Source organism: Geodermatophilus sp. URMC 65 (assembly GCF_053502545.1).
Window position 1 is genome coordinate 1,313,817 of record NZ_CP199954.1, and the last position, 109,224, is coordinate 1,423,040.

The following is a 109,224-nucleotide window of genomic DNA, read 5'->3' on the forward strand; positions in this document are numbered from 1 at the left end:
CGCATCAGATCGCCCAGCCGCGCCTCCCCGGAGGCCAGCCAGGGCGTCAGAGCGGGCGCCTCCCGCTCGGTGAGCCGCACCTTCCACAGCGCCTGGAGGTGCTGCCCGCACAGGGCGGTCAGCCGGTCGACGACGGCCGCGGCCCAGTCGTCCCCCAGCGCCGGCATCTCGCGCAGGAAGCGCCAGAGCAACGGCGTGGAGAGCTGCGCGTACACCTCGTGCGCGACCTCCTCCGTGGGGACGAGCAGCGCGTCGAGTTCCATCGCGGCGAACAGCGGCGCGCTCGCCGGCCGGTTCTGCCGGGCGGTGAGGAATAGGCCCGGGTTCGCCCGGCGGGCGGTCTCCACCAGCGAGAGGTTCGTGATGTCGTTGTCCGTCCCGGCGACGAAGCCCACGGCCTCCTCGAGCCCCACCGCCCTCAGGACGCCGGACTCGTAGCCGCCGGCCACGACGACGTCGTCCACGTCGTCGTGCGGGCTCGGGTCGATGACGGTCACGTCGATGCCCTCGGCGCGCAGGTCCTCGGTGAGCTCCCGGCCCAGCCGGCCGTAGCCGCACACCACCCAGCGGCCGCTGCGCGGCGGCGCGCCCCGCGGCGGCAGCACGGCCCCGGGCCCGCTCTCCAGCCAGGTCAGCAGCTGGTACGACGCCGGCGCCCGCAGCGCCAGCCGCACGTGGTCGCCGAACAGGTCGAAGGGGTTGACCACGCTGGGCGAGCCGAACACCCGCATCCGCTCGGCGATGACGTGGGTTGTCGCGCGCGCGATCACCGGGAGGTCGGGGCGCAGCAGGGCGGTGGTCATGACGACGGCGAGGTTGGCCTCGTCGTCGTCGGTGAGCGCCACGACCGCCTCGCAACAGGGGTGGTCCAGGCCCGCCACCCCGAGGTGCCCGGGGTCCCGGGCGTCGGCGGCCAGCCCGGGGACGTCGCCGTGGTACGACTCGAGCTCCAGTCCGTCGATCCGCTCGTCGTTCCGGTCCAGGACGACGACCCGCCGGCCGAGGGCGTCCATCGAGTGCCCGAGCAGCTCGCCGGCGCGCCCGTAGCCGGCGATGAGCACGAACGGCTCGGACAGCCGGGCGACCCTGCGGGTGAAGCGCTGCAGTGCGAGCGCCGAGCGGAACGCCCGGTCCTGCAGCAGGCCGAGCAACGAGCCGATCGCGTAGGCCCAGCCGACCACCGTGAGGTAGATCGAGATGGTCACCCACATCCGCTGGTTGTAGGTGAACGGGTAGGGGATCTCCCCGAAGCCGATCGTGGTCGCCGTGTAGCTCATGACGTAGATGGCGTCGAAGAAGCCCATGTCCCAGGGGCGGCCCTCGGCGTCCTGCCCGGGGATGAGGGTCAGCCCCAGCACGCTGACCCCGAAGATGGCGATCAGCACGATCAGCGGCGCCCGCATCCGCCGCAGGATCAGGAAGATCGTCTCCGAGGCCCGGTTGGCCGACGCGGCGGCCGCCAGCAGCCGAGCGCGACGGGCCCGCCGCTCCTCTTCCTCGCGCCGGTGGCGGCGCCCCCAGAACGTCAGCAACGGGTTGCCCACGGCGACCTCCGGCTCACCCGCGGTGGAAGGAGACGGTCTCGATCACCAGCAGGACGACGGAGACGACGTTGGCCATCAGAGCGCCACCGGACAGCGACACGACGCTCGCCGTCCACCCCGCGGTCATGCCCGCTGACGAGACGTACTCGGCGTAGCCGTACATCAGGGCGGCCCCGACCAGCTGCAGGCTGGCCACGAGGCTGGTCGCCAGGTGGATCGCGCCGATCTGGGTGCGGTCGCCGAACTTCAGCACGGTCGCGATGAGGTTGACGACGACCGCGGCGAACAACTCGTAGGGGTTGTGCAGCTCGGGGCGGTCGATGTCACCGATGAAGAACCCGAAGTTCAGCGTCGCGGCGAGCAGCACGAAGAACCCGAAGACGACCTTCTCCAGGTTCACGCAGTCCTCCGCCCGCCGCCCCGGCACCCGGGGGTCGGACCACAGCATCGCTGCTGCGGTGCGACCGCGCTACGGACGCTGCAACAGGGGCAGGACGACGCGGTCGACCAGGTCGGTCACCACGGCGTGGTCCAGCGGCCGCCCGGTGACCAGCCAGCGCAGCGCGAGCACCGCCGGGCCGACCTCCGCCGCGATCGACTGCTCGGCTCCGGCGGGGACCTCGCCGCGCTCGACCGCGCGGGCGACGACGGTCTCCCAGGCGGCGTCCCAGTTGGCCAGCGGCAGGCGGCGGCTGCCCTCCTGCAGCACCGGGTCGTCGATGACGGCGCCGAGCAGGCTGCGGATCGCCCGCCCCGAGGGACCGCTGACGAGCTCCACCACCTCGGTCAGGACGGCGACCAGGTCCTCGCGGAGCTTCCCCGTGTCGGGCACCTGCAGCACCGGCGCGCCCACCACCTCCATGACGCTGATCAGCAGCTCGGCCTTGCTCGACCAGCGCCGGTAGATCGTCGCCTTGCCGACCCCGGCGGCCATCGCGACGGCGTCCATCGTCAGGCCGCCGTAGCCGGACCGGCCGAGCACGTCGACCACGGCCGAGGCGATCGCGGCGTCCCGCGACGCGTCGAGTCGGCGCCCTCCGGTCCGCGTGCGGGTCGGGCAGACCGCCTGGGCCGTCTCCTCACACTGTGTCACGGAACGAACGTAACCCGTATTGGGAAACCGTGCAGGACGGAGGGCATCTCCCGTTGCCAGGAACGCCCCGCACCGGGACGGGTACCGTCCGCCACGGGTGTCACGAACCAGCCGGGATCCGGCCGACGCGGCGGGGCCGGCCGCGGTCCCCCGCGGCCGGCCCCGTGCGTTCCCCCTCGACCGGCTCTCCCGTCCCCACGGTCGTGCCGGTCGTCGTGCGACCGGGTGCGCCGTTCCCCCGCGGCGTCCCCCGGCCCGACCGCGATGCACCCTTCCCCCTGGTGCCCCGGTCGTCGTGCCCGGCGGCGTCGTGCCCGGCGGCGTCGTGCCCGGCGGCGTCGTGCCCGGCGGCGTCGTGCCCGGCGGCGTCGTCCCCCTCGACGCCGCCGGTCGATGCGCCGGCGGCTCCGTCCCCCCGTGCGATGGAGACGCCGGCTGTCCTCAGGCCCCGGTCGGGGCCGCTCTCACCGCGCGACGCCCGCGCCCTGGCTGGCGCTGAACACGAAGTCCAGCGAGCTGGTGGCGCCCTCGGTGCTCGTCGTCTCGGTGACACGGAGGACTCTGGCGGTCCATCCGCAGGGCACCCGCCGGACGACCGCAAGAGATCCGCAAGGTGCGCGGAACGGCGTGGCGGGCTCCCCGCACGACACTGCGACGCTCGCGGGCGCCGACCTGGACCGGCCGCGGCCGGAAGCCGGGGGCGCCTGCCGCGGTTGACCCTCACGTGAGCAGGGACGTCGAGGTCGTCGTCATCGGGGCCGGCCAGGCCGGGCTGAGTGCGGCGCACCACCTGGCCCGACTGGGGCTCGACCTCGTCGTCCTCGACGCCGAGGAGCGCGCCGGGGGCGCCTGGCAGCACCGCTGGCCCTCGCTGACGCTGGCCCGCACCCACCACGTGCACGACCTGCCCGGCCTGCCCTTCCCGCCGACGGGGGACGACGTCCCGGCCGCCGACGCGGTCCCCGCCTACTTCGCCGAGTACGAGCGGCACTTCGCCCTGCCGGTGCACCGGCCGGTCCGGGTGCGCGCCGTCCGCCGTGCGCCCGACGACAGCCGCAGTGAGCTCTGCGAGCGAGGAGCGGACCGCGGCGCGGAGTCGGGCCGGAGGGCACGGCCGGACGGCCGCTTCCGCGTCGAGACGTCGGACGGCGACTGGACCGCCGACGCCGTCGTCAACGCCACCGGCACCTGGACCCGGCCGTTCGTGCCGCGCTACCCGGGGCAGGAGGTCTTCCGCGGCCGCCAGCTGACTCCGGTCGACTACCGGGGCGCCGCGGAGTTCGCCGGGCAGTCGGTGGTCGTGGTGGGTGGCGGCGCCTCGGCGGTGCAACTGCTCGGGGAGATCGCCGAGGTCGCCGACACCACCTGGGTGACCCGGCGTCCGCCGGTCTGGCGCGAGGAGCCGTTCGGCTCCGACGAGGGGCGGGCGGCGGTCGCGCTGGTCGAGGACGCCGTCCGCGAGGGCCGCTCCCCCGGCAGCGTCGTCGGCGTCACCGGGCTGGTCGTCACGCCCTGGGTGCGGGAGGCGCGCGCCCGCGGCGTCCTCGACCGGCTGCCGGTGTTCGACCGGCTCACCCCCGACGGCGTGGCGTGGGACGACGGCCGCTCCGTCCGCGCCGACGCCGTCCTGTGGGCCACCGGCTTCCGGGCGGCGCTGGGCCACCTGGCGCCGCTGGGTCTGCGCGGGCCCGGCGGCGGCATCCGGATGGAGGGCACGCACGTGGCCGGGGAGCCGCGGGTGCACCTGGTCGGCTACGGGCCCTCGGCGAGCACGGTGGGCGCCAACCGGGCCGGACGCGAGGCCGCCGTGGCGCTGCGCCGGCTGCTGCACCCCGAGGCCGCCCGCGCGGCCTGAGCCGGTCCCCACCCCCCGTCGAGATCGCGCGATCTCGCACCGATGCCCGGCTCGAGGCATGCGAGATCCCGTGATCTCGACGGGGGGGTGGAGCGGTTGGGGGAACGGTCAGGGTCGGTCCAGGGGGTTCCCGGATACCCCCGGGCGCCGGCGACCGAGAGCCTCGACGCCATGACCTCCCCGACCGCCCGCGGCCCGGTGACCCCGTGATCGCCGCCCACCGCCTCACCAAGACCTACGGCACCCGCACCGCCGTCGACGGGATCAGCTTCACCGTCGAGCCCGGCCGGGTGACCGGCTTCCTCGGTCCAAACGGCGCCGGCAAGTCCACGACGATGCGGATGGTCCTCGGCCTGGACCGCCCGACCTCGGGCAGCGTCACCGTCAACGGCCGCCGCTACGCCGACTACCCAGCGCCGCTGCGTGAGGTGGGTGCGCTGCTCGAGGCCCGCGCCCTGCACCCGGGCCGCTCGGCACGCGACCACCTGCGCTGGCTGGCGGCCAGCAACGGCATCCCGCGTGCCCGCGTCGACGAGGTGCTCGACCTGGTCGGGCTCACCGCGGTCGCCGACCAGCGGGTGGGCCGGTTCTCCCTCGGCATGGGCCAGCGGCTGGGCATCGCGGCCGCGCTGATCGGCGATCCGCCGGTCGTCGTCCTCGACGAGCCGGTCAACGGCCTGGACCCCGAGGGCATCCGGTGGGTGCGGACCCTCGCCCGCGACCTCGCCGCCCAGGGCCGCACGGTGTTCGTCTCCAGCCACCTGATGTCGGAGATGGCCCTGACCGCCGACCACCTCGTCGTCATCGGCCGCGGCCGGGTGCTGGCCGACTGCTCGACGGCGGAGTTCGTCGCCCAGCACGCCGCCTCCCACGTGCGGGTCCGCAGCCCCCAGCACGACCAGGTCGCCACCCTGCTGCGCCGCGAGGGCCTGGACGTCGCCGCGCACGGCGAGGAGCTGCGGGTGCGGGGCCTGGAGGCGGCCGCCGTCGGTGAGCTGGTCGGCCGCTCCGGCCTGCTGCTGCACGAGCTGACCCTGGTGCGCTCCTCGCTCGAGGACGCCTTCATGACCCTGACCGCCGACAGCGTCGAGTACGCCGCCACCCCCGCAGGAGCCTCCCGATGACCGCCACCGTGGGCACCCACGCCTGGACCCGGACCGGGACCCCGGCGGCACCCGGCGCCGGCGCGACGCTGCGGGCGGAGTGGGTCAAGTTCTGGACCGTCCGCTCGACGCCCTGGTCGCTCGGCGCGATGTTCGTGCTGGGTGCCGGCCTGACCACGCTGGTGTGCGCGCTGAGCGCCGAGGCGCTGGCCCGTGGGGGCGTCGGCGAGCCGGTGGGCGCCTTCGTCACCTGGGGCATCGTGTTCGCGCAGGTGACGGCCGTCGTCCTGGGTGCACTCGTGGTCACCAGCGAGTACGGGACCGGGATGATCCGCGCGACGCTCGCGGCCACCCCGCGGCGCGGCGCGGTGCTGGCGGCCAAGGCCGCGGTGCTCGCCTCGACGCTGTTCGTCGCCGGCACCCTGACCGCGCTGGCCGGCTACCTCGGCGGCAACTGGTTCCTCGACCGCGAGGGCATCGGCCTGGCGCTGACCGACGACGGCGTGCTGCGGTCGATCCTCGGCAGCGGTCTCTACATGGCCGGGCTCGGGCTGTTCGCCGCCGGCGTCGGCCTGCTGGTGCGGCACACCGCCGCGGCGCTGGCCGTCGTGCTGGGCCTGGTCTTCGTCGTCGGCAACCTGGTGATGGTGCTGCCCGGCGCCTGGGGCGAGTGGGCGACCAAGCTGATGCCGGGCAACGCCGGGTCGAGGATCGCGACGCCGGAGTCGTTCAACCCGCTGCTGCTCGACCCGTGGGTGGGCTTCGCGGTGTTCGCCGCCGAGGTCGCCGCCGTCCTGGTGCTCGCCGCGGTCGTCTTCACCCGGCGCGACGCCTGACGCCCGGAGTCTGTTGATCACGGGGTCGTCGCAGGCGACACGGCCGGACACGCCGATGCCGTCGGCAACGACCCCATGGTCAACGCCGGGGGCCGCCGGGACCCCCCGCGCAGGGACGACGACAATGGCCCGGGTGACCGCACCCGACCCGCAGGAGACCGGACGCCGGACCGCCGACGAGCTGGTCCGCCGCCTCTCCGCCGACGACGCCGCCGGGGTGGACGAGCTGCTCGCCGGCATCCCCGAGATCCGCGACCTGGTGTTCGTCGGCGCCGGCCTGACCGCGATCGCGCGCGCCCACGGCCGGCAGCTTCCCCCGGCGCAACGCGCGCAGGCCAGCACCCGGCAGCTGAACCTCGGGCAGCTGCGCGACCGGCACCGCAACGACCCCGACGGGCTGCGCACGTGGCTGCGCCGGTCGGCTGAGGAGGTCCTCTTCCTCCGCGCGCTGGGCGAGGCCGCCGCCCGCGCCGCCGGCTGACGGTCAGCCGAGCGGCTCGACCCACGGAGCCCGCCAGGTAGGCGGCTCGAGGGGCTGCGCGTAGTAGCGGGTGTCGCGCACGATCCGTCCCTCGCCGTCGAACTCCAGGACGAGCGCGACGTGCCAGACCTCCCCGTCGTAGTTGTTGACCCCCTCGAGCACCCACACGTGGCCGGCGCCGACCACGCGCCGCACGGTGAGCCGCGGCGGGGTGGGGAACGCCTCTTGCATGGCCCGCATCGCCTCGCGGCCGCGGATGCGCTCGCCGGACTGCGGCATCTCCATCACGTAGTCGGGGTGCCGGACCCGGTACTCGTCCTCGGCCGACAGCCCCGTGCCGGCGGTCAGGCCGAGCACCCGGTCCAGCCCCGCCCGCATGGCGGCCGCGTCGTCGTCGGCGACCGCGCGGCGGAACAGGTCGCGGACCTCGGACTCGCCCATCGCTGAGGTCTACACCCGGCCGGACGGCGCGGGCAGGGGCCGGCGACCCGGGTCAGGCTGACCTACGGCCGCGTCGCCACCCGCGCCAGCGGGAGGGTGAGCAGCAGCGCCCCGGCCACCAGGACGTAGGTCCACGGCAGCCCGACCCCCGCCGCGACGAGGCCGAGCACGAGCGCGCCGACGGCGGTCCCCGCGTCGAACGAGGCGTTCCACACCGCGCTCGCGGTGGTGGCCCCGCTCTCGCCGGCGCGGGCGAAGGCGGCCAGCAGCGTCAGGTTCTGCACGGTGCCGTAGCCCGCGCCGAAGACGGCGGAGCCGGCCAGCACCCACCCGGCGCCGGCCTCCAGCCCCAGGGCGACGACCGCCATGCCCCCAGCGGACAGGAGCAGCGCCAGCGGCAGCAGCAGCCGGGTGCCCGTCCGGTCGGCGAGCGCCCCGGTCCGCCACCGGGACAGCGCCGCGGTGACACCGAAGACCAGCAGCGCCGCCGTCGCCACGACGCCGTCGGGCCGCTCGATCGGCAGGAACGTCACCAGGCCGCCGCCGGCGAGGGTGACCACGAGCAGCACTCCGGACGGCGCCAGCGCCGCGAGCACCGCGGCCCGGGAGGACGACGTCCCGGTGCGCGGCTCGGCGCGCACCCCCCGGACGACACCGGGTACCAGCGGCAGCGCGAGCACCGGCGCGGCGGCCAGCCACGCCATCCAGGCCGCGTGCCCGCCGAGCACGAGCGCCACCCCGGCCGGGACGAAGGCCAGGTTGGGCACCGCGATGGCCAGCCCGTAGAGGCCGATCGACTCGCCGCGCCGCTCCGGTGGGGCCACCTGCACGGCCAGCGTCGCGCCGAGCACGGTGAGCACCGCGAAGCCGAGGCCGCGCACCGCGGAGACCGCCGAGAGCCAGAGCAGCCCGTCGTCCACCGCGTACAGCGGCGAGGGGGCGCCGAGGGCGACGAGCCCGACGGCCAGCACCGGGCCCGGGCCGAACCGCGCGGTCAGCGCCGGCACTGCCGACTGGCCGGCGACGGTGGCCGCGAGGAACACCGCGGTGACCAGTCCGGCGATGTCGGTGGCGGCGCCACCGGCGACCGCGTACGCGGGCAGCGAGGCCAGGGTCAGGGTGAAGCTGGTGAAGCCCAGCACCGTCGCGCCGGCCAGCGCCCGCACCGCCGGCAGCCGCCACAGCGACGGCCGCGATCCCGTCGTCCCCTGTGCCACACCGCTCCCCTCGACCTGGCCCCATCGCCCGGCCGACCAGCATGACCGGCCCGGCCGGCCGGCGCGGGACCGGGTGCGCGGCAGCGCCGCGCCGGTCGACGGCCGTGCACCATCCGGGGGTGCCCGCACGCCAGCGCGTCCCGCCGACGGACCGTCCCCGCCCGGTGTTCAGCCGCCTGTACGCCCGCATCAGCGAGGGGATGGACGCCGAGGGCCTCGGCGCACTGCGCACCGAGCTGCTCGCGCCGCTGTCCGGGTCGGTGGCGGAGGTCGGCTGCGGCAACGGCCGCAACTTCGCGCGCTACCCGGCCGCGGTGACCGGGGTGACCGCGGTCGAGCCCGAACCGCACCTCCGGCGCCTGGCCACCCGGGCGGCTGGGGCAGCACCCGTGCCGGTCACCGTCGTTGCCGGCACCGCCGAGGCGCTGCCCCTGCCGGACCGCGGTGCCGACGCCGCCGTGCTCTGCCTGGTGCTGTGCTCGCTGCCCGACCGCGACCGGGCGCTCGCCGAGGTGACCCGCGTGCTGCGTCCCGGGGGGACCCTGGCCTTCCTCGAGCACGGCCTCGGCCCGACCCGGCGGGTGCGCGCAGTGCAGCGCCTCGCCGACGCGACCCTGTGGCCGCTGCTGGCCGGTGGCTGCCACACCGCCGTCGATCCGGTCGGCTCGATCCAGCGCGCCGGGTTCGAGGTCACGGCCCTGCGCCGGCTGCGGTTCCCCGACTCCCGCCTCACCCTCCCGGCCACGCCGCACGTGCTCGGCCTCGCCCGCCGACGCGGCTGAGCGCCGGCGGGGTAGGCAGGGTGCCCCTGCTCACCGTCGGCCACGGCCCCGACGACCGCACCCGCCTGGGCGCCCGGCTGACCGGGGCGGGGGTCGGGCTGGTCGTCGACGTCCGCCGGTTCCCGGGCAGTCGCAGCAACCCCGACGTCCGGGCCGACGCGCTCGAGCGGTGGCTGCCCGCCGCCGGCGTCGGCTACCGGTGGGACGCGCGGCTGGGTGGGCGCCGCCGGCTCCCGCCCGACGAGCCGGTCGCCGACGGCTGGTGGACCGTCGCCCAGTTCGCCGCCTACGCAGCAGCCACCCGGACGCCGGAGTTCGCAGCGGCGCTCGACGAGGTGCTGGCCGAGGCTGCGGCGGCGACCGTGGCGGTGATGTGCAGCGAGAGCGTGTGGTGGCGCTGCCACCGCCGGCTCATCGCCGACGTCGCCGTCCTCGGCCGCGGCGTGCCCGTGCACCACCTCATGCCCGACGGCCGGCTCGCCGAGCACCGCCCGTCCGAGGGGGCCGTGCTCGGCGACGACGGCCTGGTCCGCTGGCCCGCCCGCTGATGGCCTCGTCCCGGGTCCCGCCCTGAGCCTGCGAGGGGTGGGGAGGTCGGGGTCCTCAGCCCATGTGCGGGTAGCGGTGGTCGGTCGGCGGCACGAACGTCTCCTTGATCGACCGGGTCGACGTCCAGCGCTGCAGGTTCTGCGCCGCGCCGGCCTTGTCGTTGGTGCCCGAGGCCCGCCCGCCGCCGAAGGGCTGCTGGCCGACGACGGCGCCGGTGGGCTTGTCGTTGACGTAGAAGTTGCCCGCCGCGAACCGCAGGAAGCGCTGCGCGTGCGCGATGGCGGCGCGGTCCTCTGCGATGACGGCCCCGGTGAGCGCGTACGGCGCCGCCGACTCCATCTGGGTGAGCACGGTCTCGTAGTCGGCGTCGTCGTAGACGTGCACCGCGAGGATCGGCCCGAAGTACTCGGTGGTGAAGACCTCGTGCTCGGGGTCGGTGCCCTCGATGACGGTCGGCCGGACGAAGAAGCCCTCGCTGTCGTCGGCCTGCCCGCCGGCCACGATCGACAGCGCCGGGTCGTCGTCCACCCGGTCGATGACGCCGGACAGCTTCGAGAACGACTTGCGGTCGATCACCGCGCCCATGAAGTTGGAGAAGTCGGTGACGTCGCCCATCTCCAGCGACTCGGTGACCCCGACCAGGTCGTCGCGCAGCCGCGTCCACACCGACCGCGGGACGTAGGCGCGGGAGGCCGCCGAGCACTTCTGCCCCTGGAACTCGAAGGCGCCGCGGACCAGTGCCGTCCGGAGCACGTCGACGTCGGCCGAGGGGTGGGCGACGACGAAGTCCTTGCCGCCGGTCTCGCCGACGATGCGCGGGTAGCCGCGGTAGGAGGCGATGTTCTCCCCCACCCGACGCCACAGCATCTGGAACACCGCCGTCGAGCCGGTGAAGTGGATGCCGGCGAGGTCACGGTCGGCCAGGGCGACGTCGGAGACGGCGGCCCCGTCGCCGGTGACCATCGAGATGACGCCCGGCGGCAGCCCGGCCTCCTCCAGCAGCCGCATGATGAAGTGGGCGGCGAACTGCTGCGTGGGCGCGGGCTTCCAGACCACGGAGTTGCCCATGAGCGCCGGCGCGGTGGGCAGGTTGCCGGCGATCGCGGTGAAGTTGAACGGCGTGACCGCGTAGACGAACCCCTCGAGCGGCCGGTGGTCGCTGCGGTTCCACACGCCGGGCGAGGAGACCGGCTGCGCGGACACGATCTCGCGGGCGAAGTGCACGTTCCAGCGCCAGAAGTCGATGAGCTCGCAGGCCGAGTCGATCTCGGCCTGGTGGGCGGTCTTCGACTGGCCGAGCATCGTCGCGGCGTTGAGCGTCTGCCGCCACGGCCCGGACAGCAGCTCGGCGGCGCGCAGGAACACCGCGGCCCGGTCGTCGAACGACAGGTCGCGCCACGCGGGGGCGGCTGCCTTGGCGCAGGCCACGGCCTCCTCGGCGTCGGCGTGGGTGGCGTTCGCGGCGGTGCCGAGGACGGCGGCGTGCCGGTGCGGCTGGACGACGTCGAAGCGCTCGCCCCCGCCCATCCGCTGCTCGTCGCCGATCGTCATGGTGAGCTCGAGCGGCTCGCCGGCCAGCTGGGTGAGGCGCTGCTGCAGCGCGGCGCGCTCCGGCGAGCCGGGGGCGTAGGTGAGCACCGGCTCGTTGCGCGGCGGGGGGACCTGGGTGACGGCGTCCATCGGGGATCTCCTGCGGGTGGGATGACGGGTGGATCAGCTCGAGCTGACGAGGGAGCGCAGGAAGAAGCGCAGGTTCGCGGGTCGCTCGGCCAGCCGGCGCATGAAGTAGCCGTACCAGTCGACGCCGTAGGGGACGTAGGCGCGCACGCACGTGCCCTCGGCGGCCAGCCGGCGCTGCTCGCCGGTGCGGATGCCGTAGAGCATCTGCACCTCCCACGAGTCCGGCGTCCGGCCGTACTCGGCGGCCAGCCGCTGCGCGAGGTCGATCATGCGCGGGTCGTGCGAGCCGACCATCGGGTGGCCGGGGCCGCGCATGAGCACGCCGAGGCAGCGGGCGTAGGCGGCGTCGACGTCGGCGCGGTCCTGGTAGGCGACCGACGGTGGCTCGTCGTAGGCGCCCTTGACCAGGCGCACCCGCGAGCCGGGGGCGGCCAGCGCGGCGGCGTCGTCCTCCGTGCGGTGCAGCGCGGCCTGCAGCACCGCGCCGGTGCCGGGGTGGTCGCGGCGCAGCTCGGCGAGGACGGCGAGGGTGGAGTCGACGGTGGTCGACTCCTCCATGTCGAGGGTGACCGTGGTGCCGATCGCCGACGCCGCCTCGGCGACGGGCCGGACCAGCTCCAGCGCCAGGTCGGTGCCGCCGTCGGGCAGTGCCTGGCCGAACGCCGATAGCTTCACCGACACCTCGGCCGCGCGGCCCAGCCGCAGCGGCGCCAGCCCGTCGAGCAGCGCCAGGTAGGCGTCGCGGGAGCGCGTCGCCTCGGTCCGGTCGGTCACGCCCTCGCCGAGGTGGTCGAGGGTCACCGTGAGCCCCTCGGCGGTCAGCCGGCGGACGACGACGAGGGCGTCGTCGAGGGTCTCGCCGGCGACGAACCGGTCGACGACCCGCCGGGTGGCCGGGGTGCCGGTGACCAGCCGGCGCAGTTCCGGGCGCCGCGAGGCGCCGAGCAGCAGGGCCTTCTGAGAGAGCACGCGCCACCTCCGCGACCGGGGACCCGACGCCTCTGACGCTAGGCAGCCGCGCCCCGCACGACCAGCGACAGACGTACGGTTCCCGCCGTCCGGTGTCATACAGGTGTACAGGAGGACGAGGGCGTGCGCGACGAGCTGCAGGAGCTGGTCGACCGGGTCGCGGGACTGCTCGGCGCCCCGGCGACCCTCGAGGACGCCCAGTTCACCCTGCTGGCCTTCTGCGCCCACCCGGTCGACGCCGCCGAGACGCCGGTGATGGACGCCGTGCGCACCCGCTCCATCCTCGGCCGCGGGTCGACGCCGGAGACCCGGCGCTGGTTCGAGGACTTCGGGATCGCGGTCGCCGAGGGTCCGCTGCGCACGCCGGGCGACCCGGACGCCGGGATCCTCACCCGCCTGGTGCTGCCGGTCCGGCACGCCGGACGGACCCGCGGCTACCTGTGGCTGCTCGACGGCGGGCGCATCGACCCCACCACCGACGACCCCGCGCTCGCCGCGGCGGTGGAGCTGGCCGCCGAGGCCGGGCGGCTGCTGGCCGAGCGGGAGGAGGACGCCGGCGACCTGGCCCGCCCGCTGGCCACCGCGCTCACGGGCGCGCCCGACGCGCAGGCGCAGGCGGTCCGGACGCTCACCGCGGCCTGGGGCGAGCGCACCCCGGTGGTGCTCGTGGCGCTGCGGCCGGCCGGCTCGGGGTTGCCCTCGCCGTGGCGGGCGCCGGCCGCGGGTGCGGTCAGCGCCGTGCTGCCCGGTGCGGGACCGGTGGCCGTCGCAGTCCCGCTGCCCGGTCCGGCAGACCTGCGCCCGGCGGCCGCGGTCACCGCCGCCGCGCTGGCCGGCCTGCCGCCCGGGAGCACCGCCGGGCTGTCCGCCGTGGGCACCGGTGCCCACGGCCTGCCCGCCCGGTGGGAGCAGGCGCGCTCCGCCGCGCGGGTCGCCGCCGCCGCCCCGCGGTTCTCCCCCGTGGCGCACTGGGGTGAGCTGGGTGGGTGGCGGCTGGTGGCGGCGCTGCCCGGCCCCGACCCCGCCGTCCGCCCGCTGCTGGCCGACCCCGTGCTGACCGCCACCGCCGAGACCTGGCTGGACGCCGGCTGCAGCCCCGCGCGCGCCGCCGCGACCCTGCACGTGCACCGGCAGACGCTGTACCACCGGCTCGGCCGGATCGAGGCGCTGACCGGCCTGGACCTGGCCGACGGCGACGCGCGGCTGCTGCTGCACGCCTCGCTGCGGTGCGCCCGGCTGCCGTGACCGGCAGCGGCCTCACCGGGCCGCCCGGAGCCTCCGCTCGGCGTCGCGGAGCACCCTGCGCACCAGCCCGCGGTGGACGGCGGCCAGCGCCACGAACATCAGCGCGCAGATCGGCACCTCCTGCCTCGATCCCGACGAGGCCGAGACCCGCAGCCGGATCGCCTTCTGCGTGGCGATCGGCGAGCACCTCCTCGCCACCGACCACGGCGACCGCACCCCGGCGCAGGCCCTCGCCCGCGCCGCGGACCTGCTGCAAGACCGCCCTCCGCGGAGCACGGCCGCGTCGCCGGAGGACCGGCCGGGTCGCGGCTGAGCAGCCCCCGTCGACGGCATCGTGACCGGCCCCACATCCCGTCCTCCGCGCGCGCCGGAGGGCCAGGAGTCACCTAGTCTCGGAGCCGGTATGGGTGCTGCAGGAGAGGCGTCGCCTCGACACACGCGGAGCGCCGACGTCCTCACCGCGCTGCGCACGGCCACGGCCGGGGAGCACGAGCAGGTGGAGACGACGCTCGGCCTCATGGACGCTCGGCTGGGCCGCGACCGCCTGGTCGCCGTCCTCGGCCGGCTGCACTCGTTCTGGACCGCTGCCGAAGCGGGCCTGGACGCGTGGGCCGGCCGCTGGCCGGCCGACGCCGAGACCGTCGCCTGGTCACGGCGGCGCCGGGCGCACCTGTTCGCCGACGACCTGCGCGCCCTGGGCGCCGAGCCCGATCCCGCGCCCCGGCCCGACCTGCCCGCCGTCGAGGACACCGACCAGGCCCTGGGCCGGCTCTACGTCCTGGAGGGCTCCACCCTCGGCGGCACCGTCATCTCCCGCCACCTCGCCACGCTGCCGACCCTCGGCCCCGACGTCCGGCTGGGCGCCTTCTCCCCCTACGGCGCCGAGACCGGCGCCATGTGGCACGCCTTCCGCCGGGTGACCCGCGACCGGGTCGCCGCCGGCGGCGACGCCGGCCGGGTGATCGGCGCCGCGCAGGCCACCTTCACCGCGCTGGCCGGCTGGTGCGCGCCGGTCGGGGCCCCGGCGTGAGCAGCCCCGAGATCGAGCTGCTGCCGGCGGGGACGCCGGTCGACCTCTCCAACTGCGAGCGCGAGCCGATCCACGTCCCCGGCAGCATCCAGCCGCGCGGCGTGCTGCTCGCGGTCACCGAACCCGACCTCGTCGTCGAGCAGGTGTCGGAGAACCTCGCCGACCTGGTGGGCGTGGACCCCGCCGACGCGCTGGGCCGGCGACTCCCCGACGTCCTCGGGGTGGTCGCGGCCCAGGCGGTGGCCCGCTCGGCCAGCGCCTTCGGCGACCTGCGGGAGCGCAACCCGGTGGAGCTCACCCTCGACGTCGGGGGCAGCCCGGTGCCGGTCGACGCGCTGCTGCACCGCGCCGCCGTCAGCACCGGAGACGGCGTCCCCCCGTCGACGGCACTGCTGGTCGTCGAGCTCGAGCCGGCGCGCGGTCCCCGCCCGTTCTCGTTCCCGAACACCTACCAGGCGGTGCGCGGCACGGTCGGCGAGCTCAACCGGGCGACCTCGCTGCAGGAGCTCTACGACATCACCGCCCAGGCGGTGCGCGAGCTGACCGGCTTCGACCGCGTGATGGTCTACCGCTACGACGCCGACTACAACGGCGAGGTCGTGGCCGAGGCCAAGGCCGAGGAGCTCAACTCCTTCCTGGGCCTGCACTACCCGGCCTCCGACATCCCGGCGCAGGCGCGGGCGCTGTACGAGAAGAACTGGATCCGGCTGATCTCCGACGTCGACTACCGACCGGTGCCGCTGCGCCCGGCGCTGGTGCCCTCGACGGGGACGCCGCTGGACATGACCTTCTCCACGCTGCGCAGCGTCTCGCCGATCCACGTCGAGTACCTGCAGAACATGGGGGTGCGCGCCTCCATGTCGGTCTCGCTCCTGCGCGACGACCGGCTGTGGGGCCTCATCGCCTGCCACCACTACTCCGGTCCGCACGCCCCGCCCTACGCGACCCGGGCGGCCGCGGAGTTCCTCGGCTCCACACTGTCACTGCGCCTGGTCGACCGCGCCGAGGAGGACGAGGTGCACCGCGCGCTGCAGGTGCGCTCGACACTCGCCTGGCTGACCACGGCGACCCTCGACGAGGACCGCCCGCTGGCCGACACGCTGCTCGGCTCCCCCGGCCTGCTCGACCTGCTGCCGGCCGACGGGGTCGCGGTGCACCTCCAGCGCCACCGCGGCAGCCGCGGCACCGCGCTCCCCGAGGCCACCGCCGACGCGATCGCGGCGTGGGCCGCCGCCCGGGGCGAGGACGTCGTCGCCACCGACTCGCTGCCCCGGCACGCCCCGGAACTGCAGGTGCCGTGCGAGGTGGCCTGCGGGGTGCTCGTGCTGCCGCTGCCGGAGGGCCAGTACGTGCTCTGGCACCGCGCCGAGGCCCGGCGCACCGTCGACTGGGGCGGCGACCCGCACAACAAGGCGATCGCCGAACGCGAGGGCGACTCGGTCCGGTTGAGCCCGCGCAAGAGCTTCGAGCGGTGGCGGGAGACCGTCCGGGACCGCTCCGACCCCTGGACGGCGCAGGAGCTCTCCGAGGTCGGCGAGCTGCGCACCCACCTGCTCGAGGCGCTCTACGCGCGGTCGCGACGCGCGGTGCGCGCCGCGGAGCTCCTCCAGCGCAGCCACCTCACCGAGCCCCCGGAGTCGGCCTCCCTCGACGTCGCCGTCCGCTACGTGCCAGCCACGACCGAGACCCAGGTCGGCGGCGACTGGTACGACGTGTTCGAGCAGCCCGACGGCTCCACGGTCGTCGTGATCGGGGACGTCGTCGGCCACGACACCGAGGCGGCGGCCGTGATGGCGCAGCTGCGCGGGCTGCTGCGCGGCATCGCCTACGGCAGCGCCGACGGCCCGGCCACGGTGCTGCGGCGGCTCGACGCCGCCGTCGCCGGGCTCGGACTGCACGCCTTGGCCACCGTGCTCGTCGGTCTGCTGACCCCGGACCCGAGGACCGGCGGTGCCCGGCTGCTCTGGTCCAGCGCCGGGCACCTGCCGCCGCTGCTCGCCGAGCCCGGCGACGGAGTGCTCACGCTGACCACGCCGCGCGCCGAGCTGCTGCTGGGCGTGGACCCGGCGGCACGGCGCACCGAGTCCGAGGCGGTGCTGGAGCCGGGTTCGACCCTGCTGCTCTACACCGACGGCCTCGTCGAGCGGCGCGACCGGGGCTTCGACGTCGGCGTGGAGCGGCTGGCCGACGAACTGGTCGCCGTCCGGGACCGGCCGCTCGAGGCGGCCTGCGACGAGCTGATCGGCCGGATGCTGCCCGACGGCGCTGAGGACGACGTCGCGCTGGTCGCCGTCCGGCTGCGCGGCTGAGGAAGGACCCCGTCCTCCTCACCGTTCGTAGGCTCGCGGCGAGCCCTGGGCGGGGCCGGGCCGGTGGGTCCCCGACGACGAGGACTGCTGGTACCCGTCCCGGTCAACGCCCCTCTGCGGGGATCGTGACCCGGCGGGTCCTGCGGGACACGCCTCCCGCACCGTCGGACTGTCGGCGAAGTGCTTGGTAAGCCTTCGCCTTGCGGGGCCAGGGGCGCGGGTCGGGATGGATCGGCCGGGAGCGAGTCGCCCAGAGCGGCCCACATCGGGACACCCGCACTTCCGTAGCCGCACCGACCAGTCCTCCCGCAGAGGCGAAGGCGCTCTATGACGACTCCCGATCACCGCAGAGGACGGCAGCGTCCCGCCGCGGACTCAGAAGCGGTACGTCGTCTGGCCGTGCCCGTCGCCGAAGGCGATGACCTTGTCCGGGGCGACCCGGTACACCCATGCGCCGCCCCGGGTGCTGGCGCCGGAGTCGCTCAGCTCCACGAACTCCTGGCCGCGGACGACGAACCTCCAGTCGTCGCCGTACTTGGCGAACCACGCTGCAGCCAGCGTCCGCAGCGCCTCGGCATCGGTCACGCGCACCGCAGTGCCCTCGACCACGACGTCCTTCCCGCTGTTCCAGCCGTTCGCCCCGGTGCTCCCGGTCGTCACCGCAACGTGCGCGTCGGCGTCCAGGTTGCGCTGCTTCTGCTCGTCGGAGCCCGTGCAGAACGCGAAGGCGCCGTCCTGCCAGACCCCCACGAGCGGTACCGCGTGCGGACGACCGTCCGCTCGGACGGTGATGATCCAGTAGAGCTGTGCGTCCATCAGCAGGCGCTCGATAGCAGCCCACGGTGGTGGGGTCGCCGACGCATCGCCGTACCTGGGGTCGATCACTCCGGTCGCCATGCCTCGGCAGACTCGATCCGAGGCCGCGACTCATCGTGGGTGCCGAGGCAGTGCCAACGGGACGACGACATCGGCGGCGACGAAGGCCCGCAACTGTCCCTGAGGCCGCCTTGAGAGACAGTTCGGGGGCGTCGGTCCGCAGCCACCGCACAGGGATCCGCCACCGGACGTCTCGACACGGGAGTCCTGACGTAGCGCGATGAGTCGGCCCTCGCGACGCAGTCGAACTCATCAAGCGAACGCAACGGATGAGGGGTCAGCAGTGACGCAGATGGTCCGAGTGCACAACTTCATGATCTCCAGCGACGGCTACGGCGCCGGTGAAGGACAGAGCTTGGAACGCCCGTTCGGCCACGCCGACCCTGCTCAGCTCGGCGCCTGGGCCTTCGCGACGGCGAGCTGGCCCAACCGGACCGACCCGGGAGGGAGCCGCGGTCTGGACGACTACATGGTCCGAGACTTCCACCGCAACATCGGCGCCGAGATCATGGGCCGCAACAAGTTCGGCCCGCAGCGCGGGCCCTGGACCGACCACGACTGGCAGGGATGGTGGGGCCAGCAGCCCCCGTTCCACACGCCGGTCTTCGTCATGACCCACCACGATCGCCCCTCCTTCCGGCTGTCCGACACCACCTTCCACTTCGTCGGCGGTGACCCAGCCACAGTGCTGCAGCGCGCGTTCGAAGCAGCCGACGGCAAGGACGTCCGGTTGGGCGGCGGCGCCAACACCATCCGGCAGTTCCTCGACGCCGACCTCGTCGACACCCTGCACGTCGCCGTCGCCCCGGTGGAGCTCGGCGCCGGGTCCCGGCTGTGGAACTCCCCCGAAGAGCTCCTGGAGCGCTACCACTGTGACGTCGTGCCCAGTCCCAGCGGCGTGGAACACCACCTGTTCTGGCGGCGCTGACAGCGGCCGCTCGATTGATCCGCTACGGCCGCGTCCGAAACCCGTCGGTAGCCGGAGCCACCACCACAACACCTCACGATCAGGGTTGTTGCGACGACCGTCTGAGCGCGCCATCCTCTTGCGAGACATCGCCGCCCCACTGAGCCAGAACCCGCAGCTCACGGCCCTGAACAGGTCGCCGCTACTCGGTAGCGTGCAACGCATGCCCATCAGACTCGAGAACGTCGGCATCGCCGTCCGCGACCTCGAAGCGACGATTGCCTTCTTCACCGACCTCGGGCTGACCGTCCTCGGCCGTGACACGGTCAGTGGAGAGTGGACCGACACCGCCGTCGGCCTCGACGGCAACCACGCCAACATCGCCATGCTCCAGACGCCAGACGGCAACGGTCGCCTCGAGCTCTTCGAGTACATCCACCCCGACGCGATCGAGACGGAGCCCACCCGGCCCAACGAGATCGGCATGCACCGCGTCGCCTTCTCGGTCGACGACATCGACGAGGCCCTCGAGATCGCCGCGAGGCACGGCTGCCACCCACTTCGCGGCGTGGCAACCTACGGGGACGCCTACAAGCTCACGTATGTCCGCGGCCCCAGCGGCATCATCGTGATGCTCGCCGAGGCGCTGAACAGGAGATGACCGCGGGTCGATCCGGCAGAGAACAGGTGGCGCCGTGCCCGACCATCCAGGGGAAGCGCAGGGCTGAGGCGAGGGTCGTGCTGGTCGAGCCGAAGTAGGCGACTCGCTGCCGGCCGAGTGCGGCCAGCGCTGCCCCCCGGACCCCGATCGCCCACGCTGCCGTTGACCGCTCAGCTCAGTGGGTGTCCGATCGGCCTCACGGTTCACCGGGATGTGCGTCGAGGGCGCCGTGGACGATGGCCTGGGCGATCTGATGGACGGCAACCGATCGGACGTCTCCTGGCCCTCGCCCCAGCTCAGCGAGGTGGGCGCGGGCTTCGCGATGACCCGCAACGCGGTGGCCGCCTTCCGAGGACTCGGCTTCGACGACACCGAGGTGGCCACGTTGGGCCACCGGACGTGGGCGGGCGGCACCGGGGACCTGCACGGTCGGCCGATCCTGGCGCTGCCGGACACCCCGGCGATGCGCGAGGCCGTCGCGCTCATCGGGGTCCACCGACAGCGGCTGCACGCGGCGCTGCACCAGAGGGCCGTTGGCTGCGGCGTCCAGATCGTCACCGGCGCCGCCGTCACCACGCTCGACCCCGGCGAGCCCGACGGCGCGCCTGCCGTCGTCGCGGGCCGGGAGCCGGACCTCGTCGTCGCTGCCGATGGCATGCGCAGCGCCGTCCGCGCGGCGCTGTTCCCGCACACCCAGCTTGCCTACAGCGGGTACTCGAGCTGGCGGGCGATCACGCCCGGCACCTTCGGTGACACGACACTGCACCAGTACTGGGGCCCCCACGCCGAGTTGGGCATCCTGCGCGTCACCGCCGATCAGACGTACTGGTACGGGTACGTCGCCATGCCCGAACGCACCGTGTTGGACGACGAGCTCGGCGCGGCCCGGGAACGGTTTGCCGGGTGGGCCGCACCGGCGCAGGAGGTGATGGCCGCGACGCCGCCGGAGGCGGTCATGCGGCACGACGTCCACCACCTGCCCGGCGGGCTGACCCGTTACACGACCGGCCGGGTCGTCATGATCGGCGACGCCGCGCACGGCACACTCCCGACGATGGGGCAGGGAGCCGCCACGGCACTCGAGGACGGCCTGTGCGTGGGCCTGCTCGTCGGCGCGCCCGTCGCAGCAGGCGGAAGGCTCGGTCCCGCTCTGGACGGGTTCGACGCCGCACGCCGGCCCCGCTGCCCGCTCGTGCCGAGCCACTGCCCACCGCTGCCCGACACCGCGGGTCCTGCGCCATCGTGTGACGGGGCCGCACCACGACGGCGGCGCCAGCAGGAGGCCGGATGGCGCCGTGACACGCGCCGTCCGGCCTCCCGGCGCCACCCGGGCCGGGCCGCGCTCAGCCGAGGGAGGCGATGAGCTCGCGGCAGGCGGTCTCGCAGCGCCGGCAGGCCTCGGCGCAGACGCGGCAGTGCGCGTGCATGTCGGCGTGGCTCGCGCACTCGTCGCCGCAGGCCCTGCAGGTAGTGGCGCAGGCCTCCAGGACCGCACGGGTCAGGTTCGCGTCGTAGCCGGTGTGCCGGGAGAGCACGCGGCCGGTGGTGTCGCAGACGTCGGCGCAGTCGAGGTTGGTGCGGATGCACGTCGTCAGCTCGGCGACCATCTCCTCGCTCAGGCACGCGTCGGCGCAGGCCGTGCAGGACTGGGCGCACTCGTAGCAGGCCTCGATGCAGGCGACGAGCTTCTGCTTGTCGACGCCCCCGAGGTCGGCCGGGTAGGTGTCGAGCATCTGGCTGGCAACGGTCACGGGTCGGTCCTCCGTCGTCGACGATCCTGACCCGTCCCCCTACCCACGCCGCGCGGTACCCGTGCGCGGGCTCCCCCGCCGGCCGCCGGGGAGCCCCCGCTCAGGCCTCGCCCTCCCCGGGCGGGGAGCTGAACCGGGCGCTGAGCCCGTCGTCCTGGTCGCCGCCCTCCCCCGGCAGCGGCGCCTCGTCCTCGGCCGCGCGCACGACGGCGTCGTCGGCGAGGTCGTCGTCGTCACGGCCGACCGGGGCGTCGCGCTCGAGCTCCTCGAGCACCCGCCGCTCCTCGTCGGTGAGGTCGCCAGCGCCCAGGTGCTCCCCGGGCTCACCGGCGTCCGACCCGCTGGCCATGGCCGAGTCGGGGTCGAGGTCGTCCGGGCTGGTCATCGTCGTCTCCTCGGGCCGGATGCCGGGTCAGCGGGGGAAGTTCGGTTCCAGGCGCGGAACGATCTGCATCTCCGGCACGAAGGCCGCCGGGTGCAGCGTCACCAGGTAGCGCACCATCTCCCCGACCGCCGACGGCGGCATCATCAGGTGGGCCGGGATGCCCCACTGCTCCATCATCGGCGTGTCCATGGCCGCGGGGATGACCGCCTGCACGCGGCACGGGAAGGGCCGCTCGACGCCGTCCTCGCCCGTCACGGCCTTCTCGCGCAGCTCCCGCTGGATGCACCTGGTCGCGTTGAGGAAGCCGGCCTTGGAGCCGTTGTAGGCGATCGCGCCGCTGCCGGAGGTGATCGCCGAGAGGCTGACGATGTGCACCACGTCGGCGGTGCGGCCCTCGGGCAGGTGCTGCACCCGCTTCATGAACTCGCTGGTCAGGAAGACCGGCCCCTCGCAGTTGACGGCCTGCACGCGCTGGTAGTCCGCGAGGTCGATGTCGGTGATGTAGCCGGGCCGGTCGATGCCGGCGACGTTGGCCAGGACGTCGAAGGCGTCGCCGTGGGCGTCGAAGAGCTGCGCGACCACCGCGCGGCGGCTGGCGTCGTCGGTCACGTCGAGCGCGACGACCTCCGCGGACCCACCGGCGTCGGCCACCAGCTCCGCGGTGCCCTTGGAGCCACCCTCGTCGATGTCGGCGATGGCCACGTGCGCGCCGGCCTCGGCCAGTGCCACGCACGTGGCCCGGCCCAGCCCGCTCGCCCCGCCCGTGACCAGGGCCACCCGCCCCTGCAACGCCCTGCTGTCGGCCATCCGCTCCTCCGTCTGTCGGTCGTGGTGTTCCCGACCAGCCTGGTGGATGCCGCCGCCCGTCGCAGGTCGGACGATCACACGGCGGTCGCCCTCCCCGACGCCGTCCGCACCCCGCCCAGCCCCGTCCCCCACACGTCGGCCAGCGTCACCGTCTGCAGCCCGCGCTCGGCGATCAGCTCCACCAGCTCGTCGTAGACCTGGGTGATGGTGGGCTGGTTGGCGTGGCCGACCACGACGGCCTGCGCGGTGAACCACCGGTCGGCCGCATCCACCAGCTCGGCCGGTGTGAGCAGCCGGTTGTCCTCCAGCGTGCTGTTCCACATGACGACGGTCGGGTGCCCGAGCTCGGCGCTGATCCGCTGGACCCGCTCGTCGTGCGCACCGAACGGCGGCCGCAGGAACGGGGTGCGGATGCCGAAGGTGCTCTCGATCCAGTCCCGGTTGCGGCCGATCTCCTCGGCCACCTGGTCGTCGGAGAGCGTGGTCAGGTCGGGGTGCGACCAGGTGTGGTTGCCCATGGCGACCTGCCCGGAGTCGATCAGCGGCTGCAGCACGTCGCCGTTCTCCTCCCAGGAGGAGTAGCGGCCGTTGGGGAAGAACGTGAGCCGGACGCCGCTGTCCCGGACGAACCGGCACAGCGACCCGACGACCGCCGAGCTGGTGCCGTCGTCGATGGTCAACGCGAGCGACGTGCCGTCCCCGGGCAGCTGGTCGACGACGCCGGTCGGCGCGGGCAGCACGCCGGGCAGCGCTGCCGGTGCGACCGGCTCGGCGGCCGCGGCGGTACTGACCGGCGCGCGCGTGGGATCGACCAGGCCGACCGTGCCACGGCCCACGGCCGTGCCCGCCAGCCCGGCGGCGAGGAAGACGAGGAACCGACGGCGCTCCATGCGGCGGACGCTAGGGAGCACCCCGGGCACGTCCGCGCAGCGACACGAGGCGCCCCGGGTGGCCGGTACCGTCCGCGCCCCGGCGGTCACCGGCCGTGCTGAGCATCTCGCGGTGCGCGCCGCATCCGCCGTCCGGAGCCCGGCCGCTCCCGGCCGCGTCGGGGCTAGCGTCGCCCGCATGGACGTCATGTGGGACGACTCGCGGCGGGCGTTCGCCGACGCCGCGCAGTGGTTCGTCCGGACGGCCGCCCTCGTCGGCGACCGGTGGTCCCAGCCCGCCCTGGGCGAGTGGGACGTGCGCGCCCTCGTCGGCCACACCAGCCGCTCCTTCCTGACGGTCGAGACCTACCTCGCCCGTCCCGCGGCGACCGTCGAGCTCGCCTCGGCCGGCGACTACGTCCGTGCGACGCGAGCGGTGGCCGCCGACCCGGCTGTGGCGGCGCGCGGACGGGACGCCGGGGCCGCGCTGGGCGGCGATCCGGCAGCCGCCGTGGCGGAGATCGCCGCACGCGTGCTGCCGCGCGTCGAGTCGCGGGACGGCACGGAGCTGCTGACCACGATCGCGGGCGGCATGCGGCTGGCGGACTACCTGCCCACGCGCACGTTCGAGCTGGCGGTCCACACCGCGGACCTCGCCACCGCGCTGGAGGTGCCGCTCGACGTCCCGGCGACGGCCGCGGCGCAGGCACTGCGACTGGTCGCCGACCTCGCCGTCTCCGACGGCCTCGCCGGCCAGGTCCTGCTCGCCCTCACCGGCCGGACGGGCCTCCCCGCGGGCTTCTCGGTGCTCTGACGCGGGACGCGGCCGGACGGTCAGCCGACCGGGACCAGCCCCGCCTCCTCGATGAGGCGGGCCTGCTCGCGGCACCACGGCGACCACGCGTCGCCGTCGTCGGACTCCTGGCGCTTCCGGAACGTCGCCCAGTCCAGCAGCTCCCACTGGCCGACCTCGTCCGGGTCCGGCGCGGGGGTGCCGGCGAAGCCGCCGAGGTAGACGGGGCAGATCTCGTTCTCCACGACGCCACGGAACTCCGCGCGGTAGCGGTAGCCGGGCAGCGCCGGGCGCAGCTGGCCGACCTGCACGCCCAGCTCGAACGCGGCGCGACGGGCGATCGCGGCCGCGTCGTCCTCACCGGGGCCGGGGTGCCCGCAGACGGTGTTGGTCCACATGCCCGGGAACGTCTGCTTCCCCTCGGCGCGGCGGGTGACCAGCAGCCGGCCGGCGTCGTCGAAGAGGTACGCCGAGAAGGCCCGGTGCAGCGGCGTCTCGCCGTGGTGCACCAGCGGCTTGGGCATCGTGCCGATCGCCGTCCCGTCGTCGTCGAGCAGGACGATGAGCTCCTCGGGTGCCGTCACCCTGTCCATTGTCGTCCTACCGGACTCCCACCGCGGCCAGGAGCCGTCCCCCGGCCTGCGCTGAGCCCACACGGCGCCTCGTCGCGGGAGCCTCCGGCCCCCACCCCTACCGCCCCACACCGCCGTCCTCACCGTCTGGTCGCCGTCCTCGTGCTGCAGGGCGAGGACGGTGACCGCGGGGTGAGGACGGCGCGCCGATGGCCGACTGGCGGAGCCCGGGCCGGGCGGGCACGGTCGGCAGGTGGACAGCTTCACGCGCGACGGTCTGGTCTTCGACGTCCGGGACGGCGGCCCTGCGGACGGCGCCCCCGTCGTCCTGCTGCACGGCTTCCCGCAGGACGCCACCGCGTTCACCACCGTCGCCGACCGGCTGCACACCGCAGGGCTGCGCACCCTTTCCCCCGACCAGCGCGGCTACTCCCCCGGCGCCCGTCCGTCCGGGCGCGCGGCCTATCGGATGCGGGAGCTGACCGCCGACGTCCTGGCGCTGCTCGACGCCGCCGAGCTCGGCAGCGCGCACGTCGTCGGGCACGACTGGGGCGGCATCGTCGGGTGGGCGCTGGCGGCCTGGCACCCGGAGCGGGTCCGCACGCTCAGCGCGCTGTCGGTGCCGCACCCGGCGGCGATGGCCAGGGCGTTCGTCACCAGCGACCAGGCACTGCGCTCGTGGTACATGGGGCTGTTCCAGCTGCCGGTGCTGCCCGAGCGGCTGCTGCTGGCCGGGGACGGCGCGGGGCTGCGCCGGATGTTGCTGATCAGCGGCCTGTCGCGCGAGCTGGCCGAGCACTACGTGCGGCGGATGCAGGAGCCGGGCGCACTGTCCACGGCCCTGGCCTGGTACCGCGCGCTGCCCCTGGACGCCCGCGACCCGGTCGGCACGGTGCGCGTGCCGACGCTGCACGTGTGGAGCACCCGCGACGCCGCACTCGGTCGCACCGCCACCGAGCAGAGCCGGCGGTTCGTCGACGCCCCCTACCGGCTCGAGGTGCTCGAGGGCGTTCCCCACTTCATCCCCGAGCTGGCGCCCGACCGGGTCGCCGAGCTGGTCACCGAGCACGTCCGCGCGCACGGCTGACCGGCCGACCGGCGGCGGCTGACCCCGCCGCCGGGGACGCCGCCAGGACCAGCCCGGTGACGGCCAGGCCCAGCCCCAGGACGGGGCCGACGACGAGGGCCGCGCCGAGGGCGGTCCCACCGGTCGCCGTCCCTGCGTGGTGGCCGCCCCCCGAGGCGGCGGACAGCAGCGGGTGCCCGCCGAGCATGGCGGCCGAGACGAGGGCCATCTGCGCCCACGCCCGCCGCCGCGGCAGCAGCGCGAGGTGCATCGCGCACGGCAGGCAGCCCATGGCCATCACCAGCAGCGCCACGACGTGGAGCGACGACGGCGTCGGCCCCGACGCCAGGGTCAGCACGTGCACCGCGGCCGAGGCCAGGGCGACCAGGACGGCGCACCACCGGACCGCCGCGTAGCCACGCCCGCCGTTCGACTTTGAAACAGCCTCTTCACATATCGGGAGGACGTTTGTAACCTGGCTCACGCAGTCTTTCTACACCCGTAGAATCAAAAGAGGGAGCCCCCATGGCCTCACCCGTCACCGCCCCGCCGGCCACCACCCATCCCCTCGAGCAGCTGAGCGCCGACGACGTCTCCGCCGCGCGCGAGGTCCTCGACGCCGCCGGCCTGGTCGGCGGGTCGACCCGGTTCGTCTACGTCGGGCTGGAGGAGCCGCCGAAGTCGGCGCTCTACGGCACCGACGCGGTCCCCGACCGCCGGGTGCGGGTGCTGCTGCACGACGTCGCACGGCCGAACGGGCGGGACGTGGTCGTCTCGGTGACCGAGCGGGCGATCGTCTCCGACCGCGTGCTGGACGCCGCGACCGACGGTCAGCTGCCGGTGCTCGACGAGGAGTTCGCCCTGGTCGAGGAGGTGCTGGCGACCGACGAGCGGTGGCTGGCGGCGCTCGCGGCGCGCGACCTCGACGTCGCGGACGTGCGGGTCGCTCCCCTGTCGGCCGGTGTCTTCGAGTACCCGGAGGAGGAGGGCCGCCGGATCCTGCGCGGGTTGGCCTTCCGGCAGGACCACCCGGAGGACCACCCCTGGGCCCACCCGGTCGACGGCCTCGTCGCCTACGTCGACGTCATGGCCAGGACCGTCGACCAGGTGATCGACCTGGGCCCCGTGCCGATCCCCGAGGAGCACGGCAACTTCACCGACCCGGACCTGACCGGACCGCTGCGCACCACGCAGAAGCCGATCGAGATCACCCAGCCGGAGGGCCCCAGCTTCACCCTCGACGGCAACCTGCTCACCTGGGAGGGCTGGCAGCTGCGCGTCGGCTTCGACGCCCGCGAGGGGCTGACCCTGCACCAGGTCGGCTTCGTCGACGGCGGCCGGCTGCGGCCGATCATCCACCGGGCCTCGATCGCCGAGATGGTCGTGCCCTACGCCGACCCGTCCCCCGTGCGGTCGTGGCAGAACTACTTCGACACCGGCGAGTACCTGGTGGGCCGCTACGCCAACGCCCTGGAGCTGGGCTGCGACTGCCTGGGCGACATCACCTACATGGACGCCGTCATCGCCGACGAGCGCGGCAACCCCCAGGTGCTGCGCAACGCCATCTGCATGCACGAGGAGGACGTCGGCGTCCTCTGGAAGCACACCGACCTGTGGGCGGGCTCCTCGGAGACCCGGCGGCAGCGCCGGATGGTGATCAGCTTCTTCACCACCATCGGCAACTACGACTACGGCTTCTACTGGTACCTCTACCTCGACGGCACCATCGGCTTCGAGGTCAAGGCCACCGGGATCGTCTTCACCTCCGCCCACCCCGGGAACGGCTACCCGTACGCGTCCGAGATCGCCCCCGGCCTCGGCGCGCCGTTCCACCAGCACCTGTTCAGCGCACGGCTGGACATGGTGCTCGACGGCCCCACCAACACGGTCGAGGAACTGGACTTCGTCCGGGTCCCGATGGGCCCGGACAACCCGCGCGGCAACGCCTTCGCCCAGCGGCGGACGACGCTGCGCCGGGAGTCCGAGGCCCAGCGGATGGCCGACCAGGGCGTCGGGCGGATCTGGCACATCAGCAACCCGAACAGCCGCAACCGCCTGGGCGAGCCGGTCGCCTACGCGCTGCTGCCGGAGGGGCAGCCGGCGCTGCTGGCCGACCCGGACAGCTCCATCTCGCGGCGGGCCACCTTCGCCACCAAGCACCTGTGGGTCACCGCCTACGACCCGGCCGAGCGCTACGCGGCCGGTGACTTCGTCAACCAGCACAAGGGCGGCGCCGGCCTGCCGGAGTACGCCGCCGCCGACCGCGACCTCGAGGGAACCGACGTCGTCGTCTGGCACACCTTCGGCCTGACGCACGTGCCGCGACCCGAGGACTGGCCGATCATGCCGGTCGACCACACCGGCTTCCGGCTCAAGCCGGTCGGCTTCTTCGACCGCAACCCCACGCTCGACGTCCCCCCGAACGCCAGCGCCCACTGCCGCAGCCGGGCAGCGGGCACCGTCACCGGCACCGCGACCCAGGACGGGTGCTGCCATGAGTGAGCTCTCCCCCGCCGCGCCGGCCACGGCCGCACCCCCCGCCGACGACGCGGGCGGTCGCGGGCTGCGCGGGTCGATCGGCGTCGTCGGCATCGTGTTCCTGGTCGTCGCCGCGGCCGCACCGCTCACCGCGATCGGCGGCGCGCTCCCGGTCATGCTCGCCATCGGCAACGGCGCCGGGAACCCGATGGCCTACGTCGTCGCGGCCGTCGTCCTCCTGCTCTTCAGCGTCGGGTACGCGGCGATGAGCCGGCACGTCGTCGACGCGGGCGCCTTCTACGCCTACGTCAGCAAGGGCCTCGGGACGCCGGTCGGCGTCGGTGCCGCTGGGCTGGCGCTGCTCACCTACACCGCGATCCAGGCGGCGATCTACGGGCTGGCCGGCGCCACGGCCCAGGGCCTGTCCACCCAGTACGGCGGTCCCGACCTGCCGTGGTGGGTGTGGGCCTTCCTGCTCATGGCCGTCGTCGGGTTGCTCGGCTACCGCAACATCGACGTGGGGACCAAGGTGCTCGGGGTCCTGCTCACCCTCGAGATCGGGGTCATCGCCGTGGTGGCCGGAGCCGTGCTCGCCCAGGGTGGCGCCGACGGCATCGACGTCCGGTCGTTCACCCCGTCGGCGTTCTTCTCCGGCGCGCCCGGGATCAGCATCATGTTCGCGGTCGCGTCGTTCATCGGCTTCGAGGCCACCGCCATCTACGGCGAGGAGGCGCGCAACCCCCGCCGGACGGTGCCCCTGGCCACGTACCTGGCGGTCGTGCTGATCGGCGCCTTCTACGCCCTCTCCAGCTGGGCCATCGTGCTGGCGTTCGGGTCCGACGGCGTGGTGGCTGCCGCGCAGGCCGACACCGCGGGCCTGGTCTTCACGGCGGCCGCCGAGTACGTCAGCCCGGTCGTCGCCGACGTCATGCTCGTCCTCCTCCTGACCAGTCTCTTCGCCGCCCTGCTGGCGTTCCACAACGCCATCTCGCGGTACCTGTTCGCGCTGGGCCGGCAGGGCACGGCACCCGACGTGCTCGGCCGGACGCACGTCCGGCACGCCTCTCCGCACGTCGGCTCGCTGGCGCAGACGGGGACGGCGTTCGTGGTGGTCGCCGTGTTCGCCGTCGCCGGCTCGGACCCGGTGCTGCAGCTGTTCACCTGGATGTCGGGCCTGGCGACGGTGAGCATCCTGCTGCTCATGGTCCTGACCAGCGTGGCCGTCCTGGCGTTCTTCGCCCGCAGCCGGGTCGACCGCCGCGCCTGGCACACCCGGGTCGCACCGGCCCTGGGCACGCTGGGACTGCTCGGGGTCGTCGGGCTGGTGCTGGCCAACTTCACGACGCTGATCAGCGGGGACGCCGTCCTGGCCACCGTGCTGCTCACCGTCATCGCCGCCGCCTTCGCCCTCGGCGTGGTCGTGGCCCTCGTCCGCAGACCCCGCCGGACCCCCGGAGGGTGAGGACCGGTCCCCGGCCCACACCCCCGCCCCCTCGTCGTCCAGACTGGAACGGACGACGAGGGGACGGGAGTCCGGTGCCGAAGCTGGTGGACCACGAGGCCAAGCGGCGCGAGATCCTCGAGGTGACCTGGCGGCTCATGGCCACCCGGGGCGCGGACGCCGCGACCATGCGGGAGATCGCGCGGGAGGCCGGCTACGCCAACGGCGCACTGGCCTACTACTTCGCCAGCAAGGACGCGCTCATCGAGGCGGCCTTCGGCTACGTCTTCGACCGCACCAACGAGCGGATCCGGGCCGCGGTCGAGGGCGAGCGGGGTGTGGCGGCCCTGCGCGCCTTCCTCGTGGAGGTGCTGCCCACCACGGAGCTCACCCTGCTCGAGGCGCGGATCGTGCTGCCGTTCTGGAGCCGGACGGTCGCCGACGAACGGCTCGCCCGCCTCAGCGACGACGCCATGCAGACCTGGCGCCGGGACGTCTGCGGCCTGCTCGCCGAAGGGCGGGAGGACGGCGACGTCACGGTGGACACGGCGGACGACGTCCTCGCCGAGCAGCTGCTCGCGATGGCGATGGGGCTCCAGGTCCTGGCCACGCTCCCCGAGGCCCCGACACCGGCGGCGACCCAGCTTGCGATGCTCGACACGTTCCTGGCGGGACTCTCCGCCCGCTGACGGGCTACCGCGCCAGGGGACGGAGGAGAGCGCGCAGTCGCTCCAGGCCCGCCCGTGCGGCCGCCGGGTCCTCGAGGCACACCTGCTGAACACCAGTCCGTCGACGGCGGCGAACACCAGGTGCACCAGAGCGTCGTCCGCGGCGATCCCGGCAGCCTCCAGTTCGGTCCGGGGCGTCAGCGAGGTCGTCTCGATCGACATGGCCTGGATGCCTGTCACCTGACCCCCGGCGCCCGGGGCCGCCTCGCCGGCGGCCTCGGGCGCTGTCGTCCCACCCCCTTGTGTCGGGCACCACAGCGCCCTATCCTCGAACCAGTAAGAGAACAGTTCATTCGTATTTCGAACAGCCGCAGACCTGGAGTCCCCCCATGGCAGCCAAGCCCTTCGCCTCCTCCGCCGACCTCGGCGTCAAGGAACAGACCCTCGAGGTGCTCGCCGACGGCGTGTACGCCCTGACCGCGGAGGGCGACCCCAACCTGGGCGCCATCGAGGGCGAGGACTTCCTCGTCTGCTTTGAGGCGCTGGCCACCCCGGTCGCCGCCCGCCGCTGGCTGGCCAAGCTGCGCGAGCACACCGACAAGCCGGTCCGCTACCTGGTGCTCAGCCACTACCACGCCGTCCGCGTCCTGGGCGCGAGCGCCTTCGATGCCGAGGTGATCGTCAGCTCCGAGCAGACCAAGCACCTCATCGAGGAGCGCGGCCAGCAGGACTGGGAGAGCGAGTACGGCCGGATGCCGCGGCTGTTCGAGGAGCCGGAGTCCATCCCCGGCCTGACCTGGCCGACCATGACCTTCCGCGACAAGCTGACCATCGAGCTCGGCGGCGACCGCGGCGAGCTGGTCCTGGAGTTCCTCGGCCGCGGGCACACCGAGGGCGACATCGTCGCCTGGCTGCCCAAGCAGGAGATCGTCTTCGCCGGCGACCTCGTCGAGTCGCAAGCCGCGCTCTACACCGGCGACGCGTTCCACTTCGACTGGGCCGCCGGGACCCTCGACCGGGTCAAGGCCCTCGGGGCGCGGCAGCTGGTCGGTGGCCGCGGGAGGATCGCGCGCGGCCGCGACGAGGTCGACGCCGCCATCGAGCAGACCCGCGACTTCCTGCTCACCATGCAGCGCACCGTCGGCGACGTGCACCGCGCCGGCGGCACCCTCAAGCAGGCCTTCGAGGCCACCCACACCGCACTGGCCCCGAAGTACGGCCGGTGGCCGATCTTCGAGCACTGCCTGCCCTTCGACGTCTCCCGGCTGTGGGACGAGTTCTCCGGCACCGAGCGCCCCGTCATCTGGACCGCCGAGCGCGACCGCGCCGTGTGGGACCAGCTGCAGGGATGAGGCCCCCCATGACGCAGGACCTGCCCGTGCTGGTCCTGGGCGCCGGTCCGGTCGGCCAGACCACCGCGCTCCTCCTGGCCCGCTGGGGTCTGCGCGTCGTCGTCCTCGACGGCCGGCCCGAGCGCGACGTGATCGGCAGCAAGGCGATCTGCCAGCAGCGCGACGTCCTCGACGTCTGGGACGCCGTCGGCGTCGGCGCGGAGGTCGCCCGCCGCGGGGTCACCTGGACCACCGCCCGCACCTTCCACCGCGACTCCGAGCTGTTCAGCTTCCAGTTCGCCGACCGCGGCAAGTCCCCGTTCCCGCCGTTCGTCAACATCTCGCAGTGCGAGACCGAGCGGCTGCTCGACGAGCGCATCGCCGCCGAGCCCCTGATCGAGGTGCGCTGGGGCCACCGGGTCACCGGCATCGCGCAGGACGACACGGGGGTGACGGTCACCTGCACGACGGCGGACGGCGAGGTCCCCCTGCGCGGGTCGTACGCCGTCGCCTGCGCGGGCCCCCGCAGCGACGCCCTGCGGTCGGCCCTCGGGCTCTCCTTCGACGGCGAGACCTTCGACGACCACTTCCTCATCTGCGACATCCGCACCGACCTGCCCGGCTGGGAGACCGAGCGCCGGTTCTACTTCGACCCGGAGTGGAACCCCGGCCGCCAGGTGCTGATCCACCCCTGCCCGGACTCGACTTTCCGCATCGACTGGCAGGTCCCGCCGGACTTCGACCTGGCCGCCGAGGAGGCCTCCGGTGGCCTCGACCGCCGGATCCGCCAGGTCATCGGCGACCGCCCCTACGAGGTCGTGTGGAAGTCGGTCTACCGCTTCCACTCCCGGGTGGTCGACCGCATGCGGGTCGGCCGGGTGCTGGTCGCCGGCGACGCCGCACACCTGGTCTCCCCCTTCGGCGCCCGCGGCCTCAACTCCGGGGTGCTCGACGCGGAGAACGCCGCCTGGAAGGTCGCCTTCGTGCTCCGCGGGTGGGCGCCGGAGTCGCTGCTGGACAGCTACCACGACGAGCGGCACGCCGCGGCGCTGGAGAACATCGAGGTCACCGGGGCGACCATGCGGTTCCTGGTGCCCGGCACCGAGGAGGAGGCCCGCCGTCGCCTCGACGTCCTGGAGCGCGCCGCCACCGACCCGGAGGCCCGGGCCCAGGTCGACTCCGGCCGGCTGGCCGAGCCGTTCTGGTACGTCGACTCGCCGCTGACCACGCCGGACCCGGCGCGCCCGTTCCCGGGCCGTCCGGCCCGCGGCGACGTCCCCGTGCCCGCCCCGGGTGTCCTGGTGCCCGACTGCCCGGTCACCGTGCCCGGCCGGCCGGACGTCGTCCGGCTGCGCCAGCTCGCCCGCTCAGGGGTCACGGTCCTCCTCGGCGACGACGCCGCACCACCGCACCTGCCCGGCCTCGGCGACCTGCCGGTCGCCGTGCACCGCATCCGCGACCTCGACCCGGGGCCGACCCTGCGCGAGGCACTGGGCGCCCGGCCCGACGAGGTCTGGGTACTCCGCCCGGACGGTCACGTCGCCGCCGTCCTCACCCGCACCGCCGACGTCGCCCCCGCGGTGGCCCGGCTGCTCGCCCGGGAAGGACCCCCTTGCCCCCCACCGCTCGCACACTCGCGGCGGGCCCCTGCAAGGGGGCCGGCCCCGGTAGCCCGAATCTGAAGGAAGGGAATCCCTGATGGCGTTCTACCGGCAGGTGGGCGAGGTCCCACCCAAGCGGCACACCCAGTTCCGCCGTCCCGACGGCGGCCTCTACTACGAGGAGCTGGTCGGCGAGGAGGGCTTCTCCTCGGACTCCTCGCTGCTCTACCACCGCGGCGTCCCGTCGGCGATCGTCGACGCCCGCCCGTGGGAGCTGCCCGACCAGAGCCTGACCCCGAACGCGCCGCTGGTGCCGCGGCACCTGAAGTTGCACGACCTCTTCCCGGGTGAGGAGCACAAGGCCGTCGACGCGGTGACCGGCCGCCGGCTGGTGCTCGGCAACGGCGACGTGCGCATCTCCTACGCGGTGTCCTCGCTGCCGAGCCCGTACTACCGCAACGCCACCGGCGACGAGTGCGTCTACGTCGAGCGGGGCGCGGCCACCGTGGAGACGGTGTTCGGCGCGCTGCAGGTCGGGCAGGGCGACTACGTGGTCATCCCGCGGACCACCACGCACCGGTGGATCCCGACCGGTGCCGAGCCGCTGCGCACCTACGCGATCGAGGCGAACTCGCACATCGCCCCGCCCAAGCGCTACCTGTCGAAGTACGGGCAGTTCCTCGAGCACGCCCCGTACTGCGAGCGGGACCTGCGCGGGCCGGCCGAGCCGCTGCTGGCCGAGGGCACCGACGTCGAGGTCTACGTCAAGCACCGCGGCAACGGCCCCGGCGGACTGGCCGGCACGGTGCACGTCGTCCCGGAGCACCCGTTCGACGTCGTCGGCTGGGACGGCCACCTCTACCCGTACGCGTTCAACATCGCCGACTACGAGCCGATCACCGGCCGGGTGCACCAGCCGCCGCCCGTGCACCAGGTCTTCGAGGGCGCCAACTTCGTGATCTGCAACTTCGTGCCGCGGAAGGTCGACTACCACCCGCTCGCGGTGCCGGTGCCCTACTACCACTCCAACGTCGACAGCGACGAGATCATGTTCTACGTCGACGGGGACTACGAGGCCCGCAAGGGTTCGGGCATCGGCAAGGGCTCGATCTCGGTGCACCCCGGCGGGCACTCGCACGGCCCGCAGCCCGGGGCCGTGGAGCGCTCCCTCGGCGCGGAGTACTTCGACGAGCTCGCCGTCATGGTCGACACCTTCCGGCCGCTGGACCTCGGCGAGGCCGGCATCGCCGTCGACGACGGGAAGTACGCCTGGACCTGGTCCGGGCGGGGTCCCGCGTGACCGAGCTCGCGAGGTCACCTCGGCACGGCATGAGGTCGCTGTTCACCGGCCTGTTCGACGACGCGGCGCTGTTCCCGCCCGGGGACGCACCGATGGCCGCCGCCGTCCCGGCGCACCGGGAGCTGCGGGCGAGGCTGGGCGACCTGGTCGGGCCGTTCGTCGTCCCCGCCGCCCGCCTCGGCGAGCTCGAGGAGCACCTCGGGGACGGCGAGCCGTTCGGGGTCTCGCTGATCGCGGCGGCCGGCGACCTGCCGGCCGCCGCGGCCCGGGTCACCGCCGCTCCCGGGCTGACCCTGGCCGCGGTCGAGGTCCCGGTCGCCACCGACGCCGCGACGGCGCGCGAGGCGGTTCGCGTCCTCGACGACGTCCTGCCCGCCGAGGTGCCCGCGGCGGTCGAGCTGCCCCGCAGCCCCACCCGGGACGAGGTGCTCGACGTCCTCGCCGGGACCGGCCACCGCGCCAAGCTGCGCACCGGCGGCCTGCGCGCCGCGCTGTTCCCCTCCCCGGAGGAGCTCGCCGCGACCCTGGCCGCCTGCGTCGCCCGCGGTGTGGCGCTCAAGTGCACCGCCGGACTGCACCACGCGATGCGGCACACCGACCCGGCCACCGGCTTCGAGCACCACGGCTTCCTCAACGTCCTGCTGGCGGTCGACGCGCTCATCACGCAGACGTCGACGCCGACCGCCTGGCTGATCGAGACCGACCCCGCTGCGGTGGTTTCCGCACTGCAGACATGGCCGGCGGAGCGTGTCGCCCGAGCTCGAGCCGTCTTCACCTCCTTCGGCACCTGCAGCGTGCTCGAGCCCGTCAACGACCTGGTCGCCCTCGGCCTGCTGCCCGCACCGGAACGGATCCCCGCATGAGCACCTGGCTCGACCTGCCCGCCGGCACCGGCTTCGGGCCGGACAACCTGCCCTACGGCGTTTTCTCGACCGAGCCCGACGGCCCCCGACGGGTCGGCGTCGCCATCGGCGAGCACGTCCTCGACGTCTCGCGGCTGGACGTCCCGGCCGCCGACGCGCTGGCCACCGGCTCGCTCAACGCACTGATGTCCCGTGGGCGGACGACGTGGGACGCCCTGCACGCCCGGCTGCAGGAGCTGCTCGCCGACCCGGCGCACCGCGCCGCCGTCCAGCCGAACCTGCTGCCGCGCGAGGCTGTGACGCTGCACCTGCCGGTCGAGATCGCCGACTACGTCGACTTCTACAGCTCCCAGCACCACGCGGAGAACCTCGGGCGGATGTTCCGCCCGGACTCGGAGCCGCTGACGCCGAACTGGAAGCACCTGCCGATCGGCTACCACGGCCGCGCGGGCACGGTGCAGGTCTCCGGGACACCGGTGGTCCGGCCGAACGGTCAGCGCAAGGCGCCGACCGACGACGCGCCCACCTTCGGCCCCTCGCAGCGGCTGGACATCGAGGCCGAGGTCGGCTTCGTCGTCGGCACGCCCTCCGAGCTCGGCCGCCCGGTGCCGCTGTCGGCGTTCCCGGAGCACGTCTTCGGGGTCTGCCTGGTCAACGACTGGTCGGCCCGGGACCTGCAGGCCTGGGAGTACGTGCCGCTGGGCCCCTTCCTCGGCAAGTCCTTCCTCACCTCGGTGTCGCCCTGGGTCGTGCCGCTGGCGGCGCTCGAGGCCGCGCGCGTGACGCCGCCGGCCAGGCAGCCGCAGCCGCTGCCCTACCTCGACGACACCGGCGAACCGTGGGGGCTGGACCTCACGCTGGAGGTGCGGCTCAACGGCGAGCTCGTCAGCTGCCCGCCGTTCGGCTCGCTGTACTGGACCCCGGCCCAGCAGCTGGCGCACATGACCGTCAACGGCGCCAGCCTGCGCACCGGCGACCTCTACGCGTCGGGCACCGTCTCCGGCCCGCAGCGGGACCAGCGTGGCTCGTTCATCGAGCTGTCCTGGGGCGGCACGGAACCCCTGACGCTGTCGGACGGGTCGACGCGCACGTTCCTCGAGGACGGCGACGTCGTGACGATCACCGCCACCGCACCGGGGCCGGACGGGACACGCATCGCCTTCGGCGAGGTCACCGGTCGGGTCGAGCCGACCCCGTGAGCGCGCCTTCCTCCATCGCAGTGCCGCACGGCACAGACCCCTCCCCGACCCACGAAGGACCACGATGACCACCCCCACCGTGACCGAGCCCGTGACCACCACGCCGGAGACGCCGACGTACGAGAGCCTGCTGGCCGGCGTCACCGCCCCCGACGGCCGCGAGGTCCTCGACCCGGCGACGGGTGAGGTCGTGGGTCGCGTCGCCCTCGGGTCGCCCGAGGACCTCGATCGCGCCGTGGCCCGTGCCCGCGCCGCGCAGCCGGGCTGGGCCGCCCGCGCCGACTCCGAGCGCATCGACCTCCTGCTGCGTGCCGCCGACGCCGTCGAGGCAGCGGCCGAGCCGCTCGCCGAGCTGCTCTCCCGCGAGCAGGGCAAGCCGCTCAACGGCCCCAACGCCCGCTTCGAGGTGGGCGCCTGCGCGGCCTGGCTGCGCGCCACCGCCGCCACCGAGCTGCCGGTCGAGACCGTGGTCGACGACGGGGAGACCCGCGCCGAGCTGCACTACCGCCCCGTCGGCGTCGTCGGCGCGATCGGGCCGTGGAACTGGCCGATGATGATCACCGTCTGGCAGGTCGCCCCCGCCCTGCGCATGGGCAACACCGTGGTGGTCAAGCCCTCGGAGCACACCCCGCTGAGCGTGCTGGCGCTGGTACGGGTGCTCGACAGCGTGCTCCCGGCCGACGTGCTGACCGCCGTGGCCGGCGAGGGGGACGTGGGCGCGCGCCTGTCCGGCCACCCGGACGTCGACAAGCTGGTGTTCACCGGCTCGACCGCCACCGGGCAGGCCATCATCCGCAGCTCGGCCGACACCGTGAAGCGGCTGACCCTCGAGCTCGGCGGCAACGACGCCGGCATCGTCCTGCCCGACGTCGACCCCCGCGCCATCGCGGAGGGCCTGTTCTGGGGCGCCTTCATCAACACCGGCCAGACGTGTGCGGCGCTCAAGCGCCTGTACGTGCACAGCGACGTGTACGACGAGATCTGCGCGGCGCTGGCCGACGTCGCGCGGGCCATGCCCATGGGCCGCGGGCTCGACGAGCAGAACGTGCTCGGCCCGCTGCAGAACCGCGCGCAGTACGAGATCGTCGCCCGCCTGGTCGACGCCGCGCGCGAGTCCGGCGCGAAGATCCTCGTCGGCGGCGACCCCGACCCCGACGCCCCGGGGTACTTCTACCCGGCCACGCTGGTGGCGGACGTGGACGACGACAACCCGCTGGTGGCCGAGGAGCAGTTCGGCCCCGCGCTGCCCATCGTGCGCTACGACGACGTCGACCGGGCCGTGGCGATGGCCAACCGGCTCGACGTCGGCCTCGGCGCCTCGGTGTGGAGCAGCGACCGGGACGCGGCGCGCGCCGTGGCCGCCCGGCTCGAGGCCGGCACCGTCTGGATCAACTCCCACGGCGGCGTGCACCCGATGATCCCGTTCGGCGGGGTCAAGAAGTCCGGGTACGGGCTGGAGTTCGGCGTCGAGGGCCTGAAGGCGGTGGCCGTGCCGCAGGTGATCAACGGCTGAGCACCGCCGGGGACGCGGCGCCGCCCGGCGCGCCGGGCGGCGCCGCTCCCGTGCTCCTGGCCGGCCCGGCGCCCGCCGAGGGCGACCGTAGGGTGGGAGGGCACGGTGCACCGAGAGGACGGCGATGGCCGAAGGCAACGGCGGGGGCACGCCCCAGTCGCAGACGCTGGACCGGGGTCTGCGCATCCTCGAGCACCTGGCCGCCGTCGGCAGCCCCCAACCGATCGCCGAGATCGGCTCGGCGCTGGGGCTGCACCGGTCGATCACCTACCGCCTGCTGCGGACGCTGGAGGACCACCAGCTCGTCGAGCGGGACCCGGCCGGTCACTACCGGCTCGGCCTGGGGATGCTCGGCCTGGCCCGGGGCGTGCGGACCGATCTGCAGTCCGCCGCGCTGCCCCGGCTCGACGCCCTGGTCGCGGAGCTGCGCATGACGGCGTTCCTGGTCGTCCGGGCCGGTGACGAGGCGGTGACCGTCTCGAGCGTCGAACCGCACGACTCCCCGGCGCACGTGGTGTACCGGCCGGGCATCCGGCACCCGGTGGGCCGGGGCGCACCCGGCCTCGCCCTGCTCATGCCCGAGGCCGCCTCGCCCGACGACCGCGAGGCACTCCGCGAGGCCCGCCGGGTCGGGTGGGCCAGCTCGCACGGCGAGGTCATCCCCGGCGTCCGGTCGATCGCCGCACCCGTGCTCGGGCCCGACGGGGGTGCCCGCGCCGCGCTGGCGGTCGTCTTCGTCGACGAGGGCGCGGACACCGAGCGGATCGGCCGGGCCGTCGTCCGCTCCGCGCAGCAGGTCGGCGCCGCGCTGCGCTGAGGGAGGACCACCCTCCTCCCACGCCTCGTAGGAGGACCCCGTCCTCCGCACCCCTCGCACGCTCGGGGCGGGGCCCGGGACAGGGGTCGGCGGGACCCTGGAGGCTGGCCGTTCCAGCACGCCACCAGGCTCGCGGCGGGAGACCACAGGGGCCGCCCTCACGGTCAGAAGTTGCCGCGCCGCGCCTGCTCCCGCTCGATCGCCTCGAACAGCGCCTTGAAGTTGCCCTTCCCGAAGCCGAGCGAGCCGTGTCGCTCGATCAGCTCGAAGAAGACCGTGGGCCGGTCGCCGATCGGCCGGGTGAAGATCTGCAGCAGGTAGCCGTCCTCGTCCCGGTCGACGAGGATGCCGCGCCGCTGCAGCTCCTCGACCGGTACCCGCACGGTGCCGATGCGGGCCCGCAGCTCGGGGTCCTCGTAGTAGGAGTCCGGGGTGGGGAGGAACTCGATCCCCTCGGCGGTCATCGCGTCGACGGTCGCGAGGATGTCGTTGGTCGCCAGCGCCACGTGCTGGGCGCCGGGGCCGCCGTAGAACTCGAGGTACTCGTCGATCTGCGACTTCTTCTTGCCCATGGCCGGCTCGTTCAGCGGGAACTTGACCCGGTGGTTGCCGTTGCTGACGACCTTGCTCATCAGCGCCGAGTAGTCGGTGGCGATGTCGTCACCGATGAACTCGGCCATGTTGGTGAAGCCCATGACCCGGTTGTAGAAGTCGACCCAGCGGTCCATGGCGCCGAGCTCGACGTTGCCCACCACGTGGTCCACCGCCTGGAACAGCCGCTTCGGCCGGCCGGGGCGCGGCTGGTGGGACGAGGTCCGGGCCACGAACCCCGGCAGGTACGGGCCGGTGTACCGGGAGCGGTCGACCAGCGTGTGCCGGGTGTCGCCGTAGGTGGCGATGGCGGCCAGCCGGACGGTGCCGTGCTCGTCGCCGAGGTCGTGCGGTTCCTCGAGGACCGTCGCGCCCTGCGCCCGCGCGTGCGCGATGCACCGGTCGACGTCGGGCACCGAGAGCGCGACGTCGAGGATGCCGTCGCCGTGCCGGCGGTGGTGGTCGGCCAGCGGGCTGGCCGGGTCGTAGGCGCCCGTCACGACGAACCGGGCCGCACCCGACCGCAGCACGTAGGCGCGGTGGTCGCGGTTGCCGGTCTCCGGGCCGGAGTAGGCGACCAGCTCCATGCCGAGGGCCGACTGGTAGAAGTGCGCGGCCTGCGTGGCGTTGCCGACGACCCACACGAGCGCGTCCCAGCCGGAGACGGGGAACGGGTCGTCGGAGGCGTCGTACTCGACGAGCCCGACCAGCTGCCGGAGCTGGTCGAGGTCGAGCTGCGCGAGGCGCTCGTCGTCGTTGAGGGTCTGCTCGAGGCTCATGCCGGGCTCCTCCTCCGGACGTCCGTCGGTGTCGCCTGCACCACACACCGCGGGTCGGCACTGCGCAACCAGGGCCGGTGTTCCTGCCCGCGCTGTCCACCCGGGCCAGCGGGACCAGCCCTAAGCTGCGCAGGGTGCACAGCTCAAGGTATCGGGGGGCGGACAGGATGACCGACGGCCGGGGACTCGACGCGCTCGACGTGGCGCTGCTGAGCGCGCTGCAGGACTCCCCTCGGGCGGGAGACCTGGAGCTGTCCCGGCTCACCGGGGTCGCCCGCGGCACCGTGACGGCTCGGCTGCGGCGGCTGGAGGAGACGGGCGTGGTCCGCGGCTACGGGCCCGACGTCGACGTGCGCGCGGCGGGCTTCGGCGTGCAGGCCTTCGTGACGCTGGAGATCGCCCAGGGCGCGATCGACGCCGTGCGGCGCGACCTCGAGGAGATCCCCGGCGTCCTCGAGGCGCACTCCACCACCGGCAGCGGCGACGTGCTGTGCCGGGTCGCCGCCGTCTCGCACGAGGCCCTGCAGCAGGTCCTCGTCGATCTGGACCGGTCCTCGGCGGTGGTGCGCTCGACCAGCATCGTGGCGCTCTCCGAGCTCGTCCGGTGGCGGACCCGGCCACTGCTGGAGTCCGGAGCCGCACCGGGCGCCGGCCGGTCCGGCATGCGGCGGACGGCGGACCCCCGGGACGGCGGCGATCCCGCGAGTTCCTGACCAGACGAGAGGCCCCGACCGTGACCTGCGGTCGGGACCCGCGTGGCGGCCGTCGCGCGCCTGCCCTCCTGGGGCGAAGGCTTGCCCCGGCCGCCGGGCGTCCGTCAGACTGGCGACTGATTAACTGAACGCTTGGTCGGGAAATCGTGTCTGACGCGTCCGAGGAGTGCCGATGTCCCACGGGTCCACCGAGGTCCACCCGGTCGACGGGGTCCGCACCCCGCAGGGCCGGTACGGGGGCGCCCTGGCCGCCGTCGAGGAGGTGGTCCTCGACGCCGCCGACCGGGCCGGCGAGGACGACCGCGACGTCGCCCGGCTGCCGGTGACCCTGCTCGGACGACTGGAGCGCGAGGGCGGCCGGCGCGGCCCGGCCACCCTGTGCGTGGGCGTCGGACAGGGCGTCGCGATGCTCGTGGAGAAGGCATGAGCACCGCCGTCCCGACCCGGGTGGGCGTCATCGGCGGCGGCCGCATGGGCGCCGGCATCGCGCAGGTGTTCCTCGCCGCCGGCGCGCACGTCGCCGTCGTGGAGGCCGGTGGGCAGGCCGCGGAGGCCGCCCGCGGGCGCGTGGCCGACGGGCTGGCGGAGGCCGCCCGCCGCGGCAAGCTGGACGGGGACGTCGAGACCGTCCTCGGCCGGCTGACCCTGCTCGAGACCCCCGCCGGCCTCGGCCGGGACACCGACCTGGTGATCGAGGCCGTCCCCGAGCGGGCCGACCTGAAGGCCGAGGTGCTCGGCGCGGCGGCGGCCGCTGGTCCCGCCGCCGTGCTGGCCACCAACACCAGCTCGCTGTCGGTGACGGAACTCGCCGCGGCGCTGGAGCGCCCCTCGCGCCTCCTCGGGATGCACTTCTTCAACCCGGTGCCGGCGTCGAAGCTCGTCGAGCTCGTCGTCACGCCGGAGACCGACCCGGTGCTGGTCGACGCCGCCCGCGGCTGGGTGGGCGCCCTCGGCAAGACCGGCATCGTCGTGCGGGACTCCCCCGGCTTCGCCTCCTCGCGGCTGGGCGTGCTGCTGGGCCTGGAGGCCATCCGGATGCTCGAGGAGGGCGTCGCCGACGCCGAGGCCATCGACACCGCGATGGAACTGGGCTACCGCCACCCGATGGGCCCGCTGCGGTCCACCGACCTGGTCGGCCTGGACGTGCGGCTGGCGATCGCCGAGTACCTGCACCGGACCCTCGGCGAGCGGTTCGCCCCACCGCAGCTGCTCCGCGACAAGGTCGCCGCGGGCGAGCTGGGCCGCAAGACCGGGCGCGGGTTCCACACCTACGAGAGCTGAGAGGACCCGAGCCGGTGGACACCGCGGCCCTCGTCGACCCGGCCACCTACGAGGACGGGCCGCCGTTCGACGTGCTGCGCCGGCTGCGCGCCGAGGCGCCGGTGACCTGGGTCGAGGAGCCCGCCCTGCACGGCCAGCCGGCCGGGCCGGGGTTCTGGCTGGTGCTGCGGCACCCCGACGTGGAGCGGGTGCTCCGGGACCCGGCGACGTTCTCCTCGTGGCTGGGCGCGACACAGGTCCGCGACGCCGCCGACCTCGCCTGGGTCCGCCGGATGATGCTCAACACGGACCCGCCGGACCACTCCCGGCTCCGGCGGCTGCTCACCCGGTCGTTCACGCCGCGGGCGGTGGCCGCGCTGACCGGGGCGATCGAGACGACGGCGGCCCGGCTGGTGGACCAGATGGCGGGCGGCGCCGCCGAGGGCCGGTGCGACTTCGCCAAGGACGTGGCCGCGGACCTGCCGCTGCTCACCCTCGCCGACGTCCTGGGCGTGCCGGCCGAGGACCGCTGGCTGATGTTCGACTGGTCGAACCGGGTGATCGGCTGGCAGGACCCCGACTACGCCACCTCCGCGGCCTTCGACGGCACCGGCGGGACGGCGATGGCCCGCGCGGCCGTCGCGCTGCGCCCGGCCCCTGGCCCGGACGGCCGGATGCCCGACCCGCGCACCCGCGCCGGCATGCCCGACCTCTACGCCTACGCCCGGCTGCTGGCCGAGGAGAAGCGTCGCTCCCCCGGCGGCGACGTGATGTCGATCCTGCTGGCCCAGGTGGACGAGGACGGCGGCCAGGTCAGCGACGAGGAGTTCGAGAACATGTTCTGGCTCTTCGCCGTGGCCGGGAACGAGACCCTGCGCAACGGCCTGCCCGGTGGGCTGATCGCGCTCCTGCAGCACCCCCACCAGCTGGCCGCGGTGCGTGCCGACCCGGCCCTGCTGCCCGGCGCGGTCGAGGAGATGCTGCGCTGGTGGACGCCGGTGATGGTCTTCCGCCGCACCGCCACGACCGACGTCGAGCTCTCCGGTGTGCGCATCCGGGCCGGCGACAAGGTCGTCGTCTCCTTCACCTCGGCCAACCGGGACGAGTCGGTGTTCGCCGAGCCCGATCGCTTCGACGTCCGCCGCTCCCCCAACCCGCACCTGACCTTCGGGCACGGGCCGCACTTCTGCCTCGGTGCGCAGCTGGCACGGGTCCAGATGCGTGCGCTGTTCGCCGAGCTGCTGCGTCGCACCGGTGCGCTGGAGCTGGACGGGCCGCCGGTGCTGCTGCGCTCGAACTTCCAGCGCGGGGTCAAGCGCCTGCCCATCCGCTGGGTCGGGGCTGCGCCAGCGCGCTGACCACTGCGGCCAGGGACCCGGCCAGGCCCTCGGCGTCCCGCTCCTCGTCCTCCCGCCAGTGGCGGACCTGCTCGGCGGAGAGGGCGGCCAGCAGGACGTCGGCGCGCAGGTCGGCGTCCGAGGCCCCGGCCCGGTCCAGCAGGTAGCGGCAGTGCTGGCGCCAGAAGGCGTGCGCGCCGGTGCGCAGCCGAGCCCCCGGGGCAGCCGTCTCCGACAGCAGCACCAGGTCCAGGTGCCGCTCGAGGAACCGGAGGTAGGCCTGGACGAACGCGACCAACCGGGGCACCGGGTCGGCACCGGGGCCGAGCGGCGGAGGGCCGGCCAGCATCAGCTTCTGCAGCTCGCGCTCGCGCTCGTCGAGCAGCGCGACCGCCAGGCCGCCCTTGTCGGTGAACCGCCGGTACAGCGTCCCCTTCCCCACTCCGGCAGCGGCGGCGACGTCGTCCATGGTCACGCCGCCGACGCCCCGCTCGGCGAACAGCCGCTCCGCGGCGGCCAGGACCCGGAGCCGGTTGCGGGCGGCGTCGGCGCGCTCCCGCACGACCGGTGCACCGATAACCGGCAGCTCCACGCGACCGGAGGCGTTCGCCGGCGTTGACGAAGCGGACTGCGGTCCGCTACCTTCGGAGGACATAATCGGACTCTAGTCCACATCGGCGCGCGGTTCCCGCGCTGCTCCCGAGGAGGTCCCCCGTGTCCACCTTCCTGCACATCTCCGCCTCGCCGCGCGGTGCCGAGTCGGTCTCCCTGCAGATCGCCGGCGCCTTCGTCGAGACCTACCGCGACACCCATCCCGACGCGGTCGTCGACACCTGGGACCTGTGGGACGGGACGCTGCCGGAGTTCGGGCCCGCAGCGGCGGCCGCGAAGATGACCGTCTTCGGCGGCGGCGCTCCCCAGGGCGCCCAGGCCGCCGCCTGGCGAGCCGCGGCGGACACCTTCCACCGCTTCGCCGCCGCCGACCGGCTGCTGTTCAGCGTGCCGATGTGGAACGCCGGGGTGCCCTACGTCCTCAAGCAGTTCATCGACGTGGTCTCCCAGCCCGGGATGGTCTTCGGCGTCGACCCGGTCACCGGCTACCGTCACCTGCTCGCGGGCACGGGGAAGCGCGCCGCCGTCGTCTACACCAGCGCCGTGTGGGGCCCGGCCCTGGGCCCGGAGTTCGGCCGCGACTTCCAGTCCACGTACGTCAACGACTGGCTCGCCTGGACCGGCATCACCGACATCAGCGAGATCCGCCACCACCCCACCCTGACCGGCGACGCCGAGGAGTCGCGCCAGGCGGCGATGGCAGCGGCCCGCGACATCGCCAAGGTCTTCTGAGGAACGGGGCTCGGGAGCAGAGCCGGCTCCCGAGCCCCTCCGCTCACGCGGCGGGAGGCCAGGTCTTGGCGACCATCGTGAGGACGTCGTAGGTCGCCACCGGCTTGCCCTCGCCGTTCACCACGACGGCGTCCCAGCGGACCTCGCCGTGGTCGGCGCCGCCGCGCGGGGTGATCTGCTTGGCGGTGAGCGTGACCGTGAGCTCCTCCCCCGGCTTGACCGGGGTGAGGAAGCGCAGGTCGTCCACGCCGTAGTTGGCCAGCACCGGACCCGGGTCCGGGTCGACGAACAGCCCCGCCGCCCACGAGACGATCAGGTAGCCGTGGGCGACCCGGCCGCCGAAGAGCGGGTTGGCCCGGGCGGCATCCTCGTCCATGTGGGCGTAGAAGGTGTCGCCGGTGAACTCGGCGAAGTGCTCGATGTCCTCCAGCGTCACCCGGCGCGGGCCGGCGGTCACCGAGTCACCGATGCGCAGCTCGGCGAGCGGCTTGCGGAACGGGTGGACGCCGTCGTCGGTGCGGCGGGCCCCGGCGACCCAGCGGCCCCCGATGGCGGTGAGCATGTCGGGCGAGGCCTGGACCGCGGTGCGCTGCATGTGGTGCAGCACGCCGCGGATGCCGCCGAGCTCCTCGCCGCCGCCGGCGCGGCCCGGGCCGCCGTGGACCAGCACCGGTAGCGGGGAGCCGTGGCCGGTGTTCTCCCCCGCGTCGTCGCGGTCGAGCACCAGGATCCGGCCGTGCGCGTGCGCCGCGCCCAGCACGAACTCCCGTGCGACCCGCTCGTCGTGGGTCACGACGGAACCGACCAGGCTGCCCTGGCCGCGCGCGGCGAGCTCCACGGCCTGCGCCACGCCGTCGTAGGGCAGCACCGTGCTGACCGGCCCGAAGGCCTCGACGTCGTGCGGCTCGGCGGCGGTCACGTCGTCGCAGCGCAGCAGCATCGGGGGCAGGAAGGCGCCGCGGTCCTTGTCGGCCCCGACCACGTCGAAGTGTTCGGGGTCCCCGACGACCAGCTCGGCGACGCCGCGCAGCGCCTTGAGCGAGCGCAGCACCTCCTGCCGCTGGTCGACGCCGGCCAGGGCGCCCATCGTGACGCCGTCCGCACCCGGGGCGCCGACGACGACCTCGGCGAGCTTCCCCCGGGTGGCGTCGACGACGTCGTCCACCAGCCCGCGCGGCACGAGCGCCCGGCGGATGGCCGTGCACTTCTGCCCGGCCTTCACGGTCATCTCGGTGACCAGCTGGTCGACGAACAGGTCGAACTCGGGGGTGTCCGGGGTGGCGTCGGGCCCGAGCACGGAGCAGTTGAGCGAGTCGGCCTCGGCGTTGAACCGCACCGAGTTGGCGACCACCGACTGGGTGCTCCGCAGCTTGCGGGCGGTCGCCGCCGAGCCGGTGAAGAAGACGAGGTCCTGACCGTTCAGCTGGTCGAGCACGCCGGCCGCGTTGCCGGCCAGCAGCTGCACCGAGCCCTCGGGCAGCAGGCCCGACCCGACGATCGCCCGGACGACCGCCTCGGTGAGGTAGGCGGTCTGGCTGGCCGGCTTGACGATCGTCGGCACGCCGGCGAGGAAGGCCGGGGCCAGCTTCTCCAGGAACCCCCAGACGGGGAAGTTGAACGCGTTGATCTGCACCGCCACCCCGCGCAGCGGCGTGTAGAGGTGCTGGCCGACGAAGGTGCCGCCCCTGCCGAGCGGCTCGACCGCACCGTCGAGGACGACGGTGTCGTCGGGCAGCTCGCGGCGACCCTTGCTCGCGTAGGACAGGACGGTGCCGAAGCCGCCGTCGACGTCGACGGCGCTGTCGCGGTCGGTGGCGCCGGTGCGGCGGGACAGCGCGTAGAACGCGTCCTTGTCGGCCATCAGGCGCAGGCCCAGCTGCTTGAGCAGGCCGGCCCGCTGGTGGAAGGTCAGCTCGCGCAGCGCCGGGCCGCCGACGGTCCGGGCGTGGTCGAGCATGGCGGCCACGTCCAGGCCGGTGCTGCTGATCCGGACGACCGTCTCGCCGGTGACGGCGTCCGCGATCGGCGTCCCGTCGTCCGGGGCGGCGTACCACCGGCCGGCGACGTAGCTCTCCAGGAGCGGTGCGGGGTGGGTCATGGCGGTCTCCTCGGGGCCCGGTGGTCCCCGGGCCGGCAGGGGTCAGGGCAGGTCTCAGGACCTGGCGCGCAGGCCCTGGAAGGTCGTGGCGACGAGCGCGTCGGCGAGGTCGTCGGCGGACAGGCCGCCGTCCGGGCGGTACCACTCGGTCAGCGAGTTGACGGTGCCGAAGAGCAGCCGGCTGGTGACCGCGGGGTCGACGTCCGGACGGACGCCGCCCTCCTCCTCCGCGGCACGCACGAGGTCGGTGACGACCCGGTCGAACTCGCGGCGGCGCGCCAGCGCCGCCTCCTCGACCGGGGAGTTGCCGCGCACCCGGAGCAGCAGGGTGACGAACGGCAACTGCTCGGTGAGCACGCGGACCGAACCCCGGACGACGTGCTCCAGCCGGTCGATGGCCGGACCACTGGTGGCGCCCGGCTCCTCGGTGACGGCGAACAGCGCGTCCAGGGCCCGGTCGAGCGCCAGCCGGAGCAGCTCGACCTTGCTGGACACGTGGTGGTAGATCGCCGACTTGGTGACGCCGAGCCGCGTGGCGAGCTCCTCCATGCTCGTGGCGTCGTAGCCGCGTTCGTTGAAGACCGCGACGGCCGTGTCGAGCAGCGAGTCCAGCGAGTGGCCGGGGCGGCCGCGCCGGGTCCGGGCGGGATCGGCCGTGGACGTCACGCGCGCTCCCCCGTCATCGGTTCGCTCCCGCGGGGCGTTCCGCTCCTCCGTGCGTTCCTCACTGCGCTGCTCACGCCCCTGTCCGCTCCCGGAGGTCGTAGATCCGCTTGAGCTTGCCCATCGACCGGGCCAGGGTCTCCGGATCCACGACGAGCACCTCGATGCTGGTGCCGATGGTGTCCTTCACCGCCTTCGCGACCTCGGCAGCGGCGCTCGGCCGGCGCTCGGCCGGGCAGTCCGGGCGCGCCTCGATCCGGCAGGTCAGGTGGTCCATCCGGCCGCGCGTGGTCAGCTCCAGGGCGAAGTGCGGCGACAGTCCGGCCGTACGGAGGACGATCTCCTCGATCTGGGTCGGGAAGAGGTTGACCCCGCGCAGGATGATCATGTCGTCGGTGCGGCCGGTGATCTTCTCCATCCGGCGCATGCCGGGCCGGGCAGTACCGGGCAGCAGGCGGGTGAGGTCGCGAGTGCGGTAGCGGATGACCGGCATGGCCTCCTTGGTGAGCGAGGTGAAGACCAGCTCGCCCTGCTCGCCCTCGGGGAGCACCTCGCCGGTGAGCGGGTCGATGACCTCCGGGTAGAAGTGGTCCTCCCAGACGTGGAGGCCGTCCTTGCTCTCCACGCACTCCTGGGCGACGCCGGGGCCCATCACCTCGGACAGGCCGTAGATGTCGACGGCGTGGATGCCGGCGCGGTCCTCCATCTCCAGGCGCATCTGCTCGGTCCACGGCTCGGCGCCGAAGATGCCGATCTCCAGCGAGCTGGCGCGCGGGTCGAGGCCCTGCTTCTCGAACTCGTCGATGACGGTGAGCATGTAGGACGGCGTCACCATGATGATCCGCGGCTGGAAGTCGGTGATCAGCTGCACCTGGCGGGGCGTCATGCCGCCGGAGACCGGGATGACGGTGCAGCCCAGCTTCTCGGCGCCGTAGTGGGCGCCCAGTCCGCCGGTGAACAGGCCGTAGCCGTAGGCGTTGTGCAGCTTGTCGCCGGGCCGCCCGCCGGCGGCTCGGATGGAGCGCGCCATGACGGTGGCCCAGGTGTCGATGTCGCGCTCGGTGTAGCCGACGACCGTGGGCCGACCCGTGGTGCCGGAGGACGCGTGCACCCGCCGGACCTGGTCCTGCGGGACGGCGAACATCCCGAACGGGTAGTTGTCCCGCAGGTCGGCCTTGCTGGTCGTGGGGAACCTCGCCAGGTCGGCGAGATCCCTGCAGTCGTCGGGGTGCACACCCGCGGCGTCGAAGGCCTGCCGGTAGTGCGGCACGTTCTCGTAGGCGTGCCGCAGCGTCCACTGCAGACGCTCCAGCTGGAGGGCGCGGAGCTCGTCGACGGACAGGCGCTCCGCCGGGTCGAGGAGCGTCTCGTCGGGGGGCGCCCCCAGGTGGCGGGTGCTCTCGCTCGTCGTAGCCGTCATGGCCGATGCCTCCGTCGTGCAGCGTCGTCGCCGGACGGTCGGCGGAGCGCGAGGCACCAAATACCGACCGGATGGTCAGGTAATCAACTCCCCACCGGGGGCCCTGTCAAGCCCTCCGGAAGAACTCGCCCGGCGGGCTTGTGCGGCGGAGGTCCGTCGTGCAGACTCATTACCGACCATCCGGTCAGTAAATGACCGCTCGCCGTCGCACCCGAGGGAACGAGATGTCGGCACCCACCCTGGAACGGCCCGCTCCTGACGAGGCCGCGCTGCAGCAGCAGTTCGACGCCACGATCGCCGCCGACCACCGCATCGAGCCGCGCGACTGGATGCCCGAGGGCTACCGCAAGACGCTCATCCGGCAGGTCGCCCAGCACGCGCACTCCGAGATCATCGGGATGCAGCCGGAGGGCGACTGGCTGCTGGCCGCGCCGAGCCTGCGGCGCAAGGCGATCCTGCTGGCCAAGGTGCAGGACGAGGCCGGCCACGGCATGTACCTGTACTCCGCCGCCGAGACGCTCGGCGCCGACCGGGCCGACCTCACCGACAAGCTCATCGAGCGCAAGCAGAAGTACAGCTCGATCTTCAACTACCCCACGCTCAGCTACGCCGACGTCGGCGTCATCGGCTGGCTGGTCGACGGCGCGGCGATCTGCAACCAGGTGCCGCTGTGCCGCTCCTCGTACGGGCCCTACGCGCGGGCGATGATCCGCATCTGCAAGGAGGAGTCGTTCCACCAGCGGCAGGGCTACGAGCTGCTGATGACGATGATGCGCGGCACCGACGAGCAGCGGGCGATGGTGCAGGACGCCGTCGACCGCTGGTGGTGGCCCTCGCTGATGATGTTCGGCCCGCCGGACGACGACAGCCCGAACTCGGCGCAGTCGATGGCCTGGGGGATCAAGCGGCACAGCAACGACGAGCTCCGCCAGCGTTTCGTGGACATGAGCGTCCCGCAGGCGCAGTTCCTCGGGGTCACGCTGCCCGACCCGGACCTGACCTGGGACGAGCAGAACGGCCACTGGCGCTTCGGCGCGATCGACTGGGACGAGTTCAAGCGCGTCATCAGCGGCCACGGCCCGGCCAACGACGAGCGGATCGCCCGCCGCCGCGCCGCGCGCGACGACAACGCCTGGGTCACCGAGGCAGCGACGGCCTACGCACGCAAGCACGACGGCGGGCGACCGGCCGAGGAGCACGCCGGGAGCGCGGCATGAGCCTCACCAGCGAAGGCGGGCACGGCGCGGTCCCCACCGGCGCCGAGATCCCCGTCGAGCCCACGCCCGCCGCCAGCCGGCGCGACTGGCCCCTGTACGAGGTGTTCGTGCGCGGGAAGCGCGGGCTCAACCACGTGCACGTCGGGTCCCTGCACGCGCCGGACGACGAGATGGCGGTGCACGCCGCCCGCGACGTCTACACCCGGCGCAACGAGGGCGTGAGCATCTGGGTGGTCAAGGCCGCCGACATCACCGCCTCGAGCCCCGACGAGAAGGACCCGCTGTTCGCCCCGAGCGGTGACAAGGTCTACCGCCACCCCACGTTCTACGAGATCCCCGAGAACGTCCCCCACATGTAGGACCCCCTCTCCCCCCACTCCCCTCGTACCTCGGGGAGCGGGGCCCTGAGAACGGGCCGTTCCATCCAAGCATTCACGAGGCAGGGAGCGTTGCGTTGGCCCACGAGGAGACCGTGTACGAGGCCCTGGACCACGCGCACGGTGGCGAGGGGCACTGGGCGTTCGGCACCGGGTTCGACGAGCCCCTCGCCGGCGTCGACACCACCGTCCCCGACGACATCGACCCCGCCGACCTCGGCGAGTACTGCCTGGTGCTCGGCGACGACGCCCTGGTGCTCGCCCAGCGGCTGACCCAGTGGATCACCGCCGCCCCGGAACTCGAGGAGGAGGTGGCGATCGCCAACGTGGCGCTGGACCTGCTCGGCCAGGCCCGGCTGCTGCTGGCCCGTGCCGGCTCGGTGGGCGTGCTGGGCCGGTCCCGGGACAAGGCCACCGAGAGCATCCCCGACGAGGACGCGCTCGCCTACTTCCGGGACCCCGACGAGTTCCGCAGCTCCGGTCTGGTCGAGGCCCCCAACGGCGACTTCGCCCAGACGATGGTCCGGCTCCTCGTGGCCGCCACCGTCCGGCTGGCCGTCTTCACCCGCCTCCGCGGGTCCCGCGACCCCGTGCTCGCCGCGATCGCCGCCAAGGGCGTCAACGAGCTGGCCTACCACCGCGACCACGCCGCCCGCTGGGTGCTCCGCCTCGGCGACGGCACCGCGGAGTCGCACCGCCGCGCCCAGGCGGCGGCCGACACCGTGTGGCCGCTGCTGGCCGACGTCTTCACCGCCACCGACGTCGAGCGGCGGCTCACGGAGGCCGGCGTCGCCGTCGACCCGGCCGACGTCCGCGAGGAGGTCTCGTCCGTGCTGACGCAGGTGCTCGACCAGGCGACGCTGCGGGTGCCCGAGTGGCCGGCCGACACGGCTCCGCGCGGGCGCGTCGGCGAGCACGGCCCGGAGCTGGCCGAGCTGCTCGGCACGCTCCAGGGGCTGGCCCGGCAGCACCCGGCGGCGACCTGGTGAGCGCCGTGACCCTGCAGCGGGCTGCCACCACCGATCCCCGCACCGTGGCCGAGACGGTCACCGACCCCGAGCTGCCGATGCTCACCCTCGCCGACCTCGGCGTGCTGCGGGACGTGCGGACCGAGGACGACGGCACGGTGGTCGTCGACATCACGCCCACGTACTCCGGCTGCCCGGCGATGGGCGTCATGCGCGCCGACCTCCTGCACGCCCTCCACCGGGCCGGCTTCCCCCGGGTCGACGTCCGCACGGTGCTCTCCCCCGCGTGGAGCACCGACTGGATCAGCGAGGAGGGCCGGCGGAAGCTCGCCGCCGGCGGCATCGCCCCGCCGGGCAGGGCGCCCGTCCGCCCCGCTGGCCCGGTGCCGCTGCAGCTCGGCCCGACCCGCCGCACCGCCACCTGCCCGCAGTGCGGCTCGCCCGACACCGAGGAACTGAGCGAGTTCAGCGCGACCGCCTGCAAGGCCCTCCGCCGCTGCCGCAGCTGCCGCGAGCCGTTCGAGCACGTCAAGGAGATCTGACCCGTGACCACCGCCGAGGCCCCGGCAGTCCCCGCGCGACGCCGGCCGCAGTTCCACCCGTTGAAGGTCGCCCGCGTCGAGCCGCTGACCGACGACGCGGTCGCCGTCACCTTCGACGTCCCGCCGGAGCTGGCCGAGGACTACGCGTTCAAGCCCGGCCAGGCCCTCACCCTGCGCCGGGTGGACGGCGACCGCGACGAGCGCCGGTCCTACTCCATCTGCGCGCCGGTCGGCGCCGCGCCTCGCGTGGGCGTGCGCGAGGTGCCCGGCGGCTTCTTCTCCTCCTACCTCGTGCACGAGGTGCGGCCGGGCGACGAGATCGAGGTGCTCCCGCCGTCGGGCACCTTCACCGCCGACCTCTCCGTCCCGGCCGACCACGTCTTCGTCGTCGCCGGCTCCGGCATCACCCCGGCCCTCTCGCTGGCCGCCAGCGTGCTGCGCGACGGGCAGTCGACCGTCACCGTCTTCTACGGCAACCGGCGCACCAACACGGTCATGTTCGCCGACGAGCTCGCCGACCTGAAGGACCGCTACGGCACCCGGCTGCAGCTGGTGCACGTGCTGTCCCGCGAGCCGCGGGACGCCGAGCTGACCAGCGGCCGGCTCGACCGCGACCGGCTGCACGCGCTGATCGAGGCGTTCGTCGACGCCGAGCACGTCGACCACTGGTGGCTGTGCGGCCCGCACGGGATGGTCGGCGACGCCCGCGACCTCCTGACCGAACTGGGCGTGCCGGCCGACAAGGTGCACCAGGAGCTCTTCTACGTCGACGACGTCCCGCCGCAGCCCGTCCGCGGCGACGACGAGACCGTCGAGGGCCCGAGCAGCCAGGTCACCGTCGTCCTCGATGGCCGGTCGACCACGCTGGCCCTGCCCAAGGACGAGACCGTGCTGGACTCCGCCCAACGGGTCCGCTCGGACCTGCCGTTCGCGTGCAAGGGCGGGGTCTGCGGCACGTGCCGGGCGCGGGTCACCGACGGGGAGGTGGAGATGCGGCGCAACTACGCCCTCGAGCCGAAGGAGGTCGAGGCCGGTTACGTGCTGACCTGCCAGTCGGTGCCCGTGTCCGACGCCGTCACCGTGGACTTCGACGCCTGACCCGATGGGCGTCCGGGTCCTGCAGGTGGACGTCCGGCGCGGCGTCGTCACCCTGGAGCTCGACTCCCCCGCCGACCGCGACGCGCCCTCGCCGGCGGTGCGCGCCCCGCTGCGCTCGGCCCCGACCGAGGCGATCGCCGACGACTCCGTGTGGGTCGCCGTCCGCGGCCCCGCGCGTGCCCACGGCGTCGGACTCCTGGCCGCCTGCGACGTCGTCGTCGCGGCCGCGTTCGCCCCCACCGAGGTGCGGATCGGGGGCGTCGCCGCGTCCCGGGAGGAGCGGCCGGCCCGCTGGGTGCCCGCGTGATCGCCGTCCCCGTCGGGGAGGTCGCCGAGCTGGACGTGGTGGTGACGCCGGAGATGACCGTCCGGTTCGACGAGCTCGGACCGGTCCACCCGGTGTACGCGACCTACTCGATGGCCAAGCACTTCGAGGAGGCCGGCCGGAAGCTGCTGCTCCGGTACCTCGAGCCGGGCGAGGCCGGCATCGGACGGTCGGTCTCGGTCGAGCACCTCGGTCCGAGCTGGGTCGGCGACGCCGTCCGGGTGACGGCCCGCTGCGTGGAGGTGCGGGGGAACCGGCTCACCTGCGAGTGCAGCGCCGTCGACGCCGACGGCCGCGAGCTGGGCCGGGGGACGACCGTCCAGGCCGTCCTCCCGCAGGAGGTGCTGGAGGCCCGCATCGGTGGGGGCGCGCGTGAGCGCGTCCGTCGAGCCGGACCAGGTGACGCCCCGCGCGAGACGTACTGACCGCCTCGTCGACCACACAGCCGGAGTGCTGCGGTGCTCCAGCTGTCAGCGGGGGGCTGCGCCCGGGGGACGCGGCGGGGTGGGCAGTGTGCGTCGGTCCGTTGTGCCCACCCCCGGACTCCGATACCTTGGCGCCGTCAGATTACTGACCTTTCGGTCAGTAACAGCCCGGTCGCACCCCTGGGGTCCCGATGTCGGCTCGAACGGCCACCGCACCGCCCACCCGTCAGCGGATGAGTTCCGAGGAACGCAAGGTCCTCGCGGGCACCCTCGCCGGCACCACCATCGAGTGGTACGACTTCTTCATCTACGCCCAGGCAGCCGGCCTGGTGCTGGCGCCGCTCTTCCTGGCGCCCGTGAGCGAGGACTCGCCCGGGCTCGCCACGGTCATCTCGCTCGCGACCATCGGGATCAGCTTCCTGTTCCGCCCCCTGGGCGCCATCGTCGCAGGGCGCTTCGGTGACCGGCTGGGTCGCAAGAAGATGCTCGTCTTCACCCTCGTGCTGATGGGTGCCGCGACCGCCCTGATCGGCCTGCTCCCGACCTACGGGCAGATCGGCATCGCCGCGCCGGCCCTGCTCGTCCTCCTGCGGGTCCTGCAGGGCTTCTCGGCGGGCGGGGAGTGGGGCGGCGCGGCGCTGATGTCCGTCGAGCACGCACCGGTCGGCCGTCGTGGGTTCTTCGGCGCGTACCCGCAGATCGGCGTGCCGGTCGGGATGATCCTCGCGACGGGCGTGCTGTGGGTCCTGAGCACCGTGACGACGCCGGAGCAGTTCCAGTCGTGGGGCTGGCGGATCCCGTTCCTCCTCTCGGTCGTCCTGATCGTCATCGGCTACCTCATCCGGCGCGCCGTCGAGGAGAGCCCCGTCTTCAAGGAGATGCGGCTGCGGAGGAAGGAGTCCTCGGCACCGCTGCGCGACCTGTTCCGGAGCAACACCAAGCAGGTCGTCCTCACCGCGCTCATCTTCGTGGCGAACAACGCCGCGGGTTACCTGCTCATCGCGTTCTTCATCGCCTACGCCACCGGGGCCCTGGAGATGCCGCGCGAGTCGGTGCTCCTGGCCACCACGCTGGCCTCGTTCGGCTGGTTGGTCTTCACCATGTACGGCGGCGCCCTCTCCGACCGGATCGGCCGGGTGCGCACCTTCCAGATCGGCTACGCCCTGGTGTTCGTCTGGATGATCCCGCTGTTCCTGCTGATCGACACCCGCAACATCTGGCTCTACGGGCTCGCACTGTTCCTGCTGACCATCGGGCTGGGTCTCTCCTACGGGCCGATGTCGGCCATGTACGCGGAGATGTTCCCCGTCGCGGTCCGCTACTCCGGCGTGTCCATCGGCTACGCGCTCGGCGCGATCCTGGGCGGGGCCTTCGCCCCGATGATCGCTCAGCTCCTCCTGCAGTCGACCGGGTGGTCGGGGTCGGTCGGCCTCTACATCATGGCCCTGTGCCTCGTCTCCTTCGCGGCGGTGACCGTCGCCGGCGAGACCAGGGGGAACGACCTCCGGGTCGCCGAGGCCCACGACCAGTACCTGCGCGAGCACCCCGAGGCGGCGGACGAGCTGGGCCGCCGGACCTGACGCCCGCCGCTCGGCCCGGTCAGCCTCGCGCGGCCACCTCGTCGGACTCCCGCAGCCCGGCGGCGGCGAGCGCGGCGGGCAGCCCGTCGTCGTGGCGCCGGAACCGGGTGATGACGCCGTGGGCCACGAGGAACTCCGACGCGACGACGGCCCGGCCCCGCTCGACGCCCGTTGCGGGGTCGGACCAGGTGGCGTCCTGCTCGACGACGACCGCACCCCGGGTGCCGCAGAACCAGCGCAGCGGGCGTGCGGTGAACCCGGCGCGGGCCATCCACGGACCCAGCACCTCGCGACCGCGCACGCTGCCCCGCGGCCCGACCACCTCGAGGTCCGGCGCGCACAGCGCCATGGCGACCGCGGCGTCGGCCCGGTCCACCGCGTCCAGCCAGGCCTCGACCACTCCGAGCTGCCCCGTCACGGCGGCGACCGTAGTCCGCCGGCCGCATGGAGCGCGCCCCCCGCGGGCACACCGGGGACCCGTTCGCAGACGAGCCCCTGGGAGCACCCCGTGACCACCACCCGTACCCGCCGCTGGCGCCTCGCCGTCGCCGGCGTGGCCATCGCCGCGACCTCGTTCACGACCGCAGCGTGCGGCTCGGACGCCGTGGACGACGGCGTCGAGCAGGAGGTCGAGGACGCCGGCAACGAGGTCGAGGAGGAGGTCGAAGGCGGCGACCAGGACGGCGACGGCTGACCTGCCCGCCGCGTGACCGAGCTCGCGAGGTCACGCATGGGCAGAGCACCGGCGGACACGAGGCCGACGAGCGCCAGCGAGGAGGTCGCGTGACCGTGCGCCGCACGGGGTACGCGGCCGCCCGTGAGCACCGACGCGACCACCACCTCGGCCAGCCGCGCGCAGCGGCTCGACCGGCTGCCGTTCACCCGCGAGCACGGCCGGCTCGTGGTGGGCTCCGGCCTGGGCTGGGCGCTGGACGCGATGGACGTCGGCCTCATCTCCTTCGTGATGGCCGCGCTCGCCGTCCAGTGGTCGCTCACTCCGACCGAGCTGTCCTGGATCGGCTCGATCGGCTTCGTCGGGATGGCGCTGGGCGCCACGCTCGGCGGGCTGCTGGCCGACCGCATCGGCCGGCGGCAGGTCTTCGCGCTCACCCTGCTGGTCTTCGGCGTGGCCACCGGCGCCGCCGCGCTCGCCTGGTCGGTGGGCTCGCTGCTGGTGTTCCGCTTCCTCATCGGCCTGGGCCTGGGCGCCGAGCTGCCGGTCGCCTCCACGCTGGTCAGCGAGTACGCACCGGCCCGGGTGCGCGGCCGGGTCGTCGTGCTGCTCGAGGCATTCTGGGCGGTCGGCTGGCTGCTGGCAGCGCTGATCGGCTACCTCGTCGTCCCGGGCAGCGACGCTGGCTGGCGGTGGGCCCTCGCGCTGGGCGCCGTCCCCGCCCTGTACGCGGTGGTGGTGCGCCGCGGGCTGCCCGAGTCGGTGCGCTTCCTCGAGCTGCGCGGCCGGACCGACGAGGCCGAGGCCGCGGTGCGCCGCTTCGAGTCGGCGGCCGGCGTGGCGCCGGTGCCGTCTGCCCCGGCGCGGCCGGTGCCGGCCGCGCGACCGGGTGAGCTGTGGGCACCGGGCTCCCGGCGGCGGACGGCGGCGCTGTGGACGGTCTGGTTCGGCATCAACTTCGCCTACTACGGCGCGTTCATCTGGCTGCCCACGCTGCTGGTCGCCTCGGGCTTCTCCCTGGTCCGCTCGTTCGGCTTCACGCTGCTGATCACGCTGGCCCAGCTGCCCGGCTACGCCGCCGCGGCGTTCCTCATCGAGCGGTGGGGCCGCCGGCCGACGCTGGTGGTCTTCCTGCTGGGCTCCGCCGCCGGCGCCGTGCTGTTCGCGCTGGCCGCCGGGGACACCGCCGTCCTGGTCACGGGCATGGTGCTGTCGTTCTTCAACCTCGGGGCCTGGGGCGCGGTCTACGCCGTGACGCCGGAGGTCTACCCCACCGCGCTGCGTGCGACCGGCGCCGGCGCGGCTGCCGGTTTCGGCCGGATCGCCTCGATCGTCGCGCCGCTGTGCGTGCCGCCGCTGCTGGCCGCCGGCGGCAACGGCCTGGTGTTCGGCGCCTTTGCCGCCTTCTTCCTGCTCGCCGCACTGGCCGGGTGGGCGCTGCCCGAGCGCCGCGGTGAGTCGCTCGAGACCCCCGTCCACTGACGCTGCCCACCCCGCAACGCCCCCCCGTGATCATCGGCGGGTGGCGGCGGCGGTCGGCGTGTCGCCCGGCCACCTACCGGTGGTCACGGTGGTCACTTCCCCCGTCGATGCAGAGAAGTCTTTGCAGAGGAGTCTCTGCACCCCTAGGCTCGGGCGGGTGACCTCCGACTCCGTCGACGTCCACGACCCGCGGGTGCTCCGTGCGCTCGCCCACCCGCTGCGCAACTCCCTGCTCGGGCTGCTGCGCGCCGACGGGCCGTCCACGGCCTCGAAGCTGGGCCAGCGGCTGGGCGAGAGCAGCGGGACCACCAGCTACCACCTGCGGCAGCTGGCCGACCTCGGCTTCGTCGAGGAGGTGCCCGGGCAGGGCACGGCCCGCGAGCGCTGGTGGCGCGCCCGGCACCGCAGCACCCGGTGGCGCACCGACGAACTGGTCGACCAGCCCGGCGGCCGGGAGGTCGTCGAGGAGGTCACCCACCTGTCCGTGGGGCAGCAGCGCCGGCTGCTGGCCGCGCACGCCGAGCAGCGGGACGACCTCGACCGGGAGTGGCGGGAGACGACGTCGCTCAACGACTGGGTGCTGCGCCTGTCCCCCGCCCGCGCCCGGGCCCTGACCGACGAGCTCAACGCGGTGCTGGAGCGGTGGCGGGCCGAGGAGGAGCAGCCGGACCAGCCGCCGGTGCACGTGCTGGTCGACGTCTTCCGGCTCGCGGAGTACCCGTCGTGACCGGCGTCCGGTCCGCCACCCGCCGCTACGTCGGGCTGACCGCGCTGCGCTGGCTGCCGGTCGGGCTCAGCGCGCCGGTGACCGTGCTGCTGGCCTCGGCCCGGGGCCTGTCCCCCGCCGACATCGGGGTCGTCGTCGCGGTCTACTCGGTCGTCGTCCTGGTCCTCGAGCTGCCCACGGGCGGGCTGGCCGACGCCCTCGGCCACCGGCCGGTGCTGGTGCTCGCCGGGCTGCTGACCACTGCGGGGCTGCTGCTCCTGGCCGTCGCCGACAGCACCGCGCTGTTCGCCCTCGCCTGGGCGCTCAAGGGCGTCGGGCGGGCGCTGGACTCCGGGCCGCTGGAGGCCTGGTACGTCGACGCCGTCCACGCTGCCGACGCCGATGCGGACGTCACCCCGGGCCTGTCGCGGGCGGGTGCCGCGGACGGGGCGGGCCTGTGCCTGGGCGCCGTGCTCGGCGGGCTGCTGCCCCTGCTCGCCGACGGCACCGGCGACGCGGTGCTGGTCCTGCCGGTGCTGCTGGCCGCGGCGCTGTCAGTGGTGTCGGTCGCGGCCGTCGCCGTCCTCGTCGTCCCCGTGGGCACGCCCCGCGGCTCGGGTGTCACCGCGCTGCGCGCCGGCGTCCGCGCCGTGCCCGCCGTCGTCCGCGACACCGCGCGGCTGGTGTCGCACGACCGCCTGCTGCGACGGGTGCTCGCCGTCTCGCTCCTGGTCGGGGCCGTGCTGACCACGCTCGAGCTGCTCGGCCCGCTGCACGTCGCCGAGCTCACCGGCAGCCGCACCGAGGGCGCGGCGCTCTTCGGCGTCGTCATGGCCGTCTCGTATGCGGCAGCCGGACTCGGCGCCCTGCTGGCGCCGGCCGTCCGTCGGCTGGCCCGGGGCTCGGTGGCGGGCGCCACCACCGGGCTGGCGGTGCTCGGCTCGCTCGCCGTCGCCACGGTGGCGGCCGCCGGGCCCCTGGCGCTGGGCGGCCTGTTCGCCGTCTTCTACGTCGCCAACGCCGCCGCCTGGCCGCTGTGGAAGCAGGTGCTGCACGGACGGGTGGGCGCCGGGCAGCGGGCCACGGCCCTGTCGGCGTCGTCACTGGCCCTGCAGGTCGGCGCGCTCGGCGGCAGCCTGCTGGTGCCCCGGCTGGCGGAGGCGGCGGGCACCGGTGCCGGCTTCCTCGCCGCCGCGGGGGCGCTGCTGGCGGTCGGGCTGGTGTCCTCGGGGCTGCGCGCGCGGCACTCCACGGCGCCGGACCCGGGTACACCGGCCGCGGCGGGGGTAGCGGCGGGACATGGCTGAACCGACCAGCAACCGTCTGCAGGGCCTGAGGGTCGCCGTCACCGGCGCCAGCGGCAACGTGGGGACGGCGCTGCTGCGCCGGCTCACCGCACCCGGCAGCGGCGTGGCCGAGGTGCGGGGGCTGGCCCGGCGGCAGCCGCCGTCGATCGCGCCCTACGACGGCGTCCGGTGGCACCTGGCCGACCTCGGCGAGACCCGCAGCGAGCACGAGATCACCCGCTTCCTGGACGGCGCCGACGCCGTCGTCCACCTCGCCTGGGCGCTGCAGCCGGGCCGGCAGCCCGAGCGGCTGCACCGGGTCAACGTCGACGGCACCCGACGGCTGGCCCGCGCCGCGGCCGGCGCGGGCGTGCAGCACTTCGTGCACCTGTCCTCGCTGGGCGCCTACGCCCCCGGCGGCGGCGACCGGAAGGTCGCCGAGGACTGGCCGGTCACCGGCATCCCCAGCTCCCAGTACAGCCGGGACAAGTCCCAGGCCGAGCTGGTCGTCCGCGAGCAGCTCGGCTCCCGCGAGGGGACGACGCTGACCGTGGTGCGCCCGACGCTGGTGCTGCAGCCGGAGGCCAGCAGCGAGATCGGCCGCTACTTCCTCGGGCCGCTGCTGTTCGCCGCCGCCCGCCTCCTGCCCGAATCGGTGGCCAGGCTGCTGCCGCTCCCCCTGCCGTCGCTGCGGGTGCAGGTCGTGCACGCCGACGACGTCGCGGACGCGCTCGTCGCGATGCTCGACCGCCGCGCCCCGGGGCCGTTCAACCTCGCCGCCGAGCCGACCTTCGACGCCGACTCCCTCGCCCGCGCCCTCGGCACGGTCCGCGTGCCGGTGCCCGCCATCGTGCTGCGGACCACGCTGTCGGCCGCCTTCCACGCCCACGTCGTGCCCACCGAGCCCGGCTGGCTCGACCTCGGCCTGCAGGCACCGGCACTGGACAGCTCCCGCGCCCGCCGGCTGCTGGAGTGGTCGCCGCAGCACCCCGGGGACGAGGTGCTGCGGCAGTTCGTCGCCGCGCTCGGCCGCGGCGAGGGCGCGCCGGGCCCGCTGCTGAGCCCCGCCGGCGGCCCCGAGCGCGACCCGGCCGACGACCCGGCCAACACCCCCGGCCCGCGCGCGACCTGAGCAGCGTGCCGATCGACTCCTCCGCCCCCGCCAACCGCGACGCCCACGCCGGCCGGGAAGCCGACGTCTCGTGGCGGGAGGCGGTGCGGTCGGTGTTGGACCCCACCGGGCCGGACGAGACGAGAGCGACCGGCTCGTCGCCGCCCGCGCCGACCAGCTGCCCGCCTACGAGCCGGTCGTGGAGACCGACCGCTGGACGCTGTGGACCGGCTCGCTGCGGTCGTGACCGCCCGCCACCCCTGCCGTGCCGCACGCCGAGGCGGTCGACGGCCGGCTCGGCACCGGGGTCGGCCGGTAGGAGGGTCCTCCCTCAGCCGCGCGGCATGCCGGCGTCGCGCAGCAGCCCACCGCCGATGATCACCCGTTGCACCTCGCTGGTGCCCTCGTAGAGCCGGTAGAGCCGGGCGTCGCGGTAGAAGCGCTCGACCGGCGTCGTCCGCAGGTAGCCCAGGCCGCCGTGCACCTGCACCGCGCGGTCGACGGCCCGGCCCACCATCTCGGTGCAGAAGAGCTTCGCCGACGACGGGCCGATCGAGGTGTCCTCGCCGGTGTCGTAGCGGGCGGCGACGTCGCGGACCATCGCCCGGCCGGCCAGCAGCTCGGCGTGCGTGTCGGCGATGAGCGCCTGCACCAGCTGGAACCGACCGACGGGAGCGCCGCCCTGCTTCGCGGTCGCGGCGTAGGCCACCGACTCGTCGAGCACCCGCTGCGCCATCCCGACGCAGAGCGCGGCGATGTGCAGCCGGCCGCGGGAGAGCACCGTGAGCGCCTTGGCGTAGCCGCGGCCCTCCTCGCCGATCAGCGCGTCGGCGGGCACGCGGGCGTCGTCGAGGAAGACCTCCGCGGTCCAGGCGCCGGCCTGGCCCATCTTGCGGTCCTTGGGGCCGACGGTGACCCCGGGCGTCCTGGCGTCGACGACGAAGCTGGAGATGCCCCGCCCGCCCCTCTCCGCCGGGTCGCTGCGGGCGAAGACGACGAACAGGTCGGCGATCGGCGCGTTGGTGATGTAGCGCTTGGCCCCGTTGAGCACCCAGCCGTCGCCGTCCCGGCGGGCGGTGGTGCGCAGCCCCGCGGGGTCCGAGCCGGCCTCGGCCTCGGTCAGCGCGAACGAGCCGATCAGTTCGCCCGAGGCCAGCCGCGGCAGGTACGTCTTCTTCTGCTCGTCGCTGCCGAACTTCGCGATCACCTGGCCGGCGATGCCGTTGTTCGTGCCGAACAGCGAGCGGAACGCCGGGGTGGTGTAGCCGAACTCGAAGGCCAGCTCGACGTCCTCGGCCATGGTGACGCCCAGGCCGCCGTGCTCCTCGGGTAGCGCGTAGCCGAACAGCCCCATCTCGGCGGCCTGCGCGCGCAGCTCGTCGGGGATGCGGTCCTCGTCCTCGATGCGTTCCTCGAGCGGGATCACGACCTCCCGCACGAGCTTCCGGACGGCGTCCCTGACCTGGCGGAAGTCCTCGGCGTCCACGCCGCCATGGTGCCGCGCGTTCCGGCCGGCTGCTGCAGCGGGGCTGCCGGGGACTGAGCGCTGCGCAGTCACCCAGGCACGTTGGGTTGTAGGTGTCCGTGGGCGGCACTACCGTCGGAAGGGACCGCCCGAAACCGTCGGCGGTGCAGTACCCCTGGTCGGAGTCCCTGTGCCGCACCTGCAGATCGCCGTGGTCCCCGCTCCGGACCAGGTCGTCGTCCGGCTGACCGGCGACGTGGACGTCCCGGCCGCCCGGCGGCTCACGCAGGCCCTGCAGGAGGCCGCCGTCGTCGGGCGCGGGGCGGTCGTCGTGGACGTCGCCGGCGCCTGCTTCCGCGACTGCTCCGGCCTGCGGGTGCTGGCCGTCTTCTCCGACACGCTCGTGCCCGCCGGCCGCTCCTGCCGTGTCGTGGGCGCACCCGCGGCCACCCGCCTCCTGGTCCGCTCCGCGGGGCTCGGCGACCGGCTCGAGCTCGACGGCCCCGTGGACGAGGTCGACCCGCGTCCCGCCGCCCCCCTGCCCACGCCGCGTACGCCGTCCCCGGCGCGGCGCGTGGGTCTGCCGTACCAGGGACGACCCGCGCGGCGCGCCGAGGACCGGCCGCTGCGGCGGCAGGTCCGCCCGGGGACGCTGCGCCGCTGGCGCTGAACCGGCCCCCTTGCAGGGTCCCGCCGCGAGCTCGCGAGTGGCGGGGGGCAAGGGGGTCCTTCCTCTACGACGCGAGCGCGTCCAGGCGGGCCATGTCCTCGTCGGAGAGGCGCAGCTGGGCCGCACCCAGGTTCTCCGTCAGGTGCTCGACGGACTTGGTGCCGGGGATCGGCAGGACGACCGGCGACGTGTGCAGCAGCCAGGCCAGCGCCACCTGGGACGGCGTGGCGTCCAGCTCCCGGGCGATGTCGGCGACGGGGCTGTCCGGCGCGGCCAGGTCCCCGGTCGCGATCGGGAACCACGGGATGAAGGCGATCCCGTGCTCGGTCGAGTAGTCGAGGACGTCCTGCGACTGCCGGTTGGTCAGGTTGTAGAGGTTCTGCACGCTGACGATGTCGACGATCCCGCGGGCCTGCTCCAGCTCGGCCACGGAGACCTCGGAGACACCGATGTGGCGGACCTTGCCCTCGTCCTGCAGCTCTCTGAAGGCGCCGAGCTGGTCGGCCAGCGGCACCTCGGCGTCGATGCGGTGCAGCTGGATGAGGTCGATGCGCTCCAGCTCCAGCCTGCGCAGCGACAGCTCCACCTGCTGCTTGAGGTAGGCGGGGCGGCCGACCGGCGTCCAGATGCCCGGGCCCTGCCGGGTCAGGCCGGCCTTGGTCGCGATGACCAGGCCCTCCGGGTACGGGCGCAGCGCCTCGGCGATGAGCCGCTCGCTGACCTCCGGGCCGTAGGAGTCGGCGGTGTCGATGAAGTCCACGCCCTGCTCGACGGCGGCGCGCACCACCCGGCGGGCGTTCTCCGGATCGGCCGGCTCTCCCCACACCCCGGGGCCGGGCAGCTGCATGGCGCCGTAGCCGAGACGGTGGACGGGCAGGTCCCCGCCGATCGAGAAGGTGTCGGTGGGCGCGACCGCGGTCATGCTGCCTCCAAGGGGTCGATCCGTGGCCGGGTGCCACGGGGATCTCTGTCCGCAGCAGCAGCCGCACCGGGCGTTGCTCTTCCAGGATGTGACCGCCGACACCGTCAGGAGAACCCATGGGCGAGATCGTGGTGCTGCGGCACGGGCAGACCGAGTGGAGCCTCAGCGGCCAGCACACCAGCGTCACCGACCTGCCGCTGCTGCCCGAGGGCGAGGAGCAGGCCCGCCGGCTCCGCGGGGAGTTCGGGGACCGCCGGTTCGCTGCGGTCTGGGTGAGCCCACGCCTGCGGGCCCGCCGGACCGCCGAGCTGGCCGGCCTCACCCCCACCGCGATCGACGAGGACCTCGTGGAGATCGACTACGGCGGCTACGAGGGCCGGACGACGGCGGAGATCAGCGAGGAGATGGGCCGCACCTGGTCGGTGTGGATCGACGGCACCATCCCCGGGGCGACGCCCGGAGAGACGCTCAAGGACGTCGGCGTGCGAGTGGACCGGGTGCTCGACCGCGCCCGCGCGCTGCTCGGCGACGGCGACGTGCTGCTGGTGGCGCACGGGCACGTGCTGCGCATCCTCACCGCCCGGTGGCTCCGGCTCGAGCCCGCGGCCGGGGCCCTGTTCGCGCTACCGGCGGGCTCCTACGGCGTGCTCGGGCACGAGCACGCCCGGCCGGCGCTCACCGGCTGGGGCCTGCACTGACCCGCGCGACCGGCGGGGGGACGGGACGGCCGAACAGCCAGCCCTGACCCAGGTCGGCGCCCAGCCGGGTCACCTCGTCGGCGATCCGCTCGGTCTCCACACCCTCGGCCACGACCTGGGCGCCCAGTGCGTGCGCGAGCTCGACGATCGAGCGGACCATGGTGCGGGCGCCGTCGTCGGGCAGCGCCTGCACCAGCGGCCGGCCCAGCTTGACGACGTCCGGCCGGACGGTGGCCATCAGCGAGCGGCTCGACCAGCCCGCCGCGACGTCGTCCAGCGCGACCCGCCAGCCCCGGGAACGGTGGTGCTCGAGCACCGACAGCAGGTGCCCGCGGTCCCGGACGGCGGAGACCTCGCCGACCTCGACGACCAGCCGGGACGGGTCTATGCCGGCGTCCTCCAGCGCCTGCACGGTGCCGGCCAGGTCCACCTGCGGCCGGTGCACCGACGCCGGGTCCGAGTTGACGAACAGGTCGGCGTCCCCGAGCCAGGGCACCGCCCCGGTGATCGCCGACTCGCGGCCGATCCGGTCCAGCCGGGGCAGCCAGCCGGCGGACTCGGCGACGAAGAAGAGGTCCTCGCCACCGACCTCCTGGCCGTCGACCGTCCCGCGCAGCAGCGCCTCCTGCGCGACCACGGCGCGGTCGGCCAGCCGGACGATCGGCTGGTACACCGACCACAGCTCGGCCTCGGCCAGCAGGCCGATCTCCGCGGTGATCCCGCGGCGGGCCAGCTCGACGGCGAGCGTGGGGGCGGTGAGCAGCCGCGCGGCCAGGGCCGCTCCGCCGTCCGGCGGGTCGGTGGCCACGCGCAGGTCCTCGGCCTCCGCCGTCGTCAGCTCACGAGCCAGCCGGCGGAACAGCCGGTCGACGCCGCGGCCACCGTCCTCGTCGTCGAGGTCCAGCAGGTCCGGGGACGCCGACACCGCCAGCCCCAGCACCCGCGCCGCGCGGGCCACCTCGGAGAGCAGGTGCGCGTCGGAGGTCGCCAGCAGGACCCGGGTGGCCCGCCCGGGGAGGTGCCAGTACTCCCGGCGCCGGAGCCGTCCGTCCGTTCTCGCCACCGCCCGAGGATGACCGAGGCGGGCAACCGGACCCGAGAGGCGCGCGGTCGGGCATCCTAGTGCAAGGGCACTAAATGCGACGACATGCAGCCTCAGACCCGTCGTCGTCGCTCACTTGAATGTCTAAGGTCAACTCATGGTGGTTCTGCACGAGGCCGGGCCGGTGCGCTCCTCGCGGGGTGGGCGCCCCCGGGACCCGAGCCGCGACGGCGTCATCCGGGCGGCCATCCTGCGTCTCCTGGCGGAGGTCGGGTACGGCGCGCTGACGATGGACGCCGTGGCCGCGGAGGCCGGCGTCGGCAAGGCGACCATCTACCGGCGCTGGCGCACCAAGCACGACCTGGTGGTGGACACGCTCTCGGACATCAACCAGGCGATCGCGGTCCCGCCGGACACCGGCTCGGTGGAGACCGACGCCCGAGCGCTCATGGACCTGGTCATCACCACCGTGCAGAGCCCGGCGGGTGCGGCGATCCGCTCGCTGCTCCCGGCGATGCAGTACCAGCCGACCCTGGTCGAGGCCTTCCGGAAGGGCCCGCTGGCCGTGTGGCGCAACGCGTTCGCCGCGATGTGGGCTCGGGCCGAGGCGCGCGGTGAGGTCCGACCCGGCATGAAGGGGACGGTGACGGCCGAGGCCATCAGCGCGCTGATCGTCCAGCGCTGGCTGCTGACCGGCGAGCCGCTGGACCCTCCCTACGTCGACGAGGTGTTCGAGACCGTCGTCCTGCCGCTGCTCCGCAACGCCCGGCCGGCCGGCTGACTCACCAGCCGAGCGTCCCCGGCTCCCCCTTGAACGGGCCGACGACCTCGTCGGTGATCCAGCCGCCGTAGAAGTCGCCGGCCTGCGCCCGCACGGTCTCCCCGTCGACCACCGCGCGGTCGACCCGGCTCGGGTAGAAGGCGACCGCGCCACGCAGGGCGGCGTAGCGCGTGACGGGGTCCTCGTAGGACCAGGCCACGCCCGGGTACCGCCGTCCGTCGACGACGGCGTCCCAGTAGGTGGCCGCGCCCTTCCACTCGCACCACGAGCTGCCGGCAGCGCGCTGCAGGACGCCCTCGGCGACGTCCTCGCGGGGGACGTAGTAGACGGGCGGGTGGCTGGTCTCGCAGACGCGGACCGCCCGGTCGGTGCTGGCGACGACCCTCTCGCCGAGCTCGACGACGACCCGCCGCTCCGTCACCTCGGCGGAGGGCGGGCGCGGGTAGTCCCAGACCGACTCCTGTCCGGGACCGACGGGGTCGGGGCGGGGGTGCGCCACGTCAGTCGTTGCGGTGCCGGACCTTCTGGACCACGACGAGGGTCATGAGCAGGCCGACCGCGCCGACCGCCGCCATGCCCACCGGCGTCTGCAGGAACTGCTGGACGACGGCCTGCCCCTGCGACTTCAGTCGCTGGGGGCTGCTCCGGTAGACCAGGTGGTCCAGGGTGGCCGCGAGCGACTCACGGGCGGCGTCGATCTCCAGCTGGATCTGTCGAGGGTCGCGAGGCACGGCCGACAGCCTGCCAGACGGCGCCGCTCGGGGCGCGCCCGTCGGCCGGAGGCCACCCGCACGGGCGGCTCCGCGAACGCGCTGGCCCCGCTCCCTATGCTCGGGAGTCACGCGGGAGTGGTGTAACGGCAGCCACGCCAGACTTAGGATCTGGTGCCTTCGGGCGTGGGGGTTCGACTCCCCCCTCCCGCACCGGTCGCAGCTCCTCAGCCGAGCGCGACCCGGAGTTCGAGTGCCGCGGACGCACGGGTGGGGTCGTCGTCGTCCACCACGGCCAGCAGGTGCGCCGCACCGTCGCGGACGGCGCGCAGGGCCAGCCCCTCGACCTTGGCCACGCGCCCGTCCACCTCCGGGATCCTGCTGACGTCCAGCACGGTGTCCCCGTCGACCAGCACCAGCGCCGAGGCCACCACGGGCCCGTCGTCGACGGCGTTGGGCGTGTCCTCCGCGGCGGCGCTGAGCACCAGCCGACCGTCGGGCAGGGCGATCGCGTCGGTGACCGCGAGTCCGACGCCGGCCACCTCCCCGAGCTCGTAGACCCGCGGCCGTCCGACCGGGACCGACGCGGCGTCCAGCCGGCCGAGGACGGCGTCGACCAGACCTGCCAGCGGGACGTCGACGCTGCCCGGAAGCACCCCCGCAGCCAGGTTGCCGCGGTTGAACCACCGCACCGTGTCACCACGTCGTGCGGCGCCCTCGAGGTTGAGCTGGTCCGCCGTGAGCCCGAGGCACTCCACGACGGCGGCGTGGAGCGGCGCGAGTTCTCCCGCCCGCGCGACCGGCTGCCCGTCGTCCAGGCGCGCCAGCACGCCACGCGTGCGCCGGTCCGTGGACCCGGAGCCCAGCAGCAGCACCGCCGGCTCGCCATCCACCTCCGCGGGGCAGGCCACCTCGAGGTCGGGCTTGAGGCGCTTGGTCCCGGCCGTCTCGCTGAACCGGTCGTGCCCCTCCACGGGCGGCAGGAGGCGCACCGGGGCGACGGAACCGGCACACCACCACGCGGCGGAGGTCGAGTCGTCCTGGGCGATCAGCCAGCCGTCACCGAGCGGCGCGATGGCGGAGGCCGCGGTGACCGGTGTCCCGTCGTCGAAGTACAGCGCACGGCCGTCGTCCACCGAGATGAGCACGACACCACCCTGCCCGCGGACGTGGCGACCCGCTCGGGACGACCGGCCGGTCGGGACGTGTCCGGACGACGACACCACCGTTCCAGCGCCTGCACGAGGGGTGAGGACGCGTCGTTCCGAGAGCAGGATCACAGGATTGCATCACCGCAGCTCAGCGGCTTGCTGAGCGTGAGCGACCCTGAACGCGCAGCGACAGGAACCCGTAGCCTGGTCAGGCAGGCCCGTCGCGCACCGCTGCCCGGCCCGGCCGCCCCTCCCCTGCACCCTCCATCGACCCCGTCGGAGCTCATGACCTCCCCGCGCCCCGAGACGACCGACCGAACCGAGAAGATCGAGGACAAGGACACAGACAAGGACCAGCCGAAGGGCCTCCAGCTGAGCGCCACCCAGGTCGCCGCCGGCGCCCTGGCCTCGGTCTCCTCGGCCGTGGTGGCCTCCTTCTTCGGTCTCGCCGGTACCCTGATCGGCGCCGCGCTGGCCAGCGTGATCAGCACCGTCAGCGCCGCCCTCTACAGCAACTCCCTGCAGAAGACGAACGAGAAGCTGCGGCGCGCCCGCGGCCAGCTCACCGGGCGCCAGTCGCCGGTCGCCGAGACCAAGGTCGCGGCGTCCGCACCGGCGACTCCCGCGACCCAGGTGCTGCCCGCGCACCTCGACCCGCGCCGCGCCCCGGCTCGGCGTCCCCGGCCCCGCTGGACGAGGGTGGCCGTCTACGCCGCCGCCGTCTTCGCCATGGCCATGGGCGTCATCACCGGCATCGAGCTGATCGGGCAGAAGCCGGTGTCCGCGCTCGTCGGCGGCACGCAGACGTCGCAGGAGACCACGATCGGCGCGATCACCAACGCGTCGTCGTCCTCCGACGTGCAGCAGGAGGAGGAGCCGTCGTCGCCGTCCTCCACCACCGCGCCGGCGACCGGGACGAGCGCGCCGACCACCGGCCCCGAGGAGGAGTCGGCGTCGTCGGACGAGGACGAGACGTCCGACAGCGACGGGACCGGGTCGGCCACGCCGACGCGGACCTCGGAGGCGGAGCCGACCACCAGCAGCGAGCCGACGGGCTCGTCGGCCGACTCGTCCGAGCAGGACTCCTCCCAGGACTCGTCCTCGGAGGACGACACCTCCCCAGCGGCCGGGGCCGAGCCGACGCCCTGACCCGACGCGGAGACGCCCGCGGCCCCGGTGCACACCGGGGCCGCGGGCGTCCGTGCGTTCAGGCGCGGACGGCGACCGTCGCGTCGAACCAGGCCTCCAGCCGCTCGGCCGCCATCGGCCGGCACACGTAGTAGCCCTGCGCCACGTCGCAGCCCATCGCACCCAGGCTGTCGCAGGTCGTCTCGTCCTCGACGCCCTCGGCGACGGTGGTCAGGCCGAGGTTGTGCCCGAGCTCGACCACCGACCGCACGATGAGCGCGTTGCTCGGGTCGGCCGCCATCCGCGCGACGAACGAGCGGTCGATCTTCAGCTGGTGGACCGGCAGGTCCTTCAGCTGCGCCAGGGACGTGTAGCCCGCGCCGAAGTCGTCGATGGAGAGCGTGACGCCGCAGTTGGCCAGCCGGGTGAGGATCCGCCGGGCCCGGTCGGGGTCGGCGGTAATCGCGCTCTCGGTGACCTCGAGCTCCAGGCCGGACGCCGGTACCCGCCAGCGCGCCAGCAGCTCCTGCACCTCCTCGACGAAGTGCTCGTCGAGGAGGTTGCGCGCCGAGACGTTGACCGCCACGGTCAGCGCCCGGCCGGCGTCCCGCCAGCGGGCGCACTGCTCGAGCGCGGCGTCCAGCACGTACCGGGTCAGCGGCCGGATGAGCGGCGTGCGCTCGGCGAGCGGGATGAAGTCGCCGGGCGGGACGAGACCGCGCTCCGGGTGCTCCCAGCGCACCAGCGCCTCGACACCGCACACGTCGGCACCGGGCAGCGCGACCTTCGGCTGGAAGTGCAGCACCAGCTCGCCGGTGTCGATCGCCCGGCGCAGCTGGCCGAGCAGGCCCAGCCGCTCGGGGCTGTGGTCGTTGAGCGAGGCGTCGTACACGCAGGCGCCCAGACCGCGGTCCTTGGCCGAGTACATCGCGATGTCGGCGTTCTGCAGCAGCGACTCGACGTCGTCCCCGTGCACGCCGGACAGCGCGATGCCGATGCTGGCGTCGACGTCCAGCGAGACGCCGTCCACCTCGATGGGCGCCTCCATCGCGACCAGCGCCCGGTCGGCCAGCTGCCGGGCGGACTCCTCGTCGCCGACACTGGGGACCAGGATGGCGAACTCGTCGCCGCCGAGCCGGGCCACCGTGTCGCTGCCGCGGACCGTGGCCCGCAGCCGGTCGGCCACCGCCTGCAGGACGACGTCGCCGTAGGCGTGACCGAGGGTGTCGTTGATCTCCTTGAACCGGTCCAGGTCGATGAGCACCAGCCCCACGGCGCCGGCGTCGGGTCCGGTCAGCGCGTCGTCCGCACGCCGGCGCAGCAAGGTGCGGTTGGGCAGGCCGGTCAGCGCGTCGTGCAGCGCCTGCTGACGGTTGCGCTCGGCCTGCGCGACGGTCTCCCGCCGGCTGCGGGTGAGCACCAGCGTGAACCAGGTGACGAGGGCCAGTCCGACGCCGAACAGGACCGGCGTGGTGACCAGCAGCACCTGCTGGACGTCCCGCATGGACTCCAGCGAGTCGCCGGCCTCGATCCAGTGCCGCTCCGCCTCCGCCTGGATCTGGTCCTCGATCGCGTCGAAGTGCGGGTCGACGTGGGTGTCCTCGAACTCCTCGGCGATGCCGCGGTTCCCCGCGGCGGTGGCCAGGAGCATCCGGACCGCGTACTCGTACCGGGCGTGCAGCCGCAGCCACTCCCCGACCGGGTCGTCGTGGTCATCGGCGCCGACGGAGCCCATCGCCTCGATGGCCCGGCGGGTGGCCGCGCTGGTTCCCTCGTACTCGGCGAGCAGCCCGGCGTCCGGGGTGACCGCGAGCCGGTCGACCAGCTCCTCCTGCTGCTCCAGCGAGCGCTCGGCCTGCTGCGACCACTCGGAGACCGCGGCGCTCTCCTCGACGTCCGCCGAGGCCCGGGCGTTGGTCACGGCGGCGGTCACCGAGAAGGCGGTCAGCACCAGCAGGACGGCGACCAGACCGGCGGTCGCCGTGTGGGTCGACAACCGCGGGCCGCGCCACGTCCCGGTCGCGGGTGGGCGACGGGCGCGGGTACGGCTGGGCCAACGGTTGCGGTGCATCGTCCCTCGTCGTCGTCGCACCCGCTCCGTGCGGGTGACAGGCGAGGGATCGGGTGCCTGCCCGGCCGGGTGCAGCCGACAGCCGCGCTCGTCCCCCCGAGGGGTGAGCGCGCCGGTCAGGACCGGCCGAGCAGCTCCGCGACCAGGGGGACCAGCGCGGCGAAGGCCTGCCCGCGGTGGCTGCGCGCGTCCTTCTCCGCTGCGGTGAGCTCGGCGGCGGTGCGCTCCAGCCCGTCGGGGAGGAACACGGGGTCGTAGCCGAAGCCGTTGGTGCCCCGCGGCTCCCGGACCACCTGGCCGCGCCACGACCGCTCGAGCACCCGCTCGGCGCCATCCGGTGTGACGATCGCGGCCGCGCACACGAACGCCCCGCCGCGACGCTCGTCGGGGACGTCGGCCAGCTGCCCGAGCAGCAGCGCGGTGTTCGCGGCGTCGTCGCCGTGCCGGCCCGACCAGCGCGCCGAGAGGACGCCGGGCATCCCGTTGAGCGCGTCCACGGTCAGGCCGGAGTCGTCGGCGACCGCCGGCAGCCCGGTGTACCGGACCGCCTCGCGGGCCTTGAGCAGCGCGTTCTCCGCGAACGTCGCGCCGGTCTCGGGCGCCTCCGGGTACTCCGGGACGTCGCGCAGACCGACCACGGCGACCCCGGGGACGGCGCTCTCCAGCAGCCGCTGGAGCTCGGCGAGCTTGCCGGGGTTGCGGGTGGCCAGCAGCAGGTGGTCGCTCATCGGACGCCGGCCTGCTGCAGCGCCTCGGTCTGGACGCGGGTCAGCTCGGCGCACCCGCCGACCGCCAGATCGAGCAGCGCGTCGAGCGTGCCGCGGTCGAAGACGCCGTTCTCCGCGGTGCCCTGGACCTCGACGAAGCTGCCGTCGCCGGTGCAGACGACGTTCATGTCGGTACCGGCGCGGACGTCCTCCTCGTAGGCCAGGTCCAGCCGCGGCTGCCCGTCGATGACGCCGACGCTGACCGCCGCGACCGACTGCACGATCGCGTTCGCCCTCGCCAGCTTCTTCCGCTCGCCGAGCCACGAGACGGCGTCGGCCAGCGCGACGTAGGCGCCGGTGATGGCCGCGGTCCGGGTACCGCCGTCGGCCTGCAGGACGTCGCAGTCGATGGCGATGCTGTTCTCGCCGAGCGCGCCGAGGTCGATCGCGGCACGCAGCGAGCGGCCGATGAGCCGGCTGATCTCGTGGGTGCGCCCGCCGATGCGGCCCTTGACCGACTCGCGGTCGCCGCGGGTGTGCGTGGCGCGGGGCAGCATCGCGTACTCGGCGGTCACCCACCCCAGGCCCGAGCCCCTGCGCCAGCGCGGCACCCCCTCGGTGACGCTGGCCGCGCACAGCACGCGGGTGCGGCCGAACTCGACCAGCACCGAGCCCTCGGCGTGGTCGAGCCAGTGGCGGGTGATCGTCACGGGACGGAGCTGGTCGGCCGCCCGGCCGTCGGGACGAGGCTTCGCCGAGGTCGTGGTCACGTCCGCCGACAGTAGTGCGGGGTCTGCGTGCCCCCTGGTCCGGCTGGGCAGGATCTCCGGCATGCGATCTGAGCTGCGGACGGTCCGGACCGGAGGCGTGCCCACGGTGGTCGACCTCACCGACGAGTGCGCCGAGTTCGTGCGCACCGAGAGCGACGGCCTCCTGCACGTCTTCGTGCCGCACGCGACCGCGGGCCTGGCGATCATCGAGACCGGCTCGGGCAGCGACGACGACCTGCTGGCCCAGCTCGACGTCCTCCTCCCCCGGGACGAGCGCTGGCGACACCGGCACGGCAGCGCGGGGCACGGCCGCGACCACGTGGTCCCCGCGTTCGTCCCGCCGCACGCCAGCGTGCCGGTGCTGGAGGGCCGGATGCAGCTGGGCACCTGGCAGCGGATCTGCCTGGTCGACACGAACACCGACAACCCGCAGCGGCATGTCCGGTTCTCCTTCCTCGCCGGCTGAGAGAACCTCCTCCCCCACCCCACCGCGGCCCCGTCCGGAGGCTCGCCCCGAGCCGGCGAGGGGTGAGGAGGACGGGTTCCTCCCACCTGCAGGGGCCGCACGTCCACCCTCTGCACCGTGGTCGGCCGGGCGCGGCAGGATGACGGGTGTGACCGACACCGACAGCGGCTTGTCCACGGCCCCCGTCCGCCTCGCCCCCGGTGACCTCGCGCCGGAGTTCACGCTGCCCGACGCCGACGGCAACCCGGTGTCGCTCGCGAGCTACCGCGGCCGCCGGGTGATCGTGTACTGCTACCCCGCGGCCATGACGCCGGGCTGCACCACGCAGGCCGTCGACTTCACCGCCGCCGCCGGCGACCTGGCCGAGGCCGGCCTGGACATCATCGGCATCTCCCCCGACCCGACCGAGAAGCTGCTGCGCTTCCGCGATGAGGAGGAGCTGCGGATCACGCTGCTCTCCGACCCGGACAAGCAGGTGCTGACCGCCTACGGCGCGTACGGGACCAAGAAGCTGTACGGCAAGGAGGTCGTGGGCGTGATCCGGTCGACCTTCGTCGTCGACGCCGAGGGCCGCATCGAGAAGGCCGCCTACAACGTCAAGGCGACCGGGCACGTCGCCAAGCTGCGCCGCGACCTCGGCCTGGGCTGAGGAAGGACCACCCCTCCCCCCACGCCTCGTAGACGGCCCCCCTCCGCAGGCTCGGGGCGGGTCCCGGGACGGGGCCGGCGGGACCCTCGAGGATGGCCGCCCGTCCACGCCCGCCACGTGCCGGGGCGCGGCTGGCACTCCGGCCCGCACGGGTAGCCCTCCTCCCAGGGGAACCGCCCGTCCGCGTGGCTCCAGGCCAGCTGGAACGCCGGCACCGAGTACTCCGGTGGCCGCTGGTGGAAGCGGTTGGCGCCCAGCACCACCTCGCCCGGGTTCGGTGAGGCCTCGACGTAGAGCCGGCCGGCCCCGTCGTCCCGGACGACCAGCTCGCCGGGCACCAGGTCGCGACCGGCGGCGACCTCCTCGGCCACCCGCTGCAGCACGCCGTGGGTCGTGCCGACACCCAGTCCCACCAGCACGAGCTCGAGGTGGCCGAGCCCGAAGAGCCCGATCGTGCAGCCGAAGGAGGGCTCGTCGTCCTCCTCGCCGGAGCCGACGTACTGCACCGCCCAGCGGTGCTGCCGGATCACCCGGGCGAGGTGCGTGTCCTCCTGGTCGAGCCAGGCCGTCGTCTGCGGGTCGAGGGGCATGCGCGGAGCCTGCCCGGGCGGTGCGCTGCCCTGCCGGCGGGCTGTGGACGGCGCCGTCCGCTGTGGAGGGAGCCGCGGACCATCAGTCCCCCGCCTCCGCACGCCGGGCCCGGGCGCGGCGGCGGCCCTCGTGCATGGCCTGCACGCGGGCGACCGGGATGGCGTGGCCCTCGGCGACCAGGTCAGCGGGCAGCTCCTGGGGGTCGGGCAGCAGCGCCCTCCACGGGTCGCCGTCCCCCAGCCGCTCGGGCGCCGTCCGGACGGTCACGTCGCCGGGCTGCACCGATGGCAGGTCCGCCCACACCACGGGCGCCGACACCGGCAGGCCGGGGCGGATGCGGGGGCTGTAGGCGGCCACGATCGTCGAGGAGCCCGAGCGGGTCGAGTCGAGGAACACCCGGCCGTGCCGGTCCTCGCGGATGTAGGCGGTCGTGGCCAGGTCCGGGTCGAGTGCGGCGGCACGGGCGGCCAGGGCGCGGGTCGCGGCGGCGGCGTCCTCGGGCGACACGCCCCGCACCGGGACGACGACGTGCACGCCCTTGGACCCACTCGTCTTCACCGCCCCGGCGAGCCCCGCGGCAGCGAGCGCGCGCCGCACCAGCTCCGCGGCCTGGACCACCACGCCGAAGTCGGCCCCCTCCGGCGGGTCGAGGTCGAGCACGATGCCGGTCGGCTCCGCCTCGGCGCCCGCGACGAAGAAGGGGACGTGGAACTCGACCGCCCGCTGGTTGGCCAGCCACAGCAGCGTGCGGCGGTCGTCGCAGAGCACCTGGTGCACCTCGCGGTGCGCGCCGTACGACCAGACGGGGACGGTGCGCACCCAGTCCGGGGCGCCCTTGGGGACGTTGCGCTGCATGAAGGGCTCCTGGCCGGGCCGCACGCGCTTCACCGACAGCGGCCGGCCGGCCAACTGGGGCACCAGCCGGTCCGCGAACGCGTCCAGGTGGTCGACCAGCTCGCCCTTGGTGACCTCCAGCCCATCACCCAGCGGGGCATCGAGGCTGGTCAGCCGGACGCCGTCCCGTTCGTCGTCGACCACGCGGTCCACGCTGCCGCCCGGAGGTCGGGGCGGCAACAGCGGCGGGCACGGCTACCGTCGCCCGGGTGACGCCCGCGCCCCGGCTCCCACTGGCGGGGGGCAGAGGGGTCCTCTCTCAGACCTCGTAGGTGGCCCCGGGCTCGACCAGCTCGGCCGCGGGGAAGACCGCGCGCGCCGACGCCAGCTGCGCCGTCCGGTCGATCCACGATGGGACGTGGGTGAGCAGCAGGCGGCCGACACCGGCCGCGGCGGCGTGCTCGCCGGCCTCCCGGCCGGTGAGGTGCAGGTCCGGCGGCAGCCCGGGGACGTCGGGGTGCGCGGCCTCGGCCAGCAGGACGTCGACGCCGCGGGCCAGCTCGACGACGGCGGTGCTGGCGCCGGTGTCCCCGGTGTAGACCAGCGACCGGCCACCGGCGGTCAGCCGGACGGCGTGGCACTCGACCGGGTGCGCGGTACGGACCGTCTGCACCTGGAAGGGGCCGAGGTCGAACGGCGCGCCGGTGAGGACGGCGAAGTCGAAGACGTCCTCCAGCGGGGCGCCGTCCCCGTAGTAGGCCGCCGCCAGCCGCCGGTCGGCGCCGGCCGGGGCGTAGAGGGGCACCGGCCGGCGCCGGGAGCGCCCCGAGTAGCGGTGCCAGACGATGAACGGGGCGACGTCGAGGCAGTGGTCGGCGTGCAGGTGCGACAGGTACAGCGCATCGACCGTGGCCGGGTCGGCGAGGGCCTGCAGCGTCCCGAAGGCGCCGTTGCCGAGGTCCAGCAGCACGCGGAAGCCGTCGTGCTCCACCAGGTAGCTCGACGCGGGCGACGTCGGCCCCGGACCGCTGCCCGAGCAGCCGACCACCGTGAGCCTCACTCGACCGCCCCCTGCTGCGACGCCAACGACGCAGGTCAGGCTAGCTGCAGGCGCCGGGAGACCGGACTCCGCTCAGGCCCACAGCTGGCCCTCGAGCGCGGAGGTCGCCTCCTCCAGCGTGCCCGCGTAGGCACCGGTGGACAGGTACTTCCAGCCGCCGTCGCAGACGATGAAGACGATGTCGGCCTTGCGGCCGGCCGCGACCTCCTTGTCGGCGATGCCCAGGGCGGCGTGCAGGATCGCGCCGGTCGAGATGCCGGCGAAGATGCCCTCCTGCTCGACCAGCTGCCGGGTACGGCGGACGGCGTCCTGCGGCCCGACGCTGAACCGGGAGTCCAGCAGCTCCGGGTCGTAGAGCTCGGGGACGAACCCCTCGTCGATGTTGCGCAGCCCGTAGACCAGCTCGCCGTAGCGCGGCTCGGCCGCGATGACCCGCACCTCGGGCTTCTTCTCGCGCAGGTAGCGGGACACGCCCATGAGCGTGCCGGTGGTGCCCAGGCCCGCGACGAAGTGGGTGATGGAGGGCAGGTCGGCGAGGATCTCCGGACCGGTGCCGGTGTAGTGCGCCTCGGCGTTGGCCGGGTTGCCGTACTGGTAGAGCATCACCCAGTCGTCGTGCTCGGCGGCCAGTCCCTTGGCGACGGCGACGGCCTGGTTGGAGCCGCCGGCGGCCGGCGAGCTGATGATCTGCGCGCCGTACATCTCCAGCAGCTGGCGCCGCTCGATCGAGGTGTTCTCCGGCATGACGCAGATCAGCCGGTAGCCCCGCTGCCGGGCCACCATCGCCAGCGAGATCCCGGTGTTCCCGCTGGTCGGCTCGAGGATGGTGTCGCCCGCCTTGAGCTTCCCCTCCTTCTCCGCCGCCTCGATCATCGAGATGGCGGCCCGGTCCTTGATCGAGCCGGTGGGGTTGTGGTCCTCGAGCTTGGCCCACAGCCGGACGTCAGGGGACGGCGACAGGCTCGGCAGCCCCACGAGCGGGGTGTTGCCGAGCGAGTCGACCAGGGAGGCGAAGCGGGCCATGGGGGGTGCTCTTCCGGGAGACGGGCGGGGGTGCTGCGAGCGACGGGCGCTCAGCAGCCGCCGGCGACCGCCGGGAGGATGGTGACCGAGTCGCCGTCCTTGACCTGGGTGTCCAGCGCACCGGTGAAGCGCACGTCCTCGTCGTTGACGTAGACGTTCACGAAGCGGTGCAGCTTGCCCTCCTCGGTGACGAGGCGGTTCTTCAGGCCCGGGTGCTTGGCGTCGAGGTCGTCGACGAGCGCGGCCAGGGTGTCCCCGTGGCCCTCGACGGTCTTGTTGCCGCCGGTGTGGGTGCGCAGGATGGTCGGGATCCGGACCTCGATGGCCATGGCGTGCTGTTCTCCTCAGGACTCGGGTTGCTGCTGCGCGAGCGCGCAGCGGGACGTGCGTCTGGTCGGGGAACGCCCGCGGACCGCCGGGTCATTCCGGGGCGCCCGCAGGAGGCCCCGTCCTCCTCACCCCCCGGGGAAGGACCCCGTCCTCCCCACCTCGCAGGCTCGGGGCGGACCCGGGACGGGGCCGGAGCCCCGGGACGGGGCCTCCTTCAGTCGTAGACGACGGTGGTCGGCGAGTGGCCGAACAGGTAGGACTCGACGACCTCGACGTCCTCCTCGGTGACGACGCCGTCGACGATGCGGAAGCTGCGGAACTCGACCTCGTCGCCGGCCAGGCCGGTCTGCCCCCCGTGGTGGCGGGTGGACACCAGGACGTAGTGCGCGTTCGGCTCCGAGGCGTAGCTGATGTCGGTCCGCGAGGGGTACGCCTCGGTCGCGGTGTGCGAGTGGTAGATCACCACCGGCTCCTCGTCCCGGTCGTCCATCTCCCGGTACAGCCGCAGCAGGTCGCCGGAGTCGAACTCGTAGAACGTGGGCGACCGCGCGGCGTTGAGCATCGGGATGAAGCGCTCGGGGCGGTCACTGCCCTCGGGGCCGGCGACGACGCCACAGGCCTCGTCCGGGTGGTCCTCCCGGGCGTGGGCCACGATGGCGTCGTAGGTCGCGCGGTCGATGCGCAGCACGCCCCCAGTCTAGAAGGACCCCGTCCTCCCATCCCTCGCGGGCTCGGGGCGGTGCCCTGGACGGGGCCGGCCGATACGGTGCCCGTTCGTGGTCCTGGAGCTGCTGATGATCGCCGGGGTGCTGGCCGTGGCGGTGCCCGCACTGCTGGGCGGGGCGGTGGGACTGCGCCAGCGCAGCGGCCACTACAGCAGCGACGTCACCGCCGACCGGATCTCCCTGGTGCTGCTGGTCACCGGCCGGCTGCTGACCCTGCTGCTGGTCGGGGGGCTCTCGCTCGTCGTCCTCGTCAGCGCCGTCGGGGCGATCGTGCGGGACCTGCAGATGCCGGGTCTGGTGTCGGTGTTCTTCGTGCTCGACCTGCTGATCGCGGTGCTGGTCGTGCTCACCTTCGGCCGGCGCGACCGGCGGCGAGTGCGTCGACGAGCGACCCCTGCAGCCCGGTGAGCCAGTAGTACACGGCCAGCTGCTGCCCCTCCTCGCTGGCGAGGTCCTCCGGCGGCTCGGTGTCCTCCTGGATGTCGAGGCGGGTGCCCAGCGCCAGGCGCAGGTCGTTGCTGGTGCGCAGCCAGGCGGTCGCCTGCTCGCGGTCCAGGCGGACGGTCCCGCCGTCCGGTGGCAGGCCGGCGCGGACCGTGGCCAGGTCGTCGGCCTTGCCCGCACGCAGCGAGGACTCGGTCAGCTCGCGGTAGTCGGCGGCCAGCTCGGGGTCGCTGCGGTGGCCTGCGGGCAGCAGCCGGTCGAGCACCGGGTCGCCGGTGACGTCCTCGGCGTCGGCGGTGAGCAGCTGCTCGAGCTGGTCGAGCAGCAGCGCGAGGATGCGGACCTCGGCCGGCTCCAGCCGGGCCACCAGCTCGTCGCCCTTGCGGCGGAAGGGCCTCATGCGGTCTCCTCGCTGGCGCTCGTCGCCCGCATGGGCCCGGCCTGCTGTGGCCCTGCGTGAGCTCGCAAGCTCGCTCACGAGTCCTGCTGGTAGCTGGCCCACAGGCCGTAGGCGTGCAACCGGCTGGTGTCGTGCTCCATCTTCTCCCGCGGGCCGGAGCTCACGATCGCCCGGCCCTCCTCGTGCACCTGCAGCATCAGCGTGGTCGCCGTCGGCTCGTCGTAGCCGAACAGCTCCTGCAGCACGTAGGTCACGTAGGTCATGAGGTTGACCGGGTCGTTCCAGACGATGGTGACCCAGGGACGGTCGAGGTCGCCGTGCTCCTCGACGGTCTCCTCCGGCGTCCGTGTCGGCGCGAGTGGTCCGGCCACGGCTCCACTGTAGGAGACCCGCCCGGGCGGTGGACCTGCGCGGCCCCGCCTAGGCTCCGGGGCCATGCCGACGGGTCCCGCCCTGCTCACCGACCGGTACGAGCTCACCATGGTCGCCGCGGCCCTGGCCGACGGTACGGCCGACCGCGACTGCGTGTTCGAGACCTTCGCCCGCCGGCTGCCGCACGGGCGGCGTTACGGCGTGCTCGCCGGCACCGGCCGGCTGCTGGAAGCGCTGCCGGACTTCCGGTTCACCGACGAGGACCTCGCCGCGCTGCGGGAGCAGGGGCTCACCGACTCCCGGCTCCTGGACTGGCTGGCCGGGTTCCGCTTCAGCGGGGACGTCGACGGCTACGCCGAGGGCGAGCTGTTCTTCCCCGGCTCCCCCGTGCTGACCGTCCGCGCACCGTTCGCCCAGGGGGTGCTGCTGGAGACCCTGGTGCTCTCGGTGCTCAACCACGACAGCGCGATCGCCTCCGCCGCGGCCCGGATGGTCACCGCGGCCTGCGAGCGGCCGTGCATCGAGATGGGGTCGCGGCGCACCCACGAGGGGGCCGCGGTCGCCGCCGCCCGCGCCGCGTACCTGGTGGGCTTCGCCTCGACCTCCAACCTCGAGGCCGGCCACCGCTACGGGGTGCCCACGACCGGCACCAGCGCGCACGCCTTCACGCTGCTGCACGACGACGAGGAGTCGGCCTTCCGTGCCCAGGTCGCCACGCTCGGCGTCGGCACGACGCTGTTGGTGGACACCTACGACGTCGACCAGGGCATCCGCACCGCGGTGGAGGTCGCCGGCCCGGAGCTCGGCGCCATCCGGCTGGACTCCGGCGACCTGCCCACGCTCGCCACCCACGCCCGCGAGCTGCTCGACGAGCTCGGCGCCACGCGCACGCGGATCATCGTCACCAGCGACCTCGACGAGTACGCCATCGCCGGGATGATGGCCGCGCCGGTCGACGGCTACGGCGTCGGGACGTCGCTGGTCACCGGCTCCGGCGCACCGACGATGGGCATGGTCTACAAGCTGGTCGAGCGCGACGGCGTCCCGGTGGCCAAGCGGTCCCTGGGCAAGCCGTCGGTGGGCGGCCGGAAGTCCGCCGTCCGCCGGCACGACGCGTCCGGGACGGCGACCGCCGAGGTGGTCACGAGCGAGCCGGTCCTGCCCCGGGACGGCGACCGGCCGCTGATCGTGGAGCTGGTCCGGGGCGGCGAGATCTGCACCCCGGCCACACCGCGCGAGGCGCTGGCCGCCGCCCGAGCGCACCACCAGCAGGCGCGCGAGGCGATGCCCGCGGAGGCGTTCGCGCTGTCCCGCGGGGACTGCGCCATCGACACCCTGACGGCCTGAGGAGGAGACCGATGACCCGCGCCCTGGTGGTCGTGGACGTGCAGAACGACTTCTGCGAGGGCGGCAGCCTCGCCGTCGCCGGAGGGGCGGACGTCGCCGCCGCGATCAGCGCGCACGTCCGCGCGCACGCCGCCGACTACGCGCACGTGGTGGCCACCCGCGACCACCACGTCGACCCCGGCGGCCACTTCGCCGAGGAGCCGGACTACCTGGAGACCTGGCCGGCGCACTGCGTGGTCGGTACGGACGGCGTCGAGCTGCACCCCCGACTGGAGCGTGCCCCCATCGAGGCGGTCTTCGACAAGGGCGAGTACGCGGCGGCCTACTCCGGCTTCGAGGGGCGCTCGGACGGCGTCCTCCTGGCCGACTGGCTGCGCGCGCACGGGGTGGTCGCCGTGGACGTCGTCGGCATCGCCACCGACCACTGCGTGCGGGCGACCGCGCTGGACGCCGTCGGCGAGGGCTTCGCGACCCGGGTGCTGCTGCCGCTCACCGCGGGCGTCAGCGAGGCGACCACGGACGCCGCCCTCGACCAGCTGCGCACGGCCGGCGTCGACCTGGAGGGCACCGTCCACCGCGGCTGACCGCGTGACGCCTGCGGGGCGGTCCGGCGCGGTGGCTCCGGGGAGCCGCCCTGCGAGGTGTCCCGACGAGTGGGGGCCGGAGGCCTCCGCGAGGAGGGGCGGGGAGGGCTCAGCGCAGCTCGGGGAGGGTACCTGGCCGCGGTGTCATCCGGAGGACGACACCGGCAGAGCGTCGAGGACCTCGTCGCGGGTGAAGCCCAGCACCTGCAGGACGGCGTCGAGGTAGGGCTGGTTGAGCGCCGTGTGCGCCTGCTCGCGCACGTAGGGCTTGGCGTTGAAGGCGATGCCGAGCCCGGCGGCGTTGAGCATGTCGAGGTCGTTGGCGCCGTCGCCGACGGCCACGGTCTGGTCCAGCGGGATGTCGTACCGGTCGGCGAAGCGGGCCAGCGCGCGGGCCTTGCCGGCGCGGTCGACGATCTCCCCCACCAGACCGCCGGTGAGCCGCCCGTCGGCCACCTCGAGGGTGTTGGCGGCAGCGAAGTCCAGGCCGAGCTGCTCGGCCAGCGGATCGGTGATCTGGGTGAAGCCACCGCTGACGATGCCGCAGCGGAACCCGAGCCGTTTGAGGGTGCGGATGAGCGTGCGCGCGCCCGGCGTGAACACCAGCGTCTCGCGGACCTCGTCGAGCACCTCGACCGGCAGCCCCTCGAGCGCGGCCACGCGGGCCCGCAGCGACTGGGCGAAGTCCAGCTCCCCGTTCATGGCGGCGGCGGTGATCCGCGCGACCTCGGCGGCCCGCCCGGCGCGCGCGGCGAGCTCGTCGATCACCTCGCCGCGGACCAGCGTGGAGTCGACGTCGAGCACGATCAGCCGCTTGCTGCGGCGAGCCAGGCCGACCTGCTCGACGGCGATGTCGGCGCCGCTGGTCGAGGCGATCGAGGCCAGAGCCGTGCGCAGCTCGGTGGCCTCCGCGCCGGAGACGGTCAGCTCGAAGCTGGTCACCGGGTAGTCCGACAGCCGGCGGATCGCCTCGATGTTGCCGCCGATACCGGCGATGGCCGCCGCGGCGCCGGCCACGGCCTCCGGGGGCACCGGGCGGCCGAGCAGGATGACGTGGTGGGGGCGGCCCTCCGGGGCGGCGTCGAGGCCCGCGTCGGCGGCCGACTCCACCTCGACCCGCACCCCGGTCGCCTCCGCGACCTCGGCGGCGAGCCGTTCGAGTGCGGCGAGGAACCGGCCCTCGTCCACCGGCCCGCCCTCGGCGGGCAGCGCCCCGACGACGACGCCGAGCACCAGCTGCCCGTGGACCACGACCTGCTCGACGTCGACCACCTCGACCGGCGGGAGCTCTCCGCCAGGCGCGGCGAGGGCCGAGAACAGCCGTGCGGTGACCCCCCGCCGGTCGCCTCCCGAGACGGTCAACAGCGCCCGCGGGGTGGAGACGGCGGTCGGTGACGTGCGGAGGGCGGGGTCGGGCGGCACGACAGCCATCCTCCCGCACCGCGCTCCGGCGTCCTGCCCCCGGCCCGGAGCGGGGCCAGGACCCGCCCCGAACGCCGCGACGCCCCGCCGGCCGGGGCCGACAGGGCGTCGCGGAGGTCGCGAGGACGGGTGGCCCCCTGCAGGGTCCCGCCGCGAGCCTGGCGAGGTGCTGGAACAGCCACCCTTCAGGGTCCCGCGCCGAGCGTGCGAGGCGTGGGGGGAAGGGTGGTCCTTCCTCAGGTGGGGTCGGGGTCGTTCGGTCCCTGCCGGCGACCGCCGGTGGCACCGAGCTCGGCGACATAGGAGTCGTGCCGCTTGCCGGCGTGTGCCTCCTGCTGCAGGCGCTCGACGAGGTGCGGGTAGTGCGCCTCGAACGCCGGCCGCTCGGAGCGGATCTTCGGGATCTCCACGAAGTTGTGCCGCGGCGGCGGGGACGACGTCGCCCACTCCAACGAGTTGCCGTGGCCCCACGGGTCGTCCCGCAGCGCCAGCCGGCCGTACCGCCACGACTTCGCCACGTTGTAGAAGAACGGGATCGTCGAGGCCCCGAGGATGAACGAGAAGATCGTCGAGACGGTGTTCAGCGTGGTGAACCCGTCGCTCGGCAGGTAGTTGGCGTAGCGCCGGGGGAAGCCCTCACCGCCGAGCCAGTGCTGCACCAGGAACGTGCCGTGGAAGCCGATGAAGGTCAACCAGAAGTGCAGCTTGCCCAGCCGCTCGTCCATCATCCGGCCGCACAGCTTCGGGAACCAGAAGTAGACGCCGGCGTAGGCCGCGAACACGACGGTCCCGAAGACCACGTAGTGGAAGTGGGCCACGACGAAGTAGCTGTCGTTGACGTGCCAGTCCAGCGGCGGGGAGGCCAGCAGCACGCCGGTCAGCCCACCGAGCAGGAAGGTCACCATGAAGCCGATGGAGAAGAGCATCGGCGTCTCGAAGGTCAGCTGACCCCGCCACATGGTGCCGATCCAGTTGAAGAACTTGATCCCGGTCGGCACGGCGATCAGGTAGGTCAGGAACGCGAAGAACGGCAGCAGGATCGCGCCGGTGGCGTACATGTGGTGCGCCCACACCGTCAGCGAGAGGGCGCCGATGGCGATGGTCGCGAAGACCATGCCCTTGTAGCCGAACAGCGGCTTGCGGCTGAACACCGGGATGATCTCGGTGACGATGCCGAAGAACGGCAGCGCGATGATGTAGACCTCGGGGTGCCCGAAGAACCAGAACAGGTGCTGCCACAGCATCGGCCCCCCGTTCTCCTCCGAGTACACGAGGGCACCCAGCTGCCGGTCCGCCAGGAGAGCGAACAGGGCGGCGGTGAGGATCGGGAAGGCGAAGAGCACCAGCAGGCTGGTGACCAGGGTGTTCCAGCAGAAGATCGGCATCCGGAACAGCGTCATGCCCGGCGCCCGCAGGCAGGCGAGCGTCGTGATGAAGTTGACCGCACCGAGGATGGTGCCCAGGCCGGACACCGCCAGGCCGGCGATCCACAGGTCGGCACCGGCGCCGGGGCTGTTGGTCGCGTCGGACAGCGGGGTGTAGGCGTACCAGCCGAAGTCGGCCGCGCCACCGGGGGTGAAGAACCCCGAGACCGCGATCGTGCTGCCGAACAGGAACAGCCAGTAGGAGAAGGAGTTCAGCCGCGGGAAGGCGACGTCGGGGGCGCCGATCTGCAGCGGCATGACCAGGTTCGCGAACGCGAAGAACAGCGGCGTCGCGAAGAACAGCAACATGATCGTGCCGTGCATGGTGACCAGCTGGTTGTACTGCTCCGGCGACAGGAACTGCAGAGCCGGCCGGGCCAGCTCCCCGCGCATGAGCATCGCCATCAGCCCGCCGATGACGAACCAGACGAAGGAGGTGGCCAGGTACATCAGGCCGATGGTCTTGTGGTCGGTGGTCCGCAGCAGGTTCGAGAGCCGCGAGCCCTTCTCGGCCTGGTGAACCGGGCTCGGCCGGCTCACGATCGGCGCCGGTGCGATCGTCACGGCCGCAGCTTAGACGGTTCCTGCGACGCACCTCCTGGCGACGCCGGAGGCACGCCGTCCCCGCGGCACCATCGCCCCGAGACCGTTGCCGAACCGTGACCTGACGGCCCACGTCAACCGGCCCGGGTCCAGGTCGTCACGTCGACCGACACGGTCACCGGCGTCCGTTCGGGTAGCCCGGCCACGGCCGCCGCCAGCCCCTCGGGCGTCAGGTGCCGGGCGTGCGGGCCCATGCCGACCAGGGTCGTGACCGCCGCGCGGTCCAGCTCCAGCCGCTCCCGGTGCCCGGCCGCGGCGACCGGGCGCAGGTGCGGTTCGAGGGCCGCTGACAGCCGGCGGGCCTTGTCGGGGTCGACGCGCAGCAACCCCAGCGGCTCGACCAGCTCGGCGAGGTGGTCGGCGGCGGGCGTGACGACGACCAGCCGCCCGCCCGGCCGCAGCACCCGCGCGGTCTCGGGGCCGTTGCGCGGGGCGAAGACCACCAGCACGCGGTCGACGGCGGCGTCACGCAGCGGCAGCCGGACCCACGCGTCGCCCACCACCGCCAAGGCCCGGGGGTGGGCGCCGGCCGCGCGGCGGGCGGCGTACCGCGAGGAGTCCAGGACCACCCCGACCGCGCCGGGCAGCCGGTCGAGGACACCGGCCAGGTGGTGCCCGGTGCCCCCGCCGAGGTCGAGCAGCGCGCCGGGCTGGCCGTCGTCCCCCGCGGTGACGGCGTCCGCCAGCGCGCGGGTCACACCGGCGTAGTGGCCGGCGGCGAGGAAGGCGACCCGGTCGGCGACCATCGCCGCGGAGTCGCCGGACGGTGGGACGTGCCCGGGCGGCAGCAGCGTGACCTGCCCCTGCCGCGCCCGGTCGAAGGAGTGTCCGGCCGGGCAGACCAGCCCGGCGTCGTCGGCCCGCACGCCCAGCGGTGCCCCGCAGACCGGGCAGGCGAGCAGCTCGACCGCTCCCGGGGGCCACGGTCGGCGGGGGCTCACCGGCTCGTGGCCGGGTCGGCCTCGCGCGGGGCGCCGCGGGAGGACGCCTCGGCCGCCCGGCCCGGGACGACACCGACCGCCAGGGCCGCCGCCACGGCGCCGGCCACGAACGCCGCCGGGTAGCCGGGCCCGCTGTCGACGAGCAGCGCGGCCAGCGGGACGGTCAGGGCGGCGCAGAGGTTCTGCGCGGTGTTGTGCGCTCCCAGCGCCCGCCCGGCCCAGGCGCTGCCGGCCTGCTCGGCGACGGAGGTGAACGCGATCCCGTTCGGGCTCACCGTGACGACGGCGGAGCAGACGACGGCCACGGCGACGGCGGCCGGGGCGAGGACGTCCGGGGTGAGGACGGCGACGACGGCCAGCACCCCGACGACGGCGGCCACCGCGACCGAGACCAGGCGCAGCGGCCGCACCCGGCTGCCCGCGCGGTCGGACCACACGCCCGCGCCGAGCCGCGCGGCCGCCCCGCCGAGCTGGGTGACCGCGAGCAGCGTGCCGGCACCGGCGGTCGACCAGCCGACCTGCTGCACCAGGAAGTCGAAGCTGAAGGCCGCCACCACGAACTGCGGGACGACGAGCAGCGTGCTGGCCGCGTGCACCCGCCACAGCACCGGCGAGCGGTAGGGCGAGGCTGCCCGCGGCGCACCCGGGGCCGGCTGGGGCCGCGCCGGGTCGCGCACCAGCGCCCCGACGAGGACGGCGGTGACCGCGCAGCCGGTGGCGAGCGCGGCGAACGCCGTCCCCGGGCCGTCCTCGGCCAGCCGCGGCAACGCGACGGCCGCCAACCCCACGCCGATCGGCTGGCCCGCCTGGCGCACCCCCATGGCCAGGCCGCGCTGCGAGGCGGGGAACCAGCCGAGCACCAGCCGCCCGCTGGCCGCGTGCACCGAGGCGCTGCCGGCACCGGCGAGCAGCAGCCACAGCCCCGTGGCGACCGGGGTGTCGGCCAGGGCGGCGCCGGTCATGGCGGCCGCAGCGACACCGAGCCCGGTGCTGAGCACCACCCGTTCGCCGTACCGGTCTGCCGCCGCGCCCCAGGCGAGCAGGCTGAGCACCAGGCCGGCCGTGGGTGCGCTGACCAGCAGGCCGATCGCGGCGAGGGAGAGCCCCTCCTCGCGGAGGGCGACGGTGAGGAAGGGCAGCCCGTTCTGCACCGCGCACGCGGCGACCAGCCCGACCAGGCTGACCCCGAGGTGGCGCCACCGCGCCGTGCCTCCCGTGCTGCCGCCGGTGGCCGCCGTCACCTCACGACCGGGTGGAAGGTCACGTCCCGCAGCACGCCGTCGTCGGCCACCGCGGTGACGAACGTGCCGTGCGGCTGCCGGCGCCGGTCGGTGGGCGAGCCGGGGTTCACCAGCCGCAGGCCGGTGTCGGCGGTGGTGTCCCAGGGGATGTGGCTGTGCCCGAACACCAGCAGGTCGGCGTCGGGGAAGCGGGCGGCACAGCGGGCCTCGCGGCCTCGTCTGTCGCCGGTCTCGTGGACGACGGCCAGCCGGATGCCGCCGACCTCGGCGCGGGCCACCTCGGGCAGCCGTTCGCGCAGCGGGCCGTGGTCGTTGTTGCCGTGGACGGCGACCAGCCGGTGGGCGCGCTCCTCGAAGCGGTCGAGCAGCGCGACGTCCACCCAGTCGCCGGCGTGCACGACGACGTCCGCCGCGTCGATCGCGGCCCACAGCGCATGAGGTAGGTCACGCGCCCGCTTGGGGACGTGCGTGTCCGCGGTCAACACGAGGGAAACCGGCACGCGGACATGGTTGCAGGCGGCTACCTTCCCCCGGGCCCCGCCGCCGTGGCCCTCCCTTCCGCACCACCCCTGAGGACCTCCATGACAGACCCCACGCCCGCCCGCGCGTCCGGCGCCGGCACCCTCGGCGACGAGCCCCACCCGCAGCGCTGGCTGGCCCTCGCGGTCATCGCCGTCACCGTCCTGCTGGTCATCCTCGACGCGACGATCGTCAACATCGCGCTGCCCGCGGTCTCCGCCGACCTGCAGATCAGCGCGGCCAGCCAGCAGTGGATCGTCACCGCCTACACGCTGACCTTCGGTGGCCTCCTGCTCCTCGGCGGCCGCATCGCCGACTTCTGGGGTCGCAAGCGCACCTACCTCGTCGGGGCCGCCGGCTTCGCCGTCGCCTCGGCGCTGGGCGGCGTCGCGCAGGACGAGGGCATGCTCTTCGCCGCCCGCGCCCTGCAGGGCGCCTTCGGTGCACTGCTGGCGCCGGCCTCGCTGGCGCTGCTGACCGTGCTGTTCACCGACCCGCGCGAGCGGGCCAGGGCGTTCGCCGTCTACGGCGCGATCGCCGGCGGTGGCTCCGCCGTCGGCCTGCTGCTCGGCGGCGTGCTGACCGAGTACGCCGACTGGCGCTGGTGCTTCTGGGTGAACCTGCCGGTGGCGATCGTCGCCGTCGTGGCCGCCATCCCGATCGTGCCGGAGAGCCGGGCCCCCGGGGACACCCGCTACGACATCCCCGGCGCGGTGCTCGTCACCGCCGGCGTCGCCGCCGTCGTCTACGGCTTCACCCTGGTCGCCGAGACCTCGCAGGAGAACGCCGCCGTCGGCATCCCGGAGAACGGCTGGACCGACCCGACCGCGCTGCTGTTCATCGGCCTCGGCGTCCTGCTGGTGGCGGCGTTCGTCGTCGTCGAGCTGCGCTCGGGCAACCCGCTGCTGCCGATGCGGATCGTCCTGGACCGCAACCGCGGCGGCGCCTACCTGACCTCGACGCTGGTCGGTGCCGGGCTGATCGGCGCGTTCTTCTTCCTGAGCCTCTACTTCCAGCAGGTGCTGGGCTACCAGCCGGTGCACGCGGGCCTGGCCTCGCTGCCGACCACGCTGGGCGTGCTCCTCTCCGCCGGCGCCGCCAGCGCGGCCGCGCCGCGGGTCGGGCCCAAGCCGCTGATGGTGCTCGGCGGGCTGCTCGCCGCGGGCGGGCTGGCGACGCTGTCCTTCCTCGACGTCGACAGCGGCTTCTGGGCGCTGGCCTTCCCCGGCCAGCTGCTGCTGGGCCTCGGCCTGGGCTTCACCTTCGTGCCGCTGTCCAACCTCGCCCTCGTCGGCGCCGGTGAGCACGACGCGGGTGCGGCCAGCGCGATGCTGAACGCCACCCAGCAGGTCGGCGCCTCCATCGGCACCGCGCTGCTCGCGACGCTGTCGGTCGGTGCGATCACCGGGTACGTCACCGGCGTGGCCACCTCAGGCGGCGACCCGGCCGACCCCGCGGTCGGGCTCCAGGCGCAGGTCGAGGGCTACACCACGGCGTTCAGCTGGGCCGCGGGGCTGCTGGTCCTGGGCGCGCTGGTGTCCGCGGTGCTGATCCGGGCCACCAAGGAGGACCTGCCGGCGGAGGGGACGCCGGTCCACGTGGGCTGAGCGACTCCCCTCCTCCCCTGTTGATCATGGGGTTGGTGCCGGTGGCGTCGGCGTGCCGAGCCGTGTCGCCTGCAACAACCCCATGGTCAACGCAGGGGATCCGTCGACTCGGAGGGAGCGCGGCGCAGGGGGCAGGGGGCAGGACGACGACGTCACCGGCCGCGCGCGGCGAGGGCCTTGAGGCGCTCGTTGTAGGCGGCGAGCTCGGCGTCCTGGGTGCGCTCGGCGACCCGGTCGAGGCGGCGGGCCTTCCGCTGCTCGGAGCCCATCCAGGCGAACAGCACCAGCGCCAGGACGAAGACCGTCGGGATCTCGCCGAAGGACCAGGCGATGCTCCCGGCGGTCTTCTGGTCCGACAGCGGGTCGACGCCCCAGCCGGCCGGCGCGTCGGCGAAGGTCTCCACCACCAGCGAGCCGGCCATCAGGATCGCGACGCCGAAGAAGGCGTGGAACGGCATCGGGAGCAGCAGCTCGACGATCCGGCCGCCGTGGCCCGCCGTCCGGGGCCAGGGGTCCTGGGCCAGGATCGGGCCGAAGAAGAGCAGCCCGGTCACGGTGAAGTGGGCCAGCATGAACTGGTGGCCGACCGGGTTGGCCATGAGCGCGTCGAACACCGGCGTGAAGTAGACCGCGTAGAGGCTGGCCAGGAACAGCGGCAGCGTGAACGCCGGGTGCGACAGCACGCGGGCGACCCGGCTGTGCAGCGCGTCGAGCAGCAGCGCCCGCGGGACGCCGGCCAGCCGTTTGCCGCGCGGCAGGGTCCGCAGCGCGAGGGTCACCGGGGCGCCGACCAGCAGCAGGATCGGCACCACCATGGACAGCACCATGTGCTGGGCCATGTGCGCGCTGAACAGCACCATGCTGTAGCCGTTGAGCCAGGTGCCGGTGACCGCGAACAGCGCGACGCAGCCGGCCAGCCAGGACGCCGTCCGCCACCACGGCCAGGCCACGCCCGTGCGGCGCAGCAGCACGACCGCGACGAGGTAGCCGACGAGCCCGAGCAGGCTCAGCACCGCCAGCCACGACCAGCCGTCGAGGTGCGGCAGGAACATCCGCCCCCAGGTCGGCGGCTCCACGGGTACCCACATGCCCGAGTGATGACCGTGGTCCACCGCTGCCTCCTGCCCCGCCGTGCGCCTGCGCCCCCACTGTCCCACCAGGTGACGTGAGGGACCGGCCCCCTCGCAGGGCCCCGCGCCGAGCGGAGCGAGGCGTGGGGGGCGAAGGGTCCTTATACGAGCGGAGCGAGGCGTGGGGGGAAGGGTGGTCCTTCAATCGTGGACCGGCGCCTCGTGGCCCGCGTGCGCCTCCGCCTCCAGCTGGAAGGTGCAGTGCTCGACGTCGAAGTGGTCCCCCAGGCAGGCGCAGAGCGCGTCGAGCACCCGCCCGCCGTGGCCGTCGGCCAGCGCCTCGTCGCTGACGACGACGTGCGCGGAGAGCACCGGCAGGCCCGAGGTGATCGTCCAGGCGTGCAGGTCGTGGACGCCGACGACGCCGTCCACCCCGAGGACGTGTGCCCGCACGTCGTCGAGGTCGACCCCGCGCGGCGCCGCCTCCAGCAGCACGTCGACCGCCTCGCGCAGCAGCGACCACGCCCGCGGCAGCACCAGCGCGGCGATGAGCAGGGAGGCCACCGTGTCGGCCGGCGTCCAGCCGGTGGTGGCGACGACGACGGCGGCGACCAGGACGGCGACCGAGCCCAGCGCGTCGCCGAGCACCTCGAGGTGGGCACCGCGGACGGCGAGGGACGCCGATCGGCCGGCGTGCAGCAGCGCCAGGCCGGCGAGGTTGACGGCCAGGCCCACCGCGGCGACGGCGAGCACCACGCCGGAGTCGATCTCGGGCGGGTCCCCGATCCGGCGGACCGCCTCCACGACGACGTAGCCGGCGACGGCGACCAGCAGCAGCCCGTTGGCGACGGCGCCGAGGATCTCCGCGCGCTGCCAGCCGAAGGTGCGCCGTCCGCGGGCGGGGCGCTGGGCCAGCGAGACCGCCCCGAGCGCCAGGCCGAGGCCCAGGGCGTCGGTGGCCATGTGCCCGGCGTCGGCGAGCAGGGCCAGCGACCCGGAGACCACCGCGCCGGCGATCTCCGCGGCGACCATCGCGACGGTGAGGCCGAGGACGACGGCCAGCCGGCGGCGGTACACGACCGACGCGGTGCCCGGAGGGGTGCCGTGGTCGTGTCCGTGCCCCATCACCGCTCCCCCGCCGTCGCGTCCCGCACGCTCCGAGTGTCCCGCACCGGGCCTGGTGACGTGCTGGAGCGGCCCCCTGCAGGGACCCTGGCCCCGTCCCGGGTCCTGGCCCGAGCCTGCGAGGGTCGGTGAGGACGGGGTCCTCCTCCTGCGAGCGGCGGGGGCAGGGGGCTCCTTGCTCAGATCTGGACGCCGCGCTCCCGCAGGTAGGGCACCGGGTCGACCTCCTCGCCGTTGAGGCCGCCGAGGCGCACCTCGAAGTGCAGGTGCGGGCCGGTGGACTGGCCGCGGTTGCCGAGCAGCGCGATGGTGTCGCCCGCGCGGACGACCTGGCCGGCCGACACGAGGATCTCCTCCATGTGGCCGTAGACGGTGACGTCGCCGTTGTCGTGCTGGACGAAGACCGCCATGCCGTAGCCGCTGGCCGGGCCGGCCTCGAGCACGACGCCGTCCATCGCGGCCTTCTCCGGCGTGAGCATGGGCGCGGCGAAGTCGAGGCCGGCGTGCACCCTGCCCCACCGGGACCCGAACCCGCTGCTCAGCCGGGCGCCGTCGACGGGCAGCACCGCCTCGGGGCGGGCGGCCTCGGCGATCGCCTCGGCGGCGAGCCGGTCGGCGTCGGCCTGCGCCTGCGCGGCAGCGGCCTGCTCGGCCTCCCGCGCGGTGCGGCTGGCGGTCAGCTCACCGAGCCGGGCGGCGGCGTCGGCCTCGGGGATCGCGGCCGGCGACGCGCCGTCCAGCCCGAGCTCCTCGGCCACGCCGACCGAGGAGGTCTCGGCCACGTCGGTCTGCTGGGTGATGGCGCGGTCGCCGGCGGCGAGCAGGCCCAGGCCGCCGGCCCCGACGAGCGCCGCGGCCAGGTAGGCGGCCGGGCGGCGGGACGGCGCCGGGACCCCGCGGCTGCGGCGCCGGCCCCGTCGTCCGCCGGGAACGGCGGAGACCGGACGGACGTCCGCCATGCCGGCGCGGGCGGTGGCCTCGGCCTGCTGGGCGAGATCGGCGAGGTCGGGGACCTCGGTGAGCCGCGGCTCCTCGAAGGTGGTGTCCGACGGTGGCGCGTCCCCCGGGCGCTGCGTCAGGACGGTGTGCGGGGCCGCCTCGTCGTCGTGGACGGGACGGTCGTGGTGGAGCTGGCTCATGCACCTGACTTCCGGAGGGGACAGGGTCGTCGTGCGGGGTCCGGAGGAAGCGGACGGGAGCCATGTAAACACGTCGTGACCTTTTCGTGACCTTTAGCCGAGGGAATAGGGTCCGGATCGGTGACCGAGATCACCGGAGCGCCCGGTTGACTGTCGACACGGCGTCGACCCCGTCTGACCGACGGTGAGCAACACGCCGCGGCGCGGTGCACCGAGGCGCGATGGACGTCACGTCGGGGCAGAAGGCCCAAGTCCCGAGCCCGTCGACAGCCACCCGAGGAGCGATCCCCCATGCGTGCAGTGACCTGGCACGGCCGAGCCGACGTCCGGGTGGACACCGTCCCGGACCCCACCATCCAGGACCCCACCGACGTCGTCGTCGAGGTCACCTCGAGCGGCATCTGCGGGTCCGACCTCCACCTCATCGAGGTCATGGCGCCGTTCATGACGGTCGGCGACGTGATGGGCCACGAGCCCATGGGCGTCGTCCGCGAGGTCGGTCCGGAGGTCACCGCGGTCAAGCCCGGGGACCGGGTCGTCGTCCCCTTCAACATCTCCTGCGGCACCTGCTGGATGTGCTCGCAGGGCCTGCAGTCGCAGTGCGAGACGACGCAGAACCGCGAGCAGGGCTTCGGCGCCTCGCTGTTCGGCTACACCAAGCTCTACGGCCAGGTGCCGGGCGGTCAGGCGGAGTACCTGCGGGTGCCCTTCGGCAACACGCTGCCGATCAAGGTCCCCGAGGGGCTGCCCGACGACCGGTTCGTCTACCTCTCCGACGTGCTGCCGACCGCCTGGCAGGCGGTGCAGTACGCGGCGACGCCGCCCGGCGGCACGCTGCTCGTCCTGGGCCTCGGCCCGATCGGTGACATGTGCACCCGCATCGCCCACCACCTGGGCATCGAGAACGTCTACGCCTCCGACGTCGTCCCGGAGCGGATCGCCCGGGCCGCCGCGCGCGGCACGCACGTCATCCGCTCGACGGACAAGGACGACGTCGTGCAGCAGATCCAGGACGCGACCGCCGGCCGCGGCGCCGACGCGGTGATCGACGCCGTCGGCATGGAGGCGCACGGCTCCCCGCTGGCGAGCATCGCCCAGAAGGCCACCGCGGTCGTGCCCGACGCGGTCATGGAGAAGGTCATGCAGGTGGTCGGCGTCGACCGGTTGGCCGCCTTCAACACCGCCATCGACGCGGTGCGCCGCGGCGGGACGATCTCGCTGTCGGGCGTCTACGGCGGGGCGACCGACCCCGTGCCGCTCATGCGGATGTTCGACAAGCAGATCCAGCTGCGCATGGGCCAGGCCAACGTGTGGCGCTGGGTGCCCGACATCCTGCCGATACTCACCGAGGGCGACCCGCTGGGCGTCGACGACTTCGCCACCCACCACGTGCCGCTGGAGCAGGCGCCGCAGGCCTACGCGGACTTCCGCGAGAAGCGGGACGGCGCGGTCAAGGTCCTGCTCAGGCCCTGATCCGACGCGACAGGGGCCGGCCACCGCGGCCGGCCCCTGTCGTGCGCGGGGAGGCCGCCCGGCCGGTCTGTGACCGGTCGCACCCCGCCCCATCGGGGCGTGGGACCAAGGACCCTGGCAGGGTCGGGAGGGAACACCCCGGCAGGACGACGCAGTCCGAGCCCCACCCGGATACCGCACCGTCCTGGAGCCGCCCCGTGCCCCGCGCCCTGCTCGCCCTCGCCATCGGCGCCTTCGGCATCGGCACCACCGAGTTCGTCGTGATGGGCATGCTGCCCGAGATCGCCGAGGGCCTCGAGGTCTCGGTCCCGTCGGTCGGCCTGCTCATCTCCGCCTACGCCGTCGGCGTCGTCGTGGGAGCACCCACCCTGACCGCGCTCGGCGTGCGCTTCCCGCCACGGCAGACCCTCGTCGGCCTCATGGTGCTGTTCGTCGTCGGCAACGTGCTGTCGGCGGTCGCGCCCACCTACGAGACGCTCGCCGCCGCCCGGGTGCTCACCGCCCTGGCGCACGGCTCCTTCTTCGGCGTCGGCGCGGTCGCCGCCCGCCGGCTGGTCGCGCCCGAGCGGTCCACCAGCGCGATCTCGCTGATGCTCACCGGGCTGACCGTGGCCAACGTCGTCGGCGTCCCGCTGGGCACGTTCGTCGCGCAGCAGACCAGCTGGCGGCTGGTGCTCGCCGCCATCGCCGTCATCGGCCTGGTCACCATCGGCGGGCTGCGGGCCTGGATGCCGGCCGAGCTGGGCGAGCCCGGCGACCTGCGCACCGAGCTGGCCGCCTTCCGCCGCGGTCAGGTGTGGCTGGTGCTGGGCCTGACGGTGGTCGGCTTCTCCGCGCTGTTCGCCGTCTACAGCTACGTCAGCCCGATCCTGACCGAGCTGGGCGGCCTGCCCGTGGAGTGGGTGACGCCGGTGCTGGCGCTCTTCGGCGTCGGCACCACCGTGGGCACCCTCGTCGGCGGCCGGCTGGGCGACCGCTACGGCTTCTCCCTCGTCACGGTCGGCCTGCTGGCCACCGCCGTCGTCCTGGCCGCGTTCGCCCTCGTGGCCCGCACCCCGGTCGCCGCCGTCGTGCTGCTGGTGCTGTTCGGCGCGCTGGCGTTCGGGCTGGGCCCGGTGGTGCTGAACGGCGTCATCGAGGCCGCGCGGGTGCGCGGCGGCAGCCTGGTCTCCGCGGCCAACCAGGGCGCGTTCAACACGGCCAACGCCCTGGGCGCCGCGCTCGGCGCGGCGGTGCTGTCGGGCGGCCTGGGCTACACCGCCCCGATCTGGGTGGGCGCGGCCCTGGCGCTGGCCGGCGCCGGGATCGCCGTCGTCGTGCGGGCGGCCGACGGGCGCGACCGGGTGCCGACGACGGCCGAGGCGGACGCCGTCCCCGCGGAGTGCCGCGCCGCCGCCTGACCGGCCGACGGCCGGGGTAGGGCCCGGTCATGACGACCCCGACCCCCACCGCGGAACGCTCCGGCCGGTTCACCCTCGGCGACCGGCCGGTCAACCGGATCGGTTACGGCGCGATGCAGCTGGCCGGCCCGCACGTCATGGGTCCGCCGGCCGACCGCGCCGCCGCCGTCGCGGTCCTGCGCCGGGCGGTGGAGCTCGGCGTCGACCACATCGACACCAGCGACTACTACGGCCCGCACGTGACCAACGAGATCATCCGCGAGGCGCTGCACCCCTACCCGGAGGACCTGACCATCGTCACGAAGGTCGGGGCCGAGCGGACCCCGGCCGGCGAGTGGCCCGAGGCGCTGACCCCCGAGCAGCTGCGCCGGGCGGTCGAGGACAACCTGCGCAACCTCGGCGTGGACGTGATGGACGTCGTGAACCTGCGCATGCCCGGCTTCTCCGAGCCGGTCGAGCGGTCGCTGGCCGAGCCGTTCGAGGCGCTCGCCGCGCTGCAGGAAGAGGGGCTGATCCGGCACCTCGGGGTCAGCAACGTGACGACGCAGCAGCTGGCCGAGGCCCGGTCGATCGCTCCCGTCGTGTGCGTGCAGAACCACTACAACCTGGTGCACCGGCACGACGACCCGATGGTGGACGCCCTGGCCCGCGAGGGCGTCCCCTACGTGCCGTTCTTCCCGCTCGGTGGCTTCACGCCGCTGCAGTCCGCGGCGCTGGAGACGGTGGCCCGGCGGCTGGAGGCCTCCCCGATGCAGGTCGCGCTGGCCTGGCTGCTGGCCCGCAGCCCCAACCTGCTGCTCATCCCGGGCACCTCGTCGGTGGCCCACCTGGAGGAGAACCTGGCCGCCGGGATGCTCGTGCTCGGTCCGCGGGAGCTCGAGGAGCTCGACGACATCGGCGGCACGCCGGCACCGTGAGCGCGCCGTCGCCGCGGTGACCACCGGTGGGTGGCTGTCGGACACGCCGGCGGCGGCAGCCACCCGCCGGTGGTCACGGCTGGTCACCGGCCAGGGCCCGGGCGGCCGCGGCGTCGTCCTCGTCGAAGCCGATCTGGCCGACGGCGCCGTGCTGGGCGGCCTGCCCGTCGATCCAGCGACGGTGCGCCTCCCACGCCGACTGGCGGGTGGCCCCCAGCGACCGGCCGATCTCCGCCCACGAGGCCCCGGTCCCCCGCGCCGTCCGGACCGTCAGCTGCCGCCCCTGGCCGGCCTTGCGGGCGATCACCTCGCCGAGGGCCAGCAGCTCCAGCGCCTCTGCCCGGCTCAGCGGACGGGGCCCGTCCGGGTCGTCGGGGTCGGCCAGTGAGTCCCGCCCGCGCAGCTCGTCGAAGCGCTGGACGGCGGTGGCGAGGGTGTGTTCCCGGTCGAGGGCGTCGATGTCGGCCATGCCCCAGCCTCCGTCAGGCCACCTGACTGTCAAGGTGGCCTGACGGGCCATCGGCAACCCGGCCATCGACGGCGACGGTCAGGACCCGCCGAACCTGCTCCTCGCGAGCTCCTCGACCGCCTGCGGGATCCGGGTCTCGAAGTCGTGGACCCTCGCCCACGTGGGCGTGACGTCGATCCGGACCATCTGGTCGTACAGCGCGTGCACGCCTGCCTCCCACCGTGGGAACTCCTCGGCCGGCGTCAGCTTCCGGGCGCCCTCGACGTACTCGGGGAAGACGCCGTCCACCTGCGAGACCTCGGCCGTCCCGCGCACCAGCAGCACGTTGGGTGGCCAGGTCGGTGGGCTGGTGTCGATCGTCAAAGCCACGGCGGGACGGGCCTGCAGGGCGGCCACCTTCGCCGACCCGGGCACCGTGCCGATGACGATCGCCACGCCGTTCCAGTGGAAGCCGACCGGGACGACGCGCGGCGTCCCGTCTCGCGCGACGTAGGCCAGCCGCGCGGGGTTCACCGACGCCAGCAGCCGACGCGCGACGGGGTCCTCCATCACCGCACGGATCTCGTCCGCCTCCACGGGACACCTCCTGGCCTGGACGGCGTGTGCCGGCCCCGACCCCACGCCGAGGTCGGCCGGGTGGCAACCATCACACACACGGTCGACCGGTGGTCCTGCTTCAGCGGGCGCGCTGCACCCGCGTCTCGTCGAACACCGGCTCGGTCGTCTCGTACACCCGGCCGTCGGCGCCGAAGACCAGGAAGCGGTCGAAGGAGCGGGCGAACCAGCGGTCGTGGGTGACGGCGAGCACCGTGCCCTCGAACGCGGCGAGCGCCTCCTCCAGCGACTCGGCCGACAGCACGTCGAGGTTGTCGGTCGGCTCGTCGAGCAGCAGCAGCGTGGCGCCGGACAGCTCCAGCAGCAGCACCTGGAAGCGCGCCTGCTGCCCGCCGGAGAGGGTGCCGAACGTCTGGTCGCCGGATGCGGCCAGCCCGTAGCGGCGCAGCGCGGCCATGGCCCGGCCCCGGTCGACGCCCGGGCGGCCCGGCTCCCCGTGCCACAGCAGGTCCACCAGGGTCCGGTCGAGCCAGTCCGGGTGCGCGTGGGTCTGCGCGAAGAAGCCGGGGACGACGCGGGCGCCGAGCCGCCACGCGCCGGTGTGCGCGACGTCCTGGCCGGTCAGCAGCCGCAGGAAGTACGACTTGCCCGCGCCGTTGGCCCCCAGGACGGCGACCCGGTCGCCGTACCAGACCTCCAGGTCGAACGGCCGCATCAGGCCGGTGAGCCCCAGCTGCTCGGCCATGACCGCGCGCACGCCGGTGCGCCCGCCGCGCAGCCGCATCGCGACCCGCTGCTCCGGCGGCCGCTCCGGGGGCGGGCCCTCGGCCTCGAACCTGGCGAGCCGGGTCTGCGCGGCCCGGTACCGGGAGGCCATGTCCGGCGAGTTGGCCGCCTGCTGCTGCAGCGTGCGCACCAGCTCGACCAGCCGCGCGTGCTCCTCGTCCCAGCGCCGGCGCAGCTCGGCCATCCGCTCGTGCCGGGCGGTCCGCGCCTGCGCGTAGTCGCTGAACCCGCCGCCGTGCACCCACGCCGTCCCGCCCTCGACGGTGACCACCCGGTCGGCGACGCGGGCCAGCAGCTCCCGGTCGTGGCTGACGAACAGCACGGTCTTGCGGGTCTCCCGCAGCCGCTCCTCGAGCCAGCGCTTGCCCGGGACGTCGAGGTAGTTGTCCGGCTCGTCGAGCAGCAGCACCTGGTCCGGGCCGCGCAGCAGCGCCTCCAGCGCCAGCCGCTTCTGCTCCCCGCCGGAGAGGGTCGAGAGCTCGCGGTACTTGCACCGGTCGTACGGGACACCGAGCGCGGCGACGGTGACGGTGTCCCAGGTGACCTCGGCGTCGTAGCCGCCGGCGTCGCCCCACTGCGCGAGCGCGTCGGCGTAGGCCAGCTGGGCCGCGTCGTCGTCGGTCTCCATCAGGGTGAGCTCGGCGGCCTCGACCGCGTCCCACGCGGCGCGCACGGCCGGCGGCGCGAGCTCGACGAGGAACCGCTGGACCGTCGTGTCGTCGCGGACCGAGCCGATGAACTGGCGCATCACCCCGAGGCCGCCGCTGCGGGCCACCGTCCCGGCCTCGGGGACCAGGTCGCCGGCGACGATCCGCAGCAGCGTCGTCTTGCCGGCCCCGTTCTCGCCGACCAGGGCGGCACGGGCACCGTCACCGACCCGGAAGGAGACGCCGTCGAGCAGCACCCGGCCGTCGGGCAGCGTGTGCCGCACCCCGGTCACGTCGACTGAGCCCACGCCGTCATCGTCCGGGCGGTGGCAACCGGTTTCGCGGCCCCCTGCAGGGCCCCGCCGCGAGCCTGCGAGCGGTGGGGGGCAGGGGGTCCTTCATCAGGCGACGGACTGGAGGCGCTCCCGTGCCAGCCGCTCGACCAGCTCGGGCAGCGCGGTGGCGGGCACCCCGCTGAGGTCCTGACGGCAGGTGCGGACCACGGTGCCGATGACCTGCGGGCGCAGCCGCGTCCGGAACTCGTCGGCGAGTCGGGCCACGGCCTGCTCGACGGCGGGGTCGTCGGTCTGCGTCATGCGGGGGCGCCTCCGTGCGCGCGGGGTCAGGTCCGGCCGGGCGCCATCGGCGCCGGCGACCAACGGTGACTGGCGGGGGCCGCGCACACCAGGGACCAAGGTCATGCGTGCAACCCGGGGTTGCGGATCGCGATCGGGCGGGACGAGGGTGAGCATGGGGTCCGACGCGAGGAGGCTCGGGTGCCGTTCCAGGACCGCAGTGACGCGGGTCGGCAGCTGGGGCGCCGGATGGCGCCGCTCGCCGGTCGGGACGTCGTCGTGCTCGGGCTGCCCCGCGGTGGGGTGCCGGTGGCCGCCGAGGTCGCGCGCGCACTGGGCGCTCCGCTGGACGTCGTCCTGGTCCGCAAGCTCGGCCTGCCGCGGCGCCCGGAGCTGGCGATGGGCGCCGTCGGTGAGGACGGCGTGGTCGTCCTCAACGAGGACGTGCTGGACGCCGCCCGGGTCGACGAGGCGACCCTCGCCGACGTCGAGCGGCGCGAGCGGGCCGAGCTCGAACGGCGGGCCCGGCGGCTGCGCGGCGATCGGGCGCGGCTGTCCCTCGAGGGCCGGACGGCGGTGGTGGTGGACGACGGCATCGCGACCGGCGCCACCGCCCGGGCCGCCTGCGCGGTGGTCCGGGCCCACGGCGCGGCGCACGTGGTGCTGGCCGTCCCGGTCGGCTCGCCGCGCGCCCTGGCCGAGATCGCGCCGACCGTGGACGAGGTGGTCTGCCTGGAGAGCCCCCAGCACTTCACCGCGGTCGGGCAGGCCTACGCCGACTTCCGGGCGACCGACGAGGAGGAGGTCCTCGCGCTGCTGCGCCGTCCGGCCCCGGCACCCGCGGCGGGGGTCCCCACCCCGCGGGACGAGGACGTGGTCGCCGACGCCGGCCCCGGCGGACTGCCCGGGCACCTGACCGTCCCCGAGCACGCCGGCGGGCTGGTCGTCTTCGCCCACGGCACCGGCAGCAGCCGGCACAGCCCCCGCAACCGCGCCGTCGCGGAGGTGCTGCGCTGCGCGGGGATGGCCACCCTGCTGGTCGACCTGCTCACCCTGGCCGAGGAGACCGCCCGCGGCCCGGTCTTCGACGTCGAGCTGCTGGCCGGGCGGCTGGCCGCGGTGGCCCGCTGGGCGACGGCCGAACCGTCCTGCGCCGGCCTGCCGCTGGGGTACTTCGGCGCGAGCACCGGCGCCGCGGCGGCCCTGGTGGCGGCGGCGCGGGACGACGCCGTGCGGGCGGTGGTCAGCCGCGGCGGGCGCCCCGACCTGGCCGGCCCGGCGCTGGCCGAGGTGCGGGCGCCGACGCTGCTCGTCGTGGGCGGCCACGACCAGCAGGTGCTCGAGCTCAACCGGGAGGCGCAGATCCGGCTGCGGTGCACCAACCGGCTGGCCGTCGTCCCCGGCGCCTCGCACCTGTTCGAGGAGCCGGGCACGCTGCGCGCGGCCGCCGAGCTCGCCCGCGACTGGTTCGCCACGCACCTCACCGGCGCGGCACTCGCCGGTCCCCCGGCCCGGCGGCGGGCCGATCAGCCCGAGGAGTAGGCGTTCGCGCCGGCCACCGTCGCGGCGACGGCGTCCCGCAGCAGCGCGGTCAGCTCGTCGCGGTCGACCCGGTCGAGCGAGGAGAAGCGGATGCAGCTCTTCCCGCAGGAGACCCGGCCCAGCCGGTCGGCGCGGGACTCGGCCAGGTAGACCCCGTCGACGACGGCGCAGACGTAGAGCGACAGGTGCCGCTTCTGCGCCGCGAGGGCGATCAGCGGCCAGGTCGTCGTCTCCCGTGCCGAGCGCGGCCGGTAGGGCATGAGCCCGTAGCCGAGCACGTGCCCGGATCCGACCGGCACCAGCTGCCGGTCGATGCCCGGTGCGGCGGCCCCGACGAGCGCGTCGGCGGCGCGCAGCTCGGTCTCGCGCGGGCCCGCCGCGGCGAACCAGTCCTCGATCCCGGCGTCCACGACCACCTCCTCAGCCCAGCGCGATCGACAGCACCGTGGCCGCGGCGGTGAGCAGCATCGCGAGCACCACGAGGGCGGCGACGAGCCGCCGGCGCCGCTGCGCGTCCGGGCCGCCGGCCCCGCCCATCCCCATCACGGGCCGCACGCTACCTCCAGCCCTGCAGGGGGTCCTTCACCCGCCGCGGCGGCGGCCCAGCAGCAGGGTGTCGAGCGCGGTGCCCGCCGGTGTCTGCCGGCGCACCTGCTCCAGCCGGTCGACGTCGAGCAGCTCGGCCACCGGCGCCAGCCGCCGGACGCTGTGCAGGATCGCCGGGTCCTGCGGTCCGCCGACGCCGTGGACGACGTTGTCGGCGTCGTGGCCGAGGACGAGCAGCCGCCCGCCCGGTCGCAGCCAGCCGACCGCCCGGCGCAGCAGGGCGGTGGTCTCCGCCTCCGGCAGGTGCAGGTAGGCGACGAGCACGAGGTCGAGGGACCCGGGCGGTGTGTCCCACTCGAGCACGTCGGCGGTCACCCAGGTGACGCGGTCGGCACCGGGCCGGCTGCGACCCCGGGCCAGCCCGGTGGCGGAGAAGTCGACCGCCGTCACGCGCCAGCCGAGCCCGGCCAGCCACAGCGCGTGCCGTCCCTCCCCCGCTGCCAGGTCGACCGCCGCGCCGGGCGGCAGGTCCCGCAGCAGCTCGGCCACCAGCGCGTTGGGCTCGGCCGACCACTGCTGCTGCTCGGCGTAGCGCGCGTCCCAGTCCGCTGCCTGCACGCGCGGAGTGTGTCAGCCGCCGGTCCCGTCGCACCCCGCTGGCAGGCTCCCCGGACATGACGACGTCCCGCGACCTGGCGCTGCTCCGGCTGGTGGCCCAGCGGGTCGCCGGGCCGCCCCCGGCCACGGCGACCGAGGCGGTCCGGCTGCTCACCTGCGTGCAGGGGCAGGACCTGCCCGGCGCGCTGACCTCGGTGGCCCTGCGGACGGCGGCGCGCACGCGGGCCGGCGTGGAGGCGGCGCTGGACGCCGGCGAGGTGGTCCGCTCCTGGCCGATGCGCAGCACCCTGCACCTGGTGCCGGCCGAGGACCTGCACTGGCTGCTGGAGCTGTGCGGTCCGCGGGTGCTGGCGGGAGCGGCCAGGCGGCGAGCCGTGCTGGGCGTCACCGAGACCGACACCGAGCGGGCCCGCGAGGTGGTCACCGCGGCACTGCGCGGCGGGCGCCGCTGCGGGCGCAAGGAGCTGCTCGCCGTCCTGGCCGACGGCGGTGTCGACGTCACCGGGCAGCGCGGCTACCACCTGCTCTGGTACCTGGCGCAGACCGGCACCCTCTGCCTCGGGCCGATGGCGGGCGGCGAGCAGGCCTTCGTGCTGCTCGACGAGTGGGTGAGCGCACCGCGGCGGCTGGACCGGGACGCCGGCCTGGCCGAGCTCGCGCTGCGCTACTTCCGCGGTCACGGCCCGGCCACGGTCGCCGACCTCGCCCGCTGGGCCGGGCTGACCGTGACCGACGTCCGCGCCGGGGTGGCGGCCGTCCGCGACCGGCTGGCGGCCGTGCAGGTCGACGGCCGCGAGCACCTGCTGGCGCCGGAGACCGCCGACGTGCTGGCCACCCACCGGGCGGAGGCCGCCGGGCTGTTCCTGCTGCCCGGCTTCGACGAGTTCGTCCTCGGCTACGCCGACCGCAGCTGCGCCGTCCCGCCCGAGTTCGCCGACCGGATCGTGCCCGGCGGCAACGGCGTCTTCCGGCCGACCGTCGTCCACCGGGGCCGGGTGCTGGGCACCTGGGCGTGGCAGGGCCGCGGAGCAGGACGGACGGTCGTCGCGACGCCGTTCACGACGTTCTCCGACGAGGTCGCCGCCGCGATCCCCGCGGCGGCGGCCGCCCTGCCGTGAGGCGTCGGTACTCGCGCACCACGAGCACGGTGATCGCGAGGTCGAGCGCCGCGGCGGCCCAGAGCGGCGACGACCCGGTCCGTGCCGCCCGGTACGCCTCGTAGCCGACGAAGACCGCGAGGACGCCGATCGCCACCGGGTAGGCGGGCCGCAGCTCGCGCAGCAGCGCCACGACCAGGCCCAGCTTCACCAGGCCGTGGAGGGTCAGGTAGGCGACGGCGAAGGCGTGGTCGCTCCCGACCAGCGCGGCCTCGCCCGCCGTGAACCGCTCGGCCAGGGCGCCGCGCGGGCTGCCCAGCAGGTGGTGCGCGACCACCCGACGGGTCAGCTCCCCGAGTTCCCGGGGGCCCACCAGCGCGAGAGCGACGCCGGCGAGCAGCTCGACCCCGCCGTCGAGTCCCTTGAGGAGCAGGGCGGCGCGCAGCAGCCGGTCGGTGGTCGTGCCGGGCATGCTCCTCGCCGACGACCCGCAGCGTCCAGGCCCGCGGAGCCGCGCCCCCGACAGCGGACAGGATGTGGTCGTGTCCGCTGCTGCTCGGTTGCCCACGCTGCTCGGCCCGCCGCTGCCCGCGCTCTCGGCGCTGTGGCGGACCGGCGGCCGGCGCGGGGTCACCGCGGCGGTGTGCACGGCACTGCCGCTGGCCTGCGGCGTCGCACTGGGCCGGGCCGACCTCGGCTCGGCCGCGGCGCTGGCGGCCTTCACCTCCGTCTACGGGCACGCGCTGCCGTACCGGCGCCGGGCCGCCGTCGTCGCGGGCGTCGGCGCCGCGCTGACCGTGGCGGGCACACTCGGGGCGCTGGCCGGCGGGCACCCGGTCGTCCTCGCGCTGCTGTGCGGCGCGCTGGCCGCCGCGGCCGCCGCAGCGACGGTGCACTGGCGCATCGGCCCGCCCGGCCCGCTGGGTCTCGTGCTGGTCGCCGGCGGGTCGAGCGCGCTGGGCACCGGCCCGGCCGACCTGGCCGCGCACGCGCTGGCCGCCGCGGCCGGGGCGACGCTGGCCTGGGCGGGCTGCCTGCTGCCGTGGCTGTGGGACCCGACCGGCCCCGAGCGGCGGTCGCTGGACGCCGCCGACGCCGCGGTCACCGCCGTCGAGCGCGGCGGGCCGGGGGCGCCGCTGCCCGGCGCGGTCGCGCACGCGGTCCGGGTGGCCGACGTCGCCGTCCGCACCGGCAGCAGGCGGGGCGACGGCAGCCTGCGGGCCCGTCTGGACGGCGTCGAGCAGCGGTTCCTGCGGGCGCTGCCGGTCGTCGGACCCGACGTCGCCCTGCCGCCGGTCACCGGCGCCCCCGAGACCCGCTGGTGGCACACCCCGAAGATCGCGACCGCGCTGCGGACCGGCACCGGGACCGCGGCGGCCGGCCTCGCCGCCGCGGCGCTGGACCTGTCGAGCCCCTACTGGGCGGCGAGCACCGCGGTGAGCGTCCAGCTGGGCACTGACGCGCGGGCGACCCGGGTGCGGGCGCTGCAGCGGGCGGTCGGCACCGCGCTGGGCGTGCTGGTCGCCGGCGCGCTGGTGTGGGCGGACCTCCCGGTGGTGGTGGAGGTGCTGCTGGTCGCGGTGCTGCAGCTGGCCGTCGAGCTGCTCATCGCCCACCAGTACGTGCTGGCGGTCACCTGCATCACGCCGCTGGTGCTGCTGCTCGTGCACATCGGCGCGCCCGGCCGCTCCGGCGCCGCCCTGGTGGTCGAGCGGCTGGCCGAGACCGGGGTCGGCGTCGTCCTCGCCCTCGTCGTCGGGCTCGCGCTGCTGCCCCGCGCGGCCAGCCGGCGGCTGCCGAGCGCCGTGCGCGCCGCGACCGAGGCCGCCCGCGCCGCGGTCGCGGCCGCGCCGGGTGGCCCGGCCGACAACCGGCTGCGCGAGGCGCTGGTGCAGCAGCGCGAGGTGGCCACCGCCGCCCGCGCCGAGCTGTTCCCCGGCCCGGCCGCGACGGCCTGGACGACCCGCGCCCGGGCGGTCGCCGACCTCGGCTGGGGGCTGCTCGGCGCCCGGGCCCGGGGGGACGACGAGCTGGCGGCGTCGCTGGCCCGGCGGCTCCCCGGCTGACCGCGGCTCAGCTCTGCAGCTGCTGCGCGAACCGCTCCAGGTCGTCGAGCACCAGACCGGCGCCCAGCGGGCCGATCGCCAGGAACCAGCGGTCGTCGCCGACCTCGAACGCCAGGCCCTGCTGCACCGCGGACAGCCCCTGCCACAGCCCGCCGGAGGTGATCTCCCCCGCGGCGGCCTGGCCCTCCCCGCCGTAGGCGGCGTAGAAGACGAGGTCGCCGTCGGCCTGGCCGATCTGCTCCGGGCTCACCTCGACGAAGGTCTCGGCCGTGCGCTGCACCTGCGGCCGCGCGAAGCCCACGTCGCCGAGGACGTCGCCGATGAAGGAGCCTTCCCCGTAGAGCCGGACCGCCGAGCCGTCGAGGAAGCGCACCATGCTCACCTCGGTCGCCGCCGGGTCGCCGTAGAGCGCGCCCACCTCGACGGCGCGCTCCTCGTACGCGGTGAGCAGTTCCTCGGCCTCGTCCGAGCGGTTCAGCGCTTCCCCCGCCAGCCGAAGGTTGTCCTCCCACGTCTCGCCGATCGCCTCCGCGAAGACGGTCGGCGCGATCGCGGAGAGCCGGTCGTGGATGTCGGCGTGCCGGACGGCGTTGGACAGGATGAGGTCGGGCTCCAGCGCGGCGATCTGCTCGAGGGCCGGCTCGGCGATCGTGCCGACGTTCGCGATCGCGGCCCGGTCGACCCCGGCGTCCTCGATGTAGGCCGGCAGCTCGTCGCTGACCCCGGTGCGCACGGCACCGACCGGGGTGACGCCCAGCGCCAGCACCGCGTCGAGCTCACCGGTGTCGAGGACGACGACGCGCTCGGGGGTGCCGGTGACCTCCGCGGTGCCCATCGCGTGCTCGACCGTGCGGACCTCGTCGGCCGCGGTGGACGGCGCCGATGCCGTCGTCCCGCCGTCCGCCGAGCCGCAGCCGGCCAGCACCAGTCCCGACGCCACCGTCAGGGTCGCCCACCTCGTCCGCACCGTCGTCCTCCTCGAGCCGCCGGCACCTCCGGCGACACGGGAGAACTTAGGGCAGCCTCACCTATGCCGGATTGGCCGGGTCCGCCCGCTCGACGACGAACACCGGGATCTCCCTGTCGGTGCGCTGCTGGTACCGCTCGTACTCGGGGTAGACCGCGACGGCCCGCTCCCACCACTGCCGCTTCTCCTCGCCGGTCACCTCGCGGGCGACGCCGTCCCACGGCTCGGGCCCGTCCTGCACGGTGACCTGGTCGGGGTGGGCGCGCAGGTTGGCCACCCACGCCGGGTCCTTCGGCGCGCCGCCCTGCGAGCCGACCATCGCGTAGGCGCCCTCGTGCTCGACCCGCATCAGGCCGTTCTTGCGCACCCTCCCGGTCCTCGCACCGCGGGTCCAGAAGATGGCGATCGGGATGCCGGTGTCGCGCAGCGTGTTGGCCTCCCGGCCCCCGGTGGCCTCGTAACGCTCGACCTGCTCGCGCACCCAGGCCTCGGGACTCGGTTCGTACTCACCCTCCAACGGCATCCCCCGACGGTAGGTCGGCTACCGGCGCCCGGCCTGCGGAGCGGTGAAGTCGATGGTGTGCGGCACGAAGAAGCTCAGGTTGTCGGTGATGAGCCCGTCGCTCTCCCGGATGCCGAGGCCGGCCGGCTCGCCGTCGACCACCCAGGCGCCGAGCACCGGGTGGTGCGGACCGTCGACGCCGGCGAAGTCCGGCAGCGGCGCGAACTCCTGCACGACCCAGCCCTCGGTGCCGTACCGGCCGGGCAGCTCCACGGTCACCTGCCCGTCGCGGACGATCTGCACGTTGGCGCCCTCCCGACCCCACAGCGGCTTGCGCACGTACGTCCGCCAGGACGACGGCAGCTCGTCGGCGAAGTAGGCCGGCAGCAGCAGCGGGGACAGCGCCGGGTCGCTGCCGAAGAGCTGCCAGAGCACGGGCAGCAGCGCCTTGGTGCTCCACAGCATCTTGTAGGCCGGCTCCACCCAGGTGGTGCCGCCGGGACGGGCGGCGTCGGCGAGGACAGCGGGACCGAACTCGTCCTCGATCAGCCACTCCCAGGGGTAGAGCTTGAAGACGACGTCGAGGTGGCGGCCCTGCCGGTCGTAGAACCGGCCGTCCCCGTCGTCGAGGGCGATGTCCTCGACGACGAGCTCGATCGCCTCGTAGCCGGCCTGGACGACGGTGTCCATCAGGTAGGCGATGGTCATCCGGTCCTCGCCGGAGCGCTCCTCCGAGGTCCAGGCCAGGTGCACCCGGGGGCGGACGCCGGTGCGCCGCTCCCAGCGCAGCAGGTTGCGCTGCCAGGCGGCGACGAGCTTGTCGTGCAGGGCGTTCCACTGGTCGGCGCCCTGCCCGGTGAACAGGTGCCAGTTCCACTGGGTGACGGCGGACTCGACCAGGCCGGTCGGGGTGTCGGCGTTGAACTCCAGCAGCTTGGGCGGGCCCTGCCCGTCGTAGCGCAGGTCGAAGCGGCCGTAGACGCTCGGCGGCTCGGCCTCCCAGGTGCGCCGGATCTCCGGGCGGGCGATCGGCGGGATGCCCATCCGGTCGAACAGGTCGTGCTCGACCACGTGGTCGCCGGCGGCCACGCACATCTCGAACAGCTGGGCGACCCAGCCCTCGAGCTGTTGGACCTCCGCCATGGTGAAGTCGTAGAACGGCCCCTCGCGCCAGTAGCTGCGCACCTCGCCGCCGGGCAGCTCGGTGCGGTTGTAGACCAGCCCCTGGGCCTCGATCTCGGCCTCCCAGCCGGGGCGCACCACCCCCGCCTCGACGCGCCTCACGATCTGGCTCCCCTCCTCCCCCGCGGTCGTTCCCGTGTCGAGATCACGTGATCTTGGCGCTGTGGCGGCTCGGAACGTGCGAGATCGCGTGATCTCGACGGAGGAGCCGAGCGCTCAGCTGCCCGCGCCGGTGCCGGCCCGGCTGCCGGAGTCGCTGCCGCCCACCCCCGAGCCGATGCCGCCGGTGACCCGCGTGCCCGCAGCGACCCGGCCGGTCGAGGGCAGGCCGGCGCGCTGACGGGCCGCGGTGTCACGCGGGTCGATCCGGGTGCCGCCGCTCGGCAGCACGGTGCCGACCGGCAGGCCGGGGCGGAAGCCGCCGAGGTAGAGGAAGAACAGCCCTGCGCCGGGGCCGCGGTAGTCGTCGTCGCAGTAGTCGTCGTCGACGATCTCGCCGTCCTCGTTGGTGCAGTAGGCGACCTGCTCCTGCTCCTCCTCGTCCGTGCCGCAGGCGGCGAGGAAGCCGGTGGCCGCGGTCGCCAGCACCGTCGTCGTCAGTGCGCCACGGACGCGGTTGGAGACCGCCATGTGCTCTCCCGGTGTCGGAGGTGTGTCGGCCGACCCTAGATCGTCCAGGTCGGCCGGTGCCCCGGCCCGCATCCGGGTGCCGGATCCGGGCTGGAGTCGTACGGTTCGGCCCCTGAGGTCCGTTCCCGCGCGGAGGCGCTGATGTCCGACCGCCAACCCCCCGAGATGGCCCAGGTCGCCAGTGAGACCGGGGC

At 74.6% G+C, this 109,224-nt stretch carries 118 protein-coding genes and 1 tRNA gene (2 of these 119 running past the window's edge); 62 read left to right on the forward strand and 57 right to left on the reverse strand.

Annotated features, from left to right (window positions below):
• The 3 genes from ACWIX7_RS06250 to ACWIX7_RS06260 all read right to left on the reverse strand — a co-directional run.
• Positions 1 to 1,544, reverse strand: the 5' portion of a protein-coding gene (locus ACWIX7_RS06250) for a potassium channel family protein (protein WP_448620687.1). It extends 301 nt beyond the left edge of the window; 1,544 of the gene's 1,845 nt are visible here — the first part of the coding sequence; it begins with the start codon at positions 1,542 to 1,544; its stop codon lies beyond the left edge, outside the window.
• Between the two features lie 13 nt (positions 1,545 to 1,557).
• Positions 1,558 to 1,944, reverse strand: a complete 387-nt coding sequence (locus tag ACWIX7_RS06255; RefSeq protein WP_448620688.1) for a DUF6394 family protein — start codon at positions 1,942 to 1,944, stop codon at positions 1,558 to 1,560.
• A gap of 69 nt (positions 1,945 to 2,013) precedes the next feature.
• Positions 2,014 to 2,637, reverse strand: coding sequence for a TetR/AcrR family transcriptional regulator (locus ACWIX7_RS06260; protein ID WP_448620689.1), 624 nt, complete (start codon positions 2,635 to 2,637; stop codon positions 2,014 to 2,016).
• Positions 2,638 to 3,361: 724 nt separating this feature from the next.
• Between ACWIX7_RS06260 and ACWIX7_RS06265 the strand changes: the two genes are divergently transcribed.
• The 4 genes from ACWIX7_RS06265 to ACWIX7_RS06280 all read left to right on the forward strand — a co-directional run bounded on the left by ACWIX7_RS06265 (position 3,362) and on the right by ACWIX7_RS06280 (position 6,912).
• Positions 3,362 to 4,492 carry an FAD-dependent oxidoreductase gene (locus ACWIX7_RS06265; RefSeq protein ID WP_448620690.1) on the forward strand — a complete coding sequence of 377 codons (1,131 nt, stop codon included), beginning with the start codon at positions 3,362 to 3,364 and terminating at the stop codon, positions 4,490 to 4,492.
• Between the two features lie 206 nt (positions 4,493 to 4,698).
• On the forward strand, positions 4,699 to 5,616 hold the full coding sequence (locus ACWIX7_RS06270) for an ABC transporter ATP-binding protein (RefSeq protein WP_448620691.1): 918 nt from the start codon (positions 4,699 to 4,701) through the stop codon (positions 5,614 to 5,616).
• Positions 5,613 to 6,431, forward strand: a complete 819-nt coding sequence (locus ACWIX7_RS06275) for an ABC transporter permease subunit (RefSeq protein WP_448620692.1) — start codon at positions 5,613 to 5,615, stop codon at positions 6,429 to 6,431. The genes ACWIX7_RS06270 and ACWIX7_RS06275 overlap by 4 nt, the downstream gene beginning before the upstream one ends.
• Before the next feature lie 133 nt (positions 6,432 to 6,564).
• Positions 6,565 to 6,912, forward strand: coding sequence for a hypothetical protein (locus tag ACWIX7_RS06280; protein WP_448620693.1), 348 nt, complete (start codon positions 6,565 to 6,567; stop codon positions 6,910 to 6,912).
• Positions 6,913 to 6,915: 3 nt separating this feature from the next.
• Here ACWIX7_RS06280 and ACWIX7_RS06285 read toward each other — a convergent pair whose 3' ends face one another.
• Together ACWIX7_RS06285 and ACWIX7_RS06290 are read right to left on the reverse strand one after the other, a co-directional pair.
• Positions 6,916 to 7,353 carry a hypothetical protein gene (locus ACWIX7_RS06285; RefSeq protein WP_448620694.1) on the reverse strand — a complete coding sequence of 146 codons (438 nt, stop codon included), beginning with the start codon at positions 7,351 to 7,353 and terminating at the stop codon, positions 6,916 to 6,918.
• A 62-nt stretch (positions 7,354 to 7,415) separates the two neighbouring features.
• Positions 7,416 to 8,570 (reverse strand): MFS transporter, encoded by a 1,155-nt coding sequence (locus ACWIX7_RS06290; protein WP_448620695.1) that lies wholly within the window; start codon positions 8,568 to 8,570, stop codon positions 7,416 to 7,418.
• Between the two features lie 119 nt (positions 8,571 to 8,689).
• Between ACWIX7_RS06290 and ACWIX7_RS06295 the strand changes: the two genes are divergently transcribed.
• Together ACWIX7_RS06295 and ACWIX7_RS06300 are read left to right on the forward strand one after the other, a co-directional pair.
• Positions 8,690 to 9,352, forward strand: coding sequence for a class I SAM-dependent methyltransferase (locus tag ACWIX7_RS06295; RefSeq protein WP_448620696.1), 663 nt, complete (start codon positions 8,690 to 8,692; stop codon positions 9,350 to 9,352).
• A gap of 20 nt (positions 9,353 to 9,372) precedes the next feature.
• On the forward strand, positions 9,373 to 9,900 hold the full coding sequence (locus tag ACWIX7_RS06300) for a DUF488 domain-containing protein (RefSeq protein WP_448620697.1): 528 nt from the start codon (positions 9,373 to 9,375) through the stop codon (positions 9,898 to 9,900).
• Between the two features lie 55 nt (positions 9,901 to 9,955).
• Here ACWIX7_RS06300 and pruA read toward each other — a convergent pair whose 3' ends face one another.
• Entirely contained in the window at positions 9,956 to 11,581 is a 1,626-nt protein-coding gene (gene pruA / locus ACWIX7_RS06305) for an L-glutamate gamma-semialdehyde dehydrogenase (RefSeq protein WP_448620698.1), read from the reverse strand.
• A gap of 33 nt (positions 11,582 to 11,614) precedes the next feature.
• On the reverse strand, positions 11,615 to 12,550 hold the full coding sequence (locus ACWIX7_RS06310) for a proline dehydrogenase family protein (protein ID WP_448620699.1): 936 nt from the start codon (positions 12,548 to 12,550) through the stop codon (positions 11,615 to 11,617).
• 123 nt (positions 12,551 to 12,673) lie between these two features.
• On the opposite strand from ACWIX7_RS06310, the gene ACWIX7_RS06315 reads away from it, so the two are divergent.
• The 4 genes from ACWIX7_RS06315 (at position 12,674) to ACWIX7_RS06330 (ending at position 17,134) form a co-directional block, all read left to right on the forward strand.
• Positions 12,674 to 13,795 (forward strand): PucR family transcriptional regulator, encoded by a 1,122-nt coding sequence (locus ACWIX7_RS06315; RefSeq protein WP_448620700.1) that lies wholly within the window; start codon positions 12,674 to 12,676, stop codon positions 13,793 to 13,795.
• Positions 13,796 to 13,964: 169 nt separating this feature from the next.
• Positions 13,965 to 14,108, forward strand: coding sequence for a hypothetical protein (locus ACWIX7_RS06320; protein WP_448620701.1), 144 nt, complete (start codon positions 13,965 to 13,967; stop codon positions 14,106 to 14,108).
• A 90-nt stretch (positions 14,109 to 14,198) separates the two neighbouring features.
• Complete coding sequence (locus ACWIX7_RS06325) at positions 14,199 to 14,825, forward strand: biliverdin-producing heme oxygenase (RefSeq protein ID WP_448620702.1); 627 nt, start codon at positions 14,199 to 14,201, stop codon at positions 14,823 to 14,825.
• Positions 14,822 to 17,134, forward strand: coding sequence for a SpoIIE family protein phosphatase (locus ACWIX7_RS06330; RefSeq protein WP_448620703.1), 2,313 nt, complete (start codon positions 14,822 to 14,824; stop codon positions 17,132 to 17,134). The genes ACWIX7_RS06325 and ACWIX7_RS06330 overlap by 4 nt, the downstream gene beginning before the upstream one ends.
• 375 nt (positions 17,135 to 17,509) lie before the next feature.
• On the opposite strand, the gene ACWIX7_RS06335 is transcribed toward ACWIX7_RS06330, so the two are convergent.
• On the reverse strand, positions 17,510 to 18,031 hold the full coding sequence (locus tag ACWIX7_RS06335; RefSeq protein ID WP_448620704.1) for a pyridoxamine 5'-phosphate oxidase family protein: 522 nt from the start codon (positions 18,029 to 18,031) through the stop codon (positions 17,510 to 17,512).
• Positions 18,032 to 18,302: 271 nt separating this feature from the next.
• Between ACWIX7_RS06335 and ACWIX7_RS06340 the strand changes: the two genes are divergently transcribed.
• The 3 genes from ACWIX7_RS06340 to ACWIX7_RS06350 all read left to right on the forward strand — a co-directional run bounded on the left by ACWIX7_RS06340 (position 18,303) and on the right by ACWIX7_RS06350 (position 20,941).
• Positions 18,303 to 18,938, forward strand: a complete 636-nt coding sequence (locus tag ACWIX7_RS06340) for a dihydrofolate reductase family protein (protein WP_448622136.1) — start codon at positions 18,303 to 18,305, stop codon at positions 18,936 to 18,938.
• Between the two features lie 202 nt (positions 18,939 to 19,140).
• Entirely contained in the window at positions 19,141 to 19,578 is a 438-nt protein-coding gene (locus tag ACWIX7_RS06345; protein ID WP_448620705.1) for a VOC family protein, read from the forward strand.
• A gap of 229 nt (positions 19,579 to 19,807) precedes the next feature.
• Positions 19,808 to 20,941: an FAD-dependent monooxygenase gene (locus tag ACWIX7_RS06350; RefSeq protein ID WP_448620706.1), complete on the forward strand. Its 1,134-nt coding sequence runs from the start codon at positions 19,808 to 19,810 to the stop codon at positions 20,939 to 20,941.
• On the opposite strand, the gene ACWIX7_RS06355 is transcribed toward ACWIX7_RS06350, so the two are convergent.
• The 4 genes from ACWIX7_RS06355 to ACWIX7_RS06370 form a co-directional block, all read right to left on the reverse strand.
• Positions 20,922 to 21,329: a four-helix bundle copper-binding protein gene (locus ACWIX7_RS06355; RefSeq protein WP_448620707.1), complete on the reverse strand. Its 408-nt coding sequence runs from the start codon at positions 21,327 to 21,329 to the stop codon at positions 20,922 to 20,924. The genes ACWIX7_RS06350 and ACWIX7_RS06355 overlap by 20 nt on opposite strands.
• Before the next feature lie 100 nt (positions 21,330 to 21,429).
• Positions 21,430 to 21,714, reverse strand: a complete 285-nt coding sequence (locus ACWIX7_RS06360) for a hypothetical protein (protein WP_448620708.1) — start codon at positions 21,712 to 21,714, stop codon at positions 21,430 to 21,432.
• Between the two features lie 27 nt (positions 21,715 to 21,741).
• Positions 21,742 to 22,521 (reverse strand): SDR family NAD(P)-dependent oxidoreductase, encoded by a 780-nt coding sequence (locus ACWIX7_RS06365; protein WP_448620709.1) that lies wholly within the window; start codon positions 22,519 to 22,521, stop codon positions 21,742 to 21,744.
• 74 nt (positions 22,522 to 22,595) lie between these two features.
• Positions 22,596 to 23,411 (reverse strand): polysaccharide deacetylase family protein, encoded by an 816-nt coding sequence (locus tag ACWIX7_RS06370; RefSeq protein WP_448620710.1) that lies wholly within the window; start codon positions 23,409 to 23,411, stop codon positions 22,596 to 22,598.
• 178 nt (positions 23,412 to 23,589) lie between these two features.
• On the opposite strand from ACWIX7_RS06370, the gene ACWIX7_RS06375 reads away from it, so the two are divergent.
• Positions 23,590 to 24,204: a maleylpyruvate isomerase N-terminal domain-containing protein gene (locus ACWIX7_RS06375; protein WP_448620711.1), complete on the forward strand. Its 615-nt coding sequence runs from the start codon at positions 23,590 to 23,592 to the stop codon at positions 24,202 to 24,204.
• A 20-nt stretch (positions 24,205 to 24,224) separates the two neighbouring features.
• On the opposite strand, the gene idi is transcribed toward ACWIX7_RS06375, so the two are convergent.
• Positions 24,225 to 24,776, reverse strand: coding sequence for an isopentenyl-diphosphate Delta-isomerase (gene idi, locus ACWIX7_RS06380; protein ID WP_448620712.1), 552 nt, complete (start codon positions 24,774 to 24,776; stop codon positions 24,225 to 24,227).
• A gap of 232 nt (positions 24,777 to 25,008) precedes the next feature.
• On the opposite strand from idi, the gene ACWIX7_RS06385 reads away from it, so the two are divergent.
• Positions 25,009 to 25,842: an alpha/beta fold hydrolase gene (locus tag ACWIX7_RS06385; protein ID WP_448620713.1), complete on the forward strand. Its 834-nt coding sequence runs from the start codon at positions 25,009 to 25,011 to the stop codon at positions 25,840 to 25,842.
• Here the strand turns inward: ACWIX7_RS06385 and ACWIX7_RS06390 are convergent.
• Positions 25,814 to 26,305 (reverse strand): hypothetical protein, encoded by a 492-nt coding sequence (locus ACWIX7_RS06390; RefSeq protein ID WP_448620714.1) that lies wholly within the window; start codon positions 26,303 to 26,305, stop codon positions 25,814 to 25,816. The genes ACWIX7_RS06385 and ACWIX7_RS06390 overlap by 29 nt on opposite strands.
• A gap of 41 nt (positions 26,306 to 26,346) precedes the next feature.
• On the opposite strand from ACWIX7_RS06390, the gene ACWIX7_RS06395 reads away from it, so the two are divergent.
• From ACWIX7_RS06395 to ACWIX7_RS06440, 10 genes are all read left to right on the forward strand, one after another.
• Positions 26,347 to 28,323, forward strand: a complete 1,977-nt coding sequence (locus ACWIX7_RS06395) for a primary-amine oxidase (RefSeq protein ID WP_448620715.1) — start codon at positions 26,347 to 26,349, stop codon at positions 28,321 to 28,323.
• Complete coding sequence (locus ACWIX7_RS06400; protein WP_448620716.1) at positions 28,316 to 29,761, forward strand: APC family permease; 1,446 nt, start codon at positions 28,316 to 28,318, stop codon at positions 29,759 to 29,761. Before ACWIX7_RS06395 ends, ACWIX7_RS06400 begins: the two co-directional genes overlap by 8 nt.
• A gap of 74 nt (positions 29,762 to 29,835) precedes the next feature.
• Entirely contained in the window at positions 29,836 to 30,429 is a 594-nt protein-coding gene (locus tag ACWIX7_RS06405) for a TetR/AcrR family transcriptional regulator (protein WP_448620717.1), read from the forward strand.
• Positions 30,430 to 30,797: 368 nt separating this feature from the next.
• On the forward strand, positions 30,798 to 31,760 hold the full coding sequence (locus tag ACWIX7_RS06410; protein WP_448620718.1) for an MBL fold metallo-hydrolase: 963 nt from the start codon (positions 30,798 to 30,800) through the stop codon (positions 31,758 to 31,760).
• Positions 31,761 to 31,768: 8 nt separating this feature from the next.
• Complete coding sequence (locus ACWIX7_RS06415) at positions 31,769 to 33,421, forward strand: FAD-dependent monooxygenase (protein ID WP_448620719.1); 1,653 nt, start codon at positions 31,769 to 31,771, stop codon at positions 33,419 to 33,421.
• Between the two features lie 16 nt (positions 33,422 to 33,437).
• The gene (locus ACWIX7_RS06420) at positions 33,438 to 34,640 is read left to right on the forward strand and encodes a cupin domain-containing protein (RefSeq protein ID WP_448620720.1); all 1,203 of its coding nucleotides are present in this window, start codon (positions 33,438 to 33,440) and stop codon (positions 34,638 to 34,640) included.
• A gap of 29 nt (positions 34,641 to 34,669) precedes the next feature.
• Positions 34,670 to 35,503 (forward strand): hypothetical protein, encoded by an 834-nt coding sequence (locus ACWIX7_RS06425; RefSeq protein WP_448620721.1) that lies wholly within the window; start codon positions 34,670 to 34,672, stop codon positions 35,501 to 35,503.
• Positions 35,500 to 36,702 carry a fumarylacetoacetase gene (fahA, locus tag ACWIX7_RS06430; protein ID WP_448620722.1) on the forward strand — a complete coding sequence of 401 codons (1,203 nt, stop codon included), beginning with the start codon at positions 35,500 to 35,502 and terminating at the stop codon, positions 36,700 to 36,702. Before ACWIX7_RS06425 ends, fahA begins: the two co-directional genes overlap by 4 nt.
• A gap of 64 nt (positions 36,703 to 36,766) precedes the next feature.
• A complete protein-coding gene (locus tag ACWIX7_RS06435) occupies positions 36,767 to 38,215 on the forward strand; it encodes an aldehyde dehydrogenase family protein (RefSeq protein ID WP_448620723.1) in 1,449 nt (482 codons plus the stop codon).
• A gap of 124 nt (positions 38,216 to 38,339) precedes the next feature.
• Positions 38,340 to 39,032, forward strand: a complete 693-nt coding sequence (locus ACWIX7_RS06440) for an IclR family transcriptional regulator (protein WP_448620724.1) — start codon at positions 38,340 to 38,342, stop codon at positions 39,030 to 39,032.
• A 164-nt stretch (positions 39,033 to 39,196) separates the two neighbouring features.
• Here ACWIX7_RS06440 and hppD read toward each other — a convergent pair whose 3' ends face one another.
• Complete coding sequence (gene hppD, locus ACWIX7_RS06445) at positions 39,197 to 40,402, reverse strand: 4-hydroxyphenylpyruvate dioxygenase (RefSeq protein WP_448620725.1); 1,206 nt, start codon at positions 40,400 to 40,402, stop codon at positions 39,197 to 39,199.
• A gap of 167 nt (positions 40,403 to 40,569) precedes the next feature.
• On the opposite strand from hppD, the gene ACWIX7_RS06450 reads away from it, so the two are divergent.
• From ACWIX7_RS06450 to ACWIX7_RS06465, 4 genes are all read left to right on the forward strand, one after another.
• Positions 40,570 to 41,115: an Lrp/AsnC family transcriptional regulator gene (locus ACWIX7_RS06450; RefSeq protein ID WP_448620726.1), complete on the forward strand. Its 546-nt coding sequence runs from the start codon at positions 40,570 to 40,572 to the stop codon at positions 41,113 to 41,115.
• Between the two features lie 172 nt (positions 41,116 to 41,287).
• A complete protein-coding gene (locus ACWIX7_RS06455) occupies positions 41,288 to 41,542 on the forward strand; it encodes a hypothetical protein (protein WP_448620727.1) in 255 nt (84 codons plus the stop codon).
• A complete protein-coding gene (locus ACWIX7_RS06460; RefSeq protein WP_448620728.1) occupies positions 41,539 to 42,396 on the forward strand; it encodes a 3-hydroxyacyl-CoA dehydrogenase family protein in 858 nt (285 codons plus the stop codon). Before ACWIX7_RS06455 ends, ACWIX7_RS06460 begins: the two co-directional genes overlap by 4 nt.
• 14 nt (positions 42,397 to 42,410) lie before the next feature.
• A complete protein-coding gene (locus ACWIX7_RS06465; RefSeq protein ID WP_448620729.1) occupies positions 42,411 to 43,733 on the forward strand; it encodes a cytochrome P450 in 1,323 nt (440 codons plus the stop codon).
• Here the strand turns inward: ACWIX7_RS06465 and ACWIX7_RS06470 are convergent.
• The gene (locus ACWIX7_RS06470) at positions 43,687 to 44,274 is read right to left on the reverse strand and encodes a TetR/AcrR family transcriptional regulator (RefSeq protein ID WP_448620730.1); all 588 of its coding nucleotides are present in this window, start codon (positions 44,272 to 44,274) and stop codon (positions 43,687 to 43,689) included. The genes ACWIX7_RS06465 and ACWIX7_RS06470 overlap by 47 nt on opposite strands.
• Positions 44,275 to 44,426: 152 nt before the next feature.
• Here ACWIX7_RS06470 and ACWIX7_RS06475 point away from each other — a divergent pair, with 152 nt between their 5' ends.
• Entirely contained in the window at positions 44,427 to 45,056 is a 630-nt protein-coding gene (locus ACWIX7_RS06475) for an FMN-dependent NADH-azoreductase (protein ID WP_448620731.1), read from the forward strand.
• Between the two features lie 43 nt (positions 45,057 to 45,099).
• On the opposite strand, the gene paaZ is transcribed toward ACWIX7_RS06475, so the two are convergent.
• The 3 genes from paaZ to paaK form a co-directional block, all read right to left on the reverse strand.
• A complete protein-coding gene (gene paaZ / locus ACWIX7_RS06480; protein ID WP_448620732.1) occupies positions 45,100 to 47,154 on the reverse strand; it encodes a phenylacetic acid degradation bifunctional protein PaaZ in 2,055 nt (684 codons plus the stop codon).
• A gap of 54 nt (positions 47,155 to 47,208) precedes the next feature.
• A complete protein-coding gene (locus ACWIX7_RS06485) occupies positions 47,209 to 47,820 on the reverse strand; it encodes a TetR/AcrR family transcriptional regulator (RefSeq protein WP_448620733.1) in 612 nt (203 codons plus the stop codon).
• A gap of 70 nt (positions 47,821 to 47,890) precedes the next feature.
• Entirely contained in the window at positions 47,891 to 49,237 is a 1,347-nt protein-coding gene (gene paaK, locus ACWIX7_RS06490; protein ID WP_448620734.1) for a phenylacetate--CoA ligase PaaK, read from the reverse strand.
• Positions 49,238 to 49,461: 224 nt separating this feature from the next.
• On the opposite strand from paaK, the gene paaA reads away from it, so the two are divergent.
• The 8 genes from paaA to ACWIX7_RS06530 all read left to right on the forward strand — a co-directional run bounded on the left by paaA (position 49,462) and on the right by ACWIX7_RS06530 (position 55,769).
• Positions 49,462 to 50,454 (forward strand): 1,2-phenylacetyl-CoA epoxidase subunit PaaA, encoded by a 993-nt coding sequence (gene paaA / locus ACWIX7_RS06495; RefSeq protein WP_448620735.1) that lies wholly within the window; start codon positions 49,462 to 49,464, stop codon positions 50,452 to 50,454.
• Positions 50,451 to 50,813: a 1,2-phenylacetyl-CoA epoxidase subunit PaaB gene (gene paaB / locus ACWIX7_RS06500; protein ID WP_448620736.1), complete on the forward strand. Its 363-nt coding sequence runs from the start codon at positions 50,451 to 50,453 to the stop codon at positions 50,811 to 50,813. Before paaA ends, paaB begins: the two co-directional genes overlap by 4 nt.
• 113 nt (positions 50,814 to 50,926) lie before the next feature.
• The gene (gene paaC / locus ACWIX7_RS06505) at positions 50,927 to 51,820 is read left to right on the forward strand and encodes a 1,2-phenylacetyl-CoA epoxidase subunit PaaC (RefSeq protein ID WP_448620737.1); all 894 of its coding nucleotides are present in this window, start codon (positions 50,927 to 50,929) and stop codon (positions 51,818 to 51,820) included.
• Positions 51,817 to 52,341 carry a 1,2-phenylacetyl-CoA epoxidase subunit PaaD gene (gene paaD / locus ACWIX7_RS06510; RefSeq protein ID WP_448620738.1) on the forward strand — a complete coding sequence of 175 codons (525 nt, stop codon included), beginning with the start codon at positions 51,817 to 51,819 and terminating at the stop codon, positions 52,339 to 52,341. The genes paaC and paaD overlap by 4 nt, the downstream gene beginning before the upstream one ends.
• Positions 52,342 to 52,344: 3 nt before the next feature.
• Positions 52,345 to 53,439, forward strand: a complete 1,095-nt coding sequence (gene paaE / locus ACWIX7_RS06515) for a 1,2-phenylacetyl-CoA epoxidase subunit PaaE (RefSeq protein WP_448620739.1) — start codon at positions 52,345 to 52,347, stop codon at positions 53,437 to 53,439.
• A gap of 4 nt (positions 53,440 to 53,443) precedes the next feature.
• On the forward strand, positions 53,444 to 53,746 hold the full coding sequence (locus ACWIX7_RS06520; protein ID WP_448620740.1) for a hypothetical protein: 303 nt from the start codon (positions 53,444 to 53,446) through the stop codon (positions 53,744 to 53,746).
• Positions 53,743 to 54,189: a thioesterase family protein gene (locus ACWIX7_RS06525; RefSeq protein WP_448620741.1), complete on the forward strand. Its 447-nt coding sequence runs from the start codon at positions 53,743 to 53,745 to the stop codon at positions 54,187 to 54,189. Before ACWIX7_RS06520 ends, ACWIX7_RS06525 begins: the two co-directional genes overlap by 4 nt.
• A 233-nt stretch (positions 54,190 to 54,422) precedes the next feature.
• The gene (locus tag ACWIX7_RS06530; RefSeq protein ID WP_448620742.1) at positions 54,423 to 55,769 is read left to right on the forward strand and encodes an MFS transporter; all 1,347 of its coding nucleotides are present in this window, start codon (positions 54,423 to 54,425) and stop codon (positions 55,767 to 55,769) included.
• A 19-nt stretch (positions 55,770 to 55,788) separates the two neighbouring features.
• Here ACWIX7_RS06530 and ACWIX7_RS06535 read toward each other — a convergent pair whose 3' ends face one another.
• Positions 55,789 to 56,187 carry a nuclear transport factor 2 family protein gene (locus tag ACWIX7_RS06535; protein ID WP_448620743.1) on the reverse strand — a complete coding sequence of 133 codons (399 nt, stop codon included), beginning with the start codon at positions 56,185 to 56,187 and terminating at the stop codon, positions 55,789 to 55,791.
• Positions 56,188 to 56,277: 90 nt separating this feature from the next.
• On the opposite strand from ACWIX7_RS06535, the gene ACWIX7_RS06540 reads away from it, so the two are divergent.
• The 6 genes from ACWIX7_RS06540 to ACWIX7_RS06565 all read left to right on the forward strand — a co-directional run bounded on the left by ACWIX7_RS06540 (position 56,278) and on the right by ACWIX7_RS06565 (position 61,274).
• Entirely contained in the window at positions 56,278 to 56,463 is a 186-nt protein-coding gene (locus ACWIX7_RS06540; RefSeq protein ID WP_448620744.1) for a hypothetical protein, read from the forward strand.
• Between the two features lie 123 nt (positions 56,464 to 56,586).
• Complete coding sequence (locus ACWIX7_RS06545) at positions 56,587 to 57,924, forward strand: MFS transporter (RefSeq protein ID WP_448620745.1); 1,338 nt, start codon at positions 56,587 to 56,589, stop codon at positions 57,922 to 57,924.
• 157 nt (positions 57,925 to 58,081) lie between these two features.
• A complete protein-coding gene (locus ACWIX7_RS06550) occupies positions 58,082 to 58,651 on the forward strand; it encodes a helix-turn-helix domain-containing protein (protein WP_448620746.1) in 570 nt (189 codons plus the stop codon).
• Positions 58,648 to 59,937: an MFS transporter gene (locus ACWIX7_RS06555; RefSeq protein WP_448620747.1), complete on the forward strand. Its 1,290-nt coding sequence runs from the start codon at positions 58,648 to 58,650 to the stop codon at positions 59,935 to 59,937. The genes ACWIX7_RS06550 and ACWIX7_RS06555 overlap by 4 nt, the downstream gene beginning before the upstream one ends.
• A complete protein-coding gene (locus ACWIX7_RS06560) occupies positions 59,930 to 61,048 on the forward strand; it encodes an NAD-dependent epimerase/dehydratase family protein (RefSeq protein ID WP_448620748.1) in 1,119 nt (372 codons plus the stop codon). Before ACWIX7_RS06555 ends, ACWIX7_RS06560 begins: the two co-directional genes overlap by 8 nt.
• Positions 61,049 to 61,118: 70 nt before the next feature.
• Positions 61,119 to 61,274 carry a hypothetical protein gene (locus tag ACWIX7_RS06565; protein ID WP_448620749.1) on the forward strand — a complete coding sequence of 52 codons (156 nt, stop codon included), beginning with the start codon at positions 61,119 to 61,121 and terminating at the stop codon, positions 61,272 to 61,274.
• Positions 61,275 to 61,358: 84 nt separating this feature from the next.
• Here the strand turns inward: ACWIX7_RS06565 and ACWIX7_RS06570 are convergent, their stop codons facing one another.
• Positions 61,359 to 62,513, reverse strand: coding sequence for an acyl-CoA dehydrogenase family protein (locus ACWIX7_RS06570; RefSeq protein ID WP_448620750.1), 1,155 nt, complete (start codon positions 62,511 to 62,513; stop codon positions 61,359 to 61,361).
• Between the two features lie 169 nt (positions 62,514 to 62,682).
• Between ACWIX7_RS06570 and ACWIX7_RS06575 the strand changes: the two genes are divergently transcribed.
• The gene (locus ACWIX7_RS06575) at positions 62,683 to 63,162 is read left to right on the forward strand and encodes an STAS domain-containing protein (protein WP_448620751.1); all 480 of its coding nucleotides are present in this window, start codon (positions 62,683 to 62,685) and stop codon (positions 63,160 to 63,162) included.
• 64 nt (positions 63,163 to 63,226) lie between these two features.
• Here the strand turns inward: ACWIX7_RS06575 and ACWIX7_RS06580 are convergent, their stop codons facing one another.
• The gene (locus ACWIX7_RS06580; protein ID WP_448620752.1) at positions 63,227 to 64,084 is read right to left on the reverse strand and encodes an aldo/keto reductase; all 858 of its coding nucleotides are present in this window, start codon (positions 64,082 to 64,084) and stop codon (positions 63,227 to 63,229) included.
• A 116-nt stretch (positions 64,085 to 64,200) separates the two neighbouring features.
• Here ACWIX7_RS06580 and ACWIX7_RS06585 point away from each other — a divergent pair, with 116 nt between their 5' ends.
• Positions 64,201 to 64,782 carry a histidine phosphatase family protein gene (locus ACWIX7_RS06585; RefSeq protein ID WP_448620753.1) on the forward strand — a complete coding sequence of 194 codons (582 nt, stop codon included), beginning with the start codon at positions 64,201 to 64,203 and terminating at the stop codon, positions 64,780 to 64,782.
• Here ACWIX7_RS06585 and ACWIX7_RS06590 read toward each other — a convergent pair.
• Positions 64,760 to 65,845 carry an EAL domain-containing protein gene (locus ACWIX7_RS06590; RefSeq protein ID WP_448620754.1) on the reverse strand — a complete coding sequence of 362 codons (1,086 nt, stop codon included), beginning with the start codon at positions 65,843 to 65,845 and terminating at the stop codon, positions 64,760 to 64,762. The genes ACWIX7_RS06585 and ACWIX7_RS06590 overlap by 23 nt on opposite strands.
• Before the next feature lie 136 nt (positions 65,846 to 65,981).
• Here ACWIX7_RS06590 and ACWIX7_RS06595 point away from each other — a divergent pair, with 136 nt between their 5' ends.
• On the forward strand, positions 65,982 to 66,605 hold the full coding sequence (locus ACWIX7_RS06595; protein WP_448620755.1) for a TetR/AcrR family transcriptional regulator: 624 nt from the start codon (positions 65,982 to 65,984) through the stop codon (positions 66,603 to 66,605).
• 1 nt (position 66,606) lies between these two features.
• Here ACWIX7_RS06595 and ACWIX7_RS06600 read toward each other — a convergent pair whose 3' ends face one another.
• Both ACWIX7_RS06600 and ACWIX7_RS06605 read right to left on the reverse strand, forming a co-directional pair.
• Positions 66,607 to 67,104: a DUF427 domain-containing protein gene (locus tag ACWIX7_RS06600; protein WP_448620756.1), complete on the reverse strand. Its 498-nt coding sequence runs from the start codon at positions 67,102 to 67,104 to the stop codon at positions 66,607 to 66,609.
• A 1-nt stretch (position 67,105) separates the two neighbouring features.
• Positions 67,106 to 67,336: a DUF3618 domain-containing protein gene (locus ACWIX7_RS06605; protein WP_448620757.1), complete on the reverse strand. Its 231-nt coding sequence runs from the start codon at positions 67,334 to 67,336 to the stop codon at positions 67,106 to 67,108.
• 111 nt (positions 67,337 to 67,447) lie between these two features.
• On the opposite strand from ACWIX7_RS06605, the gene ACWIX7_RS06610 reads away from it, so the two are divergent.
• Positions 67,448 to 67,528 (forward strand) — tRNA-Leu (locus ACWIX7_RS06610).
• 14 nt (positions 67,529 to 67,542) lie between these two features.
• Here ACWIX7_RS06610 and ACWIX7_RS06615 read toward each other — a convergent pair.
• Positions 67,543 to 68,463 (reverse strand): DUF6910 family protein, encoded by a 921-nt coding sequence (locus tag ACWIX7_RS06615; protein ID WP_448620758.1) that lies wholly within the window; start codon positions 68,461 to 68,463, stop codon positions 67,543 to 67,545.
• A gap of 288 nt (positions 68,464 to 68,751) precedes the next feature.
• Here ACWIX7_RS06615 and ACWIX7_RS06620 point away from each other — a divergent pair, with 288 nt between their 5' ends.
• Positions 68,752 to 69,615 (forward strand): hypothetical protein, encoded by an 864-nt coding sequence (locus ACWIX7_RS06620; protein WP_448620759.1) that lies wholly within the window; start codon positions 68,752 to 68,754, stop codon positions 69,613 to 69,615.
• Between the two features lie 58 nt (positions 69,616 to 69,673).
• Here the strand turns inward: ACWIX7_RS06620 and ACWIX7_RS06625 are convergent, their stop codons facing one another.
• The 3 genes from ACWIX7_RS06625 to rph all read right to left on the reverse strand — a co-directional run bounded on the left by ACWIX7_RS06625 (position 69,674) and on the right by rph (position 73,142).
• Complete coding sequence (locus ACWIX7_RS06625) at positions 69,674 to 71,665, reverse strand: putative bifunctional diguanylate cyclase/phosphodiesterase (protein WP_448620760.1); 1,992 nt, start codon at positions 71,663 to 71,665, stop codon at positions 69,674 to 69,676.
• A 116-nt stretch (positions 71,666 to 71,781) separates the two neighbouring features.
• On the reverse strand, positions 71,782 to 72,393 hold the full coding sequence (gene rdgB, locus ACWIX7_RS06630; protein WP_448620761.1) for an RdgB/HAM1 family non-canonical purine NTP pyrophosphatase: 612 nt from the start codon (positions 72,391 to 72,393) through the stop codon (positions 71,782 to 71,784).
• Positions 72,390 to 73,142: a ribonuclease PH gene (gene rph / locus ACWIX7_RS06635; RefSeq protein ID WP_448620762.1), complete on the reverse strand. Its 753-nt coding sequence runs from the start codon at positions 73,140 to 73,142 to the stop codon at positions 72,390 to 72,392. Before rph ends, rdgB begins: the two co-directional genes overlap by 4 nt.
• Before the next feature lie 61 nt (positions 73,143 to 73,203).
• Here rph and ACWIX7_RS06640 point away from each other — a divergent pair, with 61 nt between their 5' ends.
• Both ACWIX7_RS06640 and bcp read left to right on the forward strand, forming a co-directional pair.
• A complete protein-coding gene (locus ACWIX7_RS06640) occupies positions 73,204 to 73,608 on the forward strand; it encodes a YjbQ family protein (RefSeq protein WP_448620763.1) in 405 nt (134 codons plus the stop codon).
• A gap of 148 nt (positions 73,609 to 73,756) precedes the next feature.
• Complete coding sequence (gene bcp / locus ACWIX7_RS06645) at positions 73,757 to 74,257, forward strand: thioredoxin-dependent thiol peroxidase (RefSeq protein WP_448620764.1); 501 nt, start codon at positions 73,757 to 73,759, stop codon at positions 74,255 to 74,257.
• On the opposite strand, the gene ACWIX7_RS06650 is transcribed toward bcp, so the two are convergent.
• The 6 genes from ACWIX7_RS06650 to ACWIX7_RS06675 all read right to left on the reverse strand — a co-directional run bounded on the left by ACWIX7_RS06650 (position 74,197) and on the right by ACWIX7_RS06675 (position 78,783).
• Complete coding sequence (locus ACWIX7_RS06650; protein WP_448620765.1) at positions 74,197 to 74,847, reverse strand: DUF4262 domain-containing protein; 651 nt, start codon at positions 74,845 to 74,847, stop codon at positions 74,197 to 74,199. The two genes, bcp and ACWIX7_RS06650, sit on opposite strands and share 61 nt — an antisense overlap.
• Positions 74,848 to 74,929: 82 nt before the next feature.
• The gene (ligD, locus tag ACWIX7_RS06655) at positions 74,930 to 75,886 is read right to left on the reverse strand and encodes a non-homologous end-joining DNA ligase LigD (RefSeq protein WP_448620766.1); all 957 of its coding nucleotides are present in this window, start codon (positions 75,884 to 75,886) and stop codon (positions 74,930 to 74,932) included.
• 115 nt (positions 75,887 to 76,001) lie between these two features.
• Positions 76,002 to 76,742 (reverse strand): MBL fold metallo-hydrolase, encoded by a 741-nt coding sequence (locus tag ACWIX7_RS06660; protein ID WP_448620767.1) that lies wholly within the window; start codon positions 76,740 to 76,742, stop codon positions 76,002 to 76,004.
• A gap of 72 nt (positions 76,743 to 76,814) precedes the next feature.
• Positions 76,815 to 77,765, reverse strand: a complete 951-nt coding sequence (locus tag ACWIX7_RS06665; RefSeq protein WP_448620768.1) for a PLP-dependent cysteine synthase family protein — start codon at positions 77,763 to 77,765, stop codon at positions 76,815 to 76,817.
• Between the two features lie 50 nt (positions 77,766 to 77,815).
• Entirely contained in the window at positions 77,816 to 78,094 is a 279-nt protein-coding gene (locus ACWIX7_RS06670; RefSeq protein WP_448620769.1) for a ubiquitin-like small modifier protein 1, read from the reverse strand.
• 215 nt (positions 78,095 to 78,309) lie between these two features.
• Positions 78,310 to 78,783, reverse strand: coding sequence for a Mov34/MPN/PAD-1 family protein (locus ACWIX7_RS06675; protein WP_448620770.1), 474 nt, complete (start codon positions 78,781 to 78,783; stop codon positions 78,310 to 78,312).
• Positions 78,784 to 78,871: 88 nt separating this feature from the next.
• Here ACWIX7_RS06675 and ACWIX7_RS06680 point away from each other — a divergent pair, with 88 nt between their 5' ends.
• Complete coding sequence (locus ACWIX7_RS06680; RefSeq protein ID WP_448620771.1) at positions 78,872 to 79,228, forward strand: hypothetical protein; 357 nt, start codon at positions 78,872 to 78,874, stop codon at positions 79,226 to 79,228.
• Here ACWIX7_RS06680 and ACWIX7_RS06685 read toward each other — a convergent pair.
• Entirely contained in the window at positions 79,167 to 79,664 is a 498-nt protein-coding gene (locus ACWIX7_RS06685) for a DUF2017 family protein (RefSeq protein WP_448620772.1), read from the reverse strand. The genes ACWIX7_RS06680 and ACWIX7_RS06685 overlap by 62 nt on opposite strands.
• Positions 79,665 to 79,738: 74 nt before the next feature.
• Positions 79,739 to 80,035 carry an ATP-dependent Clp protease adapter ClpS gene (clpS, locus tag ACWIX7_RS06690; protein WP_091215792.1) on the reverse strand — a complete coding sequence of 99 codons (297 nt, stop codon included), beginning with the start codon at positions 80,033 to 80,035 and terminating at the stop codon, positions 79,739 to 79,741.
• 64 nt (positions 80,036 to 80,099) lie between these two features.
• Here clpS and ACWIX7_RS06695 point away from each other — a divergent pair, with 64 nt between their 5' ends.
• Together ACWIX7_RS06695 and ACWIX7_RS06700 are read left to right on the forward strand one after the other, a co-directional pair.
• Positions 80,100 to 81,383, forward strand: coding sequence for a nicotinate phosphoribosyltransferase (locus ACWIX7_RS06695; RefSeq protein WP_448620773.1), 1,284 nt, complete (start codon positions 80,100 to 80,102; stop codon positions 81,381 to 81,383).
• Positions 81,384 to 81,394: 11 nt separating this feature from the next.
• Entirely contained in the window at positions 81,395 to 81,967 is a 573-nt protein-coding gene (locus tag ACWIX7_RS06700) for an isochorismatase family protein (RefSeq protein ID WP_448620774.1), read from the forward strand.
• A gap of 144 nt (positions 81,968 to 82,111) precedes the next feature.
• Here ACWIX7_RS06700 and serB read toward each other — a convergent pair whose 3' ends face one another.
• From serB to ACWIX7_RS06725, 5 genes are all read right to left on the reverse strand, one after another.
• Positions 82,112 to 83,389 (reverse strand): phosphoserine phosphatase SerB, encoded by a 1,278-nt coding sequence (gene serB, locus ACWIX7_RS06705; RefSeq protein ID WP_448620775.1) that lies wholly within the window; start codon positions 83,387 to 83,389, stop codon positions 82,112 to 82,114.
• Between the two features lie 236 nt (positions 83,390 to 83,625).
• The gene (ctaD, locus tag ACWIX7_RS06710) at positions 83,626 to 85,377 is read right to left on the reverse strand and encodes an aa3-type cytochrome oxidase subunit I (RefSeq protein ID WP_448620776.1); all 1,752 of its coding nucleotides are present in this window, start codon (positions 85,375 to 85,377) and stop codon (positions 83,626 to 83,628) included.
• 113 nt (positions 85,378 to 85,490) lie between these two features.
• Entirely contained in the window at positions 85,491 to 86,357 is an 867-nt protein-coding gene (locus ACWIX7_RS06715; RefSeq protein ID WP_448620777.1) for a putative RNA methyltransferase, read from the reverse strand.
• The gene (locus ACWIX7_RS06720; protein WP_448620778.1) at positions 86,354 to 87,598 is read right to left on the reverse strand and encodes an MFS transporter; all 1,245 of its coding nucleotides are present in this window, start codon (positions 87,596 to 87,598) and stop codon (positions 86,354 to 86,356) included. Before ACWIX7_RS06720 ends, ACWIX7_RS06715 begins: the two co-directional genes overlap by 4 nt.
• On the reverse strand, positions 87,595 to 88,098 hold the full coding sequence (locus ACWIX7_RS06725; protein WP_448620779.1) for a metallophosphoesterase family protein: 504 nt from the start codon (positions 88,096 to 88,098) through the stop codon (positions 87,595 to 87,597). The genes ACWIX7_RS06720 and ACWIX7_RS06725 overlap by 4 nt, the downstream gene beginning before the upstream one ends.
• An 81-nt stretch (positions 88,099 to 88,179) precedes the next feature.
• Between ACWIX7_RS06725 and ACWIX7_RS06730 the strand changes: the two genes are divergently transcribed.
• Positions 88,180 to 89,724 (forward strand): MFS transporter, encoded by a 1,545-nt coding sequence (locus ACWIX7_RS06730; RefSeq protein ID WP_448620780.1) that lies wholly within the window; start codon positions 88,180 to 88,182, stop codon positions 89,722 to 89,724.
• A 152-nt stretch (positions 89,725 to 89,876) separates the two neighbouring features.
• Here ACWIX7_RS06730 and ACWIX7_RS06735 read toward each other — a convergent pair whose 3' ends face one another.
• From ACWIX7_RS06735 to ACWIX7_RS06745, 3 genes are all read right to left on the reverse strand, one after another.
• Positions 89,877 to 90,812 carry a cytochrome c oxidase assembly protein gene (locus ACWIX7_RS06735; RefSeq protein WP_448620781.1) on the reverse strand — a complete coding sequence of 312 codons (936 nt, stop codon included), beginning with the start codon at positions 90,810 to 90,812 and terminating at the stop codon, positions 89,877 to 89,879.
• A 183-nt stretch (positions 90,813 to 90,995) separates the two neighbouring features.
• Positions 90,996 to 91,919 (reverse strand): cation diffusion facilitator family transporter, encoded by a 924-nt coding sequence (locus ACWIX7_RS06740; protein ID WP_448620782.1) that lies wholly within the window; start codon positions 91,917 to 91,919, stop codon positions 90,996 to 90,998.
• Positions 91,920 to 92,098: 179 nt separating this feature from the next.
• Positions 92,099 to 93,058: a M23 family metallopeptidase gene (locus ACWIX7_RS06745; protein ID WP_448620783.1), complete on the reverse strand. Its 960-nt coding sequence runs from the start codon at positions 93,056 to 93,058 to the stop codon at positions 92,099 to 92,101.
• A gap of 291 nt (positions 93,059 to 93,349) precedes the next feature.
• Here ACWIX7_RS06745 and ACWIX7_RS06750 point away from each other — a divergent pair, with 291 nt between their 5' ends.
• The 3 genes from ACWIX7_RS06750 (at position 93,350) to ACWIX7_RS06760 (ending at position 96,848) form a co-directional block, all read left to right on the forward strand.
• On the forward strand, positions 93,350 to 94,531 hold the full coding sequence (locus ACWIX7_RS06750; protein ID WP_448620784.1) for an alcohol dehydrogenase catalytic domain-containing protein: 1,182 nt from the start codon (positions 93,350 to 93,352) through the stop codon (positions 94,529 to 94,531).
• Between the two features lie 197 nt (positions 94,532 to 94,728).
• A complete protein-coding gene (locus ACWIX7_RS06755) occupies positions 94,729 to 95,931 on the forward strand; it encodes an MFS transporter (RefSeq protein ID WP_448620785.1) in 1,203 nt (400 codons plus the stop codon).
• A 29-nt stretch (positions 95,932 to 95,960) separates the two neighbouring features.
• Positions 95,961 to 96,848 (forward strand): oxidoreductase, encoded by an 888-nt coding sequence (locus tag ACWIX7_RS06760; RefSeq protein ID WP_448620786.1) that lies wholly within the window; start codon positions 95,961 to 95,963, stop codon positions 96,846 to 96,848.
• A 73-nt stretch (positions 96,849 to 96,921) separates the two neighbouring features.
• Here ACWIX7_RS06760 and ACWIX7_RS06765 read toward each other — a convergent pair whose 3' ends face one another.
• The 4 genes from ACWIX7_RS06765 to ACWIX7_RS06780 all read right to left on the reverse strand — a co-directional run bounded on the left by ACWIX7_RS06765 (position 96,922) and on the right by ACWIX7_RS06780 (position 99,901).
• Complete coding sequence (locus tag ACWIX7_RS06765) at positions 96,922 to 97,317, reverse strand: hypothetical protein (RefSeq protein WP_448620787.1); 396 nt, start codon at positions 97,315 to 97,317, stop codon at positions 96,922 to 96,924.
• Between the two features lie 78 nt (positions 97,318 to 97,395).
• On the reverse strand, positions 97,396 to 97,893 hold the full coding sequence (locus ACWIX7_RS06770; protein ID WP_448620788.1) for a pyridoxamine 5'-phosphate oxidase family protein: 498 nt from the start codon (positions 97,891 to 97,893) through the stop codon (positions 97,396 to 97,398).
• 100 nt (positions 97,894 to 97,993) lie between these two features.
• Complete coding sequence (locus ACWIX7_RS06775; protein ID WP_448620789.1) at positions 97,994 to 99,613, reverse strand: ABC-F family ATP-binding cassette domain-containing protein; 1,620 nt, start codon at positions 99,611 to 99,613, stop codon at positions 97,994 to 97,996.
• A 93-nt stretch (positions 99,614 to 99,706) separates the two neighbouring features.
• Positions 99,707 to 99,901 (reverse strand): three-helix bundle dimerization domain-containing protein, encoded by a 195-nt coding sequence (locus tag ACWIX7_RS06780; protein ID WP_448620790.1) that lies wholly within the window; start codon positions 99,899 to 99,901, stop codon positions 99,707 to 99,709.
• 180 nt (positions 99,902 to 100,081) lie between these two features.
• Here ACWIX7_RS06780 and ACWIX7_RS06785 point away from each other — a divergent pair, with 180 nt between their 5' ends.
• Positions 100,082 to 101,422 carry a phosphoribosyltransferase family protein gene (locus ACWIX7_RS06785; protein WP_448620791.1) on the forward strand — a complete coding sequence of 447 codons (1,341 nt, stop codon included), beginning with the start codon at positions 100,082 to 100,084 and terminating at the stop codon, positions 101,420 to 101,422.
• On the opposite strand, the gene ACWIX7_RS06790 is transcribed toward ACWIX7_RS06785, so the two are convergent.
• Genes ACWIX7_RS06790 through ACWIX7_RS06800 form a run of 3 tightly spaced genes read right to left on the reverse strand, consistent with a single transcriptional unit; the run spans position 101,407 to position 102,586 of the window.
• Positions 101,407 to 101,832 (reverse strand): DUF1801 domain-containing protein, encoded by a 426-nt coding sequence (locus ACWIX7_RS06790; RefSeq protein WP_448620792.1) that lies wholly within the window; start codon positions 101,830 to 101,832, stop codon positions 101,407 to 101,409. The two genes, ACWIX7_RS06785 and ACWIX7_RS06790, sit on opposite strands and share 16 nt — an antisense overlap.
• 10 nt (positions 101,833 to 101,842) lie before the next feature.
• Complete coding sequence (locus tag ACWIX7_RS06795) at positions 101,843 to 101,977, reverse strand: hypothetical protein (protein ID WP_448620793.1); 135 nt, start codon at positions 101,975 to 101,977, stop codon at positions 101,843 to 101,845.
• 27 nt (positions 101,978 to 102,004) lie between these two features.
• Positions 102,005 to 102,586: a class I SAM-dependent methyltransferase gene (locus tag ACWIX7_RS06800; RefSeq protein WP_448620794.1), complete on the reverse strand. Its 582-nt coding sequence runs from the start codon at positions 102,584 to 102,586 to the stop codon at positions 102,005 to 102,007.
• 56 nt (positions 102,587 to 102,642) lie between these two features.
• On the opposite strand from ACWIX7_RS06800, the gene ACWIX7_RS06805 reads away from it, so the two are divergent.
• On the forward strand, positions 102,643 to 103,704 hold the full coding sequence (locus tag ACWIX7_RS06805) for a winged helix DNA-binding domain-containing protein (protein WP_448620795.1): 1,062 nt from the start codon (positions 102,643 to 102,645) through the stop codon (positions 103,702 to 103,704).
• Here the strand turns inward: ACWIX7_RS06805 and ACWIX7_RS06810 are convergent.
• On the reverse strand, positions 103,643 to 104,155 hold the full coding sequence (locus tag ACWIX7_RS06810; protein ID WP_448620796.1) for a DUF2127 domain-containing protein: 513 nt from the start codon (positions 104,153 to 104,155) through the stop codon (positions 103,643 to 103,645). The two genes, ACWIX7_RS06805 and ACWIX7_RS06810, sit on opposite strands and share 62 nt — an antisense overlap.
• A 70-nt stretch (positions 104,156 to 104,225) precedes the next feature.
• Here ACWIX7_RS06810 and ACWIX7_RS06815 point away from each other — a divergent pair, with 70 nt between their 5' ends.
• Positions 104,226 to 105,749, forward strand: coding sequence for an FUSC family protein (locus tag ACWIX7_RS06815; RefSeq protein ID WP_448620797.1), 1,524 nt, complete (start codon positions 104,226 to 104,228; stop codon positions 105,747 to 105,749).
• 7 nt (positions 105,750 to 105,756) lie between these two features.
• Here ACWIX7_RS06815 and ACWIX7_RS06820 read toward each other — a convergent pair whose 3' ends face one another.
• The 4 genes from ACWIX7_RS06820 to ACWIX7_RS06835 form a co-directional block, all read right to left on the reverse strand.
• On the reverse strand, positions 105,757 to 106,716 hold the full coding sequence (locus tag ACWIX7_RS06820; RefSeq protein WP_448620798.1) for an ABC transporter substrate-binding protein: 960 nt from the start codon (positions 106,714 to 106,716) through the stop codon (positions 105,757 to 105,759).
• A 61-nt stretch (positions 106,717 to 106,777) separates the two neighbouring features.
• Complete coding sequence (locus ACWIX7_RS06825) at positions 106,778 to 107,239, reverse strand: nitroreductase family deazaflavin-dependent oxidoreductase (protein ID WP_448620799.1); 462 nt, start codon at positions 107,237 to 107,239, stop codon at positions 106,778 to 106,780.
• 18 nt (positions 107,240 to 107,257) lie between these two features.
• The gene (locus ACWIX7_RS06830; RefSeq protein ID WP_448620800.1) at positions 107,258 to 108,502 is read right to left on the reverse strand and encodes a glutathionylspermidine synthase family protein; all 1,245 of its coding nucleotides are present in this window, start codon (positions 108,500 to 108,502) and stop codon (positions 107,258 to 107,260) included.
• A gap of 114 nt (positions 108,503 to 108,616) precedes the next feature.
• Positions 108,617 to 109,030 (reverse strand): hypothetical protein, encoded by a 414-nt coding sequence (locus tag ACWIX7_RS06835; protein WP_448620801.1) that lies wholly within the window; start codon positions 109,028 to 109,030, stop codon positions 108,617 to 108,619.
• A gap of 141 nt (positions 109,031 to 109,171) precedes the next feature.
• Here ACWIX7_RS06835 and ACWIX7_RS06840 point away from each other — a divergent pair, with 141 nt between their 5' ends.
• A protein-coding gene (locus ACWIX7_RS06840) for a formate/nitrite transporter family protein (protein ID WP_448620802.1) crosses the window boundary here: on the forward strand, positions 109,172 to 109,224 show its 5' portion. It continues 805 nt past the right edge of the window; the window shows 53 of its 858 coding nt (coding positions 1-53); the start codon lies at positions 109,172 to 109,174; its stop codon lies off the right edge, out of view.

What these genes read in the sequence shown, in the direction of transcription:
- ACWIX7_RS06275 (WP_448620692.1), top strand. Translation starts at nt 5,613, where the DNA reads ATGACCGCCACCGTGGGCACCCACGCCTGGACCCGGACCGGGACCCCG.
- ACWIX7_RS06285 (WP_448620694.1), bottom strand. Translation starts at nt 7,353, where the DNA reads ATGGGCGAGTCCGAGGTCCGCGACCTGTTCCGCCGCGCGGTCGCCGAC.
- pruA (WP_448620698.1), bottom strand. Translation starts at nt 11,581, where the DNA reads ATGGACGCCGTCACCCAGGTCCCCCCGCCGCGCAACGAGCCGGTGCTC.
- ACWIX7_RS06325 (WP_448620702.1), top strand. Translation starts at nt 14,199, where the DNA reads ATGGGTGCTGCAGGAGAGGCGTCGCCTCGACACACGCGGAGCGCCGAC.
- ACWIX7_RS06335 (WP_448620704.1), bottom strand. Translation starts at nt 18,031, where the DNA reads ATGGCGACCGGAGTGATCGACCCCAGGTACGGCGATGCGTCGGCGACC.
- ACWIX7_RS06340 (WP_448622136.1), top strand. Translation starts at nt 18,303, where the DNA reads ATGGTCCGAGTGCACAACTTCATGATCTCCAGCGACGGCTACGGCGCC.
- ACWIX7_RS06345 (WP_448620705.1), top strand. Translation starts at nt 19,141, where the DNA reads ATGCCCATCAGACTCGAGAACGTCGGCATCGCCGTCCGCGACCTCGAA.
- ACWIX7_RS06360 (WP_448620708.1), bottom strand. Translation starts at nt 21,714, where the DNA reads ATGACCAGCCCGGACGACCTCGACCCCGACTCGGCCATGGCCAGCGGG.
- ACWIX7_RS06365 (WP_448620709.1), bottom strand. Translation starts at nt 22,521, where the DNA reads ATGGCCGACAGCAGGGCGTTGCAGGGGCGGGTGGCCCTGGTCACGGGC.
- ACWIX7_RS06370 (WP_448620710.1), bottom strand. Translation starts at nt 23,411, where the DNA reads ATGGAGCGCCGTCGGTTCCTCGTCTTCCTCGCCGCCGGGCTGGCGGGC.
- ACWIX7_RS06375 (WP_448620711.1), top strand. Translation starts at nt 23,590, where the DNA reads ATGGACGTCATGTGGGACGACTCGCGGCGGGCGTTCGCCGACGCCGCG.
- idi (WP_448620712.1), bottom strand. Translation starts at nt 24,776, where the DNA reads ATGGACAGGGTGACGGCACCCGAGGAGCTCATCGTCCTGCTCGACGAC.
- ACWIX7_RS06395 (WP_448620715.1), top strand. Translation starts at nt 26,347, where the DNA reads ATGGCCTCACCCGTCACCGCCCCGCCGGCCACCACCCATCCCCTCGAG.
- ACWIX7_RS06400 (WP_448620716.1), top strand. Translation starts at nt 28,316, where the DNA reads ATGAGTGAGCTCTCCCCCGCCGCGCCGGCCACGGCCGCACCCCCCGCC.
- ACWIX7_RS06410 (WP_448620718.1), top strand. Translation starts at nt 30,798, where the DNA reads ATGGCAGCCAAGCCCTTCGCCTCCTCCGCCGACCTCGGCGTCAAGGAA.
- ACWIX7_RS06415 (WP_448620719.1), top strand. Translation starts at nt 31,769, where the DNA reads ATGACGCAGGACCTGCCCGTGCTGGTCCTGGGCGCCGGTCCGGTCGGC.
- ACWIX7_RS06420 (WP_448620720.1), top strand. Translation starts at nt 33,438, where the DNA reads ATGGCGTTCTACCGGCAGGTGGGCGAGGTCCCACCCAAGCGGCACACC.
- ACWIX7_RS06425 (WP_448620721.1), top strand. Translation starts at nt 34,670, where the DNA reads ATGAGGTCGCTGTTCACCGGCCTGTTCGACGACGCGGCGCTGTTCCCG.
- fahA (WP_448620722.1), top strand. Translation starts at nt 35,500, where the DNA reads ATGAGCACCTGGCTCGACCTGCCCGCCGGCACCGGCTTCGGGCCGGAC.
- ACWIX7_RS06435 (WP_448620723.1), top strand. Translation starts at nt 36,767, where the DNA reads ATGACCACCCCCACCGTGACCGAGCCCGTGACCACCACGCCGGAGACG.
- ACWIX7_RS06440 (WP_448620724.1), top strand. Translation starts at nt 38,340, where the DNA reads ATGGCCGAAGGCAACGGCGGGGGCACGCCCCAGTCGCAGACGCTGGAC.
- hppD (WP_448620725.1), bottom strand. Translation starts at nt 40,402, where the DNA reads ATGAGCCTCGAGCAGACCCTCAACGACGACGAGCGCCTCGCGCAGCTC.
- ACWIX7_RS06450 (WP_448620726.1), top strand. Translation starts at nt 40,570, where the DNA reads ATGACCGACGGCCGGGGACTCGACGCGCTCGACGTGGCGCTGCTGAGC.
- ACWIX7_RS06455 (WP_448620727.1), top strand. Translation starts at nt 41,288, where the DNA reads ATGTCCCACGGGTCCACCGAGGTCCACCCGGTCGACGGGGTCCGCACC.
- ACWIX7_RS06460 (WP_448620728.1), top strand. Translation starts at nt 41,539, where the DNA reads ATGAGCACCGCCGTCCCGACCCGGGTGGGCGTCATCGGCGGCGGCCGC.
- paaZ (WP_448620732.1), bottom strand. Translation starts at nt 47,154, where the DNA reads ATGACCCACCCCGCACCGCTCCTGGAGAGCTACGTCGCCGGCCGGTGG.
- paaK (WP_448620734.1), bottom strand. Translation starts at nt 49,237, where the DNA reads ATGACGGCTACGACGAGCGAGAGCACCCGCCACCTGGGGGCGCCCCCC.
- paaA (WP_448620735.1), top strand. Translation starts at nt 49,462, where the DNA reads ATGTCGGCACCCACCCTGGAACGGCCCGCTCCTGACGAGGCCGCGCTG.
- paaB (WP_448620736.1), top strand. Translation starts at nt 50,451, where the DNA reads ATGAGCCTCACCAGCGAAGGCGGGCACGGCGCGGTCCCCACCGGCGCC.
- ACWIX7_RS06520 (WP_448620740.1), top strand. Translation starts at nt 53,444, where the DNA reads ATGGGCGTCCGGGTCCTGCAGGTGGACGTCCGGCGCGGCGTCGTCACC.
- ACWIX7_RS06530 (WP_448620742.1), top strand. Translation starts at nt 54,423, where the DNA reads ATGAGTTCCGAGGAACGCAAGGTCCTCGCGGGCACCCTCGCCGGCACC.
- ACWIX7_RS06560 (WP_448620748.1), top strand. Translation starts at nt 59,930, where the DNA reads ATGGCTGAACCGACCAGCAACCGTCTGCAGGGCCTGAGGGTCGCCGTC.
- ACWIX7_RS06580 (WP_448620752.1), bottom strand. Translation starts at nt 64,084, where the DNA reads ATGACCGCGGTCGCGCCCACCGACACCTTCTCGATCGGCGGGGACCTG.
- ACWIX7_RS06585 (WP_448620753.1), top strand. Translation starts at nt 64,201, where the DNA reads ATGGGCGAGATCGTGGTGCTGCGGCACGGGCAGACCGAGTGGAGCCTC.
- ACWIX7_RS06595 (WP_448620755.1), top strand. Translation starts at nt 65,982, where the DNA reads ATGGTGGTTCTGCACGAGGCCGGGCCGGTGCGCTCCTCGCGGGGTGGG.
- ACWIX7_RS06620 (WP_448620759.1), top strand. Translation starts at nt 68,752, where the DNA reads ATGACCTCCCCGCGCCCCGAGACGACCGACCGAACCGAGAAGATCGAG.
- ACWIX7_RS06625 (WP_448620760.1), bottom strand. Translation starts at nt 71,665, where the DNA reads ATGCACCGCAACCGTTGGCCCAGCCGTACCCGCGCCCGTCGCCCACCC.
- rdgB (WP_448620761.1), bottom strand. Translation starts at nt 72,393, where the DNA reads ATGAGCGACCACCTGCTGCTGGCCACCCGCAACCCCGGCAAGCTCGCC.
- ACWIX7_RS06640 (WP_448620763.1), top strand. Translation starts at nt 73,204, where the DNA reads ATGCGATCTGAGCTGCGGACGGTCCGGACCGGAGGCGTGCCCACGGTG.
- ACWIX7_RS06650 (WP_448620765.1), bottom strand. Translation starts at nt 74,847, where the DNA reads ATGCCCCTCGACCCGCAGACGACGGCCTGGCTCGACCAGGAGGACACG.
- ACWIX7_RS06665 (WP_448620768.1), bottom strand. Translation starts at nt 77,765, where the DNA reads ATGGCCCGCTTCGCCTCCCTGGTCGACTCGCTCGGCAACACCCCGCTC.
- ACWIX7_RS06670 (WP_448620769.1), bottom strand. Translation starts at nt 78,094, where the DNA reads ATGGCCATCGAGGTCCGGATCCCGACCATCCTGCGCACCCACACCGGC.
- ACWIX7_RS06685 (WP_448620772.1), bottom strand. Translation starts at nt 79,664, where the DNA reads ATGAGGCCCTTCCGCCGCAAGGGCGACGAGCTGGTGGCCCGGCTGGAG.
- ACWIX7_RS06695 (WP_448620773.1), top strand. Translation starts at nt 80,100, where the DNA reads ATGCCGACGGGTCCCGCCCTGCTCACCGACCGGTACGAGCTCACCATG.
- ACWIX7_RS06700 (WP_448620774.1), top strand. Translation starts at nt 81,395, where the DNA reads ATGACCCGCGCCCTGGTGGTCGTGGACGTGCAGAACGACTTCTGCGAG.
- ACWIX7_RS06730 (WP_448620780.1), top strand. Translation starts at nt 88,180, where the DNA reads ATGACAGACCCCACGCCCGCCCGCGCGTCCGGCGCCGGCACCCTCGGC.
- ACWIX7_RS06735 (WP_448620781.1), bottom strand. Translation starts at nt 90,812, where the DNA reads ATGTGGGTACCCGTGGAGCCGCCGACCTGGGGGCGGATGTTCCTGCCG.
- ACWIX7_RS06740 (WP_448620782.1), bottom strand. Translation starts at nt 91,919, where the DNA reads ATGGGGCACGGACACGACCACGGCACCCCTCCGGGCACCGCGTCGGTC.
- ACWIX7_RS06745 (WP_448620783.1), bottom strand. Translation starts at nt 93,058, where the DNA reads ATGAGCCAGCTCCACCACGACCGTCCCGTCCACGACGACGAGGCGGCC.
- ACWIX7_RS06750 (WP_448620784.1), top strand. Translation starts at nt 93,350, where the DNA reads ATGCGTGCAGTGACCTGGCACGGCCGAGCCGACGTCCGGGTGGACACC.
- ACWIX7_RS06760 (WP_448620786.1), top strand. Translation starts at nt 95,961, where the DNA reads ATGACGACCCCGACCCCCACCGCGGAACGCTCCGGCCGGTTCACCCTC.
- ACWIX7_RS06765 (WP_448620787.1), bottom strand. Translation starts at nt 97,317, where the DNA reads ATGGCCGACATCGACGCCCTCGACCGGGAACACACCCTCGCCACCGCC.
- ACWIX7_RS06780 (WP_448620790.1), bottom strand. Translation starts at nt 99,901, where the DNA reads ATGACGCAGACCGACGACCCCGCCGTCGAGCAGGCCGTGGCCCGACTC.
- ACWIX7_RS06805 (WP_448620795.1), top strand. Translation starts at nt 102,643, where the DNA reads ATGACGACGTCCCGCGACCTGGCGCTGCTCCGGCTGGTGGCCCAGCGG.
- ACWIX7_RS06810 (WP_448620796.1), bottom strand. Translation starts at nt 104,155, where the DNA reads ATGCCCGGCACGACCACCGACCGGCTGCTGCGCGCCGCCCTGCTCCTC.
- ACWIX7_RS06825 (WP_448620799.1), bottom strand. Translation starts at nt 107,239, where the DNA reads ATGCCGTTGGAGGGTGAGTACGAACCGAGTCCCGAGGCCTGGGTGCGC.
- ACWIX7_RS06835 (WP_448620801.1), bottom strand. Translation starts at nt 109,030, where the DNA reads ATGGCGGTCTCCAACCGCGTCCGTGGCGCACTGACGACGACGGTGCTG.